A 109653-nucleotide genomic window follows, 5' to 3' on the forward strand; every position below is an offset into this window, starting at 1 on the left:
CGGTCCGACAGCACCGCCCAGGCCATCGTCTTCGCCCAGGCACAACTCGGCCCGGTCATCGTCGGCTCCTTCCTGGGCAACTACCTCCCGATGTCGACGGAGGTGTACACTGCCGACCCGACCGGCCTCCCCGCCACGTTCCAGGACTTCCGCCACGCGGTGCTGGAGGCGACGCTGCACCTCCGGGCCAACGACGAGGTCCGTGCCCGCGTCACGGGCCGGTCGGTCAGCGACGACCTCGACGTCGCGGAACTGGAGGGCCAGGTCGTCGAGATTCGACAGGGGCTGCTCGAACCCGCGACCAACGACTTCCCCGTCGAGAACACGCTCTTCGTCGAGACCGACGAGGGCACCTTCAGCGTCGGCGGCCAGGGCGCCTTCGTCGAGGACTTCGAAGCCGACGCGGTCGAACTGTTGCCCAGCCAGTGAGCGGTCCGGGTTCGCGCGACGCCACCTGTCGAACCGCGTAGTTACTTGACAGTTGCTTTCGAAGCGCGACCGATGGAACCGATCGAGTGGGAGCGATCGTTCGAAGACAGTCGCGGGGCGCGGCTGTTCGCGTACGTCTTCTTCGGAGTGCTTCTGGGCCTCCCGGTCATCCTCGCCACGGCGCTCCTCGTCATGCTCCCCTTCATGGTCGGCTCGCTACTGGCGAACCCGGCCGCGCTCGCCCTGGTCGCCCTGTTCGCGCTCGTCGGCGGGCCGATGTCGCTGCTGTACCTCTGGCCGTTGCTGACCGACCCGGAGCAGCGGGCGGGGCTCGGACCGGTCACGGAAATCGGACAGCTCCCCAGGTCGCACGTCGCGGCCGCCGCCGTCCTCGGCGCGGTCGTCCACGTCGCCGCGATCCTGGCCTTCGAACTCGGGCCGATTCCCGTGCTGGCCGTCGGTGTGCTCGTCGGGGGTCTCGGGATGAGCCTCTCCCTCACCGCGGGCCGGATCGATCCCGACGACCGGACGCTCACTATCCGACAGAACCACTGGGACGACCGGAGCGCGACGCGGACCGTCGACCTCGCCGGCTGGACGAACCTGCGCCAGTTTCGCGTCGGCCCGGTCGTGGTCCTGTGGCCGTCCTACGCCAGGGGTAGTAGCGGGCCGCGACCCCACCTCCTGACGGTCCCGCCACGGGTCGCCGAGGCCGCAGCGCCGGTGTTCGAGGATGCCATCGACGTCCCGGCCCCGGAGCGCGAGCGCGACACCAACCCGACCGTGGCGGCCGTGCTCGTGGTCTTCGGGCTAGGTACGTTCGGCGTCGGGGCCGCGCTCTGGACACTCGACGCCGTTCCCACGGGGTTCCGAGCGTGGTTCGCCGCCCTCGCCGGCATCTTCGGCTTTCTCTTCCTGGCGGCGGCGTGGCGGGAGCGGTGAGTCGTCGGCATACGTTCTGACAGTTTCGACAAATTTGTCGTTCCTAGCTTTCGAACATTCTACAAACGGAACGCGCGCAACGGTCACCGGTTACGCACTGAACAATAGTCAATGAACGCTCTTAGCGCAGCGCGAGACGGTGGTGAATGACCCGTTCGAATCGGTTGTGAACTTGAGAGCCATATTTCGAGCGCACTGCATTACATGGATGTCCACTAGCTCGTTCTCGTACGTTTCGACGACATAGACGGTCGTCTGACTGTCGTTCCAGTCGTCCACGAACTGTGTGCTGTTCTCGTCTGCTATCGTCGGCACTCGTACCGAGCGCTCCGCCTCACTGAGGGTGACGTTGGTGTAGTTCGCTCGGTCTTGTAACTCCGTGTAGCCCATGTGCCGTCGTTCTCCGTCCTGGGTGATGACATCGAACGTGAGTTCATTTTGACTCTCGTGTGCACCTTGGAAGGCAGTCACCTGATAGACTGACTCGCGCTCGTTTTCGATCAGTATCTGCGTCTCGTCGTCAGAGAACGGCGCCGAGCAACCGGCAACGAGCACCAGACTTGCCAGAGTACAGACGATGGCGAAACGGGGGGAGGGAAGTCGCATTAGGGCAAGTGAGGCTCACCTCTCGGTATATGTTTTCGGAGTTATCTGTTGGAACAGAGCGCGAACGCGAACTAAAACGATATGGTCGGCATCGCAGACCTGTACGTTCCTTCCGCTACGACGGCTCTGCCGTCGCCCGAACCAGTCCGGCCACCCGGTCCCAGAACCCGTCCTCGTACTTCGTCGCCGCGTCGATCGTCGGCCGGGCGTTCGTCTCGTTGACCACGGCGCGCTCGTCGGTGACGAGCAGGTCGACGCCGAGGTAGTCGATATCCAGGACCTCCGCCGTCCGCTCGGCCAGCTCGCGCAACTCGCCGTCGAGGGAGATGCCCTCGGCCGCGGCGCCGCGGTGGACGTTGTGCTTCCACTGGCCGTCGGCGACCGCTTCGTCGGGCAGGCGACGCTCCACCGCGCCGACCACCTCGCCGTCGACGACCATCGCCCGGACGTCCCGGGCGTCGGGGAGGAACTCCTGGACGAGGAACGACCGGTCCGCCGTGGCGCGGTAGTCGTGGACTAGGTCGAGGTAGTCGACGACGCCGAGGAACGAGTCGAGGTCGTGAGTCTTGGCGATGCCCGTCCCCCGCGTGGTCGAGTTGGGCTTGACCACGACCGGCTCGTCGAACTGTCGGTAGGCGTCGACGAGTTCCCTTTCGTCGACGGGGTTCGACGCCATGATAGTTTCGGGTACCGGCACGTCCGCCGCCGCGAGCCGGGCGAGCACGTCGGCCTTGTTCCGCGACCGCAGCACCGCCTCGCGGTCGTTGACCCACGGAACCGAGAGCAGCGCGTCCGCGACGCCGCCCTCCATGATCCGCGGCGGGAAGACGAACCCGACGTCGACGTCGGGGAACGGCGCGTCCGTGATGTCGACCGTCCGCTCCGACGGCTGGACCGGGACGACCTCGATTCCCCTGTCGGCGAGTGGCTCGCCCATTCGCTCGTAGGTCTCCTCCTGCGTCGCCACGGCGAGCCTGAGCATACTCGGTGGTTCGTCGCTTTCGACCTTAAACTGGCGCTAGGAACTGACGCTGTTCTGTGAGTGGTTTCGACCGGTGGAGGATGGAGTGATGACGGAACAGTTTCGGTCCGTTCGTTAGCAACCGATACTGATGGTAACAACAACTAGAAAGCCCTCGGCTGGCTCCGGTCCCGGGGCTTGCTGCGCTCCTCGCTTCGCTGCGGTGCTAGCGGCGCCCGGGTTCCCGGAGCCCGCCTCGCCCTTTCAGTCCTCCGAGGCCCGCACAGCACCGCAGCCCTGCCCTTCCCCTGGTCGCGCGATGAAACGCGCTCCCGGCCGACCGCCGCGCGGTTGCTGAAGGAAGCGTGTCGCGCCGCGAGGGTGGCGCGTCAGCGCCACCTCACTGCGAACGGCGCCAGCCGTGAGCAAGGCGCGACCGGGGAGGTTTGGCGGACGCAATCGCGAGCGCCTTCATGGCGCGAGCGACGGCTGTGCCTGGAGGAATGAAAGGGCGAGGTACGCTCGCGCTGGAAGGCAGTCGCTCAGCGGGCCCTACCCGAACGGACGTGAGGGTATCCCGCTGAGCGACCGCGAGCGTGCCGAGGGCTTTCCTTTGTTGTTGGTTCCGGTGTCCACTCCAGAGAACCCGCCGAGGGCTTTCGAGGTGTTTGCGGTATCACTGTGGGCTCGGAATGACGGCGAGATCCCCTTCACGTGATCAGTCCCGTCTACTCCCCTCGTTCAGACCTACACTTACAGTTCCACCAAACGACACCTCGACCATGGGCTACCACGTCGTCGACCCGGCCGAGCTCGAACCGGAACCGGACCGCCCTTCGGAGATGAAGTACGTCAGCGAAGCGGCTGGGATGGACAACATCGGCCTGCGGACCTACCGCGTCGAACCCGGCGAGGAGATTCCCCTCTCCGGCCTGCACTACCACGACGAGCAGGAGGAGGTGTTCTACGTCGTCGAAGGAACGCTGTCCATCGAAACGCCCGAGGACCTGTACGCCGTCGCGGCAGGCCAGTTCTTCGTCGCCGAACCGGGCAGCGCCCACCGGGCGCACAACGCCGACGACGCGAGCGAGGACGTCCACGTCGTCGGGATGGGCGCGCCGCCGGTGAGCGACGGGCACGCCTATGGGGAGTAAAGGCCATCAGAGATAGTCGACGTCCTGCTGCGCTGCACTGGCGAAGCCGGCCCGTTCGTGGGCCCACTCGAAGGGCTCCTCACGGCGGTCGGTGAGGAAGTCGACGATCTGCTCGCCGACGTCCTCCCCGTACAGGGAGGGTCCCTCTCGCATCCGTGCCTGGAGACCCTCGTCTTCGGCAACGTGGGTGACCATCCCGTGAACGAACTCGGCCGAGATCGGGGGCACGAGGAGGTTCGTGTTCGCGTCGAAGACCGTTTCCGGGCGGTCGGTGTTGAACCGCGCCGTGAGACACACCGCCTCGTCGATGTGGTTCAGTTCCTCCTGCATGCTCCCGGAGTCGGTCAGCTCGGCCAGACACTGGCCCGAGGAGAGGAACTCGTAGACGTGGGCGTGTTTCTTCCAGAGACCGGTGAACAGGAAATTCTCCCGTTCGTCGTCGAGTCGCTGGAGTCGCTTCCGCAGTCCGTACTCCTCCAGCGCGAGTTTCGAGGCCGTCAGTTCCACGAAGTTGACGTTGTACCCGTCCTCGACGAGTTCGATCACAGCCCGGACGAGCGGCTTGAACCGGCCGGGAAGCAGGTTCGCCCGCCGGTGGATGTCGACGCGGATCCAGTCGTCGCGCTCCGCCAGAACCGGGTAGACGTCGAAGACGCTCCGCTCCAGGTCGGCGTCGGCCTTCATGTCGATGGCGTCGGCGACGGAGTTTCCGACGACCGGAATACGCTCGGACGGATACCCCTCCCGGTCCAGGTGCTCGCGGTTCAGTTCGACCGGCGCGAAGTGGTACATCGACGCGGCGGAGCCGACGAACGTGTCGTACTGTTCCGGGAACGGCTCTGAGCGGTCGATGGTCCACTCGTCGTGCCACTGGGCGTCGACGAACGCTTCGACGTCAGTGACGTCGTCGATTTCGTCGTACGCCGGTGCCATCCCCCGCAGTCCGGCCTCGTTGTGGGCGACCTGCTGGTTCGTGGCGAACATCCAGGCCTGTGGAACGATACCCGCCGCATGCGTGTCACCGTGGACCATCGGAAGGACCGTTACGTCTGGGTGGTACTCGTCGAGGTAGTCCGTGAACTCGTCGACGGTCCGCATCACCTGTGCCGTCTTCTCGCTGAGACCGCCCCGGATTCCCAGGTTGGCCGCGACGTGGGATTCGATGCCGTACTCGGCGAGGCCGTGGCCGAGTAAATCGTCGTAGTGCTGGCCGGTGTGGATGACGAAACACGGGACCCCTCGCTTCTGGGCGGCGACGACCACTGGCGCCTGCTTGTAGAAGTCGGGCTTGGTCGCCGTGACGACCGCCAGCGCGAACTCGGCGCCGTCGATCAGATTCGCTAATCGGTCGCCGTGTATTGTCAATGAAGAGTCCATTTGGCCACCAGTACTGACGTATCGTACAAATAGGTTGGCGGGTGCCCCCGACCACTTGTCACGCGCGAGCCCCAACGGCCGGCATGGGAAGCGACGGCCTGATCGAACTCGACCAGGAGTGCTGGCTGGCGTTCGCGAAGTACAACCTGTTGCTCACGACGGCGTTCGGCGTGCTCGCCGTCGTCGCGCGGGCGACGCAACCGGCCAACGGACTGCTGGTCGTCGAGAACGCCGCGTTCGCGCTCCTGTTCGGCGCCGTCCAGACGTACGCGTGGCTCTCTGCCTGACCTCGATCAGAACGTCACGCCGCGGATCCGGCGACGCGCGCCGCCGTCGACCGCAAACGTGGGCCCGCCCGCGTCGCCGTCTCATAGTGGTGTTTGTAACTTTGTACCGCGGATGGTCGCCCCAGTCGCGACCATCACCGGTAACGGATTACAACCACCACTATCAGTTCCGCTTCTGCCGAACCTCGGCCTGTTCGCGGATCTTGTCTTCACAGTTCGGGCACACGCGCGGGTGGTCCATTCCCTCGGGTGCGAACACTCGCACGTACGCCGACGTCACGGACGCCTCGCAGTTCTTGCAATTCGGCACACTGGATCAAGCAGGTAGAGGGGGATAATACTTCGTCTCGATTCGAGGGCTGCAGCCATCGAACTCACGGACTCGAAGTACCGGAATCCACACCACGGCTGGCGCGGAAGAACGTGGCCGTCGATTCGCTTATGCGATCAGCAGTTCCTCACCGCGTTCAACCTTGATCCGACACGGGGGCGTGATCTTGTTGTAGGCGCGGCGGAACGCTTCCTTGACCTCCTCGGCCTGGTCGACCTCGCAGTAGGCCGTGAAGAGGCGCTCGCCCTTGTCGATGCGGGCGGCGGTGCCGACGATCTTCCCGAAGGCCTGGCGCATGCCGTCGGAGACACGGTCCGCACCCGCACCGGTCGCCTGCTTGTTCTCGCGCAGGACCTGGTGGGGGAACTTTCGCAGCGTCATCTTGTAGTTGCCCTCGCCGAACTCCTTGATGAGGTGGCGGTTGGCCGAGAGGCGCGAGGCCTCGAGCGAGCCGTGACGGAGCTGACACTCCTCCTCGACGACGAGGCTGATCTGGACCGGGTAGTCCTCGGCGTCGGCCTCCTTGTCTCCCATCTTGTGCTGTGCGATCTTGGAACCGGGGATCCCCGTGATGTACTCCCGTCGGGTGTACGCGGGCTTGTCGATCTCCCGGTACATCGAGGCTGGTTTGTCCGACATAGATACTCTTGGGAAATACGAAGCCGAGCGAGCCTATTAACCCTTCGAAGCGGGGCCGCTCCCGTGCGCCAGTGTCGCACGCGTCCGGTCGGTCGCTGCGTCCACGTCGCCCAGGTAAAGTTCACGTTACTACCCTCCTTTTCCCTCCGGAGTCCCTAATGAGTTACATGAACATGCTCGTCGACGGCGAGTGGCGCACAGACGCCGGAGAATACACCAACGAGGACGGTGAGTTCGAACGGGGGACGACGTCGTTCAGGGATTTCGTCGAGGACGACCCGGATGCCCGGTTCCAGCCGGAGGCCGGCCGGTACCACCTCTACGTCTCCTACGCGTGCCCGTGGGCCCACCGGACGCTCGTCACGCGCGCGCTGAAGGGCCTTGAGGAGGCAATCTCCGTCGACGTCGTCGACCCGTACCGCGACGACGACGGCTGGCAGTTCACCCCCGAGAAGGAGGGGTGCACCGAGGACACCATTCACGGGAGTGACTACCTCCGCGAGGTGTACCAGAAAGCGGACCCCGACATGACCGGGCGCGTCACCGTCCCGGTCCTCTGGGACAGGGACGAAGAGACCATCGTCAACAACGAGTCCGCGGAGATCATGCGGATGCTCGACACCGCGTTCGACAGTGTCGCCTCCCGCGACGTCGACCTCTACCCCGAGGGCTACCGGGACGACGTCGACCGCATCATCGAAGAGATCTACCAGCCGATCAACAACGGCGTCTATCGCACCGGCTTCGCGAACTCACAGGCGGCCTACGACGAGGCGGTCCACGAACTGTTCGACGCGCTCGACCACTGGGACGCGGTGCTCGAAGACCAGCGCTACCTCGCCGGCGACCGCCTGACCGAGGCCGATATCGCGATGTTCACCACGCTGGTTCGCTTCGACGAGGTGTACCACACGCACTTCATGTGCAACCACCAGCTGATCCGCGAGTACGACAACCTCTGGCCCTACTTGCGCGACCTCTACCAGACCCAGGGCGTCGCCGACACCGTCGACATGGACCACATCACGGAGCACTACTACACCACGCACCCGGACGTCAGCCCCAAGCGCATCGTCCCGATGGGGCCCGACCCGGATTTCACCAAACCCCACGACCGCAACGAGCTGCCCGGCGGTCCGCCGGAAGACTTGCTGCCGCTGGCCTGATAACACGCCTCACACTGTCGCGGATCGATTCTCGGTCAGCCTTTATGAAGCGACGTGACAAGAACAGCCCAATCAGATGGTGCGAGGACGCGTTCGTCGGGAAACGAGGGGCGTGAGCCCGGTCATCAGTGTCGTATTGATGGTCGCGATAACCGTGATACTCGCGGCGACGGCGGGCTACGTGGTGTTCGGGATGGCAGACGAGACGAAGGCAGTGGCGCCCCAGCCCGCTATCACCGCCACGTACGACCGGACGACCGACGGCGACGGGCAGGCCCTGGAACTCGTGTTCGAGGGCGGCGACACACTGGAGGAGCAGAACGTCTACTTCGTGCTGCAGGGTGCCGTGGCGGTCAATCCCTCGGGGTCGAACTCGGCAGCCGAGATAGATGGCAATCAGATCGACGCCCAGATCGGGTCGAAGACTACTGCCGGAGCGACGATGACGATAGACGCCGATGCCACGACGGTGAATACTGGCGCCAACGAACATCTCGACCTGAGCGACGCCACGCTTCGGCTGGTCTGGGACCCCGCGTCTGCCGACATCCAGGAGACCGAAACGATCTGGCGCTGGTCCGATAGCTGAGCCATCTTGATCGCCCGCGCTTCCCCGGTCCGCCAGGCTGACGTGACCCGGCATCGACGGGAGGACAACGGATAGATGTCCACGACCACCGATCGCCGACCCGTCCGGGCCGCACTCGCCGCGGGCATCCTTTTCGGGCTGGCCTACCTCGTCGCCGTCCCGCTGTTGCGCCCCGAGCAGGTCGGCCTGGCGACGGACGTCTACTTCCTGGCCGCCGAGCGAGTGCTCGCCGGCGAGAGCCCGTACTTCGCCGCACCGCCCGGTCGCCCGGGCTACGAGTTCGTCTACCAGCCCGTCGTGGTGCTGGCGTTCGTCCCGCACGCCCTCACCGGAAGCGATGCCGGGGCGTACCTCCTCCAGACCGCGCTGAACCTCCTGTCGGCCGGTGCCATCGCAGTCCTCTTGGTGCGATACGTCGAGCGCTCGGGGGTCACGCTCACCCGCCTCGACCGCACGCTCGTCGCTGGCTTCGTCCTCGCCTCGGTCCACTCGATTTCGGTCTTCGTCATGGGCCAGGTGAACCTCCAGCTGGCGCTCGCGATCGCCGTCGGCGGGATACTGCTCGACCGCGGCAGCCAGTCGCGGGCCGGCGCTGCCTTCGCCGCTGCGGCGACGGTGAAGCTGTTCCCCGCCGCCGTTGGGCTGTGGCTCCTCCAGCGTCGGGCCTGGCGCGCGGTCGCGGCCGCCGTCGCCACCGGCACCGCGCTCCTCCTCGCCGGCGTTCTCGCCTTCGGCCCGTCGCTGTTCCAGACGTACCTCGTCGAGGTGCTCGCCGGAGAATCGCACACTGCGGAGTTCGCCGGCGGGCTGGACCCGTCGACGATGTACGTCACGGTCCGCCGCCCGCTCGCCGCGCTGTTCCCCGCGACTGACCCGACGCTCCTCACGCTGACCGCGCTCGCCCTGCTCGGTCCGGTGGTCGTCGCCGCGTCGTGGGACGTCTCCACCCGCCGCGGGCGCCTGGTCGCCCTCCTGGCGACGCTCCTCGCGACCATGCTCGTCCTCCCGCTGGAGCCCTTCTACTTTTCGCTGCTCTACTACCCACTCGTCCCGCTGCTGTATCTCCTCGAACCCGGTCGGGTCCGCGGCGTGTTCGTCGCGGGGACGGTCATCCTGTCCGCCGTGATCAGCTACCCGGCCGTCGAGGGGCTGCTCGCCATCGCGCCGGTGTCTCAAGGGCTTTCGACGACGCTCGCGGCTATCACCCGGGAAATCTTTCGATTCGCGCAACCGCCACTGGTCGGTGCGCTGCTGTTACTCGCCGGCTGCGTGCTCTTCCAGTACGAGGCAGTGCGGGAGGACGTCTCGGCGACGGACTATGAACCGTCAGTGGAGTAGCCCTCCGGGATGGTCTCGGCCAGTGGAGAAACTGCGGCGTGGAACCACTGTGTTGATCAGTCAGAGCTACGACTGCCACAATCACCCAAAACAGAGGAAAGCCCCGGCTGGCTCCGCTCCCGCGGCTCTCTGCGCGCCTCGCTCACTGCGTTCGCGTCGGTGCTTGCTTCGCCGGGGTTCCCGGAGCCAGTCGCCCCTTTCAGTCCCACCCGTTTCTCCTGGCGAGCCAGCCGAAGTGGGTGGAATGAAAGGGGCCGACCGGTCGGGGAAGGTGGCCCCGACAAGCACCGCAGGCGAAGCCGAGGAGCGCAACGAGCCCCCCGACCCGAGCAGGAGGGGGCTTTCGGGCTGTTGTTGAGCGCTCTAGTGGCATTCGTAGCTCTGACCGATCAACACGGTAGTTCTATCCGTCACGAAGAGACAACGTAGCAACAATATCCAGTACGACATCGAAGCGAAGCCACTGCTCGGGCGGGTCAGAAAAATCCGAAAATCAGTCTATGCCGATACGCCTGCGGAAATCACCGACTTACAGTCGAGTCAGGTTCGTGGCACGCGGACCCTTGTCCGCCTGCTCGATGTCGAACTCGACTTCCGTCCCTTCCTCGAGATCCGGGCCGCCCACGTCTTCCATGTGGAAGAAAACGTCGTCGTCCGCGTCCTCAGTATCGATGAAACCGTAACCGCCTGTGTCGTTGAAGAAGTCAACCTTGCCTTCTGCCATTGCGAATCAACTGAGGAGGGCATCACGGATAACCCTTCCGAGAGAGGCGGTACCACGGAGGTAGGTGGTCACTACGGCCCCATATCACCGGAATACGGCCCCCTCCGTCGCCGATTCGCCGCCGGATCGGCCGGTCCCGTCTGGCGATCGGCCGGGGGCCGTAGGTTTTTGGTCGCTGGCTGCCACGTCGACACGATGACCGACGACGCGGCGTGGGTAGGCGCTCACTACTGCGGCGACGAGTGGCTGGCTGTGGCCTTCGACGCCGATGGCTACGACCACGCCGACGTCTTCGACGGCGTCGGCGACTGCTGGCTCCGGTACCAGGAGGTCGCCGACCGGTTGCTCGTCGACGTGCCGATCGGCCTCCCCGACGACGGGGACCGGGAGTGCGACCGCCTCGCTCGACGCGCGCTGGGAGCGATGGCGTCGGCCGTCGTCTCGCCGCCGGTCCCCGACGCGGTCCGCAAGCGCCGCCACGGCGTCGCCAGCAGCGTCCACGAGCGCCAGACGGGCGAGGCCCTCTCCGAGCGGGCGTTCGCCACGAGCGACGAGATAGCGGTGCTCCGGGACGTGCTGAGGGAGTTCCCGAGCGCGCCCGACGTGATCGCGGAGTCGAACCCGGAGCTGTGCTACCGCGCCATCGCCGGCACGCCGCTGGAACGTGACCCGGCTACGGCGGGTGGCTACGCGGAACGGATGCGGACGCTCGCGTCGCTCGACCGGGACGCCCCGCCGGCCGTCCAGGCCGCCGCCGAGGCGGTCGCCGGCCACGACGTCGCCGTGCGAGACGTCCTCGACGCGATGGCGCTCGCGTACTCGTCGTGGCCGGGTAGCGGCGACGTCTACTCGCTCCCGCCGGAGCCCCAGACCGACGCCGACGGCTACCCCATACGCCTGCTCTACCGCGCCGACGGGCCGCTCGACGTCGCCTGAGCGGGACGGACGCGGCTATCTGCCCCTCTCTGGTCCGTTCCCGTTGCCACCGGGCCCGTTCCCGTTCGCCTGCTCCGGAGGGCCCCGTTGCTCGGCCCTGCCCGCACCGTTGCCGTTACCGTTACCGCGGCCGAGTCCCCGACCTGGGCGGTCGTCGCGCTCGAAGAAACTCCCGCGGTCGTCCTCGAGTTCCTCGCGTATCTCCTCGATCCGCTCGCGGAGTTCCGCGATCTCCTCCCGGAGCTCCGCCGGTCCATCGCCGGCCGCGTCGGCGATCGCCGCCTGACGCTCCTGTATCTCTTCGCGTAACGCCTGGATCTGCTCGCGTTTCTCCTCGAGAAGTTCTTGGGCTTCCTCGTCGTCATCGTCGTCTTCGTCGTCGCGTTCGTCTTCTGTTTCCTGGCCCTCGTCGTCGTCTTCGTCGTCCTCCTCGTCGTCGCCTTCCTCGATTTCCTCCGATTCTTCCGTCTGTTCGGTCTCCTCGGTCTCGTCCGGCTCCTCGGTCTCGTCCGTGTCCCGCTCGGGGGATTCAGTCTCCGTGTCGGTCCTCGTGGACTCCGTCTCTGTCGCTTCGTCGTCGTCGTCCTCCCGCTCGTCGTCGACGCTGACGCCGGAGAGGTCTCCGTCCGGGCCGGCGACCCCGAGGTGTTCGTCGAGGGCGAGCGCGAACCGGTCCGGGTCGTCGACGGTGCCGCTGAGGAACTGCCAGTCGGTGACGTCGCCAGCGTAGTGTTCCTCGTAGAGCGTCGCCTGCTCGTTGTACGAGGGATCGATCACGAGCGCGCTCGCGTCGTCGAGGTAGCCCAGGACGCCGCCGTCGGTCGCCTCGCCGGACCACGTCCAGTCGATCCGGTGGTGGTCGCCGTCGACGTCCCAGTTGTCGAAGTTGGAGGCCGCGCGCTCGCCGGTCTCGCGGTCCCAGTACTGGTCGTCCCGGACCAGCCAGTCGGCGTTCGCCGCGTCGACGGCGACGTCCCAGGTCACCGACCCGCCGCCAGCCGACTCATCGCCGGCCGACTCACCGTCAGCCGACTCACTGTCAGACGTCGTCGTGGCTCTGCCGTGGACGGTCACGAGGCTCAGGCCGTTGGGGCCGTCGTAGAGGAACGTGATGGTCGTCGACTCCGCCTGGAGGCTATGGGTGCCGGCGGACTCGTAGTACGGGCCGCCCGCGACGTCGTGGACGCCCACGCCCTCGTACTGGTCCGGCAGCCGGTAGCTGTACAGTTCCTCGACTGGTCGGTCGCCGGTCAGGGGTTCGACGGCGAGCGTCTGGTCGGCCTGGCTGATCCGGTACGATCCGCCGTCCTCCTGGGCGGCGACGGCGCCCGTCACGCCGCCGGCCGCGAGGAGCGTGCCGAGCGCCTGGAGGGTCGAGCGGCGCGACGGCGACCGAGAGTCGTCTGACCGCTTGTCTGCTGGCATGACTGTCGGACAATGCCGTCACGCCGGTTTTGTTATGGTGAGGAAATTTGGGGTAAGTCGCCGTTTCGACGTGAACGGTACTCGGTCGAGTCGTGGGCCCGCCATCGGGCCGATGCCTTCGGGCGGTTAGTTCCGCTGCAGACACTTGCCAGTGGTCGGGGATGGACGACGGTGGGAGCGCGTCGGTGAGAAGCGCTGGAGGGGTAGCGGTGTGACGTGCCAGCGTCGACAGAACAGCGTCGTTACGCTCGGGTTCGCAACTCGATGACGCCGTCGTCGGTGACGACGACGTCGTAGCAGAGGTACTCGAAGGACAGCGCCTTCGCGGACTCACCGCCTGCCTGGAAGAAGCTGTTCAGGACGTCGGGGTCGATACTGTCTCGTAACGGCGGCAACGAGGCTGGGTCGGTCCCGAGCTCGTCCGCGATGGTGGTCAGGACCAGCGTCCCAAACTCGTCGTCGTCAGACGCGGAGGCGTCGATGACGACGTCGATACCACGGTCGGTGTGTGAGTTGTCCATGGGCGTGCTCATCTGTCGGGGTGTTCGCGTCGACGCCGGCACGCGAGACGCCGCCCGGGGTCGCGTCGCCACTCTCGCTGGGCAACGCTTATTGACTCCGGGGGAGAAGGACAGCATGTCCTACCAGGCGTCCTTCTCCGCGCACTTGTCTCTCTAGCACTGCGCCTATCCCGTCACTCGGTTATTAGTCTTATTCTGTAAACATGACACCAGTACTGACTGTAAACGGATAGATCCGACTCCCTCGCTCGATCTCGGTGACTCGTATAACGTCTCCAGAATGTGTAATACGGACTGAACGATTTACGGTCGCCGGAGCAACGCTCAAACGGCTGAATCCGGTGTACCGGGTCGGAGAACGGACAGAGTGCCGGAATCGACGTTCCCCAACCGGCGAGCGTTCGCTCCGACCTTCGACGGCGAAACGCTCGCGCGCGCTCAGGAGAGGTGCGGGATAATCTCCCGCTGGAGGTAGGCGAGATACTCCTCGGCGCTCAGGTCGCGGGGCCGGTACAGTTCGACGTAGCCGCTCCGGGCGGCCGTGACCTTGACCTCGTCGCCGTCGTCGGTGTAGGTCAGCCCGAGCTGGTTCAGGCTGGATCCCGCCAGCAGGTCCTCGAGGTCGTGGCTCTCCCGGAGGTCGGTGCCGTGGAGGACGCCGCTGACGCCGTCCGCTTCTGTCCCCGAGAACCCTGCCTTCCAGGGCGCGGCGTCCCCGTGGCGCTCGAAGAAGGCGTCGAGGTCGAGTTCGCCCCGACCGATGGACGTGTTCGTGTCCTGGCCGATGAGGTCGAAAGCGAACGTCCCCTTGCTCGACCCGGCGACGACGAACTCGCCGGGGACGCCCACGAACTGCGTGTGACGAGTGGCTGTCTGGGGTTCGGCGACGACGCTGACGCCGTCGTCGGCGATGCGGGCCGACTCGCGTTCGCGGCGGTACTCGCGGGCCGCCCGTCCCGCGAAGGCCGTGTCGCCGGAGGGGAGCGAGAAGACGCGCTCGACGTCGAGCGCCCGGCGCAGTTCCTGACCGCCCTCCTCGACCGTCTCCGAGAACGAATCGACTACGTTGAACGAACCGTCGACGACCCCGATGACGCCTGCTTGCATGTAGCCGCCCATATCACCAGCCCCCGTTTGAGGGTTTCGCGTTCCGGCGGCGGGTCCAGGTACCGGGCGGACAGATGCCAGCCAATCTGGCGATGGGCGGATCGGTGACCACGTCGCTCTCGACGAGACCGTCGCCCGAGAGCGACCGTCGCTACCTCTGGTCGCGGCCCCCTCGCTCCGGGTCACGCGGCACGCGTATCTCGTCGTCGGTGACGGTACTGACGGCCTCGAACGGGACGCGGATGTCGTCGCCAGAAATAGGGTATTAAGTGGCCGGTCCGGGCCTTAGAGAGGTAATAGTTAGTCGAACCGACGCTGAACGACGGGGCAGTCGTGACGCCCGAACTTCCGCGACGGACGGTCCTCGCATCGCTCGGTGCCCTCCCGCTCGCCGCTCTCGGCTTGAGTGGTTCTGCGCTGGGGGTCGACGAACCGACCGGAACCGCAGAGACGACTGGTTGGTCGCAGTTCCGCGCCGGACCTGGCCGCACGGGTGCGGTCGACGGCGCGGCCGCGCCGGACGGCCCGTTCGCCGCGGAGGCGTGGGTGGCGAGCGTCGACGATCACGTCTTCGTCGACGAGGCGATCGTCGCCGACGGGACCGTCTACCTGCCGTTCATCCACGACGACCTGACGTTTCGCGGTGGCGTCATCGCCTTCGACGCCGAGTCGGGGACGGAGCGATGGCGACACGACGCCGCGCAGGGCGAACCCGGCATCGGGGGTGTCGGTTCGCCACCGGCGGTCGGTGACGGTCGGCTCTACCTGACCAGTAGCCCGGGGGTGGACCGCGCCCCCTACGGCGGTCTCCACGCCATCGATGCGGAGACGGGCGAACTCAGCTGGCGCAGAACGGACGGGGGATGGGTGGACGCACCGCTGTTCGCTGCGGGCACGCTCTTTGCCGAGGGCGGGCCAGACGGCGACGCTGTCAACGCGCTCGATCCCGAGACCGGCGAGATCCTGTGGCGAGACGCGACGGCGTCGAACGAGTACGTCGGGGTCGCAGACGACCTGCTCTACGGCGTTCGCTACCACTCGGACGACCAGAACGAACTGGTCGCCTGGAGATGCGAAGACGGTGAGATCGAGCTGTCACGGCCCGTTCCGAACGGTCTCGACGGCGCGGCTGCGGTGGTCGTCGACGGACGGATCTACGGGTCGCGACAGACCGACGACAGGGCGAACGTGGTCGTCGCACACGACGCGAACGGCGATAACCTGTGGCGGACGCGATTGACGCCCGCGGGCGAACTGGGCAGGCCGCTTCTCAGCCGACCGTCGGTCGCGGGCGACGCGGTCTACGTGACGACGGCGACGTCCTACAGGGGCAACTGGGAGGCAGGGATCCAGTCGACCCTCTCTGCCGTGGACGCGAGGAGCGGTGCCGTCCGGTGGGCACGCGACGTCTCGACGCTACTGCTGGGCCCCCCGACGGTCGTTGGGGACACCGTCTACGTCGCCGGTGAGACCGGGACGACTGGGGACGCGGCCGTCCACGCCTTCGCCACCGAAGACGGGACGGAGCGATGGGGGTATCGAGCCAATACGCGGTACATCGAACCCCAGTACGCGAGGACGCCGACCGTCGCCGACGGTCGGGTCTACGTCGTGCAACACGCGCGCGGGGCCGGCGGGAAGGCCAGTCTCATCGCGCTCACTGGAACGGACGAAGAACCCGACGATTCGATGGTGCCGCCGTCCGCAAGTGGGCCGATAGCGGTGATCAGGACCGACCCCGAGGACGCGGACCATCGCTACCAGGAATACGGGTCGACCGTCACGCTCGACGCCTCGGCATCGACGGGCGACGTTCAGACGTACGAGTGGCGACGGGGGAACCTCGGTTCCTTCGAGGCCGCTGGTCCGATCTTCGACGTCACCTTCGAGCGGTGCGCCCCCACCGACGTGACTCTCCGCGTGACCGACGGGGAGGGACGACAGAATAGCAGGACTCTCTCGTTCGACGTCGAGGGCGCGCCTGTCGGTGACTGACGCCAGCGGCAGGGTCGGTACCCCGCTCGCTACAGGTCTCGCGGCACGCGTATCTCGTCGTCGGTGACGGTGCTGACGGCCTCGAACGGGACGCGGATGTCGTCCTCGTCGGCGTCGCCGTATCCGAACCCTTCGAGCCACGCTTCGCCGACGCCGGGGTCGGGGTCGACGTAGGCCACGTTCGCGTCCGCGTCGACCTCGGTGACGATACCGATCTGTTCGTCCTCGGCGTCGACGAGGAACTTCCCTTCGTCGTCGCTCGACAGTGTTGCCATTGCACCACCGACTAGTCGTCCGAGCGACAAAATCCCTCGTCCCGGCTGGGGGCGGGAGCGTCTCCGTCGAGGGACAGCAGATTGCTGCCCACGACTGCGGGCACCCCGTCGACGAGTTCCCTCGTGGAAACCCGTCTGGTACCGCTGACCGATGAGGAGAGTGAACCGGTCTCGCCGGTACGCCGGGCTTACGGTCGGCGCCAGTCAGCCGCCGGGTCGTCGCCGTTCCGGTTTGCTGGCCTGGGTGCGTGCGCGGAGTGGCGAGCGGAGGTCAGGAAGTCGGGGGTTCGGGGGTGTGAACGCCGTCCCTGGGCGGCGCCGCGTGGGCGAGAGCGGGGGCCAGCCGTTCACAGTTGCCTACCGTGAAATAGCGACTCGTTAGCTCCGCGTCCCGGTCTCGCTGGCAAAGTTATACGAAATCATTCATTTACTGGTGCCGACCCTGAATAGTCAAACACCGGACTCAAAAGCCGGACGGCGGGTACTTCCGGCTTTCCCCAGGGAGGATGCTACTAACAAAAGCGATCGAGTTCCTGTCAGTATCTGCAATGGTAGAATCCAACGTGACACGACGGCGAGTGCTACAGGGAGCCGGCGCGATCGGCGTCGCGAGCCTCGGTAGTACGGTCATCTCGGCGCAGGAAGGCGGCGGGGCCGGCGACCAGAGCGCCGCCATCCGGGTCGCGCACCTCTCTCCCGACGCACCGAACGTCGACGTCCGACTGACCAGCCAGGACGGCGGCGTCGTGGCGGGTGCCGGGAACGAGACGGCGGGGAACGACACCGGCCTGGGCGGCGAGAACGAGACCAACGAGACCGCCGGCGGGGCCGGCGACGGCGAGACCGAAATCGGCGGACTCGGGTTCCGGGACGTGAGCAGTTACAACGAGGTCGATCCGGGAACCTATCAGGTCGAGATCGTCCCTGCCTCCGGCGGTATCCAGGGATTCATCGAGGACATCTTCGGCGGCGGTGGCGAAGACGAGGAGACGGTGCTGTTCGACGGCGAAGTCGAAGTCGAGGAGGGGACGACCTACACCGTCGTCGCCTTCGGGGAGGTCGCCCGCGGCCCCATCCCGGCCGAAGACGCCGGCATGGAGACCGCCGCGGCCGGGAACGAAACCGACGGGGTCGGTGTCACCGAAACCGGCGGCGTCGGGACGAACGAGACTGGTGACACCGGCCTGAACGAGACCGGCGGCAACGAGACGGGCGGTGCTGGCATGAACGAGACGGACGGCACCGGGGCCGGCGGCACGCCAGCCGGTGGCGAAGCGCTGGTCGAGGAACTCGCCTTCGGGCAGTCGCAGACGCTCGAACTGGACGCGGGCGACTACTCGCTCCAGATAGAGGAGACGAGCGCTGGCGGGGCCGAGGACGCGCTCGGCGGTGCCGAAGACGACTCCGTCGGCGTCGACGAGACGGACGGGACCGAAACCGACGGCATCGGAGCCGATACGGAACCTGGCCAGGAGCCGGCTGATGAGGCCGGCGGGTCCGACCGCGGCTTCCAGGTCCAGGTCCTCGAAGACGACGTCAGCGACCCCGGCGACGGGACCGCCCGCGTGCGGATCTTCCACGCCGTCCCCGACGTCGGCGCCGTGAGCATCTCGCAGATCTCCGACGGCGGGACTCCCGCCGGCGGCGGTGCCGGCGGTGACGATGGCACCGTCGCTGGAACCGAGGCCGACGCCGGGAACGAAACCGAGGAAATCGGTGGCACTGGCGCGGGCGAGAACGAGACGGAGGCCGTCGGCGCGGACGGTGCGGCACCGGAGGCGGGCGTTCGGCGCGTCTCCCTCTCGATCGATGGAAATACGGTCTACAGCGCCTTCGCGACGGGATACTTCGACACGCAGGCCGCCGCCACCGCTGGCGACCAGGACGCCGGCAACGAGACGGGCGGTGAGAACGATACTGTCGGCGAGAACGTCACCGGCGTCGAGAACGAGACCGGCAACGCGACCGCCGGTGGCGACGACGAACAGGTCGCCGAAGACGCCTCGGACGCGGCGTTCGAACTTGTCACCGTCGAGACGGCCCAGGGCGGCGAACGCGCCGACGGTGGTACGGGCGGCCTCCTCGACCTGGCGCCGCCGGCCGACGACTAGCCCGGTCGGCGAGCCTGCAGCGAGGCGGCGTCGCTCTTCCGTATTTTTGCGCGAAGGATACCGCGCTGGCGGTGACGCGTTCGACGGCGAGCTGTGGCTGCTCTCTCCCGGTCGAAACTGTTAGCCTTCGCCGACCATCCGGTCCTCGTCCTCCCACAGCTCGGCGCGGAGTTCGTACTTCTGGACCTTTCCCGTCGCCGTCGTCGGGAGCGCCTCGACGAACGTGACGCTCCTGACGGCCTTGTAGCTCGCGAGCGCCTCGCGCGTGTACTCTATCAGGTCCGACTCGAGGGCGTCCGGGTCGTCGACGTCGTCGGCGGGGACGACGAACGCCTGCGGCGTCTCGCCCCACTCGTCGCTCGGGGCGGGGACGACTGCGACGTCCGAGACGGCCTCGTGGTCGAACAGCGCGTCCTCAAGTTCGATCGAGGAGATGTTCTCGCCGCCGGAGATGATGATGTCCTTCTTTCGGTCCTGGATGGCGACCATCCCGTGTTCGTCGACGGTCCCGAGGTCGCCAGTGTGGTAGTACCCCTCGAGACGCGCGGAGAACGCCTCTTCGGTCTCCTCAGGCTTGTTCCAGTACCCTTCCATCACCTGGTTGCCGCGGACGACGACCTCGCCGATGGTCGCGTCGTCTCGCGGGACGTCCTCGCCGTCCTCGTCGACGACCCGGACGTCCGTGCCGAGATAGCCCAGGCCCTGGCGTTTCTTGATCGCGAACCGGTCGGCGCTGTCGTCGTCGAAGTGGCGCCGGGCGTCGGAGGTGGTGATGAGCGGCCCGGTCTCCGTGGCGCCGTAGACGTGCTTGAGGTACCAGCCGAACTCCTCCTCGACCGTGCGGATGGTCGCCTCGGGCGGCGCGCTGCCGGCCGTCGCGATGCGGACGTCGTTCGCGCCGGTCGTCGCGGGGGCCTCGTTCTCGTAGTAGTCGACCAGCCTGTTCAGCACTGTCGGCGCGCCACAGAGGTAGGAGACGTCCTCCGCGGCGACGGTGTCGAAGATCCACTCCGCGTCGACGCCGCGGCTACAGACGTGCGTCGCGCCCATCCCGGTGATGGCGTAGATGTGGCCCCAGCCGTTGACGTGGAACATCGGCAGCGTCCACAGGTAGACGTCGTCGTCGGCGATCTCCTGGTGGATCGAGATCAGGTAGGCGTGGAGCGTCTCGGTCCGGTGAGTCCGCATCACGCCCTTCGGGTCGCCGGTCGTCCCCGAGGTGTAGTTGATCGTGATGACGTCGTCCTCTGCCATCTCCGGCCGTTCGACGTCGGGGTCCACGCCCTCGATGACCTCGTCGAACGACTCCCACTCACCCTCCACCGCGTCGGTGTCGTTGGTCACGAACGTCGACGTCGGGACGTCCTCGCGGATCGCCTCGATCTTCTCGGCGTACGCGTGGTCGGCGTAGACGACGTCCACGCCGGCGTCCTCGAGGATGTACGCGAAGTCCTCCGACGTCAATCGGTAGTTGAGCGGCGTGTGGATCGCGCCGAGCTGCATCGACCCGTAGGCGGCCTCGAGGTGGTAGTGGGTGTTGGGGTCGAGCACGGCTACCCGATCCCCCTTCTCGACGCCGCGGTCGCGTAGCACCGCCGAGAACCGGTCGACCCGGTCGCCGAACTCGTCGTAGGTGAACCGTTCCCCCGTCGTCGCGACGACGGCCTCCTCCTCGCCGTAGTGGCGCCGGGCCCGGTCCAGGAAGTCCGTTACGAGCAGTGGTTTGTGCATAGGTGACTCGTCACGTGGAAACTATCTCGCCCGGATCACATAAATCGGATGTTCGATAATGAACGTTTCCGCGACGGTCGGCGCCGTCCGGTCGGGGTGGGATACAAGGCCCTGTAGCCCGACGATCAGGTATGGAACTCGAAGAGGACGCGACTGGTCGAGACCGCCTCGCACGGATGCTCGCCGCCGCCGGCCTGACTGTCGCCGCCGCCGCGCTGTTCCGCCGCGGCAAGCGGATCACGGGCGCCCTCGCGGGCATCGGCGCGCTTGCACTGGGATACCAGGTGACGACCGACACGCTGGAGACGGAGCCGACGGCGAGTCCGTCGGGGACCGCCACGAGCAGTGCCCTGGTGTGTGCGATCTGCGGCGAACCCATCGTCCCCGGCCAGGCCCGCGGCCCCGACGAGAACGACGATATCGTCCACGTCGACTGTCGCGAAGCGACCGCGGAGACCGCCGACTGATAGTGGTGGTTGTAAGCCCGTACCAGCGCTCGACGTGGTCCGTACCGTCGAGCGCCGGTACAAAGTTACAACCACCACTATGACGCTCGAATTTCGGTTCACGGCTATTCTGGACGCCCGGGTGATCAGGCGACCTGTCTTTGCTCGCTGTACCTCGCCTCCCCGCCGTCCCAGTGGACCACGGTCTCGATGGTCACGGTGCCGTCGTTTCGCTCGATCTTCGCACCGCCCACGTACCCGACGTCTATCTGCTCGGTTCGCCTCGTCGACTCGTCCGACGCGAGCGTCCCGATAGACGCCTCACCCTGCCAGACGCTGTCCTGACCCGCGTACACGGTCGTCGTGACCGAGATGTTCTCCCGTGGATTCCCGCCGTTGTTCGTGAGCGAGACGGTCACGTCACGACAGGTCTTCCCGCAGTTCTCGATCTTCTGTACGTCGAGCGTGAACGGTCGCTCGCCCCCGCCTGACGAGTCATCGTCGCTTTCTGCCGCTCCGCCGTGGTCCGCCGTCTGCGCTGGCGTCGTGTGAGCGTCGCCTGATCCCCCGAACGTTCCCTGACCGAACGCGACCAGTCCCCCGACGACGATGACGGTGACGACGATGCCAAGTGCCACGACCGTCGCGCTCGCTCTGCGTGACGTCCCCCGACCCGGTTTCGATCCTGCCATGCCCGCCCGTTACCGGCTATCAAGGATGCCTATTCGCCACCTAATGACAGACGCCGGACGGGCCGGTCCGGTCGAGGGTGTCGATATCGGGTTCCGGACGACCGATGCGGACGAACTGGCTTCTCCTGCCGGCAGAACAGTTTATCCTCTCACAACGACAACTAGTCGTATGGTTCGAACAGCAGCCGTCGCGCTGGGTGTCGCCGGCGGAGTCGTCGCTGCGGCCGCCACCTGGACGCTCTACCAGCGGTTCACGACCGAAACGGTTCCGTACACGGTCGTCGGCCGCGTCGACGACGTCGAACTTCGGCGCTACCCGCCCGCCGTCGTCGCCGAAACGGTGGCTGACACCAGGAACGACGCGTTCCGTCGCCTGTTCCGGTACATCACCGGTGCCAACGAGGGCGGTTCGAACGTCTCGATGACGGCACCGGTCGCCGTTTCGGACCAGGGAACGCAGGTCGAGATGACCAGTCCCGTTCAGGTGGCAGAACGGGGGCGGGAAGTCCCGATGACGACGCCCGTCGAAACCGATGCGAACCGGGACCGGGACGCGGTCCGAATGGCGTTCTATCTTCCTCCCGAGTACGACCTCGACACCGCACCGAGGCCGACCGACGAGAACGTCGCGCTCCGTCCCGTTCCGGAGCGAACGCTCGCTGTCCGTCAGTTCTCCTGGCGGCCAACCGACCGCCGCGTCGCTGCCCAGCGCCGACACCTCCTCGAAACGCTCGACCACGCACGGATCCCAACCTCGGGCGACCCGTTTTCGATGGGATACGACGCTCCCTGGACGCTTCCGTTCCTCCGGCGCAACGAGGTCGCCGTCGCGATCGAAGCGAACGGGGGGTGACGGCCCCGTGATCGGGTGTGGTCCGGAGGTCCACCGTCGGGGCCGGTAGCCGTCGTTCAGTCGTCGACCGCCGTTGCGCCACCGGAGAGTCCCGTGGGGCCGGTGACCGACGCCGGTTCGTCGGCGACGTACGAGAGCAACAGGTACGCGAACACGTACTTCGCACCGACGTCGAGCGCGCTGTAGGCCCAGGACGTGACGGCGACGCCGAGGACGCCGATGCCTTCGGCCCCGAGCGCCCAGAAGACCGGATACCCGAACCAGAGGATCACCGTCAGCAGCTTCAGCGTACTGAATATCTCCGCCGTGCCCGTCTCCGCCGCGTCCTTCGGCCACTCGACGAGCAACACGTACAGCACGACCGCGAAGAACGTGCAACTCACCCCGTACCAGCCCCACCGCAGCGCGTAGGAGGACGTGGTCAGCGCGGCCGCCAGGCCCGTCACGCACATCGCGACGTCGAAGACGATCGCGGTGAATATCTTCGTGCTATTCGAACCCGCGAGCAAACCGAGCGCCAGCAGGATCATCGGCGTCGATAGCGTCCAGGTGAGATATCGACCCCACATCGACAGCACTTCCTCGCCTGCCAGCGCGCCGCCTGGCATCTCGACGACGCTCACCGTGAGCCCGCTCGCCAGGCCGAGATAACTCGACAGGGAGACGACCGGGACGACGATCGTCGCCACGAAGATCAGCTGCGCGCGCGAATCCTCCACGTCCCGGCCCATGTACACGAACAGGAGGATCGAGAGGCCGGCGAGCGCGACGTTCACCCAGAACGAACTCGCCAGCACGGCGTCCTCGTAGATCATGTCGAACACCTCCGCCTGGCTGACCGCTTCCTGAAGCAGCATTCCCACCTGGATGACCGTCGCGATCGAGCCGTCTACTGTTACTGTCATGACACTTGCCCGTACGGAACCGCAACACGTGAAGGGATCGCACGACATAGCAGGTGCCGCGGCCGACCGCCGTAGCAGCCACCCGATCTGAACAGATGCCAGCCGTTCCGGGCGTGCGGCTCGCGGGTCGCGCTGCTCCCCGCTCGCTACCCGTGGCCTCCCGTCGGTCGCCCACGCACCGATCGCCGTACCGGGGCTCCCTGCTCATTACCTTCGCTCCGGTGTCGCCGAGAGCTTTCACCTCGTTCCCCGTTCACCGACCGGCGCTCACTCGGCGTCCGCTTCGGCGCCCTCCGGCGTCCCCGGGTCCTCAGAGAGACCGTAGAACGCGCCCATCTCCGTATTTCGAGCGAACACCGCCACCGTCTCGTCGGCGACCGTCAACGTATCACCGCCCTCTTGCGTGGTGAGGAAATCGTCCTCGCTACCGATCCCGAACGTCACGTCGACGGTGACGTCCGTACCGACACCGGGGTGTGGCACGACATCGACGTACGAATCCGTCTCGCCGCTCGCCAGCGTTCCGGTTTTTGTCACAGAATCGACCGTTATCTCGTAGGCTCGTTTCTCGTCCAGGTCGTTCCGCACCCAGATGTTGAGATCGGTCGGTGACGAATTTCCAAGCGCGGAACAGCCCGCAACGCTTGCAACCGTCGCGACGCCCGCCGTAGCGAGCATCGCTCGGCGCGAGAGTTCTGTCATGGCACCCCATCGACAAACCGATAGTTAGTCGTTTTGGTCACCGCCGAACGCGCATCCGCGCTTCGCACCGTTCGAGCCGGTCATTTCCGCGTGTTCTCTGTAGACACACCGACGACGCAGAACGATCCGTCGTCGCTCCCTCGCTTGTTCGCAGGAAAATGCCGCCTCTCCCATTTGAACAGATGAGAGACGTTCCGGGCCTGCGGCCTCACTTCGTTCGGCCGTTCCGGGACTGCGACTCACGAGCTCAAATCGGCTCGGATAGATTTCTCCGACGACGGGCTCCTCGCTGTCGCTCGTCGCGTTGTTGTCGGAGAAATGCCGCCTCCCCGATTTGAACCACCGGAAGACGGTCTCGATCACTCCGTTCGCGAGCGTGCGACTTCCGAGCTCAAATCGGCTCGGATCGCATATTTGCGGCTCACGAAGTTGTTCGCCGCAAAAGTATGCCGCCTCCCCGATTTGAACGCCGTGAGACGTGCTCGTTTCACTGCGCGCGACTCACGAGCTCAAATCGTGTCGGGAGCATTTTCACTGCTCACAGTCTCGGTCGCTTCGCTCCCTCGCTGGTTCGCAGGAAAATGCCGCCTCCCCGATTTGAACAGATGCCAGACGTTCCGGGCGTGCGGCCTCACTTCGTTCGGCCGTTCCGGGACTGCGACTGGCGTGTTCAAATCGGCTCGGATAGATTTCTCCGACGACGGGCTCCTCGCTGTCGCTCGTCGCGTTGTTGTCGGAGAAATGCCGCCTCCCCGATTTGAACGGGGGACAGCTCGATCTTCAGTCGAGTGCTCTCCCAGTCTGAGCTAAGGCGGCCCGCATACTGGACGAGGCCGAGGGTATCAAAAAGGATTTCGAAAGCCGGCAGGCGGGCTCACACCTAGAGGGTTCCCGCGTAGACGACCTCTGCGACCGGCTCACCGGCGATGGTGCCGGTGTCCTCCTCGACGACCGGGAACCCGTGGGCCTCGTAGAACGAGCGGCCGACGTCGTTGCCTTCGAGGACGCAGATGCGGACAGCGTCGAACTCCCGCTCGCGCAAGCGGCCGAGGACGGTGTCGAACAATCGGCTCCCGATCCCGTCGCGCCAGTAGTCGGGCGCGACGTAGATGGTGTACAGCTGTGCGACGTCCTCGTCGGCGTCGTCCGAGACCTGTTCGCTCGGGCCGGCGGAGGTGAACCCGACCACGTCTCCGCCCTCGCTCGCGACCAGGTAGATCACCTGTTCGCTCCCGACGGCGTCGGCGACGACGTCGTCCCGGTACCACTCGTCGACCTGCTCGTCGATGGCCGGGGCGCTGAGCACGTCGCCGTAGGCGGCGTGCCAGGTCGCACGGGCGACGTACTGGATGGCGGTCACGTCGTCCGCCGACGCCTCGCGGACCGTGACGTTCCGGGGCATACACGCGATTCTCGTGCCAGTGAAAAAGCATTTTCTCCCCCTGCTGTCGGCGGCCCGCTAGGGCAAGAACAGGTCGGCGCTATCGAACTCCGTGCCGCAGTCGTCGCACTCGTAATCGGTGCCGTTAGCCGTCGAGACGTGCCCCCCGCAGTCGGGGCACTTCGATCCGTCGATCATCGTCCGTGGTATCCCGTAACAGCGCATAGGTGTTTCGGGGGTCTGTGGTCACGCAGTCGTCGACCGAACTTGAGCGTTCGAGTGATTCGACTGGCAACCGAACCACTCTGGCTCAACATCGCTTGCGAGTAAGCCGGACCAACCGAACAACAGTAGCAACTAGGGGCCGATGATCGACCTTTGGTAGTCTATAATCAAAGGTGTCGGGCGCGACGTATCTCCCGATGTGGCTTCACTACGCCCTCGCGCTGTGGGGCGTCGGCGCGACGTTCGTGTTGCTCGTTCTCTACGCGTACGGGGAACAGGAAACCGGGGAGTCTGCCGAGGGCTGAGGACGACCGTTCACGGAGACCCGGACGCGCCGACCGCGCTGCCATTTTTCGGAAGGCCAGCGCCGGCTATCGGTTGCCGGCCGACGCGTGCGACCAGGACGTGCCCGGGCCGTCAGTCGCAGATCAACCGTTCGAGCGCGCTCCGGCCGGTCGCCTCGCCGTGACACTCGCAGGTGGCGTGGCGGCGTTCGCTCCTGATCCCTCCCAGTCCACCGGCCGCGGCGACGGGCAGGACGACGACGTTGGCTTCCGTCCCGCCCTGGAGGAGGCCGGTCAGTTCGCCCGCTGGTTCGGCTCGCCGCTCGGCCAGCAGTTCGACGACGGGCGATTCGCACGTCTCCTTCCGTTCGAGCAGCGCGACCAGTTCCTCGCGCTCGAGCCGACCGATCAACTCCTCGGTCAGCAGGTCACAGACCGGGGGCCGCTCGGGCTTGGCCTCGGATTTCGATTCGGCCGGTGGCTCGGGAGCCTCGCGCGTGACGACGGTGCCGGCCTTGCCGACGGCGACATCCGGCGCGCCGAGGGCGAGCGCCAGCAGGTCGCTGTTCGTCGGCGGCGCCGACTCCTGCCACCGTGTTCGCCCGTCGACCGGCCGCCTGAACAGTTTGTTGTTCGCGGAGAGGACGACGACGTGGCCGTCGAGCACGTCGACCGCGCGGAGGGCGGCGCCGGTCACCTCGTTCGCGGTCCATCCCTGCTCCGCGCCGTCGTTCACGTAGAGCGTTCCGTTCGCGCCGGCGACGTATATCTGCCCGTCGGGGCCGACGGTGACGTCCCGGAGGCTCACCGACGCGGCGTCGACGCCGGTCGTCGTCCATCCCGACTTCGTCGTCTCGTACACCGTGCCGGCGGTGTCGGTTGCGAAGACAGTCCCCGCCGTGGTGGCTTCGAGCGCCGTTATCTCTGACCCACCGCCGGGCGTCGCGGGTGCGCCGTACGTCGCTTCTCGGCCCGACAGGGAGAGGGGGAGGACCTTACCAGACGTGTTGGCGACGGAGACGCGTTCGGTGCCGGCACGGCCGGCCACTGCGACCGCGGACCACGACGCCGAGATGTCCTTCGAGTACGAGAAGTCGTACTGCTCGCCGTTCGCGACGTCGTACATCCCGATGGCGCCGGACGCGCCCGCGTACCAGACGCGGTCGCCGTCCGCCGTGACGTCGATCGAGGAAAGGGCCCTGTTTTGCTTCCCGGGGCCTTCGGTGACGACTGCCTCCCAGCCGTCGCCGGTGTTCGCGACGACCGTGCCGCTTCCACCGACGGCGAATGGGCCGCGATTCGTCTGGACGACGGCGCGCAGGTCGACGTCGAACGGTGTCGTGACGCTGTTCCACTCGGGGTCTGTGGCTGCCTCGTGAGGCATCACCTGCCGTTGGCCGTCACCGGAGAAAAGGCACCGACACCGTCCAGAAATACCGACTGTCGCGGCGCTCGCTCCAGTGCGGATCGGAAATGCACGGTCGCTCCGGCGTGGAATACTCCAGCGAGGCGGACCGATTCCCGTGTTTATCCGGCTCTGACCGGTATCACTGGTATGTCGGAGTCCAACGAGACGCGCCGCAGCGGCTGGAGCGTCGTCGACGTCCCGGTGACGACTTCGCTCCACGACGTCGCGACAGCGGCGACCGGCCCCGTCGCCGCCGGGAACGCGGGAACAGTCGTCGCTCGATCGGCGGACGGTGCGTGGAACGTCCTGGTCGAGAACGGTCCTGGTGCGTCTGGCGAAACGCTGTACGCCGCCGCGTCGACGGCCGACGGCGAGCGGATCTGGTTCGCGGGCGCGAACGGTGCCCTCGGTGCGTACGAGGTCGGTGAGGGTCGCAGGCGCGACTACTCCGAACCCGACGGTGTCACCGACTCCCTGTCGAGCCTGGCCGTCGCAGGTCCGCGCGGCTCTGAGAAGCTCCTCCTGGCCGACGACAACGGCGCCGTCTATACCGCGGAGGCCACCGGGACCTCTCTCGACTGGGGGCGCGAGTTTCGCCCCGCCGGCGACACCGCGCTCACAGACCTGGCGGCCTCGCCTGACGGCGTCGGCTACGCCGTCGACGGCGAGGCTAACGTGTGGCAGACGACCCCGGACGACGGCTGGGAAGCCATCGGCGTCGAGGCCGCCGAGAACAGTCTCTACGCCGTCGTGGCCGGGGAAAACCGGTTGCTGGCCGGTGGTGGAAACGGGCGGGTGTATCTGTCGAGTGACGGTGGCGGGTCGTGGACGCCGTACTCGCTCGGGAGCTTCACCGTGAAAACGCTCGACGTGGCGGGCGGGCGAGCGCTCGCTGCGGGATCGAACGGCAGGCTCGTCACCAGGAGCGACGACTGGGAGACGAACGACTGGGACGGTTCGAAGACCGTCAACGGGGTCCGCCTCGGAGACGTCGACGTCGCGGTCTGCAACGACGGCGTCGTGCTGGAACGGTCGGCCAGCAGCGAGGGAACCCAGCCCGCGTCGTCCGGAACGACAGACGAGGGCTGATCAGGGGCCCTTCCTCCAGTTAGGCCAGGCCCGGTTATTTGCCGGTCGAGCCCTGATCCGTGTCGCTGCTCACCGATCCGCTGTCACTTGACGTGCTTCCCCCAGACGCCGAACCCCCGTCGGTGGAGGAACTGTCGTCGTCGGACGAACCGTCGTCATCGACGGAGCCACCGTCGCCGGCGGAGTCATTGCCGACGGACGACCTGCCGCTACTGGCGGAACTGCCGCTCCTCGACGAATTATCCTCGCCTGACGAACTGCCGCCGGACGAAGCACTTCCGTCGCTGGACGAAGAACTTCCGTCTTCCGGCGACGAGCTGCCGCCACTGGGCGAACTGGTATCCTGCGAATCGTCGCCCTCGGACGAGGTGTCGTCGCCGCCGGACTCACCCGGCTCCTGTTCGTCGTTGTCGAAGTACTCGCCGCGACCGTCGTAGTTGTCGGTGTCCGCGCTCGACCCGGCGTCGCGGGGTTCGTCGGGCCGTTCCAGGATAGTCCCGCTGTTGCCGACGATGACGTCCGTCTCCCCGAGCGCGACGTCGAAGAGCCTGGCACCGACGGGTGAGGGGATCTCCTCCCACCGCTCGCGACCGGCCCGCTCGTATATCGTCCCGCCGTCGCCGATGACGACCATCCGGTCCTGCTCGCCCCGCTCGATGGCAAACGCGCGGAGCGACTTCTCGGCGACGCCGATAGGCGTCCAGTCGTGGTAGGAGTCGTCGTAGCGGTAGATGCGACCGTCGCCGGCAGCGACGTACACCCGCCCGTTCTCGCCCGCGAAGATGTCGTAGAACTTTACCTGGGCGTTGACGATGCCGATGTCCTCCCAACCGTCGTCGGCGGTGGTCCGGAAGGCGTTGCCGCTCGTGTCGACGGCGTAGCCGATGCCGTCAGGCGAGGCGGCGAGTGCGGCGACGTTCGACCCCTTGGAGGCCGGCTTCCGGACCGGCTCCCAGTCCTGGTCGAACCCGTCGACGCTGAAGGGGAGTATCTCGCCGGAGCCGTTGGCCACCAGGACCTTCTCCGAACCGGCCTGGCCGGCGACGGTGATCCCCTCCCACGTACTCGTCATCTCGTCGGGGTTCGAGTAGTCGTACTTTCGACGGCCGACGACGTCGTAACAGCCGAGCGCGCCGCTCGATCCAGCGAACCAGATCCGCTTGCCGTCGTCGGTAACGTCCAGGCCGCGGAGCTGGTTGTCGCGCGTCCGCGGGCCATCGTCGAATATCACCTCCCAGCCGTCGCCCCGGTCGGCGATCACCGTCCCGCCGTCACCGATGGCGTACGGCCCTTCCGCGGTGTCGACCACCCCGTAGAGTGCTTTCTCGAACGGGCTGTCCACTTCTCTCCACTCCGGTCTCTCAGCGTCGGAACCGAGTTCCCACATTGCACCCGTCGTTACCACCCGACGGGGAAAAACCGGCAAGAAATACCACATCTGTACACTGTCTGCGTGTTCAGGCTATCCGTCCCGTGCGCCCACGCACCAAATTTAGTTCATATAAAAAATAAGTTTATTTAACCTTCAGATGGCTAATGTCGGGCTGTATGACGCGATACACCAGGCGGACGGCGCTGAAGGGAATCGGTGCGGGACTCGCGCTCTCGGTCACGGCCGGCACTGCGACGGCGACGTTCGATGGCGACGACGCGGGTTCGAGCGACGTCGAGACGGTCGTCGATATCCCCGGCGACCCGGTCCCGGAGAACCTCGCCATCGACCGGGACGGAACGCTATACTTCGGTCTCACCCGCGGCGAGGTCCGGAAACTCACCCCGGAACAGACCCAGGCGACCGGTCTCGGGCTCGACGACACCGAACAGGTCGCGCGGCTCCCCGGGAGCGCCGTCGGCGTCGAACTCGTCGCCGGCGACGCGCTCTACGTGGCCTCGCAGGCCGACGCGGGCGACGGCGTCTGGCGGGTGCCGGTCGACGGCGGCAACCCGGAGTTGTTCGCCGCCGTCGGCGGGTTCCCCAACGACGTCCTCCACGACCCGTTCCACGACCGACTTCTCGTCACCGACTCGTTCGGCGGCGCGGTGTACGAGATCCCGCTGGACGCCGACGACCCCGAGACGGCGGCCTCGCTGTGGAGCGACGACGACCGGCTGGCGACCGACAGTTTCGGCGCGAACGGTCTCACCTTCGGGAAGGGAGCCGTCTACGTCGCCGTGACGCGCGGGACCAACGACGCCGGGGACGACGTGGGCCGCGTCGTTCGCCTCCCACTCACCCGCGGCGGTGACGCCGGCGAGGCGTCCACCTACCTGGAGAGCGAGGCCATCTACGGTGCCGACGGCGTCACCAGCTTCGGCCCGCACCTGTACGTCGCCGTCAACGCTCGCAACGAGGTCGTTCGCGTGAACCCCGGGAAGAAACGCACCGTCCTCGCCGACGGGGACGACGGCCTCGTCTTCCCGTCCGACGTCGTCCTCGGCCGGACGCGCAGGCAGCGGGGCGACCTGTTCATCTGCAACTTCGCCAACGACACGCCCGAGGAAGGCGCCATCCTCCGGACGCGACTCCAGCCGGGGAACCGGTAGCCGGAAACAGATCCATCTGCGAAGCGGACGGGCGACACCGACGAAGCAATATTTTCCATCGATAGCGATCACCGAAAAATTATTGCCGGCGTTCGATACATCTGGGGTATGGGTTTTGGGGGAAAAGCAGTGATCGCCGTACTGATCGTGGCCGTACTGGGCGGGGCCGTCTGGGCGATGGGGCCACAGGCGGGGACACCATCCGACGCGCCGGACCAGCACACCGACGCAACGCCGTCACCGGCGACTGACGATCCTGGGGAGTCGTCCACCGACGCCACGGAACGACAGGATACCGACGCGGACAGCGGTGCTGGCGCGGCACCACCTACGGAGGACGACGGTACTGACGACGAGGGGACCTCCGGCGGTGACGGTGACGACGCCGACGCCGATGGTGGCGACAGTAGCGACTCCGGTGGCGACGGCGGGTCGGGCGACGGGTCCGCCACCAGCGGCGCCAGCGGGAGCGGCGACGGTTCCGCCGACGGCACGGGCGGCATTGGAGCGGCGGACGAGACCAGCCTCGCCGTCGGCTCGACGTCGGTCGCCGCGGACGGGACGGCCGAGGTTCGGCTCACGCTCGAAACGGCGCCAGAGGGGATGGCCGGCTTCCGGGCGCGTATCGCGCTCGACACCGACGTCGCGACGATCGAGGACGCCGCGCCGGCCGACGCGTTCGACCAGATTTCCAGCGTCGACGCGGCCGCGGACGGGTCGGCGGTGACGGTCGAAGCGGTCGACGACGAGCGGCTGGCCGAGCCGGGGGCCACGGACGTCCACCTCGCGACGATCACCGTCGGCGGCGTCGACGCGGGCACCTCGCCGCTCGACCTGACGGCCGAGCGGCTGGACGACGACGACGGAACCACGATAGCCGTCGCGACGACCAGCGGCGAGGTCGACGTGGAAGCGAACGAGTCGGGTGGCCAATGACGACTCGTCACACCGACGACCGCAGGTCTCACCGGTCGTGGTGGTGCGCCACGGAGGGCACCGATGTCTGAGAGGGACGGTGGCGGCGAGGTCGAACCCACCACGGAGGACCGGCCGCGAGCGAGCGCGCGTCGCGCCTTCCTCGGGGCGCTCGCCGCCGGCACTGTCACACTTGGCACCGCGATCGGGAGTGCCGGAGCCGACGCCGCGGCGACGGCCCAGACCGGCGACGCCCTGCCGTGGGCCGAGACGTTCGACCTGGCCGACGGGACGACGGTGGACGACGGCGAGACCGCATGGACGATCGAGTCCGGCGACGGGCACCCGGCCGTCGCCGTCGAGTCGGGCGCGCTGACCGCCAGCGAGACCGCCGGCGAGGCGCGGTGGCGGAGCGAGGCCATCGACCTCTCCGGCGTCGGCGCGGTGGACGTAACCGTCTCGGTCCGGCGGACCGAACAGCCGGGGGACGGCGGCGAGCCACCGGCGTCGGTCGTCGGGACGGAGCCGCCGACCGATCTGGACGGCGACGGCCGCTACGAGGACGTCGACGGCGACGGCACGTTCGACCTCGCCGACGCCGTGACGCTGTTCGACCACCTCGAGAGCGACCCGGTGACGGCGGACGCCGCCGCTTTCGACCGCAACTGCAACGGCGAGGTCGACTACGCCGACGTCGTCTCGCTCGCCAGCCGTGCCGACGGCGATGGGGGCGACTCGACCGGTGGCTGCGACAGGGGGCCACAACTGACCGTCGCGACGGTCCTCGACGGGACCGAGACGGAGATAACCAGTTACGGCGACGACCTCGGATCGGCCGGGGAGACCGTCGAAGCGACGGGTCTCACCGGCGACACCCTCCGCGTTGCAGTCACGGCCCGAACGGGCGCGGGCGGAACGGCCTACCACGTCGACGAGGTGCGCGTGGCCGAACGCGACGACGCCGGGGACGTGACGCTCGTCGCCGACAGGGCGCCGGACGGGAGCCGGCTCACCGCGCGGCCCGACGGGCCGGCGTATCACACGACGGACGGATCCGTCCACCTGTTCACGTGGGACGAACCGGCCGACGGGGCTCGCGCCGTCCTCTACGACGAGTCCGGGGAGGCGGACTGGGGATCGGGACCGGACGTTCACGTGTTCGACACGCTGGAGCGCGATGGGGCCGGGGCGGGCGACCGACCGTCGCTCCAGGCGACCCGGGGCGAGTGGGCGAACCACCGGGGGTCGCCGGAACTCGTCGCCGACGGGCACTCCGGCGAGTACTCGATGCGCGCCCAGCGGCGCAACGACGTCCACGGCTTCGCGGCCGAGTTCCCGGCGACGACAGAGGTGTTCCTCTCCTACTGCGTGAAGATTCCCGAGGGACGCGCTATGCCCGGCGGGGAGGAACCGGGCGAGTTCCCCATGGACGAGTCGGTCTGGAAGATGAGCTGGCTCATGCACGACGACACGGGTGCCGGCGAGGACGTCGACGTCACCATCCCGACGTGGACGCCGGTGCTCGCGATCGGTGGGAACAACGTCGACACGGCCCACTGGGCCGGCAGCCAGCCGGACTGGTGGCGCTGGGGGCAGTGGATGCGCCTCTCCTTCTGGTTCGAGTGCGGTCCGGACCCCGAGCGCGACCCCGGCCGCCTGGTGTGGCAGGTCGTCACCGAGGGCGAGGAGACGCGAACGATCGTCGACAAGGGGTTCACGTTTATGGACGAGGGCACCCCGCCCTACTCGTGGAAGCGACTGGTGATCCCGGGGTGGAGCAACACCAAGTCGACGCCCGCCGAGAACGTCGAGGTGCTGTACGACGACGTCTACCTCGCAACGGGCGAGGACGCGAACGCGCGCCTCGAACTGGGCGACGACGCGACCTACGGGGACTGCACCCGGCTGGGGCTGAGCGAGATCCGTTCCTGGTCACCGAACCGGGTCTCGGCGGTGCTCAGGACTGGGTCGATCGATTCCGTCCGCGGGTCGACGCTCCACCTGACGACCGCCGACGAACGGCACGCCGTCTCGCTGGAGGTGCGCTGAATGGCCGACATGGGATTCCTGGCGGGCGGCAGCGGCGCGACGGACACGTACTCGACTCAGGCGCACCTCAACGCCCGGCCGGCACAGACCCACGTCGTCGACGACGGGGTGACGCAGGTCGTCCGCGGCGGCGTCGAGTGCGAACTCGACGGCGGGACCGTCCAGGTCGCGCTCTACGATATCACCGACGGCGTCGACGGCACGGCCGAGTTACTGTTCGTCCACGAGGAGACGCTCCCCGAGCGGCCGGCTGCGACCGGCGACGGGTACGAGGTGGCGACGCACGTCTTCCCCGTCGACCCGTTCTCGCTCCACGACCGGGTCGGCCGCAGGCTGGCCGTTGCGGTGAAACACGACGCTATCCGGAAGTGGGGGCACGACTGGAACGACCCATCCGACGCCGGCATCTACACCGCGCACGGCGACGGGTTCCCGTCGGACCCATGGCAAGGGTCGGTCGAAGACGGGTACTCCCCCCGGTCGGGGGCGCTGTTCGTCGAACCGAAAACCGTCCCCGACGGGAAGGCCCGGACGGTCGTCGGGGACGCCCACGGTGACCTGTCCCGGACCGTCTTCGCCGCCTTCCCGACCATATCGCCCGTGACGGGGATGGTGGTCGAGTACGACGCGCAGACGGCGGCCGGCGCGCCAGTCACAGTGCTCCCCAGCGGTGTGGTGGAGGTAGGCCCGGGGTCGGCGGCGACCGACTCGTTCACCGTTCGCCTGCGCGCCGCGGCGGGCGAGTGGCACGGTCCGAAGACCATCACCCTGACAGACCGTCGCTGAGTGGAAGAAGGGGTATCGCGGAGTGATCGTTTCCGAGAGGGGCCGGGACGGCCTTAGTGGGCCGTCACCCGGAGGATCAGGACGTCCCGGAGATCGGGATAGCCGTAACCGTTGATCTCGTTGACGGGCGCGACGGTGCCGCGTTCGACGTCGCCGACGTTCTTTGCCCGCTGGCGCGGGGCCTGGTGCTCACCGACGCCGGGCTCCTGGTTGACCTCGGTGCCGGCGTCCCAGAGCGCGACGGCGTCGTTGACGTTCCGGTTCGTCGGTCCGTCCTCACCGAACAGCGGCAGGCCCGACGGCCCGCCCAGCGAGTAGAACAGGTCGTTCGACTGGACGAACATCGTCACGAGCGACAGCGAGAGCGACTCCGTGCCGTCGTAGGCATCCGTCGAGAACTCGTAGGTCCCGCCGGGGAGGAGCGGGCCGGGCCCGTCGGCGCCGACGGGGACGGCGGTCGCACCGGCTTCGACGACGCTGTCGCGCTCGCGGAGGCTCGACACCAGCTGCCCGGGGCTGCCGTCCTCGGCGAGTGCCTCCAGCCCGTTGCCGCGGGCTGGTTCGCCGTGGGAGTAGATCGGTTCGTCCTCGCGGTGGACCGCGTAGGCGACGGGCGAGAGCGGGACGGGTTTACTGCTCCCCTCGCCTTCGAGGCTGGTCGACAGCGTGTTGCCGTTCGAGTGGTTCTCCAGGTGGACAGTGAAGTAGTGATCCTGTGCTCCCTGCATGTTCCTCGCGGCGGCGCTCCCGAACCCGAGCGCGCCGACCGTCGCGGCGCCGGCGGCCGCCACGAACGACCGTCGCGAGACGACGCTGGTTTCCGCACTGTTCCGTCCGTCGACCGAGTGTTCTGCATCCGTCATCTGAATCAGTGTGGGGTTACCACGCCCGTCGCTGGGAGGGAGACACGCAAGAGGATTTTTCGATTTTCCTACAATATCGGGCCGAAATGAACTGTAAATTCGTTCCAATTTCGTTCCAACTGTGCCGTCCACAGCGGCTTCCCCACCGACGGTGAGCCGGGCCCGGCCATCGACGCGAGTTCGTTCCGGCCGTCACCGACAGACATAATGTCCGGTGCGGCAAATCCGGCGGCCAATGCCCTCCAGCAGACGTCGCTTCCTCGAACGCTCCGGGCTCGTCCTCTCCGGACTCGCCCTTGCCGGGGCGTCAGCGGAATCTATCGTCGCCGACACCGGCAGGTTCGACGCCGACACCGATGAGTCCGGTTCCGGATCCACACACGACTGGCCCATGGCCAGATACGACCCGGCGGGCACCGGCCACCAGCCGGCGGCGACCGGGCCGAAAGACGGCGTCGAGATCGCCTGGGCCCACGACCCACCGGAGTGGTTCCGCGGGACGACGTCACCGATCCTGCTGGACGGGACCGTCTACGCCGTCGGCGACGGGTTGCTCGCCCTCGACGCCGAGACGGGCACGAAGCGATTCGGGGTTCCAGGCCCCTATCGCTCCACCCCGGCGCGAGCGCGCGCGTCAGTCTACACGACCGAGACGCTGGCGACGACGGCCCCGACCGGCGTCTTCGGGCTCAACGCCGGCGGCGGCGTCGACGTGCCCCTCCGGGAGCGCAACGTCGGTATCGAACGGTGGGGCGGGCCACGGGGTCCCGGCGGTGGGCTCCTCGGTCCGGGCGAACCAACGACGCCCGTGGCGGCCGGCGGGACGGTGTACGTCCCGATTCCGGGGACGAACACGGTGGCGGCGGTCGATCCGAACGACGGGTCGGTCCGCTGGCGCCGTACTCACCACGCGGACGACCCGATAAGCGGCCCGTACAACCGGCCGGCGGTCGCTGACGAGGCGGTGTTCGTCACCGCCTGGCCCCACCAGGCCACGGCCTACGACGCCGAGACCGGCAGCCAGCGCTGGCACCGCGAGATAGACGACCAGATGGTCCTGCCACCGGTCGCGACGGACGAGGGGATCGTCGTCCCGACCCGCGAATCGGTCCACCTGCTCGACGCCGGTGACGGACACACCATCTGGAAGCGAAATCTGGACGCGAACGTCACCGAGAGCGCGCCAGCGGTCGCCGACGGGACCGTCTTCGTCGTCGACGAACTGGAATCGCTCTACGCGCTCGACCTGGCGACCGGCGAGACGCTGTGGACGGCGCCGTTCGACGGGAAGACGTCGCCGGTCGTCGCCGACGGGGTCGTGTACGCGGTCCGGTCGCAGTTCGAACTGGTCGCCGTCGACGCCGCGACCGGTGAGAAGCGCTTCGCGTACGAGCCCGATCAGATACCGCTCTCGACCCCGGTCGTCGGGGACGGCATTCTCTACGCCGCCAACCGTGAACGAGTAATCGCGCTGCGGGAGGAAGGATGACGACCGACGACGACGCCGCGGCGACGGGTGAGCGCCGAAGGCCCGCTGATTCTCGCCGGACGCCGACCGACACCCGGACCGTCCTGGGTGCCGTGTGGGCCCGCGTCCGTCGCGACCCGCCACTCCTGATCCCATTCGCGGTCACCGGTCTCATCCTCGCACTGGCCGATGTCCTCCGAACGCGCGATCCGATCCCGATCGAGCCCACCGCGGCCCTGGACCAGACGGTTACCGTCCAGTTCTCGCTCTACCCGAGTGGCACGGCGCGAACGGCCAGGGGGGTCGGCGCACTGGTCGACCTCGAGACCCCATATCTCCTCCGGGGCGTCGGGATCGAACTGGCTGTGCCGCTCGCGGTCGGCGTCGCGGGCTGGTTGACGATCACGCGGGTGCTGGACGGCCAGCGGCGTCTCGACGCCCTCGCCAGGTACCTCTGCCTCCCGGTCGTGCTCTCCGTCGCCCCCCGACTGCTGGGCTCTCCGACGGTCGACGTCGGCTTGTCTGTCGGTCTCGTGGTCCTACTGGCCGTCTCGTTCGTCTCCGTTCGGCTGTTTCTCGTCCCCGCATTTCTCGCGACCGGCCTGGGCTTCGGTGCGGCCATCCGGAACAGCGCCAGTCGGTCTCGCGGCCAGGGCTGGACTCTGTTCGGTCTCATACTGGTGCTCGGCATCGGGTCGTGGGCACTGGCCACCGTTCCGATAGCCGGGGCCTTCCTGAGCACCGCTATCGTCGCGCCGGTACACGCCGTCGCGATGGCCGTGGTGCTGGACAGACGCTTCCCGTCGACAGACACTCCGACCGATCGCGATCGGCGCTGAGGCCGGCGACCGCCCCCTCGCTATCTCTCACCCGCTCATCCCGCCCTCTCGGAGCGTTATCGTGTGCTCGTTCCCATGGGGAGAACAGCTTTCGACGTGCGTCCACTCGTGGCTCTCGTTGCCATCGAGCGCTTCGAAGATCATGATGGTGACGGCACCTGATCCGCAGCCGTTCATCGTCACCGTCTCGTTCTCGCCGGAGGCAACGTGCAGGCGCGTCGTCGGGACGCCGTCGTCGGCCAGCGTCACGTTCCGAAACTCGCCGGCCCAGTACAACTGCTCGCCCGTCGCGAGCCGTCGGTCGCCGTCCCTGGTCGTCACCTCGAAGTTCATCAGCATCGCCGACTGCCTGTCTTCGGCGGCGTAGGCCGTCACGTCGTAGGGAACCGTGTCCCCGTTTTCGACCGTCAGCGTCGGCGGCGAGTCGTTACCGGAACCGAAGTACCATGCGGGCCCGGCGACGAGAGCGACGACTGCGAGGAGGGCGAGGACCTGTCGGGAGACCATACCGGTGGGTCCAGAACCCAGGAACAAATAGGTCACGGGGTTGCGACCGAACGGAACCGGCTGCCGCGTCTGGGCAGCGCGACGACCCGGACACCGAACAGCCGTGGAGACGGAACCGCTGCCGTCACCAGCGACACTGCCGAATCAAACATGAACTTTTATTATGGTTGCTGTCTTCGGTGGACGTAGAACTCCGATGTCCCGGACGAAGCGCCCCGTAGTAGCCGTACGCTGATTCTCTCCCCCAGACCGCGTCGTCCCGTTCGCCGACCGCCCACGAACCCATCGGAAATGAGCACTCACATCGACCCAGCGCCCCGACACGCATCGCCCGCGGAACCGACTCTCGAATCCGACGCTGACCCGACCAGCGACGACGAATCGACGCCGAATCCGTCCTACGATACCCACGACGCGGCGGCGACGTTCGACACCGGGAGCACCGTCCGACTGCCCAACACCATCGACGGCGAGAACAAGCGCGTCGGGTGAATCGACTTGGGGTCCGGTGAAGGTGACCCCTCGCTTCGAATCAGCAGAGACGGATACTATCGACGAGAAGAATGTCGGTCACGGATCGACCAGTTACTGAATGGGCCCTGCCGGATTTGAACCAGCGCTCAACCGGTCACCCATTCCACCTCGGAACCGAGCGTGGAAATATGAGCCGGTCGCTTTAACCAGGCTAAGCTAAGGGCCCGTCTACCCGTGGTTTCTCGATACCTCTTCTTTAGCCTGTCGGCATCAGAGCAGGTGGAGTGACTCGTCCAGCAGGTAGTCGGCGTGCCAGTTTATCTGCGAGGTATTGTTGTTCTTCGCCGTCCGGTAGCGTATCGTCATCGCATCCTTCGGCGCGTCCTCAACCGATACGAGGTAGACGTCTCCCGTTTCCGGACTGAAAACGGCGAAGAAATCGATGCGGCCGTCGTATCGTCCACGTTCGTACCCACTGGATTTGACGCGCGTGGTTCGCGTTTCGAACCGCACCGACCCGTCACTCGGGGCGTCGTATGCGGTCTTCACCTGGATTCGAGCGAAGCCTTCGTCTCCGTCGATGACGAGATCGTACGGCTCGTTGTCCCCGACCGGTTCGAGGACCGTTATACCACGGACGACGACGGCCGCGCAACGATCGCCTCGGTCGCGTCACCACGCCGCTGGGGTTCGGTGAGTTCCTCGAAATGCTCCGACACCATAGTGCGGGCTGTGCCGTCTTCGTCTATAAGGATCCGTTCGAATACGCGACGCGTCTTCCGGACGCCGCCAGGGCTCGAACGCCGAAAGACGGTCGGCCTCACTCCGTTCGGCCGCTGCGACTTTCGAGCTCGACTCCTGTCGATTACGTCATTCGGACCACGGGCTCCTCGCTGTCGCTCGTCGCGTTGTGGTCCGAAAATGACGCCGCCGCCAGGGCTCGAACGAGCCGAGACGTTCCGGGCGTGCGGCTCGCTTCGCTCGCCGTTCCGGGGCTGCGACTCGTCGGCTCGAGCCTGTCGGGTCCCGCTTCTACCGCTCACGGAGACGAGCACACGCTACGCGGTGCTCGTCGAAGTTGTTCGCGGAAGGAAGCGCCGCCGCCAGGGCTCGAACCTGGGACAACCTGGGTAACAACCAGGTGCTCTACCAACTGAGCTACGGCGGCTCGCATTCACGGATAGCCCGAGTTGTTGTATAGGGCTTTCGCTTTCCGTCCTGCATCGACACGCTTTCACGCACGCCGGGGAAATTCCGGGCTATGAGCGAGGAGTTCGACGCCGTCGTCGAGCAGGTCCGTGAGCGGGTGACGCCCGACGCCACAGAGCGGGCCAAGCTCGAAGCCGTCGCCGACGAGGTCGTCCGGCGGGCCGAGGCCGCCATCGCGGATCTCGACGTCGGCGCGGAGGTCGTCAGGGTCGGCTCCACGGCCCGGGAGACCTGGACGGCCGGCGACCGGGACATCGACGTGTTCGTCTGTTTTTCACCGGATCTCGACCGCGAGCGGCTGGAACGCTACGGGCTGGAGGTGGGCCACGCCGTCCTTCCCGAGGGCCACGAGGAGTACGCCGAGCATCCGTACGTCAAGGGCCCGGTCGACGGGTACGACGTCGACCTGGTGCCCTGCTACGCCGTCGACGACGCCACGGCGGCCCAGTCGGCCGTCGACCGGACGCCGTTCCACACTCGCTACGTCGAGGCGCGGATCGACGACGACCTGGCAGCGGACGTTCGGGTGGCAAAGCAGTTCGGCAAGGCGATCGGAATCTACGGCAGTAACCTGAAGACGCGGGGGTTCTCGGGCTACCTGACCGAACTGCTCGTCCTCGAGTACGGCGGGTTCCGACCGCTCGTCGAGGCCGCCGCAGACGACTGGCACCCACCGGTCGTGTTCGACCCCGAGGACCACGGCCAGCAATCCTTCGACGATCCACTCGTCCTCGTCGACCCGACGGACCCCGAGCGCAACGTCGCGGCCGTCGTCGCTCCCGACGCCGTCGCCCGATTTCAGCACTACGCCCGCGAGCTGCTGGCCGATCCGCGGGAGTCGCTGTTCGTACCGTCCGATCCCGACCCCATCGACGCGGCAGCGGTCCGCGAAGCCATCGAGCGACGGGGGACGACGCCCGTCGCGATCCGCTTCGACGCGCCGGATCTGGTCGACGACCAGCTCTGGCCCCAGCTCTACCGCTCGATCGACGGTGTAACGAGCGAACTCGACCGTCGTGGGTTCGACGTGCTCCGGGCCGCGGCGTTCGCCGACGAGTCGGCCGCGCTGTTCGTCGAACTGGAAGTCGCCGAGCGACCGGCCGTCGAGCGCCACGACGGCCCGCCGGTCCACGTCGGCGAGCACGCCCGCGGCTTCTACGAGAAGTACGCGGACACCGACGCCGCCGGGCCCTACGTCGACGGCGACCGGTACGTGGTCGAACGGGAGCGGGCGCACCCGAGCGCTCCCGACCTCCTCCGGAGCGACGCCCTCTTCGACGTCGCACTGGGTGCTCACGTCGAGTCGGCCCTGGAGGAGGGCTACGAGGTACTCGTCGGTGAGGACGTCGCCGCACTCGCAGAATCGTTCGGCGTCGAACTGGCGCGTTACTTCGACCCGAAGCCCTGATCGAGGAGGTCGTCGATGACCCCCTGGGCACCCTCGCTCACGTCGCCCTCGGGCGGTTGGGGGTCGTAGCTCGCGATCGTCTTGTTGACCGTCGCGATGCTGTCGGCGAGCGTGTCGAGGCTGTACCCGCCTTCGAGGACGAACCCGAGGCCCGCGTCGCACTCCTCGACCAGCTCGGTCAGTCGCTCGGTCATGAGCCCGTACCCCTCGGTCGAGACGCGCATTCGGGAGATTGGATCGTGCTGGTGGGCGTCGAACCCGGCGCTCACGAGGACGAGGTCGGGGTCGTACTCCCGCAGCGTGGGGAGGATGACCTCGTCGAAGGCGGCGAGGTAGCCGACGGTGTCCGTCCCCGGCGGGAACGGGACGTTGAGGTTCCGCATGTCGCCGTCTCCCTCGCCGTTCTCGTCGATTTCGCCGGTCCCCGGGTAGAGGCCCGATTCGTGGAACGAGACGTTGAAGATGTCCCCACGGTCGTAGCAGATGTCCTGACCGCCGTTGCCGTGGTGGACGTCCCAGTCGACGATGGCGACCCGGTCGGCGCCGGCCTCCAGGGCCGCCTGCGCGCCGACGACGACGTTGTTGACGAAGCAAAAGCCCATGGCGTCGTCCTCGACGGCGTGGTGGCCCGGCGGCCGTCCGAGGGCGAACGGCGTCTCGCGCCCGTCGGCACCGTCGAGGGCCTCGGTGGCGGCCCAGGCGGCGATGCCGGCGCTCGCGATGGCGGCGTCCCAGGTCGCCTCGACGGCGACGGTGTCGGCGTCCCAGTCACCGCCGCCGTCGGCGCAGAACTGCTCGAACTCGTCGACGTAGTCGGCGTCGTGGACCCGCTTGACGAGGTCGGCGTCGGCGTCGGGCGGCGCGACGTAGTCGACGTCGTGACACTCCGCGAGGCGGCGCTTGATCGCCCGGAGCCGGTCGGCACTCTCCGGATGGCGTGGGCCGGTGTCGTGGTCCAGGCAGACCTCGCGGTAGCCGAAGTTCATTCAGTAGTACTGCTGCAGTTCGTAGTAGGTCTCGACGTCCTCGGCCTTGACGGTCCGCCGGTCGGCGTGACGGGCCAGGGTGGCCGCCGCGGCCGCCACGTCGTCGGCGTACGCCTCGAGGATGTCGGCCAGCGTGACGCGCGCGTCCATCGCGACCCGATAGCGGTCGTCGATGTCGATGCGGGCGATGCGGTCGACCGGCGCGATGGGGAGTTCGATGTCGTCCTTGTCGCGCCCGCCGTCGACGCCGAAATCCTGGGGCATCAGCGTCTTTCGCCCGTCAGCCGTCGCCTCGGCGGCCGCCGCCTCGGCGAGGGTCGCCCCGTGCTCCTGGATGCGACGGGAGAGTTCCTCGACCGCTTCGGCGCTCACCCGCAAGCCCTCGGCGTTCCGCCGGATGACAGCATCCACCGGGGCAGACGGTAACTCGACGCTCATACCACAATGCGGGGCTGTTGCCGCCTTAAGGGTTTCCGTAGCGTCGCTGGGCCGATTAGAACACGTCCTCGGCGTCGACACGGCCGTCCCGAAGCTCGCCCCGGACCGTCACTTCCTGTCCGAGCGTCACTGTCTCGCCGGTTTCGACGGTCATCGTCTCCGTCCCGTCGTCGAGGACGACCGGGTCACCGGTCTGGACGACCGTGCCCGTGAACTCGACGTGTTCACCGTCGGCCGGGCCGTCGTCGCTGGATCCGTCGTCGGCAACGGCGCCGTCGTCGGCACCCTCGCCACCGGTGTCGCCCGCCACCGCGGCCGCTTCGGCCGCGGCGTGGTCGTCGCCGTCGTCGCCGTCGCTCCCACCCGATCCGCTACTCCCGTCAGATCCGCCGCTGCCGGCGAAGTCGTCGAGGCCGGTCGAACTGCTTCCGGATCCGCCGGCACTGGACCCGGAGCCACCGGCGCTCCCACCGGACGGCGCCGTCGCGCCGCTCTCGAGGACGGTCACGGTCGAGGCCCAGTTCGCGGAGGCCTCCACGTCGTCCTGCCAGCCGTCCTGGATCTCCACGTCGGCGACGAGCACCTCGTCGCCCGGACCGATCTCCTTGTCGGCCTTGTCGCCCCAGAGCGCCACCCGGATGTCGCCGGTGTCGTCCTGGACGCGGATGTTGCGGACCTGGCCCTCGCTCCCGTCGTCGCGGTCGAACGTCCGCTTGGGGTCGGTCGAGCGGACGACGCCGGCGATGTCGACGGTGTCGTCGATTTCGACGTCGCCGATGGGGTCGGCCTCGGGTTCGAAGGCGACCTCCTCGTCGACCTCGTCGACGGCGCCCTGGTCGCCGACGTGAAGTTCGATGCTGCCTTCGCGCTCGCGGACGTAGCCGTCGACGACCTCGACGGCGTCGCCCGGTTCGAGTTCGTCGGCGCGGTCGGCCCGCTCGTCCCACAGCGTCACCCGGATGCGCCCGGTCTCGTCCCCGAGTGTCAGGTTGGCGACCCGGCCCTCGCTCCCGTCGTCGCGGTCGAAGGTCCGGATGGAATCCGTATCGAGCACGAGTCCGCGGACGTCGACGTCGGACTGGCCCATGGTCAGCGCGTCGATGGAGGAGCCGTCGCCCGGTTCCACGTCGATTTCGACGTCTTCGTCGGGTTCGGCCTTGTCGACGGAGACCTCCAGCCCGTTGTACCCCTCCTTCGGCCGGCCCTTTACTCGGAGCACCTGCCCGACCTCCAGCTGGCCGTCGTCGATGGAGGCGGCCTGTTCGTCCCAGAAGGTGAGCCGGATGGCGCCGCTCTCGTCGGCGGCCTCGACGTTGAGGACGCGGCCCTCCTCGTCCTCGCCGTCGCGCTCGAACGTTCGCAGGTCGCCTATGGCCATCACCTTCGCGAGGAACTTCACCTCCTCCATCCCCGGTTCGACGTCGGCCACCGCGTTCACCTCGTTCTCGGACAGTTCGTGGGCGAGCAACATCGCCGCCGTCTCCTCGTCGGCGAGCCCGCCCATCTGCTCGACCTTCTCCTCGACTGCCTCCCGGAACGTCTCCTCGTCCACGTCAGTATCGAGATCCGCGTAGATGTCCTCTATCGCACCCATTTATCGTGTACTAGGCAGTGTAGCGCCGCGCTTAAGCGTTGTCGTTGCGCGAACGACCCATCGCTGTCCGGTGGTTTCCCGATCCGTCGCCGAGTGTCTCATAGGCGGACCTGTGCCGTCCTGCGGGATAAACCATCGGGCCGTCGGACGAGGGCTCCGGCGACGCGACTGGCGCCGTCAGTCCCGGGACGTCGTCGACACCGTCGTCGGGTCGTCGCCGTGGCTGTGTCTGACTGTCACCTGTCCGGGCAACCCGCCCTCGAAGGCGGCCGTCACCTCGTAGTCGAGTTCGGTGATGCACTGGGCACAGCCCTGCGCGTCCTCTCGATTCTGCGTCGCCACGAGCACCACCAGTTCGTCGGCGTCGGCGTGGTAGCTCGCGTCCGCGAGTCGCGGAATCTTGCACGCGTCTGACCCCCAGATGGTGCCGGTGACGACCACCTCGCCTGCGTCGGCCTCGAACGCGACAGCGGCCTCGTCGGTCTGCTGGCCACAGCCCGCGTCGACGAGGGACAGCGTCGCGTCAGCGAGTGATACTCCCTCACTGCTTCCGTCGCCACCGTCCGTCTCTGTGCCATCGCCACCGTCCGTCTCCGTGCCATCGCCACCGTCCGTCTCGTTCCCGGGCGTTCCGCCTCCGGACCCGGTCTCCGTCTCGCTCTCGGCGGGCGTTCCCTCGTCGCCGTTCTCGTCCGCGACGCACCCAGCCAGCGCGACGGCGCCGAGGCCGGCACTGACCCGCGTGAGCATCGTCCGTCTGTGCATACGCGCCTCTATCGGTGAGCGGGGCAAGTTCGTTCTGTTCAGTGAAACCGCATTTTGAGCGTTCGCAGTGCCAACGCCTCGCAGTCGGCCGGTCGAACCGTAACCCCTTTACAGAGGTCCGCGTTACGAATAGATGAGTCCGGGTAGGGTAGTGGACTATCCTCTTGGCTTGCGGAGCCAGGGACCGGAGTTCGAATCTCCGCTCGGACGTTTTCCTTCCACCAATCGACGAGCGATAGCGAGGAGTCTGTGGAAGGAAAACGGCTGAAAGGAGATTTGAACGGATTAGTCGCAGCCCGCGCAGCGAACGGAGTGAGCGAGCAGGAACGTCTAAGCCTGGTTCGAATCTCCGCTCGGACGTTTCTCTTCAGCGCAAAACCGTGAGCGGAGCGAACGGTCCGCGCTGAAGGAAGCGGAAAACGGAGATTTGAGCAGACCAGTGGCAGCCCGCACAGCGAACGGAGTGAGCGAGTAGGAACCTCTGGACGAGTTCGAATCTCCGCTCGGACGTTTCTGCCGACGCCACTCCGCGAGCGATAGCGAGCGGCGGCGTCGGCGAAACTCCGTCCAGGCGTGTCCAGATTCTGCCCTGGAGTCCCTACACGCACCCGGGGAACTCCTCGCCCTGGATGTGGACCGAATCCACCCAGTCGGGGCGCTCGTCGCCGGACTTCGTGAAGCGCGACCGGGAGTCCATGTAGGACATGATGAGGGCCCGTCGCCACTGGTCGGTCGTGTTCGGCGCGGTGAAGTGGGGCAGCAGGCAGTGCTGGAAGAGGGCGTCGCCGGGTTCCATCGGGAGGCCGACGGCGTCCTCGCGGGTGAACTCCCAGTCGGCGATGACGATGTCGGTGGCGTACTCGGCGGCCTCGTGACCGAGGATGCCGTTCGTATGCGCCCCCGGAACGACGTTCATACAGCCGTTCTCGGGGGTCGCTTCGTCGAGGGCGATCCAGACGGTGAGGTGGTCCATCGGCTGGATAGGGTAGTAGGCGGCGTCCTGGTGGAATCCCTTCTCGCTGCCGACCGCCGGGGGTTTGAACATCGCGGCGCTGCGCAGCAGTTTGAGGTTGGGGCCGAGCAACTGCGCGGCGACGTCGGTGATGGCGTCGTCGTCGGCGATGTCCCGCATCACGTCGTCGGACTCGACCATGCCGAGGCCTTCGAACTTGCGGACGGCGTCGCCGGGGTCGGCGACGTCGATCTCCCCGCGTTCGACGGCGGGTTCGTCCTGCTGCTGAAACCCGTCGGCCTCGCGGTCGCCGTGCGTGTACTCCCGCAGGCGAGTCTTCACCCGGTCGACCGTCGCCGGCGAGAGCGCGTCCTCGACCACGACGTACCCGTCGGACTGGTACTGGTGAAACTGTGAGTCGGTAAGCTCCATGGCTACCACTGAGAGGTATCACGGCGTAATGATTCCGATCGGCGGCGAGATGCCCGATAAACCGGACCTTGGGGCCTGGTACGCAGTGTATAACTACTAGGTATTCTTCTGAGCGTTCCCCATGGCGACGCCAGAACGCGCGGACCGGCCGGCGTCGTACGGTACCGGTGCGGTCTGGGTGCGGGTGATCCTCGTGGCGCTCGTCGTCGTGGTCGAGACGCTCGTCCTGGGTGTCTGGTTCGTGCTCGTGCGGTCCTCCCCGACGCTCTCGCTTGCGACGGGGTTCGGGTTCGCCGTACTGGCCGGTGGGCTGGTCGTCGCGTTCTTCGGGACCGACCTCGCCGTCAACGGTTCGGAGGCGTCGCTGCCGGGGTGGCGAGCGATAGCGGTCGTGCTGTTCGAAGTCGGGGCGTGGGCGCTGTGGCTTTCGATCGCCCGCCGGGTCGACGGTCTCGCCGGTATCGCAGCCGCCGGGGCCGTCTTCGCCACGCTGCTCCTCGTCCAGCACACTGTCGCGGACAACGTCCTCAGGGGAGAGTCGCTGGTCGCGACGCTGGTCGATTTCGACGCGCTGGGGGCCAGCCTGGTCCAGGCCGGCGGCGCGACGCTCTGGCTGCTGTTCACCTTGCACGAGGCGTTCGTCGTCGAGTTGCTGGCCGACGCCGACGCGGCGTTCGGGAGCCACGTTCCGGTCGACCTCGCCGCCATCGACCCGGGACTCGTGGGGCTGGCGGCGCTCGCCGCGGCGCTGTTCGTCGAGCACCTCGTCGGCGTGTCGTTCTCGCGCCACGGGTGACCCGGCCGCCGCGGCGACGGCCCCCTCGCAGCAGTTTTCCCGGCGCCCGCCGAACTGGGTGGTATGCGCGCCCACCTGCGTGCCGGCGTGGCCGTCTACGACGGGAGCCGGTACCACGCAGCCCACGACGCGTGGGAGGACTACTGGCTCGACCTGGCGTCGGGCACCGACGACGAGCGCCTGCTCCACGGCCTCATCCAGTTCACCGCCGTCGTCCACCACGCCCGCGAGCGCAACTGGGCGGGCGCCGTCGGCCTCGCCGAGAGCGCCGGCGAGTACCTCGCCGACCTGCCCGCGGAGTATCGGGGTATCGACCTCGATTCGGTCCGGGGATTCCTCGCGCGGATGGCCGCCGACCCGGAGCACCTCGAACGCGTCGGCCCGCCGCCGCTGACGCACGAGGGCGACGTACTGGGCTACGACGACCTGGACTTCGAGTCGACTGCCGTCGCCGCGGTCGTCCTCGCGGAGGCGGACGGCTACGACGAGACGGCCATGGAGCGGGCCATCGAGTACGCCCGTGAGGAGATCGACGCCGGGACCAGCGGGACGTACACCGGCCTGGTGTTCTCGTTCGTCCGCGACCCGGCGAAACGGGGGATCGTCTTCCAGCGACTCGCCGAGCACGTCCAGCGCGAACGCAGCAGGGAGGCCGACGTCGAGGGGCTGTTCGACTAGCTCCGCGGGCCTGCCGCGCTCACCGGAAGCCGACCGATCGTCCACTGAAATACACCGAGGACAGCACTTTATTCACCGGGAGAGTAAACACGGTGTCTATGTCCCAGGAGTACGAAGCCAAACGGGCGGTCTCACGCGACGAAGCGGCGACGGCGCTCAGACAGTTGGCCGACGGCGTGGCCGCCGGGTCGGTCTCGATCGTTGCCGGCGCGGGCCCCGTGGCCGTCGACATCCCCGACGACCTGACGTTCATCGCCGAACTCGAACAGTTCCAGGGCACCGTGGATCTAGAGGCCGAACTGGAGTGGCAGACCGACGACGGGGCCATCAGGGAACCGCTCGACGAGGGGGACTCCGCTGCCGACGCGGCCGAAGCCGCCTCCGACGCCACGGAATCGACCGCCGACAGCGCGGCGTCCGCTCCCGACGTGACCGAACCGGTCGAGTCCGCCGCCGACCTGGTCGGGCCGGCGACGGACGCGGACGCGCCGGCCGACGACCCTGCGAGCAAGGCGACGTTCGAACTGTTCCGGGACGCCGCCGACGAGTGGCGCTGGCGGCTCCGCCACCGGAACGGCAACGTCATCGCCGACAGCGGCGAGGGGTACGACCGCAAAGCCGGCGCTATCAACGGGCTCGAGAGCGTGAAGAGCAACGCGCCGCTCGCAGTGGTCGAAGAGCAAGAGCGCAAATAGGCAGAGCGAGTCGGCTCAGACGTCGGGTTCGACGACGCGTTCCTCGCCCTCGAAGTGGGCAGAGTTGTCACGGGGCTCGTAGCCCAGCACCTCCTTCGCGCGCTCGAGTGAGTAGTACTTGCGGTCGTTGTCGGAGATGCCGTAGACGATTTCGAAGTCGTAGTCGGCCTCCAGCGCGCACTCGTGGATGTGGGCGCAGTCGCGGTAGGAGAGCCACATCGCCTGGCCGCGCTCGTAGTCGATGGGCGGGTGACCGCGGGTGAGGTTGCCGATGCGGACGTTACACACCTCGATCCCGTGCTCGTCGTGGTAGTACCGGCCGAGAATCTCGCCGGTAGCCTTGGAGACGCCGTAGAGGTTCCCGGGCCGGGGGAACTCCGTCCCGTCCAGCAGGAAGTCGTCGTCCGTGCGGTACATCTCAGGCGTGCGCTGGTCGGTCTCGAAGGCGCCGACGGCGTGATTCGAGGAGGCGTAGACGAACTTCTCGACGCCTTCCTCGACGGCTGCCTCGTACATCTTCTGGGTCCCGTCGATGTTGTTCGACAGCACGGAGTTCCACGGGGCCGTCTTCCGCGGGTCCCCCGCGAGGTGGATGACTGCGCCGACCCCGGCGACCGCCGTCGCGACGTCTCCCTCGTCCGTCACGTCGCCGACCAGGTACTCGTGGTCGGGCTCTTCGACGGGCGGGCTGTGGAACATGAGCTTCCACTCGTAGGCGTCGCCGATCCCCTCCAGGATGGCCTCCCCCACGCCGCCGCCAGCACCCGTGAGCAAGACTGGGTCGTCCATTCAGGTAGACACTGGGGAACCCACGATACGTAGCTTGCGGTTTCGATCATGTGGAACGGGGGTCGAACGGCGCCCCGGCGGTTCGCTCTCTCGCGACGGGCGGCGCTAGGCGACGACGTACGCCACGGCGGCTAACAGAAACATCGACGCGTGGGCGAACAGGAACACGGCACTCGCCTCGGTGAGCACCGCCCGGTTGGCATCTGGTCTCCCGGTTCCGTCGAACCACACAGCGAGGTACCGTCGATACAGGGCGATGCCGGCACCGAGCGGGACGGCGTAGACGCCGAGCAGGAAGGCGAAGCTGCCCAGGAACCCCAGTCCGCCCGGGATGCCCCGGACGCTCGATAGGATCACGCCACCAGTCGCGGCCATAGCCACGTACAGGGCGAACACGACGGCGACGTGCGCTATCGGGTCCCCAACGACGACGGTGCTTCGCCTGCGAACGCGTCGGCGAACGACCACCGTCGCGACGAACGAGGCCACGACGGGAGCGAGCGTGACGCCACTCCAGAACACCCACGGCCGTTCGAAGAGTGGTCGGATCGACACGTTCGCCAAAACCGATGCCGGTCCAATAGTTATTGCCCTCGGGGGGCCAGCGGTTCTCGCGACGATGATTTCACCGTCGTCGCGGCTGGCCCGACACGCTTTCGTCCCCACCGGTCGACCCTTTCTGGCATGGACCCGACGGACGACCAGGTCGCCTGTTTCGAGGCGGGGATCAAGTTCGGCTCGCTGTACCACCAGTTCGCGGGAACGCCGGTGAGCCCCGAGAGCGCGGACTCGCTCGCTCGCGCGATGGAGGAGGCCATCGAGAACCAGCCCCACTGCGTGGACGTGCAGGTACGCATCCGTGAAGACGCCCTGCAGGAGGCTATCGCCACGGGGGACGCCGATTACGTGGAGTTCACCGGCGAGTTCGCCGACGTCGACGTCGTCGTCGAGTACGAGGGCGTCACCGTCGAGACGGCGATGCGGATGGACGGCGACTACCCGATGATGGCCGTCGAGGACGTCCGGGAGTAGGTCGTCACCGAACAGCGTGGCCACTCCCCCACGGGGCCCACGGCCTCGCTTTCGGAAAACTCGCAGCGAGAACTCTCACGTCCGGCGATTACACTTTCACTTTCAGGCGGGCTTTTAATCCCTCACCGTGCCAACGGCTAGTCATGAGTCAGTCCACACTGGACGACGACGAACTGTTCGGCGAAGCGGCCAGCGAGATCCGCGAGGACGTGGAGTCCTCGCTGGAATCGGCCCGCGAGTCGCTCCCGGCGGCCGACGACATCTGGGACGTCGAGGCCGACAACACCCTCGGCGTGCTCAACGCCCTGCGCTCGGCGTTCGACGTCGGCGACGCCGAGGAGGAGCTTCGCGACGCCAAGAAGTGGTACACCATGGGCGAGCGCGCCGACGCCTTCGAGGACGCCGACGACCTCGCCGAGGAGATCGAGACCGTCGGCGAACTCGTCGAGGACGTCGAGGACGCCAAAGAGCAGGTCGGCGACCTCGCCAGCACCGTCCCGCAGCTCCGGAGCCAGCTCGAGGAGTTCGAGGCCGAGAGCGAGGCGGCGGAAGACGACGACGCGGACGTCGACGCCGATGCCGACGCCGACGCCGAAGCGGAAGCCGAGGCCTGAGGCGGCAGGTAGGTCGGACGCGTCGCTCGAACGCAGGTCGTCAGGACAGCTCCCGGTCTCGCACGGCCGCGAGCACGGCCGCAAGTGCCTCGCTCGCGTCGTCCAGTAGCGCTTCGCCCCGTTCGGTACTCGCCTCGCGGGGGTCGCCGACGGTCCCGTTCTCGCTGAACTCGTCGCTGTCGTAGGCCAGGTTGACGCCAGACACCCACTCGCCCCAGCCGTCGGCTCCGCCCTCCGCCGCTTCGTCGAGGCGGTCTTCGCGCACGAGGTCGGCGTCGAGGTGCTGGACCAGGCTGGTCTCCTCGGGGCCACCGTGGCCCATGTCTGGCGCGTCGACCGCGTCGAACCAGGTGAAGGGAACGGCGTAAGCGTCGTCGTGGCGTGAGATGGTGGCGCAGACTTCCCGGAGTGGCCCGACGTTGCCGCCGTGGCCGTTGACGACGACAACGCGGTCCCAGCCGTGGTGGGCGAGGCTCCCGACCGTCTCGCGCACGTTCGCGCGGAAGGTGTCCGGGGAGACCCACAGCGTCCCGGCGAAGCGGCGGTGTTCCTCGGCGACGCCCACCGGGATGGTCGGGGCGACGACGACCTCGTCTTCGAACGACGCAGCACCGGCGTCGGCGACGGCCTCTGCGGTGAGGGCGTCGGTTCCCAGCGGCGCGTGGGGGCCGTGCTGTTCGGTGCTGCCGACCGGCACGATGGCGAGGTCGGTGTCGACCGCCGCGGCGTCGGTCCACGTGGCCTCCGAGAGGTGCATGTCGAGGAAATTGACGCCCGGGTCTACAAGGGTATCGGACGCTCGGGCGCCACTGGGCCGAACGGCCGTATTCGTTCCCGCTGGCGATGCGAGGGCGCGGACGGGAGCGGTCCGGAACTCAGACGATCGAGTCCGGCCGCGTCATGAAGTAGTTGAAGACGGCGCCGAGGCTGAGCCCGTAGAAGACGTGGGCGAGGAACGTCAGGATCACGTAGGCGACGAGCATCAGCCCGGACTGGCCGGTGTAGAAGGCGAGTACGAAGCCGGTCCAGATGGCGCCGCCGAAGAACGCGCCCTTGACGGGGTCAGATTCGCCGGGGAGGTACTCCTTGAGCGAGGCGAACAGGAGCGGCCACGGGATCATCCCGCCGAGCAGGAAGAGGAAGAAGCCGAACAGTACGGCGGGAACGTACCCCTCCAGGCCGATCATCCGCGTCAGCAGGGCGAACGACTCCCGGTCGAAGGCACCGATCGATTCGGCGATCAGCAGGCCGACGGTCAGCGAGGCGGTGCCGGCGAGGCCGCCCGCGGCCCCGACGACGCCGTCGCCGATGATACCGATCAGCGTGTCGAACTCCTCGTCGTCGTCCGTGATGTCGTCGACGTGGGACGTGTCGTCGACGTGTGGGGGATTGTCTGCCATGGGGGGAGGTAACATGGCAGCGCGTAAAAAGGTTCCCGCGAGCGGCCGGCCAGGCGGATTCGCAAGCGGTTCGGACGGGAACTGTGAGCGAGTCGTCCGTTCGCTAACTGGGACGTTTGAGGCAATACCGGGGCTAATCTGGTCCGGATCGAGACGTTGTGTTCCGTTCACCAATCGATCACGTCCGTTTCGTCACTGGGCGCCGGAATGAACAGGGGTTTGAGGATTTGCCGGCCAGTGGTGAGGATTTGCCGGCCAGTGGTGAGGATTTGTCGGCCAGTGGCTGTGTCTGGACCGACGTACGTACAGCAAGTCAGTCGGGGGACCGCAACGGCGCTCTCAGTGGCGGGTTGTTCAGGCGACGCCGTCTGCGTTCTCGAACCGAGCGGCTCTCAGTACCGGGGAACGTCGGTGGAAAAGGGATCGTCGTTCGCGGTACGGGTGAGGGAGAGTTCGACGCCCGTCTCCCCGTCAACCGAGAGGGAGACGTCGACGACGCGGCAGGTGTACGTGCTCACGTGGCTCCCGGACCCACGGATGCGGAGCTTCTCCTCGAGGAGGCCGGCATCGAGGAGCATCTCGACCTTCCGGTAGGCAGTCGATTGCGCAATGTCGTGGTCGTCGACGATTTCGGTGACGGTCCGCGCGCCGTCGCTGGTCGCTGCCAGGATCGTTCGGCAGTCTCCGTCCTCCAGCGGTTCGAGGAGCGACCCGATCTCGGCGTCCTCGGTCAGTGCGGTGGTCTCGGTCTGGTCCCGGCTCGCCTCGATTCCAACTAGCTGCGACTGGCTCATGTATCGAGGAAAGCGGCCGGGACACAGGGTTCGATAGCCCAGCTATCGTGGGTGGTTTATATGGGGTCGGCAATCTTGCCGTGGCGGCGGAAGGGAACCGGTGTCCTCAGGATCCCGCTTCGAGGACGTCCTGCAGGAGCTTGGACTGGGCGGCGAGCAGGTGTTCGGTGACAGTCGAGGGGGTGAGGTCGAACTCCGCGGCGACGTCGGTGGCGTTGGCGGCCCGCGGCCGCTCGAAGTAGCCCATCTCGTAGGCGGTCCTGAGCACCTCCAGCTGTCGGTCGGTGAGTTTCGCCCGGTCGACGAACACGGTGTCGCGAGCGGTGCCGCCGGTCGGCGCCCGGACGAGGCGCTGGATGTCGACGGCCGGAAAGCGGTCGCGGAACTCGCCGACGATGGTCTGGAGCCGGCCGAAGTCGCGGGCGTGAAAGACGAGTTCGAGTTCCCCGTCACTGGCGAAGTAGCGGGAGGCGGGCACCCCGTACTCACCGAGGCAGGCGCAGGGACAGTCCGCGTCGTGGGGAATCCGGTAGAGGTGGCGGTCGGCGTAGGCGAAGACGGGGTCGTGGTCGTAGTCGTCCGGGACCGCGTCACCGTCGACGAGAAACTCGGTGAACGCCCCCTCGGTAGCGGCCGGCCCGGCGGTCGTGGACACGTCCTTGATGACGGTTCCACCGGCCGCCGACAGGTCGGCGATGGGGCACGCGGACGGCGTCTCGAACGCGACGGTCACGCGAATCCCGGCTGGCATTCGTCCGTTGGTATCCGGCGTCGTCACTTCAGTCTGCGGGTCTGTGGCTGAGTCGACGAGTGATTGAGTCGGCGAGAGACTGAGTCGGCGAGCGGGTGGGCCGGCGGGCACGCCCCCCTGGGCGTCACCGGTCGCGCGTCACTGGTCGAGTTCGAGTTCGATCCGGCGACCGCTGATCGTCTCGGGCCGGAGGACGTAGAGCTGGATGTCGAGGTCCTTCCTGGCGTCGCCCCATATCTCGAACAGCGGTCGCTTCGCGTCGCCGTACTGTTCGACGTGTTCGGGCGTTATCTCGTCGCGAGCGATCGGGTGGAGAACGCCGCTGACGACCACGCTCCGGTACGTCCGTCCCGCCTCCTCGTAGACGACGAGACGGACGGTCGGCGACCCGGAGAGGAACTCGCGCTTCTTGCTGTCCGGAGTCGAGACGAGTCGCATGTAGAATTGCCGCTCGTCGGCGTCGTAGCCGTAGGAGATCGGGATCGCGTAGGGGTCGTCGTCGCTGGCGAGCGACAGCACACCGGTCTCGTGGCGGCTCAGGAGGGCGTCCGTCTCCTCCCGCGTCATCTCCGTCTCTTGCTCCAGACCCATTGTCGGTACGTCGGCTTTGTTCGTCGGTACTTTATTGTTGCCTATCTCGTCCTGGGTCCGCCGGATCGCGGGAGAAAACGGTCGACGCGACCGGCTCGACGTCGTCTGGGGGGGCCGGCCCGGAACGAGGACGACCTCGTCACGGACCGGTCGGAGCGGCGGTCCCGTCACGGAGCGGCCGGGGAGACGGCACCCGTCACGGGTCGGCCGACGATTCCACACGGGTGAACGCGTCGATGGAGACCGGTGCACCACACACCACACAGCCGTTCGCGACGAGCGCGTCCCGCATGGAGGGGTTTACCTCCATGGACTCCTCGCAGTCCGGGCACACGAAGACGTACTCTTCACTGGCGCTCATCTCTAGGTAGGGCTATGTCATCCACGGGTAAATGAAACCCCACTGTTTCCCAGACCCCGGGAGTGCTCGGACCGGTTTATGTTCGGCTGCGCGTTCCTGACGGCCAGTCAGCGCGAACGAGCCAGCGGTCGCTGCCTGTGTTGGGACACGTCGCTGGCCGAGATGCCGCTGTCATCCTAATATGGCCTATTATTACTATTACGATTAATATTTACCCCTGGGGCGCGAGAGTGAACTATGCCCCACGGGCAAGACATCGAAGGCGACACCTCGAACTACTCGTCGAAGTACGAATGCCTGCAGTGCGGAAATATCGTCGAATCTCAGACCCACCCGGGGACGTGCTCGAAGTGCGGCGGCGACTTCCAGAACCGGGCGAAGTCGCTCGAATAACGTCTCCTTTTTCCACAATGTCAGGAGAGTCCACAGCGACAGGAGACGGTGTCGACACCACCGTAGAATCGCCCCCGGAGACCGCTCTCGACACCGCCCGCCACCAGCTCCAGCAAGCGGCGGCCCACGTCGACGCGGACCCGAACATCGTCGAGCGGCTCAACTACCCCACCGCGGTCCACGAGGTGACCGTCCCGCTGAAACGCGACGACGGCACCGTCGAGATGTTACAGGGGTTCCGCGCCCAGCACGACAGCGTCCGCGGCCCCTACAAGGGCGGGCTCCGCTATCACCCGCACGTCAGTCGCGAGGAGTCCATCGGCCTGGCGATGTGGATGACCTGGAAGTGCGCCGTCGTCGACATCCCCTTCGGTGGCGCGAAGGGGGGAATCGTCGTCAACCCGAAGGAGCTGAGTGACGACGAAATGGAGCGTCTGACCCGCCGATTTACGAACGAACTCCGCAACGTCATCGGCCCGATGACCGACATCCCGGCGCCGGACATGGGGACCGACGCCCAGACGATGGCGTGGATCATGGACGCCTACAGCGTCCAGGAGGCCGAGACCATCCCCGGCGTCGTGACCGGGAAACCGCCCGTCATCGGCGGGAGCAAGGGACGCGAAGAGGCGCCCGGCCGAAGCGTCGCCATCATCAGCCGGGAGTTGCTGGACTACTACGACTACGCCATCCAGGACACGACGGTCGCCGTCCAGGGCTTCGGCAGCGTCGGCGCCAACGCCGCCCGCCTGCTCGACGAGTGGGGCGCCACTGTCGTCGCCGTCAGCGACGTCAACGGCGCCGCCTACGACCCCGACGGCCTCGACACCCACGCCATCCCGTCCCACGAGGAGGAACCGGAGGCGGTCACGAAGTACGCCGACGAGACCATCGCCGGCGGGGAGATCCTGGAACTCGACGTCGACCTCCTCGTCCCGGCCGCGATCGGGAACGTCATCACCGAAGACAACGCCGACGACGTCCAGGCCGACATGGTCGCCGAGGGAGCCAACGGGCCGACGACGTTCGTCGCCGACACCATCCTGACCGAGCGGGAGATTCCGGTCGTGCCCGACATCCTCGCCAACGCGGGCGGCGTCACGGTGAGTTACTTCGAGTGGCTCCAGGACATCAACCGTCGCTCGTGGTCGCGCGACCGGGTCAACGAGGAACTCGAAGACGAGATGATCGACGCCTGGAACGCCGTCCGGAGCGAGTTCGAGGAGCGCGACGTGACGTGGCGTGAGGCGGCGTACATCGTTGCCCTCTCCCGAATCGCCGAAGCCCACGAGTGTCGTGGCCTCTGGCCCTGAGCGCGGCTCGGCAGGTCCACTCCGCCGGCGGATTCCGCCCGGCGAGAGAGACCGAGTTCAGTGCAGCGTCCCCTCGCGGACGCGGTCGTCGTTGCTCGAGCGATGGCCACCGGTTCGGCCAGACTCTTGCGTGGGCCGGTCGTTGGACGGGGCATGCACACGCGCGACCTCTCGCACGCGATCGAGTCGGACATGCCGGTGTTCCCCGGCGACCCCGACGTTTCGGTCGAACCGCACGCTACCGTCGACGCGGACGGCTATCGCGTGTCGGCAGTCGAACTGGGGAGCCACACCGGCACGCACGTCGACGCACCGAGCCACACCGAGGCCGACGGGCGCGCCATCGACGCCGTCGACGTCGACCGGTTCGCGTTCGACGCCGTCCTCGCAGACTGCACCGGCATGGACCCGCGGGAAGCCATCGAGCGGGACGCCCTCCCCGCCACCGACGCGGACCTGCTCGTCGTCCGCACTGGCTGGGACGAGCACTGGGGCGAACCGACCTATCTCGACCACCCGTTCCTGGCGCCCGACGCGGCCGCGTTCTGCGTCGACCAGGGGTACGACGTCGCCGTCGACGCGCTCAACGTCGACCCGACGCCGACCGACGGCGGGAGTGACGAAGCGGCGGAAGACGAACCGGCCGGTTTCCAGGCCCACCACGCACTCCTCGGGGCGAATCAACTGATATTCGAGAACCTGACCGATCTGTCCGGGCTCCCCGACCGGTTCGAGGTGCTGGCCTTTCCGCTCGCGCTCCGGGCGGGCGACGGGTCGCCGGTTCGTGTGGTCGCCCGGTACGAGTGAGTGATCGGAAGTCTCTGACCGGAGCGGTGGGGCAGTCCAGGTGGCGACGGTGGTAACACTCACGTCAGCGCGAACTCAAGTTCCTGCAGTCGCAAGGGAGAGTAATGGCAGCATCCACGCCCACACCGGGCATCCACCACGTCACCTGTATCGCGGGCGACCCGCAGCGGAACCTCGACTTCTGGGTCGAGGCGCTGGGCCTCCGGCTGGTCAAGCGCTCGATCAATCAGGACGACCCCGGGACGTACCACTTCTTCTTCGCCGACGCGGAGGGCAACCCCGGAACGAGCATGACGTTCTTCCCCTGGGAGAACCAGTCGGGCGGCAAGGTCGGTTCAGGCCAGGTCTCCCGGACCGCGTTCCGCGTCCCCGAGGGGAGCCTCGACTACTGGGAGGAGCGATTCGACGAGTACGGCGTCGACTACGACGACCGGGTCGAGCGGTTCGGCGAGACCGTCCTCCCGTTCCGCGACCCCGACGGCCTCCCGGTCGAACTGGTCGCAGTCGAGATTCCCGCGGACGACCCCACGGTCCCGTGGACGGAGTTCGTCCCTGACGAGTACGCCATCCGCGGGTTCCACTCGGTGACGCTCTGGCTGGCCGACCCCGGCCCGACGACGGAGTTGCTCAAAACGATGGGCCTGGAGGAGGTCGGCACCGAGCAGGCCCAGGGCGATACGCCGGGCGACGAGCGGACTCGCTTCGCCGCGGAGGGGCCGGTCGGGCGCTACGTCGACGTGCTCCCGACCATCGAGGGCGGCCGGCAGGGCCACGGCACGGTCCACCACGTCGCCTTCCAGACGCCCACCGACGAGGACCAGGAGTCGATGCGCAAGGCGGTCCGGTCGGACGGTCTCAGCCCCACCCAGCAGATCGACCGTCACTGGTTCCGGTCGGTGTACTTCCGCGAGCACGGCGGCGTGCTGTTCGAACTCGCGACGAACGGGCCGGGCTACGACAGCGACGAACCGCTCGACGATCTGGGCGGTCGCCTCGTCCTCCCCGGCAAGTTCGAGGCCCGGCGCGAGGAGATCGAGGCCGGCCTCGCCGACGTGACGGTCCCGCGGGCCGAGCAGGTCGAAGCCGACGACTGACAGGGACCGACTCGGCCCGGCTCCCACACCACCGCTCTTTTGTTCCGCTCCGCTGACAGGGTGCCATGGCTGAGGAAGCCGAGAGCCTGGTCGAGGCGATTCGACCGGTCGCTCGATCCTACTTCCCGCCGGAGACGAGCCCCGCCCACGACTGGTTTCACGTCCAGCGGGTCGAGACGAACGCACAGCGACTCCTCGCCGAATTGTCCGACGCTGACACCGAATGCGTTCGGCTCGCGGTCCTGCTGCACGACATCGGCCGGGCGAAGGAGGACGCCGGCGAGATCGAGGACCACGCCGTGTGGGGCGCCGACGAGAGCGAGCGAATCCTCCGCGAGCACGGCGCTGCGGAGGAAGCGATCGAGACCGTGAGACACTGCATCCACGCCCACCGCTATTCCAACGCGATCGAACCCGAGACCATCGAGGCGGAGATCGTCAGCGACGCGGACAACCTCGACGCGATGGGCGCGGTCGGCATCGCCCGCTGTTTCGCCTACGGCGGAGAGCTGGGGTCGCCGATACACGACCCGTCGCTCCCGCCCGAGGACGATCCGACATCGGCCGGGAAGACGCAGTTCAACCATCTCCACAGGAAGATCCTCGACCTCCCGAATCGGATGTACACCGACGCCGGACGCGACCTCGCTGACGAGCGAACCGGGTTCGTCCGGGAGTTCCTCGCGCAGTTCGAACGGGAGACGACCGGCGAGCGATAGCGTGCCAAGGGCTGAGCGGCTGGTGGACGTGTACAATAACGAAAGTGGTCCAGCCACGGCGACGGACAGATCTACGTGGCCGGACGTGTGGGGATGGGTGGGGAGTCTGCCGGGGACGGAATCCGGCAGGTAACTGACGGAGTGGACGAAGGATAGAAGATCAGGCTTACTCGTTAGGTATTGATCCGACTCGACCGGAGCGCGAGGAACCGAACGCCGGAAGCGACGCCGATCGAGTGCGTCGGCGTCACGGATCGCACTCGCCCACGTGCGTGGGGGTTCGACACACGCCGTCCCGATTTCGGATGCCAGAGGCCGCCTGTCGCGAGATTGGGGAAAGTACCCCTTCGATGACCACAATATCTAATAGATGGGGGCAGCAAGAGTGAGTGGAATGCTGGGTGTTCACACGGTATCGTCTTTCATACTCGCGTGGTTCCCCGTCGCCCACGCCGGGGACGTCAGGGCCCCGGCTGACGTCTTCAACGAGATCTTCACGGTCTTTCTGGTGCTCGGGACGGCCGTCGGCGTGGTGGTGGTCGGGTACACGCTGTACAACGCGTACAAGTACCGGGACGGCGCCGGCGACGGCGTCGACGCGGACGTCGAACGGCCCCAGATGGGCGAAATACCTACGGGCGGGGGTGGTGGGAAGAAGCTGTTCCTCTCGCTGACGATCAGCGCTATCATCGTCGTCGGGCTGATCCTCTGGACGTACGTCTCGCTGCTGTACATCGAGACGGGCCCGTCCAGTCAGCAGGCCCAGCAGCAGGCGCTGGACAACGCCGGCATCGCGTCGGCGAGCGAGTCCGACGCGGCGGCACAGGCCCAGGCGAACCAGTCGGGCGAACTGAACCCGATCACCATCGACGTCATCGGCCACCAGTTCTCCTGGCAGTTCGTCTACCCGAACGGGCACACGACGACGGGTGAGTTACGGGTGCCACAGAACCGCCTGATCGAGCTCAACGTGACCTCCGCCGACGTGTTCCACAACATCGGCTCGCCGGAGCTCCGGTTCAAGGCCGACGCGGTGCCGGGCCAGGAGACCGACGCCTGGTTCGTCGCCAAGCAGACGGGCACCTACCAGGCCAACTGCTACGAACTGTGTGGCTCGGGCCACTCCTACATGACCGCGGACATCCGCGTCGTCACCCAGAACGGCTACGACCAGTGGTACGACCGGACCAACGAGACGGCCGGCAACGAGACCGGCGGTAACGCTACGGAGGCCGGCGGCAACGAGAGCGCCAGTATCGAGAGCGCCCGCGTGACGGCCGGTTCCGGTCCCGCCGCGGCCCAGCAGGTGATCACCCCATGAGCGAACTTCCACCGAAATCGTCGATCAAGCGCTGGTTCCTGACGACCAACCACAAGGACATCGGGGTCCTCTACCTGATAACGGCGCTGTTCTTCCTGATATTCGGCGGGTTGCTCGCCCTGCTGTTCCGGATCGAGTTGCTCTCGCCCGCGGCGGACTTCCTCGGCGAGACCGGCTACAACCAGGCCGTCTCGGCCCACGGCCTGCTGATGGTGTTCTGGTTCATCTCACCGTTCGCCTTCGGGTTCGCCAACTACGTCGTCCCGCTCCAGATCGGGGCCGACGACCTGGCGTTCCCGCGGCTGAACGCGCTGTCGTACTGGTTCTACCTCTTTTCCGGGCTGCTGTTCGGTGTCTCGTTCTTCCAGGGCCAGACGTTCTCCGGCGGCTGGACGATGTACGCGCCGCTGAACACGCCGACGTACCTCCCCGGCGAGGCGCTCGGGGCGACGACGGTCGTCCTGGCGCTCATCATGTTCGTGACGGCGGTCACCCTCGGGTCGGTGAACTTCCTGACGACGATGTACCGCATGCGCGCGGAGGGGCTCCGGATGCGGGACCTGCCGCTGTTCTCCATCTCGATCAACCTCACGGTGTGGATGATGCTGTTCGCCTTCGCCGCCCTGCTGGCGGCGCTGATGATCCTCACCTCGGACCACATCCTCGGCACCCACTACTTCTCCTACCAGATCGACGGCGCGGGGATCACGCAGGGGGCGAACAACCCCGGCGCCTCGCTGCTGTGGGCCCACCTGTTCTGGTTCTTCGGCCACCCGGAGGTGTACATCGTCTTCTTCCCGGCGCTGGGCATCATGGCCGAGTGCTTCCAGACGTTCACCGGCCGCCGCATCGTCGGGCGCAAGTGGTTCATCATCGCGATGGTGCTCGTCGCCCTGCAGAGCTTCATCGTCTGGATGCACCACATGTTCCTCACCGGGATCAACCTGCAGATAAAGACGCTCTTCATGGCGACGACCATCGGCATCTCGCTCCCGTTCGACCTGATGGTCTTCTCGCTGATCTACACGATGATCAAGGGGCGGATCCGGTTTACCACGCCGTTCCTCTTCTCGCTGGGGGCGCTCATCGTCTTCATCCTCGGCGGCATCACCGGCGTCTTCCTCGGCGCCGTCGTGCTCGACTACCAGTTCCGGGGCACCTACTGGGTCGTCGCGCACTTCCACTACGTGATGGTCGGCGGCGCGACGGCGCTCTTTGGCGGCCTCTACTACTGGTACCCGAAGATCACGGGGAAGATGTACGACGAGTTCCTCGGGAAGGTCCACTTCGGCGTGTTCATGCTGGGGTTCAACCTGCTGTACTTCCCGATGTTCCTCGCCTGGGAGACGCCACGGCGCGTCTTCGACTACGGCGGTCTCTCGACGACCATCGACCTGAGCGCGCTCGAACTCGGCGTCTACGTCATCCCCTACGAGGTCTGGCACAACATGTCGACCATCGGGGCCGCCATCCTCGGCGCCTCGTTCCTCATCATGTTCTACAACCTCTTCGTCAGCTACTGGCACGGGGAGGAGGTCGGCGACAACCCCTGGGCCTACGCCACCTCCGCGGAGTGGGCCGTCTCCTCGCCGCCGCCCCTGGAGAACTTCCACGACACGCCGAGCTACGCTTCGGGCAGGCTGGAGTTCCTCGACGACGAGGAGGTGGCCGCGCGGAGTAGCGGTTCGTCGGGTGGTGGCCTCGCCGGCCACGGCGCCACGGCGACGGACGGCGGGACCTCGACCGATGGCGACACCTCGACAGACGGCGGCAAGCCGGGCAGCGCGACGGCGGCCTCCTCCGGCGTCCAGTCCGGCGGTGGCGCGCTCGCCCGTGCCGGCCCGGAGACCGCCCTCGGTACCGGCACGCCCGGCGAACACGGCCACGACGGCCACGCCGACCACGCCAGCCTCTGGCCGTTCATCGTCGGCATCGCCGGCTTCGTGCTCTTCCTGGGGCTCTCGGGTATCCGGACGGGTGGGACGTTCTACACGTCGCTCACCGTCGTCGGCGCCGTCGGGGTGTTCGGCAGCTTCGTCGGCATGGCCCAGGAGCCGTTCCACGCGCCCGAACCCCTGCTGGCCGAGCGGTGGCCCTACGGCGGCGTCGAGAAGATGAAACTCGGCATGTGGACGTTCCTGGCAAGCGACATCGTCCTGTTCGGGGCGTTCATCGGCTCGTACGTCTTCGTCCGGGTCGCCTACGGCTGGGAGGAGTGGCACCACCTCATCCCGGAGGCCCACGTCACGATGCCGGGGCTGATCAACACCTACCTGCTGCTCACCAGCAGTTTCGCCGTCGTGCTCGCGATGGTCGCCGCGGAGAAGGAATCTCGAAAGGGCGTCCTCCTCTCGCTCGGCGCGACGTTCGCGCTGGGCGTGGGCTTCCTGATCAACAAGGCCATGGAGTGGGACCACCTGTTCAACCTCCACGGTTCGGAGGCGTTCCCCCACGGCTGGGACCTGACGACCAACCTCGCGTCGTCGACGTTCTACCTGACCACCGGACTCCACGGCGCCCACGTCGCCATCGGCCTCATCATGGTCGCCTACATGTTCCTGCGGGCGTGGAACGGCGCCTACATGGGCGACGAGAAGCCCATCGAGTATTTCGGACTGTACTGGCACCTGGTGGACATCGTCTGGCTGTTCCTGTTCCCGCTGTTCTACATCCTCTGAGGTGAACCAACAATGTCACACACCAAACTGTACGCCGCGATATACGTCGTGCTGTTCGCCTTCGCGACCATCCAGGCGGTCGTCGAGTACGCCGGCTTCCTCGAGCAGTCGTACTGGCTGGCGTTCTGGGCCATCATCGTCCTGTCGGTGATCAAGGCCGTCATCGTCGCCGCCTACTACCAGCACCTGCGCTGGGAACCGCGGGCGGTGTCGTACCTCGTCGTCGGCGGCGTCGTCGCTGCCGTGGCGCTGACCGCCGCCGCGAGCTTCTCCATCACGTGACCATGACTGGACCAGCACACACCCACGACGACACCGACGAACCGACGGCGAAGGATAGCAGCCGGCACCGTCCAGCGACCCACACCGCGACGGGAGGGCGACCATGAGCGCCACGTACGTCACGAGCATGCTGGTGATGGCCGCCCTCGCCGTGCTCGTCCTGATTGCCCTCGTCCGGAGTCGCCGATGGTACCACTACGCACCGGCACCCGACGAGCACGGCCAGGTCCCGGCGCTGGAAGGCAAGCGCCGCCCGCCGCTCCTCGAACGGCCGACGACCTGGATCGTCGGCTTCGTCGCGCTGATGCTCGGGGCCGTCGGCGGCGTCTTCGCGTTCGTCACGAACCCCGACGCGCCGGCCGGACTGCTCAGCCTGCCGGTCCTCGCCGTCGGCGGCCTCATGCTGGGCGGATACCTGCTGTACGGCACCTATTCGGCCGCGAAGGGGCGCGGCCACCCCAGTTCCATCGCCGCCGCCGAGACCGCGACGCTGGCCGGCGCGCTCTTCCTCGTCGCCGTCTCGGCGCAGTTGATCGGCTGAGTCGACTCTACGATTCTTTCGGCAGCGTCGTCGATCCGAGCACTTCGCCGTCGTGGTCGTCGGACCGGTACCACCGAACTTCGACGTCGTCTCCCGGCGTGACCGCTTCCAGCGTGACAGAGTCGCCAGCCTCGATCGGATAGGGATCCCCCGTCGCGAGTTCGCGCCACGTCCGACGATGGGTGGTCGGCGTCCGCGTCGGCGTGAGGGTCGCGTCGGTCGGGATGGGGTGGTCCGGCCACGTCGTCACGACCAGTTCCAGGCGTGCGGTGTTCTCGGTGGTGAGCGAGTCCCCCGACTCGTGCCTGACCGTCACCGGTGCAGTGGGGGAGTCCTGGACGAACGCCCACACCACCTGTGGCGAGGCAGGCGTCGGCTCGTCCGATTCGGCGCCGGGCTCGCTCTCCTCCGCGTCTCCTGCTCGGTCCGTGGCGGTGTCTCCACCGTCGGGTCGCAGGGACGGACAGCCGGCGAGGACCGCGGGGAGGGCGGCGATGACGTCGCGTCGTCGCATACCGGCTCCCCGGCGTCGGGCGCCGTAAGCTTCGTGGTCACGTCCGCTCACCGCGCGTACGCGTCGAAGGGGTTGTCGTGAGTTATCCGCCGTATCGTCTCCTCGTCGATCTCGGCGTCGCGAAGTTTCGGGAGGAACTCGTCGACGAGGTAGGTGTAGGGTTTCTGCTCGCCACCGCCCGGTTCGGAGGGGTCGTACCAGCCCCGGTCCTGGCTCAACAGGAGGTTGTCGGTGTACCCCGCGTCGATCATCGTCTCGATCCGGGCGACGTACTCGGCGTCGTCCTGGTCGTCGCCGCCGATCCAGTCGTACTCCACGAACGCACCGCGTTCGGCGACCTCGCGGTGGTACCGCTCGTCGTCGGCCTGCGCGTGGATCCAGATGAACCGCTCCGCGTCGTGGCCGGCTTCTTCGAGGACGTCGAGTTGCTGGTGGACGACGTCGCCGTGGAGCGTGTGGCTCCCGACGACGGCACCGGTTTCGGCCCCTGCGCGGGCGGCGGCCCGCAGGATCTTCGCCTCGTCGTCGGAGAGCCCCGTCGGGTCGTCGTCGTCCGTGCTGACCTTGATCCAGGCGGCTCGCACGCCGGTGTCGTCGACGCCGTCGGTCAGCTCTTCGACCATCCACGCGGCGAGTTCGTCCTGGCTCGCCTCGCGGGCCCACTGCGGAATCGACGGCTCCTGGTAGATGCCCGTCGGGACGACGATTGGAAATTCGGTGGCCTCCGAGACGGCCAGGTCGATATCGACGCGCCGACCGACCCCCTCCGGCGTCGCTTCGACGAGGGCGGTGACGCCGGCGTCGCGTGCGCGTTCGACCTCCGGGCCCATCACGTCCACGACGTCGGCCGGGTCGGCGTCACGCCAGTTGGCCGCTTCCATGGGCCCGAGGTCGACGAAGACGTGCTCGTGGGGGAGGACGAGTCCCAGGTCCTCGCGTTCCATCGACCCCTGCGTGGTGTACAGTCGCATGCCTCACGCTCTCCGCGAGGGAAGGTAAATCCCGGCACCGGGTCGTCAGGTCCGCGCGGGACCAACCACTCGACCCCGAACGGGCACGGGGTTTATCATCTCGTCGCGGTTGAGGTACCATGTAATGCCAGGCCACTGGGCTGGGACCCGCTCGACGCACACCGACGGCCGCTCGAACGCACCCGTTCCGGACCCGGGACCGGAGGCCGTCTCGACGTGACCCCGCTCCAGCTCTCTACGGACGGTCTCCTCTACGCCGCCTACGTGCTGGCCTTCGGTGGGGCCGCCCTGGCCTGTTTCGGCAGTCTCGTCAGGGTGCGCCAGATCACCGACCGGGACACGCGCCTCGGACTCGTCGGCCTCCTCGTCACCAGCGGCGCGTGGGCCCTGGCACAGGTGGGCTTCCTCGCCGCCGGCAACTTCGAACTCAAACTCTCCTTCTATCTCGCGGGGCTGATCGTCGGATTCTCGACCGTCGGGCCGTGGCTCTACTTCTGCTCGGCCTATACGGGTCGCTCGCTCCACCGGAATCGGACGATACACGCCATCGCTCTCGTGGTCTTCGTCTCGGTCGTCGCGGTGAAGATGACCAACCCGGTCCACCAGCTGTACTTCACGGCCGCGTACGTCACCGACCCGTTCCCCCACCTGGCGATCCAGAGTACGGTGCTTCACTGGGTCACGATGGGGCTCGCGTACACGCTCGCGGCCATCGGCTACTTCATGCTGTTCGAGCTGTTCGTGCAGGTCGACTCGGACGCGACGCCGCTGGCCGTGCTCGTCACGCTCACCGGCCTGCCCGTACTGTTCGACATCGCCTCGATGGTGAGCACGAGGCTCGTCGCCATCCCGTACGAACCGATCGGCGTCGCGGCGTTCGCACTGGGCGTCTCCTTCCTCTACCTCGACCGGTTCCAGTCGATCCAGCTCGCCGCTGGACGGGACGACCCGGTCGTCGTCCTCGACGACGACGACCGTATCCGGGACTACAACGGCCGGGCACTGGACCTGTTTCCAGCCCTCGAAAACGGGCTCGGCGAGCCGCTCGCGGACCGCCTGCCGACGATCGCCAACGTCCTCGACGACGACGAACCGATCCTCTCGTTCGACCGCCCCGGTGGTACGCGGTACTATCACGTGTCGACGAACCCGTTCTCGGCCGACAGAGCCGCGATCGGGCGACTCTTGGTGTTCGCCGACGTCACCCACCGCGAACGCTACCGCCGGGAACTCGAACGCCAGAACGAGCGCCTCGAACAGTTCGCGAGCGTCGTCTCCCACGACCTCCGGAACCCGCTGTCGGTCGCGAGCGGGCGGGTCCAGATCTTGCGCGAAGACGGCGAGGACGACGAGCACCTCGTGGCCGTCGACGACGCGCTCGCACGGATGGAGGGGCTGATAGACGACCTGCTCTCGCTCGCCCGGCAGGGCCAGCACGTCGACGACCCCTCGCCCGTCGCTATCGAAGCGGTCGCCACCCGGGCCTGGCAGATGGTCCAGTCCGAGGGGACGACCCTCGTCGTCGAGAGCGACCGCGACTTCCTGGCCGACCCGGACCGCCTCCAGCAGCTGTACGAGAACCTCTTTCGCAACGCGATCGAACACGGCGCCAGCGCGACGATCCGGGTCGGCGGGCTCGACGACGGCGCCGGCTTCTTCGTGGCCGACGACGGGAACGGGATCCCGGAGGCCGACCGCGAGGGCATATTCGAGTTCGGCTACACGACCGACGACGACGGGACGGGGTTCGGTCTGGCCATCGTCGCCGAAATCGTCGACGCCCACGACTGGGAAATCACGGTGACAGACAGCGAGGACGGCGGGGCTCGATTCGAGATCCGCGGCGTCGAGACGCCCTGACCAGGCCGAGATCAGCGTCCGATCAGTCGTCGTCGTCGGCGGCGTCGGTCTGGGCCCGTCGCTCGGTGGCCCGCTGGACGAACTCCTCGGGCAGTTCGTCGATCTCGCCGGCCTGGACGGCCCAGAGGTTGGCGTAGAGGCCGCCCTCCTCCAGCAGTTCCCCGTGGCTCCCGCTCTCGACGACCTGGCCGTCCTCGAGGACGACGATCTGGTCGGCGTCCTTGATCGTCGAGAGCCGGTGGGCGATGGCGAAGGTCGTCCGGTCGGCGGTGAGTTTGTCCAGCGAGCGCTGGATGAGCATCTCCGTCTCCGTGTCGACGTCGCTCGTCGCCTCGTCCAGTACCAGGATCTCGGGGTCCTTGAGGACCGCGCGGGCGATGGCGATGCGCTGGCGCTGGCCGCCCGAGAGCTTGACGCCGCGTTCGCCGACCTTTGTGTCGTAGCCGTCAGGGAGGTTCCGGATGAACGCGTGTGCCTCGGCGGCCTTCGCGGCCTCGACGATCTCCTCGTCGGTGGCGCCGAAGGTGCCGTAGGTGATGTTCTCCTTGACCGTCCCGTAGAAGAGGAACGTCTCCTGGCTGACGTAGCCGACGGCCTGACGCAGGCTCGGGAGGGTGACGTCCCGGAGGTCCTGGTCGTCGATGCGGACCGCGCCCTCGTCGACGTCGTACATCCGCATCAGGAGCTTCATGACGGTGGACTTGCCCGCGCCGGTCGGCCCGACGAGCGCGAGGGTGTTCCCCCCGTCGACGGTGAAGCTGACGTCGTCGAGGATGGTCTCGTCGTCCGCGGTCTCGCCCGCCCCGTACCCGAAGCTCACGTTCTCGAAGGCCACTTCGCCGTCCTCGACGACGAGGTCGGGGGCGTCGGGTCGTTCCTCGATCTCGCCGGGGACGTCCATCAGGCCGAAGACGCGCTCGGCGGAGGCGTAGGCCCGCTGGTACATGTTGATTATCTGCCCGAACTGGGCCATCGGCCAGATGAACCGCTGGGAGAGGAGGATGAAGACGACGAACTCACCGGTCGAGAGCGTGCCCGTGAAGAACAGGGGTGCGCCGCCGCCGTTGGGTAGTGCCCAGAGCCCGCCGACGAGGAACGTGACCACGAACCCGAATCCAGCGAGGACGCGCAGCCCCGGGAAAAAGCGGATCCTGGTCTCGATGGCGCCCCAGTTCGCGTCGAAGTAGTCCTGCGAGACGTCCTCGACGCGGTCGGACTCGTAGCCCTCGGTGTTGTACGTCTTGATCACCTGAACGCCGCCGAGGTTGTTTTCGAGTCGAGAGTTGAGCTGACCCACGGAGGAGCGGACCTCGGCGTACTTGGGCTGGATGGTCTTGATGAACCGGTAGGTGAAGAAGGCGATGGCGGGGACGACGACCAGGGTGACGAGGGCGAGTTGCCAGTTGTACCAGAACAGGATGGCGGAGATACCGAGCACCATCACCGCCAGCCGGAACGCCGAGTTCATCCCGTCGTTGAGGAACCGCTCCAGCCGGTTGACGTCGTTCGAGAGTACCGACATCATCTCACCGGTCTGCTTGTCGGCGTAGAAGTCCATGTTGAGCCGTTGCATCTGGTCGTAGGTGTCGGTCCGGACGGCGTGCTGGATGTGCTGGGCGAAGCTGTTCCACCCCCAGTTGCGGATCCAGTGGAACCCCGCCCCCAGGAGGAACGCGCCGGCGATGATGGCCGTCGCGAGGATCACCTGGCTCTCGGGCTCGGACGCGTACTCGTAGAGGGGAAGTGGACCGAGCGAGAACTGCCGGTTCTCCTCGAACGTCGCGTCGATGGCGATGCCGAGCAACACCGGCGGGAGCAGGTCGAGGAGGCGTGCGGCGACGCTGCCGAGGAAGCCGACGGCGAAGGCCACCCAGTTGTCGCTACCGTACTCCTCGAAGAGGCGACGCATCGGATGATCGACGCGCTCGCGGACGTCGTCGAACACGTCGTCGTCTGTCGCGTCGATATCCATTACCGAGAGGCAGGGGCTGGTCGTTCAAAATACTCTCGACACTGCGTCACTGATTCAGGGGAAGCAGATGCGGTCGCCGACGTCGAGACTGGTCTCGTTCGTCCAGCCGCGGTTCACTTCGAGGACGTACTGCCCGGTCCCCTCGTACCCCGTCAGTTCGCTCTCGTTCGTCCCCTCGGGGGGCACCGGCGCGTGGTGGATGGCCGTGACGGCGCCGTTCGCGTCGGCGAAGACGATGTCGAGCGGGAAGTCCATGTCCCGCATCACGAAGGTGCGCGTCCCGACGTCGTCGTAGACGAACAGCATCCCCTCGTCGTCGCCGAGGGACTCCGTCTCGCTCAGTCCGGTGAAGCGCTCGCTTCCATTGGCCGCGACCGCGGCTCGCACCGACCCGAGCCGGGTCCCGTTCGCGTCGAGTGCTGACACGACGGGGCGCTCGTCCGGTGCCATCGCGGCGGCCGCCGTCCCGTTTGCCGTGCAGGTCGCCATCGGGTCTCGCGGTTCGCTTATCGCACCTGTCTCGTTCACCTCGACAGTCCCGTTCGTCTCGCCCGGGATCCGGAGCCGGTCGCCCTCGTCGAGGCCGGTCTGGTTGGTCCAGCCGCGGTTCACTTCGAGGACGTACTGTCCGGTCCCGCGATAGCGCTGGAGGTCGCTCTCGCCCGTGCCGTTGGCCGGCAGCGGTGCGTGGTGGACCTTCGTGACCGTCCCGTTCGCGCCGACGAAGACGATGTCGAGCGGGAAGGCCATCTCCCGCATCACGAAGGCCCGTTCGTCCTCGCCGTCGTGGACGAACAGCATCCCCTCGTCGGGCCCGAGGGATTCGGTGTTACTCAACCCGACGTAGCGCTTCGTGTACGAGTCGGCGATGCGAACGTCCACCGTCGCGAGTTCGGTGCCGTTGGCGTCGACGGCCGTGACGTTCGTCCGCTCGTACTCGCCAGTCCCGACGACGTCCACCCACGCGCCCGTCTGGACCGCCAGCAGTGCCACCACCAGCACGCCGAGGAGGGCTGCGACCGCCAGTGTCGAACGGCGCGGCATGGGATAGCTGTCGGGCAGGGGTCAGGTAAGCGTTCCGTCGCAGAGAGAAAGCGTTATTCCTTCAGGTGGATTGTTTCGAGGTGTCGGGTCTGTGGTCTAGTGGTTATGACGCTTCCCTTACAAGGAAGAGGTCGGCGGTTCAAATCCGCCCGGACCCATTCTGCGAGGAGCGAACGCGACGAGCGAATGGGTCCAAAAGGATTTGAACCCTACCAGTCGCGCACAGCGAAGCGAGCACGTCTGGTTTCGGTTCAAATCCGCCCGGACCCACTTCTGACGGACCCATCTTGCGAGGACCGAACGCGACGAGCGAATGGTCTTGGGGGTTCGAAGCACGGAACGAGCGAACGGAGTGAGCGAAGTTCAGTCGGTTCAAATCCGCCGGAATAGCTCCGCTCTCCCGAGCCATCCTTCAGTCCGTTCAGGAGGACGGCCGCTCTCGCCGTTCGAGTGCGATAGAGAGGACAATGCCGGCTACTGATCGGAGTCGGGGTCTGGCTGGCTCGGCGGTCACTTTTCGGGACGGATGTCAATCTCCGTCGCCTGCAAGTGAAATGCCACGTGCGACCACGTAGATGAGGACGACGCCCGACCCGATTGCGAGGATAAATTGCGCCAGGAGCGTGAACAAGAGGCCGAGCCCGGACCGGCCGCCGAAGAAGAACACCACTGTGAGAGGGACGAGTGCGATCGCGACGAACAGCCCGATGAGTTTAGCGAGCAGGATCGATTCGACCATAATCTGGTCGAAATCGAGCGTCGCAGTTCCCGGATCGACGAACGGAACGTCCGATGACATAGGTCATACGACCCCCAGGACCTGAATAAGCGTGCTGGACGCTCTGATTCTCGTCGAAGTCATCACGGTGGGTGAAGCCGCCTCCAGGCCAGCGCTAAACCGCACGAATTACCCAGGACGGTCGACGGCTGGAACAGGGTGGGCGACTCATCTGTAGTCAGGGAGACAGTCCTGCTCGTTCACGAGGAGGTCTGGTAGCCCTGATCAGGCGGTGTCGTCCGGTGCGGACGGGCCAGTACCGCCGCCGAGTACGCGTACCACGCGTCTGAGGGCTCGCCCCAGTACGAAGCCGGAGATGGTGATCGGAACGCCGAATCCCAGCGCGAAAATGATCGCCATCCCCACCGCGTTGGGGAGTGAGACGACCTGGCTTCCCCACGTGTAGGTGACGGTGGTCCCGTATCGCGTGACACTCGCACCAAAGATCGGTGCACTCACCAGGAGACCTGTCGGGAGGAGACCCGAATTGACACCCGCGCTGATCACACCGAGGGCGAGCAGGCCGCCGACTGCGAGGAAAATCATCGGGGAGGGGTCAGTTCCGAACCACGTTCCGCGAACCCACGTCGGCAACGTCTCGTAGCCGACCGTCGATTCGACCCACCAGGCCGCGAGGAGCGCCAGTCCCGGCGACAGGAGCGTGAGGACCACCGAGACGTCGGAACGCTTTCCCAGAAGACCGACACGCACTGCGCCCACCACGTCTCGTTCGCCAGCCACCGAGCGGACAGCAGCTACTCTGCTGAAGGCGACAGTGGCTAGCGACCGAAGCCCGTGAACGAGCCACGTGAGGAGACGCCACACCGTCCGAGTCGCCGAGCGCGTCGCACCGAGTAGTTGCCTGAGTACCACCATCGTCACCACGCCAGCCTCGCTCACCGCCGTTCGAGCGGCAGACCAATCTGTGAACATACCCGATACATCTTCCGGTGAGAAATATGACCGCCGATGACTTCGAACCGTCTTTAAGCCACCTGACGACCCGGTCGAGCTGGCCGCGTTACTCTGTCCGATGTTTCTATCAGGCCACCGACGATCCATGCTGCAGAAGCAGGTGGGAGAGTCACCAAAACCCGCCGCATCGAGTGGGACACCGGGACGGAGGAATACATCCCAGGTGAACGAGCGGTGACGCCTCGCGTTCGGCTCTAGTTCACCACATATATGTTGGCGCGTTAGTTTGTACCACTAATGGTCCAGTACGAGGCGTTCGACCAGGGCGTCGAGGTTCACGGACGCACGATTCTTCACGTCGTGGACGACGCTCTCGCTCGTTTCTCCGAGGATTACCGGGCTCGCGCCCGTGAAGCCCTCCTCAGTCACGGCATCGACGATCCCGCCCCTGACGAGTGGTACCCCCAGCAGGCCTGGCTGAACACGTTCGAAGACATCGCAGCGGACCTCGAACCGCACCTCCTCGACCGCCTCGGTGAACAGATACCGGCCGTCGCCGACTGGCCGACGGACATTGGGAGCATGGCGGACGCGCTTCAGTCCATCGACGACGCCTACCAGCGAAATCATCGCGGTGGTGATATCGGCAGCTACCGATTCGAGCAACTCGACGACCGAACCGGTCGCGTCGTCTGTACCACGCCCTATCCCTGTCCGTTCGATCGCGGGTTGATCCGGGCAGTCGCCCGCCGTCACGCGCCCGTCGAAGCGTTCGTGTTCGTCGAAGAGCGTGGCGACGCGTGTCGGCGAGACGGAAGCGACACCTGTACGTACACGATTTCCTGGTGAGTTGTCCGACCCACCACGCCGGACAGACGCGTCTCCGTCCACGGACTGCCCCACGACCAGCCGAGCTACTCACCCGTCGTACTGCTCGATGGCCTCGATGAGTTCGGTCGTCGAATGCTCCGTCGCTAGCTCGAGTAGTCGCTGGAGGTCACCGTACGTCTCCTGGAGGTCTTCGATCCGGTCACGGTCAGCGGTCCCTTCCTGACTATCCTCGCTTTCGAGGCGGTCGAGTGCCCGGTCGAGCGACCGCTGTGCGCTCGTCATCTCCCGGGCGAGATACTGCTGGAAGACGTCCTGGACCACGAACCAGAGGTCCGTCTCCGGTGCGAATCGCACCCGCCGACCGCCGCCGCTGGATGACCGCCGTTGGACCAGCCCGATACGGGTGAGCTTGCGTGTGACGTTACTGATCGTCGACTTCGCGTAGCCCGTCTCCTCGACGAGCTCCGGGATCGAGAGTGGGCCCGTCGAGAAATACAGGACGCCGTAGACGCGGCCGGCGCTTCGGCTCAACCCGTAGACCTCGGCAGACCGCTCCATCGACTCGATGACGTCCTCTCGGACGGCTTCTGGGTCATCCTCGTTCATGGGTGATGGTCCCGTTCTGGGCCGGGGGTCGCTCGTAGAACCGTCACGCTTCGAAGGACCGACCGGAAGTATTAAACAGTTTGGTATGTTTGTTCGGAATGAACCGAACAAAGTGAATAGTTTGGTTCAACGCGTTCCCCGTGACCCCCATTTCGACGGAATAAATCATGTCTCGCCTGCTCCCCCACCGGCCCTCCATCGACCACGCGCCTCGCCAACGATTGGTGGTCGACTTCCGTAGCGAGCGCTCCGAAACCGTCCTCGATGCACTCGGCTCGACCACTGCCCGGTCCATCATGCGTTTGCTCGAACGCGGCCCGGCACCCGCGTCGGAAATCGCGAAGCAGAGCGACATCTCGGTCCAGACCGTTTCGTACCACCTCGACAATCTCCTCGACGCGGGCCTCGTCACAGCCGTCGGCACCTGGTATTCCTCGAAGGGGGCCGAGATGGACGTCTACGCGCTCACCGGTGAGCGCGTCGAAGTGTGTCTCACCCGCGACGAGCGCACCCCCATCCAGCGGTCCGAGGTAGAATCGACCTCCTCGGCACGGCTCGTGCTCGAGAATGACTAGATCGAGCGGACTGGACTCACGATTCACTCACCCATGACCCGTGTGGGCCACGACAGTATCACGCGTACGTGTTCACTTTCGGATGGGCGGACACTCGCCTACGCCATCGCCGGTGACCCGTCTGGATTCCCGGTCGTCGTCCATCACGGCACCCCTGGCTCCCGACTGTTCGCACCGTTGCTCTCAGACGTCGCGACGAAGGCGGGTGTCACGCTCGTCGTTCCCGATCGGCCGGGATACGGCCGTTCCGGCGCTCCGCCCTCCGGATGGACCTGGACGGACTGGCAGGCCGACCTGGACGAACTGCTGCGAGCTGAATCCATAGCGCGCGCCGGCATGCTCGGATTCTCCGGTGGTGGCCCTTTCGCGGTCGCGGCAGCGACGAGTGACCGGGCCACCCGGCTCGGACTGCTCAGTACCGTCGTGCCACCTGCGAGAGACGGGCTGAGCACGCTCGCGCGCGCCCCCCTCGCACTGGAACTCTTCTTCCGGTTCAGTGGGTTGGTCGCGCGTGCGTTCGGTCCGGACCTTGTCGTCCGGCAGTACACTGACCGGTCGGTCTCCGGCCCGGTCGCGCGGGCCGTCGGGGCCGACTTCCAGGAGGCGCTTCGACAGGGCGGGAGCGCCGTTCGTCGCGAGCTGCGGGCGTTCGGCACTGATTCGCTGGATACGGGTGACCTCTCCGTCCCCGTTCGAGCGTGGCACGGCACCCTGGACGATAACACGCCGCTCTCACCGGTACGATCACTCGTGCAGGACGAAGACGGCACGCTGTGTCCGTCCGAAACCGATCACCTCGGAACGCTTCTCGCCCGGCGCCGGAATATCGTCGCGTGGTTCGGACAGTAGGCGTCGGGCTGTCGAAATCTGCTACCGGATCCGTCCGTCAGGGAGTGAACGAACCCCGAGACTCGGTACACCGATATCGAAAACCGAGCCCCAGGACGTTGCATTCGAACCCGCCGGGATGATTACAATCATCCTGATATTCAACTCTAAATTTTACGACGGAAGATCACAATACTCGCCACCACACGTATTCGCCCTCGCTGCGTCTGTGGATTAATGACGCGTCTGCCCGTGATACGGGTTCTTACAGTCGTAATTCTCGTCGCCCTCGCCGGCTGTGGCGGTGCCGGTTTCGACGCCGTCACCGGGCCGGACCGGGCCGCCGCCGAGACGGCCGAATCTCCCACACCGTCAGTCGCCACCAGCGCGGCCGCGAACGGCACGCTCGAAGTGCACTACATCAACGTCGGGCAGGGAGCGAGCACGCTGGTCGTCGGGCCGTCGAACGAGACGATGCTGATCGACTCCGGCGACTGGTCGGACAACGGAGAACAGGTGCTCTCGTACCTGGACGAGCGCGGTATCGAGCGGATCGACTACCTCGTGACGACCCACGCCGACGCTGACCACATCGGCGGCCACGCCGCGGTCATCGAGCACTTCGAGACCGAAGGCGAGGGCGTCGGCGCGGTCTACGACCCCGGCATCGCGTCGAGTTCGCAGACCTACGGGAACTACCTCGACGCCATCGAGGAACACGACGTGACGCTGTACGAGACGCGAGCGGGCGACACGATCCCGTTCGAGGGCGTCGAGACGACGGTCCTCATGCCCCCGGAGGGGTACGTCGCCGACGGTGACCGGAACGAGAACAGCGTCGTCGTCCACCTCGGCTTCGGCGCGTCGACTTTCCTCCTGCCGGGCGATACCGAGGACGCCGGCGAGGAGTACCTCCTCGACGAGTACGGGGCGTCGCTGAACGCGACGGTGTTGCAGGCCGGCCACCACGGGAGTCGGTCCAGTTCGAGCGACGCCTTCCTCGAGACGAGCCAGCCCCAGATCGCGTTGATTTCGAGTGGTTACGACTCCCAGTACGGCCACCCCCACGAGGAGGTCCTCCAGCGCTTCGCCGAGCGCGGTGTGGAGACGTACTGGACGGCGACGCACGGGAACGTCCGGATGACGAGCAACGGGTCGGCGGTCACGGTGGCGACCCAGCGAGACGCACCGACCGACCCGCTCGAACTCAGGGAGGGAGACGCCGTCGAACCGGGGGCGACCGACGACCTGCAGGTGCGGACCGTCCTCGACGTGAGCGGCGGGACGACGTCGCCCGTCGCCGCGGACGGTGGCACGGCGCCGACGACTGAGTCGGCGACTGAGGCTGCAACGCCGACCGATTCGTCGGTGTCAGACGATAGCGGCGCGGGAGCGCTCTCGGTGGCCACCGTCCACGCGGACGCGGCCGGTGACGAGTACGACAACCTCGACGACGAGTACGTCGTCTTCGAGAACACGGGCGACGCCGCGCTCGACCTGTCCGGCTGGACGGTCAGCGACGAGGCGGACCACACGTATACGTTCCCCGAGGGCGTCACACTCGACCCGGGCGCACAGGTGACGCTCCGCACGGGGAGTGGCACCGACAGCGACACCGACCTGTACTGGGGCGCCGACGCGCCGGTCTGGAACAACGGCGGCGACACGGTCGTCGTCCGGGACGGAGACGGCGAGACCGTCCTGGAGGAGGAATACTGATGCCATCTGACGGAACCTACACGGCGGTCGTGGACCGATTCGAGGAGGACCTGGCAGTGCTGTTGCTGGAAGCAGACGGGGACACGGTCGGTGAAGTCGTCGTCGACGAGGCGGCGTTGCCGGCGGACGGTCGCCACGTCGACGCGGTGCTGGCGGTCGAACTCGAAGACGACGAACTGGTCGAGGTGACGTACACGGAAGCGGAGACCGACGAGCGGTCGGACCAGGCCCAGAGCCGGTTCGACAGCCTGTCACAGCGACCGCCGTCGGGAGACGACGAAGAGGACTCGGCCTGAACGCCACGAGATACCTCTATCACCACCCGGCCACAGCCGTGGCGTCCCTCGAAGCCGTGCTACTGTACCGTGTACGTGTAGACGACGGGCTTCGTTCCATCGCGGTCGGCAGTGATCTGAAGTGACGTTCCGCTGTCGAGATACCGCAATTTCCCCATCTCTCCGATAGCAATCGTCGCCTGCTGGTGTGGTGCGGTGACGGTGACAGCACCGGTAGTGCCCATCGTCCTGAGCTGAATTGTCACGTTGACTCCCTCGCCCGCATCATTCCCTGTATGGTCGAACGTGAGCGCGATTTCCGGGTACCCCTGGGCAGGCTCGTTCTTAGTGGAGTCCGCTGACGAGCTATTCATCGGCTGGTACGTCGAGTGAAGCTCGGCCGAGTCGTGGCGTTGCGTGTAGACGACCACTGTCGAGCGAGACGCGAACTCGACGGACTCGCCAGCGCCGAGTTCGGTGGTGACTGACGCGTTCTCCCCGACGGGTTCGTACGCCACGGCGATTCCCTCCCCGTCGCCGATCGAGTTGACGGCCAGGTCGTAGGTGCACGTGCCCTCGCTGCCGCAGTCGACGTCAGTGGAGAGGTTCGGCTCCGGTTGGGCGACGTCGGAACCGTAGAGTGCGGCGCTACCGGCCACGTACGCGACGAGGAGGAGGAGGAGAACGCCACCGGACACCGCTGCCAGTTTCATCCTGCCGATCCTGTAGTCCCCATCGGTGGCGAACCGGTCCCAGGGCGACCTGTCGAGGTCCATATTTCATGGACGAGAGTCCCGAGTATAACTTTTCTTCAGTAGGACGGCGATGCCAGGAGCGTTCCGTCTCGTTCTCCGAACTCGAATCGGTTCGCAGTCCCGTTTGCTGTGTCGACGGCTGGTCGTGCCCGGGAGAACGAACGTTTAGGTGGACTCTCCCCGTTACCTGTGCTACTAACTGGTCTATGGAACTCATCGTCTCCGAGAAATACAACGCGGCCGAACGGATCGCTGGCATACTGAGTGGCGACAGTGCGTCGCGGGAGACGGTCAGCGGCGTGACCGTGTTCAAGTGGGGCGGGACGTACTGCATGGGGCTGGCCGGGCACGTCGTCGAGGTGGACTTTCCGGACGAGTACAACGACTGGGGGAGCGTCTCGCCGGCCTCGCTCGTCGACGTCGAGATAACGAAGCGGGCGTCGAAGCCGGACATCGTCTCGGCGCTGAACACGCTGGCGAGCGAGGCTGATCGGGTCGTCATCGCGACGGACTACGACCGGGAGGGAGAGCTGATCGGCAAGGAAGCCTACGACCTCGTGCGGGCCGTGAACGACACCGCTCCCGTCGACCGCGTGCGGTTCTCGTCGCTGACCGGCCCCGAAGTCAGGAACGCCTTCGAGAACCCGGACGAGATCGACTTCGACCTCGCAGCGGCGGGCGAAGCCAGGCAACGGATCGACCTGCGCTGGGGGGCGTCGCTCACGCGCTTTCTGACGTTAGCGTCGAACCAGCGCGGCGACGGGTTCATCAGTGTCGGTCGGGTGCAGACGCCGACGCTGAAGCTGCTCGTCGACCGCGAACGGGAGATCGAGGACTTCGACCCGGACGACTACTGGGAGATCTACGCCGACCTCGGGCAGACGCTCGACGGCGACTCGTTCGAAGCCCAGTACTTCTTCCTGAACGACCAGGAGAACGAAGCGGAGCGACTCTGGGACGAGGAGACGGCGAACGCCGTGTATCGCGACGTCGACGACGCGTCGGAAGCGACGGTCGAGACGGTCGACGAGTCGACCCGGAACGACAACCCGCCCATCCCGTTCAATACGACGGAGTTCATCAAGGCCGCGAACGCGATCGGCTACGACGCCAAACCGGCGATGAACGTCGCCGAAGACCTCTACGACGACGGCTACGTCACGTACCCGCGCACCGACAACACGGTGTATCCGGACGATCTGGACCCGCGAGAACTGTTGGAGACCCTGTCGGAAGCGTCGCCGTTCGAGGCCGACGCCGAGGCCCTGCTCGACCAGGAGTCCATCTCACCCACTGCGGGGGAGACCGAGACGACGGACCACCCGCCGATACACCCGACGGAAGACGTGCCGAAGAAGAAGGCCCTGAAAGGCAGGGAGTGGGAGATATACGAGTTGATCGTCCGGCGATTTTTCGCGACGCTCGCCGACGCAGCGACGTGGCGGAAGCTCCGCGTCGACGTCGACGTCGAGGGCCACTCGCTGAAGGCGAACGGGAGCCGTCTCGTCGACCCCGGGTACCACGCCGTCTATCCCTACTACGACACCGAGGAGACGACCATTCCGGCGGTCGCCGAGGGGGACGCGCTGCAGATCGTCGAGAGTCGACTCGACGAGAAACAGACGCGGCCGCCGAACCGGTACGGCCAGTCGAAACTCGTCGAGAAGATGGAGTCGCTCGGCCTCGGCACGAAGAGCACGCGACACAACACGATCGAGAAGCTCTACGACCGGGACTACGTCACGGGCAACCCACCAGAACCGACCGATCTCGCCCGGAAAGTCGTGTCTGCGACCGAGGAGTACGGCGCCCACGTCGCCTCGGCCGAGATGACGGCACAGCTCGAGGCCGACATGACGGCGATCGCCGACGGGGGAACGACGCTGGACGACGTGACGGGAAGTTCGCGCGAGATGCTGGAAGACGTGTTCGACGACCTCCAGCGCGCGAGAGACGAGATCGGCGAGCTGCTCCGTGCGGAGATAGACGAGAGCGACAGCGTCGGCGACTGTCCGGAGTGCGGGGAACCGTTACTGCCGCGGCAAGCCAACAGCGGGTCGCGATTCGTCGGTTGCAACGGCTATCCGGACTGCGAGTTCACCCTCCCGCTCCCGAACAAAGGCCGGCCACACATCCTCGACGAGCTGTGCGACGACCACGGGTTGCACCACGTGAAGATGATCGCCGGGTCGAAGACGTTCGTCTTCGGCTGTCCGCGATGCCAGCAACGGGACGCCGCCGACACGGACGACCGCGTCATCGGTGACTGCCCGGAGTGTCACGCCCGCGAGGGTGGCGAACTGGCGATCAAGCGGGTCCACAGCGGCTCTCGGCTGGTGGGGTGCACCCGGTATCCGGACTGTGAGTATTCGCTCCCGCTTCCCCGTGAGGGTGAGATCGAAGTCACCGACGACGTCTGCGGTGACCACGACCTCCCGGAAGTCGTTGTTCACCAGGAGGACAGCAACCCGTGGCAGCTGGGGTGTCCGATCTGCAACTACGAGCGGTACAAAAATTGATGGAGTCGACTCGTTGCCAGCGCACCGTTCCCCCTGGCTACTGCTGTCTCAGTACCAGCACCCAGTGTTGGACGCTTTCGAGCGGCGCTAGCTGTCCTGGTTGATTACCATCCTTCGATTATTCTGGCCTAATCACATTGTATGTTGCTATTTATACATTCAATTCTAACATATTTATGCCGGTGACACAGTACCGGTACGACATACCCACCCCACCCCACAGCCAGTTCAGTCCAGCCGCAGTCTGTCGGCACCCACCACGCGGCTGGCATCCGTTTCTCGCACCGTCGTCGTCGTCCAGACGTGGCCAGATATCGCCACTCGAATCCCCCCAGTGGCCCCTGCAATGCGTCGGTCGGAGGAGCTATATTCCTCGGCGCTCCCTTTTCAAGGGCTAGTACTGGCACAAGTACTGGCATGGGAGACCCGGCCATCGAACGCTCATCCCCTGGCACTTGCTTGGGCTTCGAGCCGGGTCCTTTTCGTGAATTCTCGCCCGTTGCCGTCGCGATCGCCCGACTCACCTGGCTGATTTCGGTGGCGATCGACGGCTGGACGACCGATTGCTCGGCTGTCACTCGGACCCACTGGTGCAACCTGGTCGCCACCAGCGGCCCGGCTGGCACAGGGTGGATTTGGGCGCACCCCCACTTGCAGCTGGTTCCGCTTCGAGACAGCAGTTTTACAAACCTAATCAAATCGGCGTGCAGCTTTTACGCTGTCAATGTCTAGAACTGGTGCCGGAGTTCATTTGTGGTTCATCCGGCACTCCACCCAACCCACCCCACCCCACAAGTCCAGCCGTCGCGGCCATCACCTAACACGGCTGACTTTTCCACCGTTCAATCCGGTACTGATATCGAGTCGAGCAATCGCGCGACTGCGGTGAGGACCGGATACGTCCACGACTCCTCGGCGTACAGATACGCACACAGGCTGTGCTCGTCGATGTACGAGACGGACGATTGTGACCCGAGCGTCGACTGGCGAGTGCGAAGCACCTGTCTGACCTCCTCCTCGAACTCCTCGCGGTACCAGGCTGGGACGATACTCGTGTCGAAGTTGTCGAGGATGGTCGTGACGTCGTGGCGTCTCGAACGGAGCGAGTGCAGTTCCGAATCGAGTCTGTCACAGAACTCCCCGCGGTCACGCGCCCGCTGTTCCGCCGCGCCGACGAGCAATTCCCTGTGAGACTGCGTGAACGTCGTCGACGTCTCCGACGAGAGGAGACTCGCCAGGTCCGGCCCGAACTCCGCACTCGCGTTTTCCTCGACAGATTCGTCGTAGATCTCGTCGTAGTGCTGTACCGCCATCACCGTCGCTTCGTACGCTTCCTGGAGTGCGGCCGTCGCGGACGACGTGCCGCTTGTATCCACACTTCCAGCCATGAGCGCAGGTGGTCTGGGTGAGTCGGCTGTGATGGTAGCGACGCGGTCGGCGAACGCGTCGAACGCATCCCGTTCGCTGGCGACCTCAGTGCGCACGCGCTCTGCGAGTGTTTCTGCCGTCAACACGGGTCCGAGGACGTGATGACGGAGTATGGAGAGGTGCTGGCGCGGGTCGTGGTGGGACTCGAGTTCAGCCATTGGCATGTACTACGGTACCACATAACTAAAATGCTTGTTTTACATTAATAGACTTCGTCAGCCGTTTCTGCTTCGAATCGTCGAAATTAACGACCTCGGCCACTTCGCCTTGACGACACTGTGTCACTGTACGGCCAGCGATTCCGAGTACGCCAGCGCTCCTCGGAACACGCTTCCCTCCGCCACCTGCGGCGTCGCGTCCGGCCAGGTCGGAGACAGATACTTATCCCAATCTCCCCAAGCTGAGCGAAATGGGGGCTGAAGTTTCGAGCATTACCGTCGTCGGTGGTGGAGACGCTGGACTCCTCGCCGCGCTCACTCTCCGCAAGGTGAACCCGGACGTGGACATCGCCGTCGTCGACGACTTCGGCGAACCACCGACGGAGGTCGGCCAGGGGACGTTCCAGTCGATCATCCCGCTGTTGCACGACGTGCTCGGGATCGGCGAGGGGCGGTTCCTCCGCGAGGTCAAGCCCGTCTGGAAGGCCTCGTCGTACTTCCGGGACTGGTGTGGCTACGAGCCGTTCCACTACGCCTTCGACATCCGGTCGGTCAAACCGGACGTGGACGACCCGAACTCCGTCGAGTCGCTGTATCACTACTACGAGACCGGGGACATGTCGACGCCCGCCGAGGGCATCGCCGAACGCGGGAAGACGCCGCTGGTCTACGCGCCCAGCCAGGACACCTACGCCATGTACCCGAACATGGCGTACCACCTGAGCGTCGGTCGCTTCAACGAGTTTCTCCGGACGCTCTGTGGGGAACGGGACGTCCCGCTCGTCGACGACCGGATCACGGACGTCGAGACGAACGCCGACGGGACGCGCATCGCGACCGTCCACGGCGCCTCGGGTGCGACCTACGAGGCCGACCTCTACGTCGATTCGACGGGGTTCAAGCGCCTCCTGATGGACGAACTCGACGCCTCCTACCGCAGTTTCGACGTGCCACTCGACACCGCCGTCCGGGCCGCCGTCGACCGTCCCCTCTCTGAGATCGTTCCCGCAACCGTCCTGGAGACGGGCGAGCACGGCTGGTTCTGGCAGATCGACACCTACGACAGCCGGAGCCTCGGCTACGTGTTCAGTTCCGACCACGTCTCCGACGAGGACGCGCTCGCGGAGTTCAGGGCTCACCGCGAGGAGGACCTGGGCGAGGTCGATTACTACCGGTTCGACTCGGGCTTCTACGAGGAGCCGTGGGTGGGCAACTGCGTCGCGACCGGCAACGCACAGGGGTTCATCGAACCGCTCCAGGCGACGTCGCTGACCACCCACCTCAACACCGCGTTGCGACTGTCGCGACGGCTCGCCGCCAGGGGCCGGATCGTCGACGACGGGTTCCGGGAGTCGTACAACCGGTACGTCCGCGGCAGCTGGAACTCGGTCTACGACTTCATCAGCATCCACTACCGCTTCGCCGACGGAGACACCGAGTTCTGGGAGGCGATGCAGTCCATCCCGATAAGCGACCGCGTCCGCGACTACATCGACTACTACGACGCGAACGGCTTCGAGCTGTTCGACTCCGAACTCGTCACCGAGGAGGGTTACCAGCGCGGGATGCTCGCCTTCCCGACGTCGAGTCTCTACTTCGTCATGCGACACATGGGCGCCGAGTCGAGCTTCTACGAGGACAACGACTTCACGGTGAGCGACGAGGTGAGAGAACGCTGGCGACAGCGCAACGGCTACGTCGACGACCTCGCCGACACCTGTCTCTCCTACGAGCAGGTGTACAAGTCGGGCGTCGTGGACTCGTTCGTCCGGAACGAGCGGGTGTTCGCACAGGCCGCCGCGCCGTCCGGGCGATAACACGCCGTCCGGGCGGTCTCTGTCTCTCCGCGTCCATTCCTTGTCGTCAGTCTCCAGTCTCGACCACGACGTCGTGAGCGGGCCCCTCGACGACCGCGAGGTCGCGGCCCGGGACTGTGGCGTCGCCGACCACGACGGGAGCATCGCCGGCGTCGATCTCGACGGAGTCGCGACCGAAGTTCGTCACCCAGGTGTAGCCGTCACGCTCGGTCAGGCGGACGCCGTCGGGGAGCGGGTCGGCCGCGGGGACGGCGGCGCGCTCCAGCAGGTCGGCCACGAGCGCGTCGGCGAGCTCGGACTCGGGCCAGACGCCGACGTAGGTGACGCCGCCATCGCCGTGGTCGTTGCGCACGATAGCTGGTTCGCCTGCCGCCGGACCGGACTCGTGGCGGCCGAGCACTGCAGCGGCGTCGGCGTCGAGCCACTCGCCCCAGGTCCGGAACTCGTAGGCCTCTCCGTCGTCGGTGCCGTCGCCACCCGACTGGGCCCCGTACGTCACCCGGGTCTCGACGCCGGGGGCGAGACTCTCGTGCTGGACGACGCGTGCGCCGAGTGACTCCGACAGGGGGCCGGGAGCGAGTTCGTCGCGGAGCTTGTGGTGTTCGTCCTTGGTGGCGCTGCGGACGGTGAGCACGAGTTCCCCGCCGTCGGCGGCGTAGTCGGCCAGTCGCCCGGCGAGGTCGTCGTCGACCAGGTGCAGGGAGGGTGCGACGACCGCGCTGTAGCCGTCGAGCTCCCGGTCAGTCGGGACGACGTCGACGGTGAGGCCGCGTCGACGGAGTGCGCGGTAGTACGCCCGGCAGTGCGGCCAGTAGTCGTAGTCGGGGGTGTGGCGTTCGGCGTGGAGCGCCCACATGCTGTCGTAGTCGACGAGCAGCGCCACCTCGCCCTCGGGCGCGGCGAGGTCGGGCAGTTCCGCGAACTCCTCGGCGGCTTCGGCGGCCTCGCCGACGCCGCGGTCGGGCGAGCCGTCGTAGTTGTTGAGCGCGCCCCAGTACTGTTCCTGGCCGAACCGGCAGCGCCGCCACCGGAAGTAGGAGACGACGTCACAGCCGTGGGCAGCGGCCTGGTGGGCCCACAGGCGCATCATGCCCTCGGCGGGTTCGGCCGAGTAGGGGTACGCGCGGATGTCGCCCGCCTGGTTCTCCATCACCCAGAACGGCCCCTCGCTCGCACCGCGGTAGAGCGCGTGATTCATCGCCGTGAGGTCGGGGTCGCCGACCCGCTGGACGTCGGCTGCGGCCTCGCTCGCCGGGTCTGGCGTGTCGGGGGCCTGCTGGGCGTGCAGCGTCGGATACGAGTCCCACGCGGCGAAGTCCAGGTCCTCGCTCACGTCGAAGGCGTCCAGCGGTTCGAAGTCGCCCATGAAGTTGTGCGTGACGAACCAGTCGTCGCCGTCGGCCTCGGCGCCGCGCAGCTCCTCGACGTGCAGCCGGTTGTAGTCGACGACGCTGTCGCTCGAAAAGCGATGGAAGTCGAGCAGCCGGGTCGGGTGGTGCTGTCCCTCCGCGGGCGTCGGCCCGGGGACGTCGACTTCCGAGAAGTCCTGGTACTCCTGACTCCAGAAGGCGTTGCCCCAGGCTTCGTTCAGCGCGTCGACGTCGTCGTACTTCTGGCGGAGCCAGTCACGGAAGGCGCTCTGGCAGTCGTCGCAGTAACACCGGACCGTCTCGTGACAGCCGAACTCGTTGTCGGTCTGCCAGCCCGCGACGCCGTCGTGGCCGGCGAAGTGCTCGGCCAGCGTCCCGATGATGCGCCGGCTCTCGCGTCGGTAGTCGGGAGAGTTGTAACAGTACTGGCGGCGGCTGCCGAACTCCAGGGGGGTGCCGTCGGGCTCCTCCTGGTGGATGCCGGGATACTCGTCCGTGAGCCACTTCGGTGGCGTGGCCGTGGGCGTACAGAGGACGGCCTGCATCCCGTGGTCTGCGACGAGGCCGACCGCGGTTTCGAGCCACTCGAAGTCGTACGTGCCCGGTTCGGGTTCGAAGCGGTTCCAGGCGAACTCGCCCATGCGGACGTACTCGATGCCGGCCTCGGCCATGCGCTCGACGTCGGTCGCCCAGCGCTCGCGCGGCCAGTGCTCGGGGAAGTAACAGACACCAGTATCCATAGCACGTCTATCGGTGGCCGCGTTGATATAGATGCACGCCGGGTGCGTCGAGTGCGGTATTCGGTCACCCTGGCCCGGACCGACCGAGGGTTCCGATGGCCCTGGCCCGGGCGGACCGAACGGGCTGTTCGCCGGACCACGGTTGATTTATAGTCCCGGGGTGTGATACTCTCCCATACCTATGTCCGTCAACTTCGACAAACGGCGAAACGTCGGTATTCTGGCCGGCCTCGTCCTGGCCACCGCCGTTCTCGTCTTCGTCGGCACCCAGTTCCTGCGCAACAGCCTCGGGTGGAACCTCATCGGGGAGCTGGCCTACGCCTTTTTGATCATCGTCCTCGCGCTGTTCGCCTACGACAAGCTACTGGTGCGATAACGTGCTGGACGCTACGTGGGGGTCACACCGACGATGACGACTGACGAGACCTACACTGGCTGGTCGCGTGTGCCGTCGCGGGAGACCCGAGCGGCCGTCCGACAGACCTCGGGCGGGATGGCGGAACTGGTCCGGTCGACCCTCGGGCCGCTGGGACTGGACAAGATGATCGTCAGGCGGATGCCCGACGACGAACTCCGGGGGTTCGTCACCAACGACGGCATCGGCATCATCGAGGAGTTCGAGGGCGAGACCGACGACCCGATCGCCCAGCAGTACATCACGCTCGCCGAGGACCACGAGGACGACGTCGGCGACGGCGTCACGACGATGTTCCTGCTCGCGTGTGACCTCCTCTCGGCGTCGATGGATCTGGTCGACCAGGGGGTCCACCCGAACGACGTCGTCGAGGGCTACTCGATCGCCGCCCAGCGAACTATCGAGAACTGGGTCGAGATGGCCATCCCGGTCGCCCGTGAGGGCGAACTCCACCGCGATACCCTCGAGACCATCGCGATGACGGGCATGACCAACGGGCGCACGCAGTCGTGGCCACTCGACCAGGTCGTCGACACGGTCGTCGACGCCGTCCTGCGCGTCTCGGACCCCGAAACGGGGACCACACGACTCGACCTCGCCGACACCGTCGCCGTCCACGGCGGCACCGTCACCGACACGGAACTCGTCGAGGGGACGGTCGTCCCCCGCGAGGTCGTCGACGCGGAGTACCTCCTGCCCGCTGAAGGGCCGATTTTGCTCGTCGACGGCGACCTCACCTCGCGCGAACTGACGGCCGACGTCTCCGTCTCCATCGATCCCGAGGACCCCGGCAAGACCGCCGCCAGCTTCGACGAGAGCGCTGGCATCGCGAACGCCATCGGCGAGACCGGTGCCGTCGCGGTCGTCGTGACCGGCGATGCCGACATGCAGGTCGCCTACGAACTCGCCGGCGAGGGGGCGGTGCTCGTCAGGGACACCAAGGACTCCACCTTCGAGTACCTCCAGCTCGTAACCGGCGCCACGCCGATCGGACCCGTCACCCCCGGCACGAGCATCGACCCGGACGTCCTCGGCCACGTGCAGCTCAGTCTCCGTGACATGGCCCGGGACAAAGCGTGGCTCGCCTTCGAGGCGCCGCCCGGGACCGGGCAGCCGGCCGTTACGATCGTCGTCCGCGGCGGCACCGAATCGGTCGCGGAGGAGGCCGAGCGCCGCATCCGAACCGGGAAGAACGCGCTCCGTGCGGTCGTCCAGGACCCGCGCGCGCTGCCGGCCGGCGGCGCGCCCGACGTCGCAGCAGCGGTCGACGTCCGGTCGTTCGCCAGGCGGTTCGACGGTCGCGAACAGCTTGCAGTCGAGACGTTCGCTGACGTCCTGGAGACGATCCCGAAGACGCTGGCACGCAACGCTGGACTCGACCCGCTCGAAGCGCTGGCGGACCTGCGTGGCCGCCACGATGCCGGCAACGACCGCGCCGGCGTCTCGGTCGACGGCGAGGTTGTCGACGACGTGGTCGCCCACGACGGCCTCGACGCCTTCCGAGTCCGCGTCTCGGGGTTGGTCCGGGCCGTGGAGTTCGTCAACGGCCTGACCCGCGTCGACAGCTTCCTCGTCGACCAGCGAGACCCCACGGTCGACAGCGTCCTCGGCGAACCGGAGTACGACGAGCCGCCGGGGAACCTGATGGCCGGGCCGGATATGGACAGCTAACTCCCGGGCAGCGGCCGGCGCGGTCAGACCAGGACGGTCGCGACGACGGCGACAAGCGTCGCCGGGAGCACCGAGACGACGGCCGCTTTCCTGTCGATCCCGTACAGTTCCCTGACGATCGGCAGGAGCAAGAATCCGACGGCGCCCCACCCCGCCGCGATCAGGACGCCGACGACGCGCATCTGCGTCGTCGCGGCGAGTGCCCTGTGGGCGTCGGCGACGGCCGGTGCGCCCTCGCCCGAGAGGGTCACCACCGACGCCGGTATGGTGGTCGCGATGACGCCGCTTATCACCAGGAGCGGGACGAACACCAGCAACAGGTACGCGCCGGCCTTGAAGACGCCCGTGTCGATGCTCGTGTCCTCGGTGAAGAAGCCGGCGAACACGCCGACGATGCCGAAGTAGAGGAACCAGGAGAACCCCCCCAGGAAGAGACCGAAGACGAGGTTGATCAGGACCGCGGCCGGCCAGGCCTCGAAGAAGTAGCCGTTGGCGATGGCGTACGTCTCCGAGGTGAACTCGAAGACGCCTCTCGTGACGCCGTAGGTCACCAGTGCGAGTGCGGGCGGGACCCAGCCGTAGGCTCTGATCGTCGCGACGAGTTCGGCGACGCTCTCGGCGTCCCGGAACTCGGTCGGTAACCGGCGGTAGGTCAGTTCCCTCCCGCCGACCCCCACGTCCGGACCGTGTGGGTCGGCGCTGGGGTCGTACCCCGTGTCGTATCCGGGCGAGCTGTCGTCAGCACTCATGTTTCGATACCGCCGTCGTCCACGGCCACGAACGTGGCGGTCGGGAGGCGGGGCGTCCCGCGGCGGAGATCAGTCGTCGTCACCGGCGGTCTCGGTCTGTGCGTCGACCGTCGTCCGCGTCGTCGTCTCGACGTCGATGTTCTCCCCGGTCCGGGGGTCGAACACGTGCATGTGTTCGGTGTCGAAGGTCAGGTAGACGAGTTCGCCGCTGTCCTCGTACTCGATGGGCACCGAATCGGGCTGGATGAACACCTTGTACTCCTCTTCGTCTTTCTCCTCGTCTTCGCCGATGCTGACGTCGTCGGCGATGACGTCCTCGACGCCGGTGCCGTCCTCGAGGTCGAAGTACAGGAGGTCGTTGCTCCCGAGCGGTTCGATGATGTCGACGGACGCGGGGACGGACTCCTCGACCGCCTCCAGGTGGACGGTGACGTGCTCCGGCCGGATGCCGAGCAGGAGCTCGTCTGACGTGGCGTTCTGTGCGATGGCGCTGGCCCGCTCGGGGTCGATCGAGACGTCGATGTCGCCGACGAACCGATTGGCGTCGGTGTCGAGCGTCGAGACGAACATGTTCATCGACGGGCTGCCGATGAACTGCGCGACGAAGACGTTCTCGGGCTCGTTGTAGACGGTGCGGGGCGAGCCGACCTGCTGGAGTTCCCCGTAGTTGAGGATGGCGATGCGGTCGGACATCGTCATCGCCTCCTCCTGGTCGTGGGTGACGTATATCGTCGTCGTGTCCAGCTGATTCTGGATGCGCTGGAGCTCCGTCCGCATGTGCTTCCGGAGCTTGGCGTCAAGGTTCGAGAGCGGCTCGTCGAACAGGAACACGCCCGGGTCGCGGACGATGGCCCGTCCGGTCGCGACGCGCTGGCGCTGGCCGCCCGAGAGGTGCTTTGGCTTCTGGTCGAGGTGGGGCTCGATGCCCATCATCGCCGCCGCTTCCTCGACGCGGTCGTTGATCTCGGGATCGGAGAGGTCGGTCGACCGCTTGAGGCCGAAGGCCATGTTCTCGCGCACCGTGAGGTGCGGGTAGAGCGCGTAACTCTGGAACACCATGGCGATGTCTCGGCTGCGCGGGGGAAGGTTGTTCACGACGGTGTCGCCGATGTGGATGCTTCCCTCGGTTATGTCCTCGAGGCCTGCGACCATCCGCAACAGCGTCGACTTCCCCGACCCAGAGGGACCGACGAGTGTCAGGAACTCACCGTCTTCGATCTCGAGATCGAAGTTGTCCACGGCCAGCGTGTCGTCGCCGTAGATCTTGGTGACTTCGTCGAACAGTATTCGGGCCATGGGTTATCGATCGCCTCCTCGGTGGTTTACGGTTTCGGTCGTGTAAGTGGTGTATCGTGTCATTGTTACTACCTTACGTCTTGACGGCCCCTTCGGCGAGGCCGGTGATGATGTACTTCTGCAGGAAGAACAGGATGATAATCAGCGGGAGCGTCGCGCCGATCGCGCCCGCCATCAGCAGGTCCCACTGCAGCGAGTAGCGGCCGACCCACGTACTCAGCCCCGGCGGGAGCGTCGTCTTCGAACTGTCGCTGATGAGGATGAGCGCCATGACGAACTCGTTCCAGGCGAAGATCCACGCGAAGATGGCCGTCGTCGCGATGGCGGGCGCCGACAGCGGGACGATGACGCGGATGACCGCGCCGACCCGGGTCGAGCCGTCGACCATCGCCGCCTCCTCCAGCGACTCGGGGAGGTTCTCGTAGAACCCTCGCAACATCCAGATCGAGAAGGGGAGGATGAACGCGATGTAGGCGATCGTCAGGCCGTAGAGCGTGTTGACGAGGCCCAGATCCCTGAAGATGAGAAAGAGCGGGACGGCCACGAGGATGAGCGGGAACATCTGCGTCATCAGCAGGAACGTCGCCACCGCCTTGCGGCCGCGGAACCTGAGACGACCGATGCTGTAGGCGCCGAACGTACAGACGACGATCGTCAGCGCGGTCGCGGCGAGGGTCACGATAGCCGAGTTCTTGAACCAGATCAGGAAGTCGGTCTGGTATATCGCTCGCTCGTAGGCGTCGAGACTGACGCCGTTGACCCATCGCATGGGGTCCTCGATGACGTTGAGGAAGGAGAGCGGATTCAGCGACACGGCGACCATCCAGAGGACCGGCAGCAGGACGACGAAGATCGACCCCCAGAGGAACGTGTGGAAGCCGACCGCTTTCAGCCGGTCGACGGTGCTATTCGACAGCTCGACACCGAACAGTTCGGTCGTATCGCGTGATTGGGTTGCCATGTTACTTGCCTCCGACCTCTTCCTGGTAGAGTCGCAGGTACACCAGTCCGTACCCCATCATGATGATCAGCATCACGACGGCGATGGCTGCGGCGAGCCCGAAGTCGTTCTGGCGGAACGCCTGCCGGTAGATGTACACCGGCAACACCATCGACGCGTTCCCGGGGCCCCCGCTGGTCATCACGTAGATCAGCGTGAAGTGGTTCAGCGTCCAGAGGCTCATCAGCAGCGTCGTCACGATCCCGATCGGTTGCAGGAAGGGAAGCGTGATGTGTCGAAACAGGTCGAGTCGGGTCGACCCGTCGACGCGCGCCGCCTCGTAGAGGTCCTGGGGGATCCCCTTCATCGCCGCCAGGAACGTGATCATGAAGAAGGGGAAGTTCCGCCAGACGTACGCCAGCGTGACCGAGAACAGCGCGTATCGGCCGCGGCTGAGCCAGTCGATCCGCTCGAACCCGAGGAGGTTCAGGATGCCGTTGAACATCCCCAGGTTGAAGTCGAACAGCAGGTTCCAGTTCAACGCGACAGCGATGAAGGGGATCGTCCAGGGCAACAGCAGGAGCGTCGTCGCGATGGACCGACCCTTGAACTCTCGGTCGAGGAGCAGCGCGAAGCCGAGACCGAGTGCTGCCATCATCACGACCGAGGCGAACGACCAGACGAACGTGTTCTTCAGCACGTTCCAGAACTCCGGCAGCCCGAAGATCGTGGCGTAGTTCCCGAGGCCGAGCCAGACGTCCGGTCTGAGGGCGTTGTACTCGTAGAAACTCAACAGGATCCCGCGAATGATCGGGAAGACGCTCACGACCGCGAGCGCGACGAGCGTCGGTAAGAGGAACAACCAACCCCAGACACTCTCTTTCGAGAGCAGGTATCGGTACTCCTCTGTTATCGACCCTCCCTCGGTCGGCGTTGCGTTTGACATACTCTATCAAACCAAGCAGGCCCAGATACTTTATTGAATCGGCTGCGGGCGCCCGAACGGTCGGCAAAATGACGGTACTGGTCGCGCTATCTCCGGTTTTTCAGGAATTCGCCGAGCAATACTGGTCACCTGTTTCAGCAGGGTGTGACTGGGCTATACAGAGAAAAAGGGCGCGCGTCGAATCGCGAACGGGGGTGGACCGTGCTCGTTCCGGGTGAGTCTGGCCGACTGCACCGACAAGGTCGGCCGTGGATCACCGGGCCGTCCGGGTTCGGACCCCGATCCCGATAGCTATTCGTAAGGGTTCCAGATCTGGGGTTTGCCGTTGCCGGAGATCCAGTCCTGGACCATGTCGGGCGCGTCGTCCAGCGACGGACCCGACGAACTCTCTTCGAGTGTCTGGTCGACGTAGTCGGCCTCGTTGATCGTCGAGCGGATGTTGTTGGCCATGCTCCGGAGGGCGTTCTTGGGGTCGGCGTCGTTGCCGATCATCGCCGAAATCGCGACGGAGTAGCCGTCGGTTGCCCCCTCGAGCGAACCCATGAACGGGGTCGCCCGTCCGGAGCCGGTGACGCCGTAGCGGACGGCCTGGGGGGCCTGCTCCAGGCGAGTCTCCAGCCAGGAGTCGGGGAGTTCCGTCGGGTTGTTGGTGTACAGTTCCATCTCCTCCTGCCCGCTCCGCACCGGCATGAACGTCGGTGCCGACACCGGGAAGTACTCGCTGAGGTTCTCCGGTTGCGTCATGTAGTCGACGAAGCTCTTCGAGATCTCCGATCCCGCGCTGTACGATGCGACCTCGTCGGTGAACGAACCGAAGACGCTGCCGCCCATGAACGAGTGGCTCTCGCCGTTCGGTCCGGTGGGCATCGGTTCGAGCTCGGTCGCCTCGGCGATGTCCGCGTACTCCTCGTTGACGCCGTTCTGGGGGTCGATGAGACTCCGTGCCAGGTCCGTCGGGAGGTGGGCCGCGGCGACCTCACCCGACTGGAAGAGCTCCTGGTTCGACGTGCTGTCGATACTGCCCCAGCCGCCCGGGGCCGTACCCCACTGCTCGCGCATACTCATCACCCACAGGTGGGTGAACAGCGAGCCCGCGGCGTCGGCCTCGACGCTCCACTGGTCGTCCTCGTACCCGTAGTACTTCCCGCCGGCCTGGTAGTTGAACGCGGCCACGTTCTGCCCGGTCGTGGTGTCCTGCGCCCCGGGCGTCGTCCACGCGCCGGCCAGGTCCGTGTTCTCCATGATCGTCTGGCCCTTCGAGACGATGTCCTCCCAGCTCTCGAACGTGCCGTCGACGCCGCCCTCGTCCATGAGGTTCCGGTTGACGTGCGTCGTGCGTACTTCCATGAACCACGGGACAGCCCACTGCTCGCCCTGGAAGTTCTGCCACTTGTTGATCACGTCGTACCAGTCGTCGTACTGGTTGAACAGGTCGGTGAGGGGTTCGGCCGCTCCGCGGTACCCGAAGTCGACGGCGTGTTCGCCCGCCATCTCCGAGACGTTCGGCAGCGACCGCCCCTGGACGCCCGCCTCCCACTCCTGGAAGATGGAGTCCCAGGTGATGACTTCCGTGCTCAGGTTGACGTTGGCGTCCGCGGCATCTTCGAAGCCCTTGGCGGCGTTCCTGATCCCCTCGGTCTCGGCGGGGATGTACCCCCGCATGGTCCACCAGAGGAAGTCCTGTTCGCCCGTCCCGTCCGTGCCACCGTCTCCGCCGTCGCCCCCGTCTCCACCGTCGCCGTCTCCCGAACAACCCGCGAGACCGCCCGTGGCGCCGACAGCCCCCACTGCAGCCGCTGTTTCCATGAAGTTCCGCCGAGAGTACTCTCCCCCGTCGTCGCCGGTGTCGACGGGCTCGCCGTCTGCGTTTGGGTCACTGTCATCGGACTGTGGCATATGTTGACTTGTATATTGGCATCTGTATATATCTAACGGGACATATCTCAGTTTACACGAACACGAGTAACCACTCATCGCCGGAGCTGGGCCTCAGAACGGTGGAAATTCCCTTTCTTGGCGTGTCGAACGGTGCTGTGTGCACCTGGCCAGGAGCGGCTCGTCGGCCGGGTCACGCTTCGACTGTCGGCGTCTGGTCAGCCCCGTCGGTGTATCGGCGGCCGATCTTTCGGCTCCTGGGCGGCCCGCGGCAGGGCCAGCGACCAGATGGCGAACTCCAGTATCCCGAGCGCCATCCCGATCCCGGCGGCGAGCAGCGAGTTCCCGAGGAGAAGCAAGAGCGCGAGGACGACGAGCCCGGTCACACCCAGTGTGGCCCCGGCGGCCCCGGGATTCACCCGCCGTCGATCCTCCTCGTCGTCGGCCTGGCCGTAGCGGTCGAGTCGTACCACGTACGGGACGAACAGGAACGCGCCGGCCCCGGAGACGGTCGCGACGAGCGCCGTGATCCCGACGCTGCCCCCGTTCCGCAGGGTTACGTACCCGAGTGCGACGGCAGTCAGGACGCCACTCACCGCACCGACGACCGTCAGCGAATCCGCGCTGTCCACGGTGGCTCCCATCGCCCCACGTTGCTGGGCGAGCGACGTAAAACCGACTGGAACACGCTCTGTCTGCTATCGCTCCGCGGCAGGACGGATCGCGTACACTGCTTCGCGTCCACAGGAACCCCGTCGAGCACTGCGACGTCACCAGTGGGAGACCGGGTCGTCGGCCGTGTTCCCGGGGATCGCCGCTGCTCGATGCAAGTGGATCCTCGGGCACGAAGATTATCTATCGGGGACAGCCAATCCTTGCGCATGGAGTACGACCTCGACAGTTTCAGTGCCCGCGACTGGGAGCGCCCCACAGACGCCGACCCGGTTCGGTTCGCCATGGTCGGACTCGGCTGGTGGACGCGCGAACAGGCGATCCCCGCCGTCGAAGACGCGGACTACTGCACGACGACGGCCCTCGTCAGTTCCAGCACGGAGAAGGCCGACGAGGTGGCGGCCGACCTCGAGGGGGTCGAAGCGACGCTCACCTACGACGAGTACGCCGACGGCGCCGCGACAGACGCCTACGACGCGGTGTACGTCTGCACGCCGAACGGCCTCCACCGCGGCCACGTCGAGGCTGCGGCCGAGCATGACAAAGCTGTTCTCTGCGAGAAGCCCCTCGAAGCGACCGTCGAGGACGCCCAGGCGTGCGTCGACGCCTGCCGGGACGCCGACGTCCCGCTGATGGTCGCCTACCGACTGCAGACCGAACCGGTGGCTCGTCGCGCCCGGGAACTGATCGACGACGGCGCCATCGGCGACGTCGTCTCGATAGTCGGGCACATGTCGGACAACATCGTCGACGCCGTCGGCGAGGACAGCTGGCGATTCGACCCCGACCTCTCCGGCGGGACGACGCTCAACGACATCGGCATCTACCCGCTGAACACGATCCGGTTCATCCTGGAAGAGGACCCCCAGGCTGTGTACGCCCGAACGGAGTCAGAACAGCCGGCCTACGACGGAACGGACGAGCACGGGGCGTTCCAGCTCGAGTTCCCCGACGGCAAGCTCGCCTCGTGTACGGTCACGCACAGCGCGACGCTGGCATCGAGTCTGCGGTTCGTCGGCACCGAGGGCGAACTGAGCATCGAGGGGCTGTTCTTCCCGAAGACCCGGAAAGTGCTCCGGGTCTCCGGTCCGGACGTCGAGGGCGAGTACCGGCCGGAACCGGTCGACCAGATGCGCGAGGAGTTCGACTACTTCGCCAACTGCCTCCAGCACGGGGAAGACCCCGAACCCGACGGCGAACACGGGATGGTCGACATGCGCGCCATCCGTGCGCTCTACGAATCCGCCGAGCAGGGACGACGCGTCGAACTCGACCGGTGAGGAGGCCCACGACGGACCTGGCATTCGTCGGGTCGCTCGCTCGCAGTCGCTCCCGCGAGGGAGATTCGAACGGTTCGACGTCCAGAGCGTCGTACAATGGGGAAGGCGCGTCTCTCGTCCCGATGCGATCCAGCAGCGACGTCGTCGGAACTGTCCGATAGCAACTGGCCGGGAGCGACGCGCCACCGGAGATAGTCAGCCGGATGCCGTCACTCGACCCAGACGGTCTTCTTCGTCGTGAACTCGCGGATGCCGTGGTGGGAGAGTTCCGTCCCGTAGCCGGAGTCTTTCGTGCCGCCGAAGGGGACGCGCGGGTCGGACTTCGTGACCTGGTTGACGAAGACGTTGCCCGACTCGATCCGGGGCGCGAGGGCTTCCCCGCGAGCCGGGTCGGCCGTCCAGACGCTCGCACCGAGCCCGAAGTTGGTGTCGTTCGCGACGCGGATCGCTTCCTCCTCGTCCGAGACGACGAAGACGGCCGCCACCGGGCCGAACAGCTCTTCGTCGGCCGCCGGGCAGCCGTCGGGCACGTCGGTCAGCACCGTCGGGGGATAGAAGTGACCTTCCCGGTCGAGCGGCTCGCCGCCGGTCCTGAGGGTCGCTCCCGCGTCCACGGACGTCTGCACCTGATCGTGGAGGTCGTCGAGGAGGTCGCCGCGGGCCTGGGGACCGACGTCGGTCCCGGAGTCCATCGGATCGCCGACCGTGAGCGACGCCATCTCGTCGACGAAGCGGTCGACGAACTCGTCGGCGACGGCCTCGTGGACGACGAACCGCTTGGCGGCGATGCAGGACTGGCCGGAGTTCTGGGTGCGACCAGTCGCCGCCTCGGCGGCCACGTCGGCGACCGGCGCGTCGTCGAGGACGACGAACGGGTCGCTGCCGCCGAGTTCGAGGACGCACTTCTTCAGGTGCTCGCCGCTCTGGGCGGCGACGGCGCGGCCGGCGCGGGTACTGCCCGTGAGCGTGACCGCGCGGATCCGGTCGTCGGCGATGACGTCCGCGACCTGGTCGGTGTCGGCCTGGAGCGACGTGAACACGCCCTCGGGGTAGCCGGCCGCACGGAAGATGGACTCGATGTCCCGGGCGCAGCCGAAGACGTTGGGTGCGTGTTTGAGGACGCCGACGTTGCCGGCGGTGAGGTGCGGGGCGGCGAAGCGGAACACCTGCCAGAACGGGTAGTTCCAGGGCATGACCGCCAGCACCGGACCGACCGGTTCGTAGGACACGTAGCTCTCGACGCCGGGCACCGTCCCGACGTGTTCGTCCTGGAGGTGCTCGCTGGCGCGCTCGGCGTAGAACTCGCACACCCAGGCGCACTTTTCGACCTCGGCCATCGCCTGGTCGACGGGTTTGCCCATCTCCCGGGTCATCCGTTCGGCGTACTCGCGCTTGCCGTCCCGGAGGACGTCGGCGACGTTCGCCAGGAGCGATTCGCGTTCCGAAAGCGGTCGCCGCCGCCAGGCGTCGAAGCGGTCGCTGGCCGTCGACAGCGTCTCCTCGACCGTCTCGGCGTCGGCGGCCTGGTACGTCGCGAGCGATTCGTCAGTCGCGGGATTCGTCGTCTCGAATGTCATGTGATCGTCAGTCGCGTTCGAATTCGATGGCTGCGCCCTGTCCGTAGCCGACGCACTCGGTCGCGAGACCGAGGGACGCTTCGCGTCGTCGCATCTCGTGGAGCAGCGTCACCGGCAGCCGAGCACCGGTCGCACCGAGTGGATGACCGAGCGCGATGGCACCGCCGTTGACGTTGAAGCGGTCCTCGTCGATGCCGAGTTCGCGCCGACAGTAGAGACACTGGCTGGCGAACGCCTCGTTCAGTTCGACGAGGTCGTAGTCGGTCGGGTCCCGCCCGGTCCGGTCACAGAGCGACCAGACGGCGGGTATCGGGCCGATACCCATAATCTCGGGGTCCACGCCGGCGACGGCGTGGGATCGGATCGCGGCGAACTCCTCGAGGTCGTGGTCCCGGGCGAACTCCCGGCTCGTCACGAGGACCGCCGCAGCCCCGTCACTGATCTGGGACGCGTTGCCCGCGGTGACGGTGCCGTCCTCGCGGAACACGGGGGAGAGTTCCGCCAGTCGGTCCAGCGAGGTGTCGTCCCGGATACACTCGTCGCGTTCGACCGTCCCGTCGGCGGTCTCGACGGGAACGATCTCGTCGTCGAAGCGTCCGGTATCTCTCGCGTCGGCTGCTCGCTGGTGGCTGCGGAGGGCGTACTGGTCCTGGTCCGTCCGGTCGACGTCGAAGCGGTCGGCGACTTCCTCGGCGGTCTGGCCCATCGACAGGGCGTCCAGGTCGTAGTCCGCTCCCAGCCCCGGGTGGACGCTGTCGACGTTGCCCTCGATGGCGACCCGGGACATGTTCTCGACGCCACCGGCGATGACGCAATCACGCTGGCCGGCGGCGACGGCGTCGGCCGCTCGCATGAGTGACTCGGCCGACGACGCGCACCAGCGGTTGATCGTGGCCCCCGGCACCGTCTCGCCGAGGTCCGAGAGGAGCGCGACGACGCGGGCGAGGTTGTTGCCCTGTTCGTCGCGCTGCTGGGCACAGCCCCACAGCAGGTCGTCGACGAGGGACCCGGGGAGAGACGCGTTCGCCAGGAGTTCGTCGACCAGCGGCACGGAGAGGTCCTCGCTCCGGGTCTCGGCGAACGCGCCGTTGGCCTTCCCGAGCGGCGTTCGGACTGCGCCGACGACGACGGGCGTCGTGTCACTGGGTTCGGTCGTGCCCGTCATGTCAGGGCCACAGTCCGCGGGTGTCTTTCGCCTCGGCGATTCGGGACAGTGCGACGATGTACGCCGCCACGCGCCAGGTCACGTCTCGTGCCTCGGCCGCTTCGACGACGGCGTCCCACGCCGAGAGCATCTTGGACTCCAGTTCCTCGTCGACGCGCTCGGCCGACCAGGAGTGGCGGTTGATGTGCTGGAGCCACTCGAAGTACGACACGGCGACGCCGCCGGCGTTCGCCAGGATGTCGGGAACGACCGGGATGCCACGCTCGTCGAAGATCTCGTCGGCCGCGGCCGTCGTCGGACCGTTCGCGCCCTCGACGACGAAGTCGGCCTGAACGTCGGGGGCGTTCGACGCGGTCAGGACGTTGCCGACCGCGGCGGGCACGAGCACGTCGACGTCGAGTTCGAGGATGGCAGACGACGAGATCGTCTCGGGCGCGTCGCAGGTCGTGACGGCCTCTGGTTCCTCCTCGTGGGACGGCACGGCCCAGGTGTCGAGGCCGTCCGGGTCGTGGATGGCGCCGTTGACGTCGCTCACGGCGACGACGTCGGCGCCCCAGTCGTCGAGACAGCGCGCGGCGTTCGCACCGACGCTCCCGTACCCCTGGACGGCGACGCGCAGCCCGTCGAGCGACACGTCGTAGTACTCGGCAGCGGCGCGCGTGACGATGGCGACGCTCCGTCCCGGCGCTTCCTCGCGGCCGTAACTGCCGCCGATGACGCGCGGCTTCCCGGTGACGACACCGGGGACAGTCTCTCCTTCCTGCATGCTGTAGGCGTCCATGAACCAGGCCATGGTCTGGGCGTCGGTCCCCATATCCGGCGCGGGGATGTCCGTCGTCGGCCCGACGAAGTCCCGGATCTCTTCCGCGAATCGGCGCGTCAGTCGTTCTTTCTCCTCGGGAGAGAGGTCCGTCGGGTCGACGACGACGCCGCCCTTGGCGCCACCGAACGGGATGTCGATGACGGCGCACTTCCAGGTCATCCACATCGACAGCCCGATGCACTCGTCGGCCGTGACGTGGGGATGATAGCGGAGGCCGCCCTTGTACGGACCGCGGACGTCGTCGTGCTGGGCACGGTACCCTTCGAACACCTCGACGCTGCCGTCGTCACGTTCGAGTGGAACCGCGACCCGTAACAGCTTCGAGGGGTGTTTCAGTCGTTCGACTACCTGCTCGTTCACGTCGGTCTCCGCTGCTGCCCGTTCGAGCTGGCGTCGTGCGGTGGCGAGTGCGGTGCTGGTGTCGTCGGTCTGGGTTCGCTGTGTTGCCATGTACTGTGTCGTGTCCGGGTCGTTCAGCGCTGTTCCGTCTCGATCGCGGCGCGCAGTTCCTCGACGGCCCGTCGAAGCTGCTGGCGTTCGATAGTCAGCGGCGGCTGGAAGCGGATCACGTTCTTGTAGTAGCCGCCGACGCCGATGACGACGCCCTGTTCGCGCAGCCGATCGCCGACGCGACTCGCGAGGTCCGCCGCCGGCGCCGGCGCGTCGCCGGGTCCGGACTCGGCGGGGTCGACCAGTTCGACGCCCTGCATCAACCCGAGGCCGCGCGTGTCGCCCACCGATTCGAGCGCCTCGAGTTCGGCGAGAGCGTCGGTGAGCCAGGCGCCCTGTTCGCGGGCGTTCGCGACGGCGCCGTCCTCGAGCTGGTCGATAGTCGCCAGCGCGGCGGCACAGCAGACCGGATTGCCGCCGAACGTCGAGAGGTGGTCGCCGGCCTCGAACGCGTCCGCGATCTCCGCGGGCGCCGTGAACGCCCCGAGCGGGAGGCCGTTGGCGATCCCCTTCGCCTGGGTGAGGATGTCCGGCGTGACGTCGAAGTGGTCGCTCGCCCAGAACTCGCCGGTGCGGCCGTAGCCGGTCTGGACTTCGTCGAGGACGAACAGACCGCCGTGGTCGCGGGCGACGTCTGCGACTCGCGAGAGGTAGTCCGCCGGCGGGACGACGATACCGCCCTCGCCCATCACCGGTTCGACGACGACCGCCGCGAGGTCGCCGCTCGTGTGGGTCCCGATCACGCGTTCGAGTTCGGCGGCGGCGGCCTCGGCGAACGCCGCTTCCGAGCGGTCGCCGTACTCGGACCGGTACTGATAGGGCGCCGGCGCGTGGGTGACGTCGTTGATGGTCGGCGCCATCCCGTGCTTGTAGCTGTGGTTCCCCGTCAGTGCGAGGCTGCCCAGGGTTCGACCGTGGAACCCCATCTCCAGGGCGACGACCTCCTTGCTTCCCGTGTACTTGCGGGCCAGTTTGATCGCTCCCTCGACGGCTTCCGTCCCGGAGTTACAGAAGAAGGACTTCTGCAGGTCTCCGGGCGTCACTTCGGCGAGGCGCTCGGCCAGTTCGACGACTGGTCCGTTGGGGTGGACGTACGAACAGCCGTGGACGAACTCGTCGAGCTGTGCCTTCGCCGCCTCGGTCACGGTCTCGTCGTTGTGCCCGACGTTCGCGACGGAGATACCCGAGAACACGTCGAGGTACTCGTTCCCCTCGAAGTCGACGAGCGTACACCCCGAGGCGCGGTCTACGGGGACGTTGAGCGACTTCCAGATCGGCATCACGTACTCGTCGTATCCCTCGACCACCGCCGCATTGTCTGGCGGGACATCTGGTTGTTCAGACATAGTATGGTAAGTATTATTCCGTTACAGGATAACAATGATAAGTGATGGAGAAAAAGCTACCGGGTCGGGCCGCAACGGTGGGGCCCCTCGGTAGGAGGTATCCATGGTAGACAGTACGAGCCAAGACGAGGTAGACTGGGAGTTCAAGGAACGGGACATCAAGATACTGCAGGAACTCTCCGAGGACCCGCAGATGTCCTCGCGGGAGATGGCGGACGTCCTCGAGACGGAGCACGACATCGACATCTCTCACGTGACGGTGAGCGAGCGGATACGCCGGATGCGGGACGCCGGCGTGTTCCGGGAGGCCATCCTCCCGAACGAGCAGTTCTTCAACTTCGCGCTGTTCGAGTTCAAGTTCGACGCCCGGAACTTCGGCGACGAATGGCGAGCGGCCATGGAGTACATCATGGACGACCGGCACACGCTGATGTACTTCATCTCGAACGGCGAGTACCAGTGGAAGACCATCATGATGTTCCGGGACCGGGAGACCGAGTCGAAGTGGATCCACGACTTCTACAAGGCACACGGCGGCGTGGTCTCGAACGTCCGGAACTCCGTCGTCCACAACCTCCTGAAGTTCCAGACCGACTCCGAAATCTTCGCGCTACTGAACGACGGCGGCGACCGGTAACGGCCGATTCGATCGTCGACGGCGGTAGCCGTCGGCCTGCTCTCATAGTGGTGGTTGTAACTTTTTCCCGGCGTCCGGCCTCACGCAGTTCGGCCGGACGCCGGGAGGGGCTTACAACCACCACTATCAGGCCGACTTGAGGATGAGTTCCTTGCCGAGGAGCACGTCCAGCAGGAGCGGGATGCCGACGGTGATGACCATGAGGATGGTCGCCATCGCGTTGATCTTCGGCGTCAGGCTCGTCCGGACCATCGTGTAGATCTCGATGGGCGCCGTGACGGTCTGGGGCTGGACCCAGAACTGCGTCGCCGTGAACTCGCCGAAACTGATGACGAAGGCGAGCAACATGCCGGCGCCGAGGCCCGGAGCGATGGTCGGGAGCGTGACCTCGACGAACGTCTCCAGTTCGTTCGCGCCGAGGGTCAGTGCCGCTTCCTCCATCGAGCGGTCGAAACCGAACAGCTGGGCCCGGACGGTCACGAACACGTAGGGGAGCACGAGCGTCGAGTGCCCGAGGATCAAGAAGATGTAGTTCTTCTCCATCCCGACGTCCGTCAGGAACGCGGTGAGCGCGACGCCGATGACGACCGGACTGATCAGCATCGGCAGGAACAGCAGGCTCGAGAGGACGTTCTTGTACTCGAACTCCCGCCGGACGAAGCCGAGCGCGGAGACGAGTCCCACGACGCCCGCCACGACGGCGCTGCCCGCGGCGACGACGAGGCTGTTCCAGAGTGCGCCGAGGAGCCGGTCACTCGTCAGGAACGCCTCGTACCACGTGAGACTGAACCCGTCGGGCGGAAACGTGGGGTACTGCGTCGGGTTGAACGAGACGAGCACGACGACGAACAGGGGCAACAGCAGGAACAGGTACAGCAGCCCCGTCGTGCCCCGGATCAGGTCCCACCGCCGCTCGTCCGGGAGCAGCGGGCTCATTCGCCGAACACCTCCTCGAGGCCGACGAAGCGGTTGAACACGGTGATCAGCGTGAACAGGACGACGAGGTACACGATCGCCATCGCGCTGGCGAGGGGCCAGTCGAAGCTCTCACCGAACGTCTGGCTGATGAGATTCGCGACCATCGAGTTGGCCGGGCCCCCGAGCAGGGCCGGCGCCATGAAGCTCCCGACGGCGAGGATGAACACCAGGATGGACCCGGCACTGATCCCCGGCAACGAGAGGGGGAGCGTCACCTCGTAGAAGGCGCGCAGCGGCGTCGCGCCCATCGTCTTCGCGCTCTCGACGAACTCGTCGTCTATCTTCGCGACGCTGTTGTATATCGGCAGTATCATGAACGGGAGGAGCACCTGGACGAGGCCGGTGACGACGGCCACCTCGGTGTAGAGGAACCCGCCGGATTCGACGCCGACCCAGCCGAGTATCGTCGTCACCATCCCCTCGTTGCCCATGACGAGGATCCACGCGTAGTAGCGGATGATCAGCGGCACCCAGAACGGGAGCACGACGAGCAACAGGAGCAAGGACCGGTACTTGCTCTGTGTCCGGCCGAGGAAGTACCCCGGGACGTAGCCGAGCAGCAACGTCGTGACCGTCGTCAGGAAGCCGAACTTGAGCGACTGCCAGAGTATCAGGAGGTAGACGTTGCCGATCTGCCACCCCAGCAACTGCACGTCTTCGAGGAGGATGGACTGGTAGTTCGCGAGCGTGAACTCCTGGACCACGACGCCGCCCGCGCCCCGTTGCCAGAACGAGAGCGCGAGGATGTACGCGAGCGGCGCGAGGAGGAACACGGCCATCCAGGCGATCCCCAGGCCCGCCTGGACCGCCGTGAGCAGTCGTTCGCGCCGCTTCAGCGCCTGGATCCCTCGCAGCACCGGTTCGGCCCGGAGGACGCCGGTCCACAGCCGGTAGCGGTACCGCTCGAACCCGGTGCGATCGGCGCTGTCCGCCGCGCGCTGGTGGCGCTCGCTCATGCTACCGACTCGTCGACGGCGGTGTTCGATTCGTCCTGGCCCGGGTCGCGGGCGACGACCAGGTCCGCGGGGTCGATAGTGACGTACACGGTATCACCGGCGTCGTAGGCGTCGAGCGCGGTGAACCCCTGCTCGGCGACCACGAGCTCGGTCCCGTCCGCGAGCGTACAGAAGAACTGGGTCTTCTCGCCGAGGTAGTTCGTCGTGGCGATCGTCGCGGGGAACTCGTTGGTCGCCCCGGACGAGTCGGGCGAGATACCCAGCTTCTCGGCACGGAGGTAGACGGTCATGCGGTCGTCGGCGAGACCGGGCGCCGCCGGGAGTTCGAAGGTGACGCCGGCGTCGGTTTCGAGCAGTCGTTTCCCGTCGCGGTCGGCGACGGTGCCCGAAAGGGTCGTGGACTCGCCGATGAAGTTCGCGACGAACTTCGTCTGCGGACTCTCGTAGATGTCGAGGGGCCGGCCCTGCTGGGCGAGGTGTCCCTCGTCGAGGACCGCCACGCGGTCGGACATCGCGAAGGCCTCCGCCTGGTCGTGCGTGACGTAGATGGTCGTGATGTCGAACTCGCGCTGGATGCGCTGGACCTCGACCCGCATCTGTTCGCGGAGGACGCGGTCCAGGGCCGACAGCGGCTCGTCCATCAACAGGACGTCGGGTTCGAACACCAGCGCCCGCGCGAGGGCGACGCGCTGTTGCTGGCCGCCCGACAGTTCCTCTGGCGACCGGTCCATCACGTCGGGGAGGCGCACGCGTTCCAGGACCTCTGCGACGCGTTCGCGCCGTTCGGCGGCCGGGACGCCGCGCATCTTGAGCGGGAAGCCGACGTTCTCGCCGACCGACTTGTGGGGGAACAGCGCGTAGTGCTGGAACACCATCCCGATCTCTCGTTCGTACGCCGGCCGGTCGGTGACGTCCTCGCCGCCGATCCGGATCGCGCCCTCGGTCGGCATCTCCAGGCCCGCGATCATGCGCAGTGTGGTGGTCTTCCCACAACCGCTGGGGCCGAGCAGGGAGACGAACTCCCCCTCCTCGGCGGTGAACGTCACGTCGTCGACCGCCGTGACGTCGCCGAACTGTTTCGTTACGTGTTCTACTTCTACGTGACTCATGGGTGCTTCGTTGGAAACATCGGACAGGTGGGTGGGAATGGGGGTCGTCTGGTCAGTACTGGCCCAACTTGATCTTCTCGAAGGTCGAGTTCCAGTCGTCCTGGTGTTCTTCCTTGAACTGCTGGTTCTGGAACTTCAGGCGCTCACCGCCGCTCGGGTCGAAGTCCGGCAGCGCCTCGATGTCGCTCGACGTCGCCTGCGTCGCCGGCGGGTAGCCGAGCGTGGGTGAGAGGCTCTCCTGGACCTCCGGGCGGTAGGCGTACTGGAGGAACTTCTCGGCGGTGTAGCGGCGTTCGGACCCCTTGGCGATGGCGAAGGTGTCGGCCCAGCCGAAGGCGCCCTCTTCGGGGATGGTGTAGTGCAGGTTGTCGTAGCCGTCCTCCTGCAGTGCGAGGATGCGACCGGACCAGCCGTCGCCGAGGACGGCCGTGTCGTTCGAGTACAGCGTCGTCTGCTCCTGGCCGCTGGTCCAGTACTTCGTGACGTACTCGTGCTGTTCGGCCATCGCGTCGTACACTTTCTCGATGCCCTTCTCGTAGGACCCGGTGTCGCCTTCCATCACGTTGGGGTCCATTCCGAGCGAAAGCGCCGTCGTGAACACGCGCACGAACGCGAACCCTTCGAGGGTGAGCGCGCCGCTGTACTGGTCCTTCCAGGTCTCCTGCCAGGAGAACGGTGGCGAACCGGACACTTCGTCGCTGTTGTACACCATGCCGACGGTGCCGTAGTAGAGCGGCGCGACGTAGTGGTCGTCGCCGGAGGCCGCGGAGTTGTACTCCTGGAACGCGGGGAGGAGGTTCGACCAGGTGTCGACGTTGTCGAGCCGGATCGGTTCGACGAGGCCCTGTTTGACGGCGTTGTACGACCCAGACAGCGACGGCATGATGACGTCGTAGGAGCCGTCGGGACTCGATCGGACGTTCGCCAGCATCTTGTCCTGGCTCGAGAAACTCGACTGTTCCACCGTGACGCCGTACTCGTCCTCGAACGGTTCGATGAGGTGCTCGGTGAGCGCTTCCTGCGTCGAACCACCCCAGGAGTAGAACTTCAGGGTGTCCGCCATCTCCTGACCGCCGCTACTGGACGTGGTCGTGGTCGTCCCCGCGGACTCGCTCGTATCGTCCGAACCGTCGGACGTTTCCGTGCCGTCGCCGCTCGACGACCCGTCGAGACAGCCTGCGAGTCCGGCGATGGCGGCGCCGGACGCCCCGATAACCCGGCGTCGGCTCAACCGTCCTCGAGAACTCGAATCGGTCGACGTGGTGTGGTCTCCGTCGGAGTTACCGCCCGTTCCGTCAAGCGCATCATCCATGTTCACTGGTGACTTATCCCGGAAGTATAATAAACTTTGGTAAGAAAACACAAATTGCGACAGCCATTGAAAGCCGGATGCAAAATTTAGTTAACGCTGTAAATAACATGGTACGTATGCACTCACAGAACCGTCGCACAAACGGGCTCGACGACGAGGACCGACGATGACCGGGTCGTCTGTCATCGGACCGGCGGACCGACGGCGCGTCCGCGAGGCGGCCGCAACGGTCGTCGACGACGCCGCGGCGTTCACGGGCGATCTCGTCCGGGAGCGAAGCGTTCAGGGAGCCGAGGCGACCGCACAGGAACGCGTCGCCGAGGCGCTCACGGATCTGGGGCTCGAGATCGATCGACTCGAAGCGGACGACGTCCCCGGCATCGAGGACCACCCCGAGTTCGCCGACACCGACGACTCCTACGACGGGCGTCCGAACCTCAGTGCGCGAGTCGACGGGGCGGGCGAGGGACGGTCGCTCCTGTTCAACGGACACGTCGACGTCGTCCCCGAGGGCGACGCCGACCAGTGGTCGTTCGACCCCTTCGGCGGAGCGATCGTCGACGGCGAGATACGCGGGCGCGGGGCCTCCGACATGAAGGGAGGGCTCGCGGCGATGATCTACGCCGTCGAGGCGCTGGAACGGGCCGGCGTCTCCCTCAGCGGTGACCTGATCCTCCAGTCGGTCATCGAGGAGGAGGCCGGCGGTTACGGCGGCTCGCTCGCCACCGCCCTCGCCGGCCCCGAGGCCGACGCGGTCGTGATACCCGAGCCGACCGACTTCGACTGCTGGATCGCCAACGACGGCGTCTCCTACTTTCGGGTCACCGTCGAGGGCAAGGGAGCCCACGCCGCCAACACCGACAGTGGCGTCAACGCCGTCGCGAAGCTCATCCCAATTTTCGAGGCACTGACCGATCTCCACGAGGAACGGACGGAGACGGTCCACGACGAACTGTTCGAACGCGACGGCGAGAACACCGTTTCGCTCAACGTCGGGACGGTCGACGCCGGCGAGTGGCCCTCGAGCGTCCCGGACGAGGCCGTCCTCGAGGGACGCATCTCGCACGCGCCCGCCGAGGAACGGGCCGAGATCCGGCGCCTCGTCAAGGAGACGGTCCAGGCCGCTGCCGCGGGCGACCAGTGGCTCGAAGCCCACCCGCCGACGGTCGAGTGGTTCGGCTGGCGCGGCAGTTCGGCTCGCGTCGCCCCCGACGAAGCCATCGTCGAAACCGTCCAGTCGGTAGTGTCGGACGGGTTCGACCACGAGCCGCGCGCGATCGGTTTCCCCGGCGGCATCGACACCCGGTTCTTCGTCAACGACGCCGACACGCCGGCGCTGTGTTTCGGCCCCGGCGCGCACAACATCCACGGGACGGACGAGTACCTCCCCGTCGACGAACTCGAGCAGGCGATCGCGTCGCTGGCGTTGATCGCGATGGCGTGGTGCGGGTACGACCGCGACGACGAGGCGGCCGACGCCGACCGGGCGGCCCGCCAGGAGGGCCAACAGTGAGCCGGACGGACGGCGACGGGCGCGCACACGGGAGCGAGCGGGCCCTGGAGAGCCTCTCGTCCCGCGCCCCGTCCGGGACTCCGACGGGCGCACGCAGTCGTCGCGACAAGACGACCGACCTCGAGACGGCCATCGACGAGTACGTCCCCGACGGCGCGAGCGTCGCCTTCGGGGGAATGGGCGGGCGTGATCCGGAGGCAGCGGCCCGAGAGATCGTTCGCCAGGGGAAGTCCGGCCTCACGGTCCTCGACGACGCGCGGACCACGCTGTTCGACGTGATGGTCGGCGCCGGCTGCGTCGACCAGTACACCGGCTCCTGGGTCGGGACGAGTCTCATCTCCCAGGGGTTCAACGTTCGCCGGGCCGTCGAGGAATCGATACCGCACCACCTGGAGATGCGCGACGTCTCGAACTTCGGGTCGTCGCTGATGTTCCTCGCGGGCGCGATGGACGTCCCCTTCGTCCCGACCCGCTCGATGGTCGAGACGGACATTCCGGCCCACAACCCCGACGTCGAGGTCGTCGAGGACCCGCTCGGGTCGGGCGACGACCTGGCACTGGTCCCCGCGGCACAGCCCGACGTCGCCATCATCCACGTCCAGCGCGCCGACGCGCTCGGCAACGCCCAGATCTGGGGGAACGTCGTCAACGACCACCTGAAGGCCCGCGCCGCGGAGCACGTCGTCGTCACCTGCGAGGAGGTCGTGCCGACGGAGACCATCCAGCGCCACCCCGAGGTGACGCGGATCCCCTTCTACGCCGTCGACGCCGTCGTCGAGGTGCCCTTCGGCTCTCACCCCTGGCACTGCTACGGCTACTACTACGCCGACCTGCCGTTCTACCGCGAGTACGGGCTGCAGTCCAAGGAACGCGAGGGGTTCCTGGAGTGGGCCGACGAGTGGGTCCTGCCCCACGACGAGTACCTCGAAAAGATCGGAGCCGACCGCCTCGCGACCCTCGAGGAGATGGAGTCCAAGATCAACGAGGTACCGGGCGTCCGAGGCGACGACGCGACCGCACCGGAGGGGTCCCGATGAGCCTCGACGACCCGACGCACACCCTGACCGGCGACGACGTCGCCTACCCCGTCGACGTCGAGCGACCCCACGAGACGTCCGAGGACTACTCGCTGACCGAACTGCTCGCCGTGACGGCCGCCCACGAGATAGAGAACGGCGAACTGGCGTTCATCGGGGTCGGGATGTCGCTCATCTCCGGCGTCCTGGCCAAGCACACGCGCGCGCCGGACTGCCAGCTCGTCACCGAATCGGGCTACGTCGGTTCGCGCCCGCCGGGCGTCGTCCAGTCCATCTCGGACACGGTACTGGGCGTCGACGCCCTCGTCGCGACGAACCAGCTCCAGATATTCACCGACAACCAGCGCGGCCTCTTCGACGTCGGGATCATCGGCGCCGGCCAGATCGACCGCTACGGCAACACGAACTCGACCGTCGTCACCGGCGACGATGCGACCTACGAGCGACCGAAGGTCCGCCTGCCGGGCTCCGGCGGCAGCAACGACATCATGACCTCGTGTGGCAGGTCGATCGTGATGATGCGCCAGCAGCGACGGGCGTTCACGACCGAACTCGACTACATGACCGCGCCAGGCCACCTCGACGGCGGCGACGACCGCGAGGAAGCCGGCTTCCGGGGCGACGGCCCGTCGGCGGTCATCACCGACATGGCCGTGTTCCGCTTCGACGACGACGGTGAGATGGTGCTCGCGTCGACCCATCCCGGCGTCGCGGTCGCGGACGT

107 protein-coding genes, 5 tRNA genes and 1 pseudogene (2 of these 113 only partly in view) are annotated in these 109653 nt (G+C 66.8%); 52 read left to right on the plus strand and 61 right to left on the minus strand.

From position 1 onward, the window contains the following. A protein-coding gene (locus AC5FRV_RS08850; protein WP_493560723.1) for a TrmB family transcriptional regulator crosses the window boundary here: on the plus strand, positions 1-429 show its 3' portion. Its footprint begins 624 nt before the window's first position; the window shows 429 of its 1053 coding nt (coding positions 625-1053); its start codon lies off the left edge, out of view; the stop codon is at positions 427-429. A gap of 72 nt (positions 430-501) precedes the next feature. Beyond that, positions 502-1371 carry a hypothetical protein gene (locus tag AC5FRV_RS08855; protein WP_493560724.1) on the plus strand — a complete coding sequence of 290 codons (870 nt, stop codon included), beginning with the start codon at positions 502-504 and terminating at the stop codon, positions 1369-1371. A 108-nt stretch (positions 1372-1479) separates the two neighbouring features. Here the strand turns inward: AC5FRV_RS08855 and AC5FRV_RS08860 are convergent, their stop codons facing one another. Then, complete coding sequence (locus AC5FRV_RS08860) at positions 1480-1977, minus strand: hypothetical protein (RefSeq protein WP_493560725.1); 498 nt, start codon at positions 1975-1977, stop codon at positions 1480-1482. A gap of 115 nt (positions 1978-2092) precedes the next feature. Continuing rightward, positions 2093-2959, minus strand: coding sequence for an ATP-grasp domain-containing protein (locus tag AC5FRV_RS08865; RefSeq protein WP_493560726.1), 867 nt, complete (start codon positions 2957-2959; stop codon positions 2093-2095). Between the two features lie 761 nt (positions 2960-3720). Here AC5FRV_RS08865 and AC5FRV_RS08870 point away from each other — a divergent pair. Beyond that, a complete protein-coding gene (locus tag AC5FRV_RS08870) occupies positions 3721-4092 on the plus strand; it encodes a cupin domain-containing protein (RefSeq protein WP_493560727.1) in 372 nt (123 codons plus the stop codon). A 6-nt stretch (positions 4093-4098) separates the two neighbouring features. Here AC5FRV_RS08870 and AC5FRV_RS08875 read toward each other — a convergent pair whose 3' ends face one another. Then, positions 4099-5469, minus strand: a complete 1371-nt coding sequence (locus AC5FRV_RS08875; protein ID WP_493560728.1) for a UDP-N-acetyl glucosamine 2-epimerase — start codon at positions 5467-5469, stop codon at positions 4099-4101. 83 nt (positions 5470-5552) lie between these two features. Here AC5FRV_RS08875 and AC5FRV_RS08880 point away from each other — a divergent pair, with 83 nt between their 5' ends. After that, positions 5553-5756, plus strand: a complete 204-nt coding sequence (locus tag AC5FRV_RS08880) for a hypothetical protein (RefSeq protein ID WP_089815751.1) — start codon at positions 5553-5555, stop codon at positions 5754-5756. 163 nt (positions 5757-5919) lie between these two features. On the opposite strand, the gene AC5FRV_RS08885 is transcribed toward AC5FRV_RS08880, so the two are convergent. Together AC5FRV_RS08885 and AC5FRV_RS08890 are read right to left on the minus strand one after the other, a co-directional pair. Beyond that, on the minus strand, positions 5920-6066 hold the full coding sequence (locus tag AC5FRV_RS08885) for a DUF7563 family protein (protein ID WP_449271694.1): 147 nt from the start codon (positions 6064-6066) through the stop codon (positions 5920-5922). Between the two features lie 129 nt (positions 6067-6195). Then, positions 6196-6726, minus strand: a complete 531-nt coding sequence (locus AC5FRV_RS08890) for a 50S ribosomal protein L16 (RefSeq protein ID WP_493560729.1) — start codon at positions 6724-6726, stop codon at positions 6196-6198. Between the two features lie 167 nt (positions 6727-6893). On the opposite strand from AC5FRV_RS08890, the gene AC5FRV_RS08895 reads away from it, so the two are divergent. From AC5FRV_RS08895 to AC5FRV_RS08905, 3 genes are all read left to right on the plus strand, one after another. Beyond that, positions 6894-7892 carry a glutathione S-transferase family protein gene (locus AC5FRV_RS08895; RefSeq protein WP_493560876.1) on the plus strand — a complete coding sequence of 333 codons (999 nt, stop codon included), beginning with the start codon at positions 6894-6896 and terminating at the stop codon, positions 7890-7892. A gap of 76 nt (positions 7893-7968) precedes the next feature. Beyond that, on the plus strand, positions 7969-8481 hold the full coding sequence (locus AC5FRV_RS08900) for an archaellin/type IV pilin N-terminal domain-containing protein (protein ID WP_493560730.1): 513 nt from the start codon (positions 7969-7971) through the stop codon (positions 8479-8481). Between the two features lie 75 nt (positions 8482-8556). Continuing rightward, complete coding sequence (locus AC5FRV_RS08905; RefSeq protein ID WP_493560731.1) at positions 8557-9819, plus strand: glycosyltransferase family 87 protein; 1263 nt, start codon at positions 8557-8559, stop codon at positions 9817-9819. A gap of 529 nt (positions 9820-10348) precedes the next feature. Here the strand turns inward: AC5FRV_RS08905 and AC5FRV_RS08910 are convergent. After that, positions 10349-10543 carry a cold-shock protein gene (locus tag AC5FRV_RS08910; RefSeq protein ID WP_089815765.1) on the minus strand — a complete coding sequence of 65 codons (195 nt, stop codon included), beginning with the start codon at positions 10541-10543 and terminating at the stop codon, positions 10349-10351. A gap of 195 nt (positions 10544-10738) precedes the next feature. Here AC5FRV_RS08910 and AC5FRV_RS08915 point away from each other — a divergent pair, with 195 nt between their 5' ends. After that, complete coding sequence (locus AC5FRV_RS08915) at positions 10739-11479, plus strand: DUF429 domain-containing protein (RefSeq protein ID WP_493560732.1); 741 nt, start codon at positions 10739-10741, stop codon at positions 11477-11479. 15 nt (positions 11480-11494) lie between these two features. Here the strand turns inward: AC5FRV_RS08915 and AC5FRV_RS08920 are convergent, their stop codons facing one another. From AC5FRV_RS08920 to AC5FRV_RS08930, 3 genes are all read right to left on the minus strand, one after another. Next, positions 11495-12904: a hypothetical protein gene (locus AC5FRV_RS08920; RefSeq protein WP_493560733.1), complete on the minus strand. Its 1410-nt coding sequence runs from the start codon at positions 12902-12904 to the stop codon at positions 11495-11497. 242 nt (positions 12905-13146) lie between these two features. Beyond that, on the minus strand, positions 13147-13425 hold the full coding sequence (locus tag AC5FRV_RS08925; RefSeq protein WP_493560734.1) for a HalOD1 output domain-containing protein: 279 nt from the start codon (positions 13423-13425) through the stop codon (positions 13147-13149). Between the two features lie 438 nt (positions 13426-13863). Then, positions 13864-14532 (minus strand): hypothetical protein, encoded by a 669-nt coding sequence (locus tag AC5FRV_RS08930; protein WP_143117659.1) that lies wholly within the window; start codon positions 14530-14532, stop codon positions 13864-13866. A gap of 333 nt (positions 14533-14865) precedes the next feature. Here AC5FRV_RS08930 and AC5FRV_RS08935 point away from each other — a divergent pair, with 333 nt between their 5' ends. After that, positions 14866-16527, plus strand: coding sequence for an outer membrane protein assembly factor BamB family protein (locus AC5FRV_RS08935; RefSeq protein ID WP_493560735.1), 1662 nt, complete (start codon positions 14866-14868; stop codon positions 16525-16527). A gap of 29 nt (positions 16528-16556) precedes the next feature. Here the strand turns inward: AC5FRV_RS08935 and AC5FRV_RS08940 are convergent, their stop codons facing one another. Beyond that, positions 16557-16802 carry a DUF8593 domain-containing protein gene (locus AC5FRV_RS08940; protein ID WP_493560736.1) on the minus strand — a complete coding sequence of 82 codons (246 nt, stop codon included), beginning with the start codon at positions 16800-16802 and terminating at the stop codon, positions 16557-16559. Between the two features lie 548 nt (positions 16803-17350). On the opposite strand from AC5FRV_RS08940, the gene AC5FRV_RS08945 reads away from it, so the two are divergent. After that, positions 17351-18913 carry a hypothetical protein gene (locus AC5FRV_RS08945; RefSeq protein WP_493560737.1) on the plus strand — a complete coding sequence of 521 codons (1563 nt, stop codon included), beginning with the start codon at positions 17351-17353 and terminating at the stop codon, positions 18911-18913. Between the two features lie 120 nt (positions 18914-19033). Here AC5FRV_RS08945 and AC5FRV_RS08950 read toward each other — a convergent pair whose 3' ends face one another. Continuing rightward, positions 19034-20644 carry a long-chain-fatty-acid--CoA ligase gene (locus tag AC5FRV_RS08950; protein WP_493560738.1) on the minus strand — a complete coding sequence of 537 codons (1611 nt, stop codon included), beginning with the start codon at positions 20642-20644 and terminating at the stop codon, positions 19034-19036. A 131-nt stretch (positions 20645-20775) separates the two neighbouring features. Here AC5FRV_RS08950 and AC5FRV_RS08955 point away from each other — a divergent pair, with 131 nt between their 5' ends. Continuing rightward, positions 20776-21111, plus strand: coding sequence for an LIM domain-containing protein (locus tag AC5FRV_RS08955; RefSeq protein WP_493560739.1), 336 nt, complete (start codon positions 20776-20778; stop codon positions 21109-21111). Positions 21112-21236: 125 nt separating this feature from the next. On the opposite strand, the gene AC5FRV_RS08960 is transcribed toward AC5FRV_RS08955, so the two are convergent. Then, the gene (locus AC5FRV_RS08960; protein ID WP_493560740.1) at positions 21237-21782 is read right to left on the minus strand and encodes a hypothetical protein; all 546 of its coding nucleotides are present in this window, start codon (positions 21780-21782) and stop codon (positions 21237-21239) included. 169 nt (positions 21783-21951) lie between these two features. On the opposite strand from AC5FRV_RS08960, the gene AC5FRV_RS08965 reads away from it, so the two are divergent. After that, positions 21952-22635: an SOUL family heme-binding protein gene (locus AC5FRV_RS08965; protein WP_493560741.1), complete on the plus strand. Its 684-nt coding sequence runs from the start codon at positions 21952-21954 to the stop codon at positions 22633-22635. 56 nt (positions 22636-22691) lie between these two features. Here the strand turns inward: AC5FRV_RS08965 and AC5FRV_RS08970 are convergent, their stop codons facing one another. The 5 genes from AC5FRV_RS08970 to AC5FRV_RS08990 all read right to left on the minus strand — a co-directional run bounded on the left by AC5FRV_RS08970 (position 22692) and on the right by AC5FRV_RS08990 (position 27516). Next, positions 22692-23492: a bacteriorhodopsin gene (locus AC5FRV_RS08970; RefSeq protein WP_493560877.1), complete on the minus strand. Its 801-nt coding sequence runs from the start codon at positions 23490-23492 to the stop codon at positions 22692-22694. Positions 23493-23807: 315 nt separating this feature from the next. After that, positions 23808-24242 (minus strand): hypothetical protein, encoded by a 435-nt coding sequence (locus AC5FRV_RS08975; protein WP_493560742.1) that lies wholly within the window; start codon positions 24240-24242, stop codon positions 23808-23810. Between the two features lie 742 nt (positions 24243-24984). Continuing rightward, a tRNA-Phe gene (locus AC5FRV_RS08980) sits at positions 24985-25058 on the minus strand. A 64-nt stretch (positions 25059-25122) separates the two neighbouring features. Further along, positions 25123-25644 carry a GNAT family N-acetyltransferase gene (locus AC5FRV_RS08985; protein WP_493560743.1) on the minus strand — a complete coding sequence of 174 codons (522 nt, stop codon included), beginning with the start codon at positions 25642-25644 and terminating at the stop codon, positions 25123-25125. A gap of 621 nt (positions 25645-26265) precedes the next feature. Beyond that, complete coding sequence (locus AC5FRV_RS08990) at positions 26266-27516, minus strand: sialidase family protein (protein WP_493560744.1); 1251 nt, start codon at positions 27514-27516, stop codon at positions 26266-26268. A gap of 171 nt (positions 27517-27687) precedes the next feature. On the opposite strand from AC5FRV_RS08990, the gene AC5FRV_RS08995 reads away from it, so the two are divergent. Further along, on the plus strand, positions 27688-28629 hold the full coding sequence (locus tag AC5FRV_RS08995) for a sialidase family protein (RefSeq protein ID WP_493560745.1): 942 nt from the start codon (positions 27688-27690) through the stop codon (positions 28627-28629). 34 nt (positions 28630-28663) lie between these two features. Here the strand turns inward: AC5FRV_RS08995 and AC5FRV_RS09000 are convergent, their stop codons facing one another. Continuing rightward, positions 28664-29971, minus strand: coding sequence for a WD40/YVTN/BNR-like repeat-containing protein (locus AC5FRV_RS09000; RefSeq protein ID WP_493560746.1), 1308 nt, complete (start codon positions 29969-29971; stop codon positions 28664-28666). Positions 29972-30177: 206 nt separating this feature from the next. On the opposite strand from AC5FRV_RS09000, the gene AC5FRV_RS09005 reads away from it, so the two are divergent. From AC5FRV_RS09005 to AC5FRV_RS09020, 4 genes are all read left to right on the plus strand, one after another. Then, the gene (locus tag AC5FRV_RS09005; RefSeq protein WP_493560747.1) at positions 30178-31173 is read left to right on the plus strand and encodes an SMP-30/gluconolactonase/LRE family protein; all 996 of its coding nucleotides are present in this window, start codon (positions 30178-30180) and stop codon (positions 31171-31173) included. 108 nt (positions 31174-31281) lie between these two features. Beyond that, the gene (locus AC5FRV_RS09010; protein WP_493560748.1) at positions 31282-32109 is read left to right on the plus strand and encodes a hypothetical protein; all 828 of its coding nucleotides are present in this window, start codon (positions 31282-31284) and stop codon (positions 32107-32109) included. Positions 32110-32172: 63 nt separating this feature from the next. Next, positions 32173-34137: a hypothetical protein gene (locus AC5FRV_RS09015; RefSeq protein ID WP_493560749.1), complete on the plus strand. Its 1965-nt coding sequence runs from the start codon at positions 32173-32175 to the stop codon at positions 34135-34137. Next, a complete protein-coding gene (locus AC5FRV_RS09020) occupies positions 34138-34923 on the plus strand; it encodes a hypothetical protein (RefSeq protein WP_493560750.1) in 786 nt (261 codons plus the stop codon). 53 nt (positions 34924-34976) lie between these two features. Here the strand turns inward: AC5FRV_RS09020 and AC5FRV_RS09025 are convergent, their stop codons facing one another. Beyond that, positions 34977-35786: a spondin domain-containing protein gene (locus AC5FRV_RS09025; RefSeq protein ID WP_493560751.1), complete on the minus strand. Its 810-nt coding sequence runs from the start codon at positions 35784-35786 to the stop codon at positions 34977-34979. 235 nt (positions 35787-36021) lie between these two features. On the opposite strand from AC5FRV_RS09025, the gene AC5FRV_RS09030 reads away from it, so the two are divergent. Together AC5FRV_RS09030 and AC5FRV_RS09035 are read left to right on the plus strand one after the other, a co-directional pair. Further along, positions 36022-37275 (plus strand): outer membrane protein assembly factor BamB family protein, encoded by a 1254-nt coding sequence (locus tag AC5FRV_RS09030; protein ID WP_493560752.1) that lies wholly within the window; start codon positions 36022-36024, stop codon positions 37273-37275. Further along, entirely contained in the window at positions 37272-38093 is an 822-nt protein-coding gene (locus AC5FRV_RS09035) for a hypothetical protein (protein ID WP_493560753.1), read from the plus strand. The genes AC5FRV_RS09030 and AC5FRV_RS09035 overlap by 4 nt, the downstream gene beginning before the upstream one ends. Before the next feature lie 27 nt (positions 38094-38120). On the opposite strand, the gene AC5FRV_RS09040 is transcribed toward AC5FRV_RS09035, so the two are convergent. Continuing rightward, positions 38121-38600, minus strand: a complete 480-nt coding sequence (locus tag AC5FRV_RS09040; protein ID WP_493560754.1) for a hypothetical protein — start codon at positions 38598-38600, stop codon at positions 38121-38123. A gap of 291 nt (positions 38601-38891) precedes the next feature. Here AC5FRV_RS09040 and AC5FRV_RS09045 point away from each other — a divergent pair, with 291 nt between their 5' ends. Next, on the plus strand, positions 38892-39092 hold the full coding sequence (locus AC5FRV_RS09045; protein ID WP_493560755.1) for a hypothetical protein: 201 nt from the start codon (positions 38892-38894) through the stop codon (positions 39090-39092). A gap of 101 nt (positions 39093-39193) precedes the next feature. On the opposite strand, the gene AC5FRV_RS09050 is transcribed toward AC5FRV_RS09045, so the two are convergent. The 3 genes from AC5FRV_RS09050 to AC5FRV_RS09060 form a co-directional block, all read right to left on the minus strand. Next, positions 39194-39300 (minus strand) — tRNA-Ile (locus AC5FRV_RS09050). 44 nt (positions 39301-39344) lie between these two features. Beyond that, positions 39345-39704 (minus strand): group I intron-associated PD-(D/E)XK endonuclease, encoded by a 360-nt coding sequence (locus AC5FRV_RS09055; RefSeq protein WP_493560878.1) that lies wholly within the window; start codon positions 39702-39704, stop codon positions 39345-39347. A gap of 465 nt (positions 39705-40169) precedes the next feature. Next, positions 40170-40242: transfer RNA gene (locus AC5FRV_RS09060), tRNA-Asn, on the minus strand. A gap of 93 nt (positions 40243-40335) precedes the next feature. Between AC5FRV_RS09060 and cca the strand changes: the two genes are divergently transcribed. Next, the gene (gene cca / locus AC5FRV_RS09065) at positions 40336-41691 is read left to right on the plus strand and encodes a CCA tRNA nucleotidyltransferase (protein WP_493560756.1); all 1356 of its coding nucleotides are present in this window, start codon (positions 40336-40338) and stop codon (positions 41689-41691) included. On the opposite strand, the gene AC5FRV_RS09070 is transcribed toward cca, so the two are convergent. The 4 genes from AC5FRV_RS09070 to AC5FRV_RS09085 form a co-directional block, all read right to left on the minus strand. Then, positions 41670-42677 (minus strand): histone deacetylase family protein, encoded by a 1008-nt coding sequence (locus AC5FRV_RS09070; RefSeq protein WP_493560757.1) that lies wholly within the window; start codon positions 42675-42677, stop codon positions 41670-41672. The genes cca and AC5FRV_RS09070 overlap by 22 nt on opposite strands. Beyond that, entirely contained in the window at positions 42678-43115 is a 438-nt protein-coding gene (locus tag AC5FRV_RS09075) for a histone (RefSeq protein ID WP_493560758.1), read from the minus strand. A 55-nt stretch (positions 43116-43170) separates the two neighbouring features. Continuing rightward, positions 43171-44709, minus strand: a complete 1539-nt coding sequence (locus AC5FRV_RS09080) for a single-stranded DNA binding protein (RefSeq protein WP_493560759.1) — start codon at positions 44707-44709, stop codon at positions 43171-43173. Positions 44710-44886: 177 nt separating this feature from the next. Beyond that, positions 44887-45474, minus strand: coding sequence for a hypothetical protein (locus AC5FRV_RS09085; protein ID WP_493560760.1), 588 nt, complete (start codon positions 45472-45474; stop codon positions 44887-44889). 137 nt (positions 45475-45611) lie between these two features. Here AC5FRV_RS09085 and AC5FRV_RS09090 point away from each other — a divergent pair. Further along, a tRNA-Arg gene (locus tag AC5FRV_RS09090) sits at positions 45612-45684 on the plus strand. Positions 45685-46072: 388 nt separating this feature from the next. Here AC5FRV_RS09090 and AC5FRV_RS09095 read toward each other — a convergent pair. Next, entirely contained in the window at positions 46073-46858 is a 786-nt protein-coding gene (locus AC5FRV_RS09095; RefSeq protein WP_493560761.1) for a phytanoyl-CoA dioxygenase family protein, read from the minus strand. A gap of 121 nt (positions 46859-46979) precedes the next feature. Here AC5FRV_RS09095 and AC5FRV_RS09100 point away from each other — a divergent pair, with 121 nt between their 5' ends. The 3 genes from AC5FRV_RS09100 (at position 46980) to AC5FRV_RS09110 (ending at position 49027) form a co-directional block, all read left to right on the plus strand. Further along, entirely contained in the window at positions 46980-47654 is a 675-nt protein-coding gene (locus tag AC5FRV_RS09100) for a hypothetical protein (protein ID WP_493560762.1), read from the plus strand. A gap of 63 nt (positions 47655-47717) precedes the next feature. Then, a complete protein-coding gene (locus AC5FRV_RS09105) occupies positions 47718-48332 on the plus strand; it encodes a DUF309 domain-containing protein (RefSeq protein ID WP_493560763.1) in 615 nt (204 codons plus the stop codon). Between the two features lie 98 nt (positions 48333-48430). After that, positions 48431-49027 carry an HVO_2922 family protein gene (locus tag AC5FRV_RS09110; RefSeq protein WP_493560764.1) on the plus strand — a complete coding sequence of 199 codons (597 nt, stop codon included), beginning with the start codon at positions 48431-48433 and terminating at the stop codon, positions 49025-49027. 15 nt (positions 49028-49042) lie between these two features. Here AC5FRV_RS09110 and azf read toward each other — a convergent pair whose 3' ends face one another. Both azf and AC5FRV_RS09120 read right to left on the minus strand, forming a co-directional pair. Continuing rightward, positions 49043-49816, minus strand: coding sequence for an NAD-dependent glucose-6-phosphate dehydrogenase Azf (gene azf / locus AC5FRV_RS09115; RefSeq protein ID WP_493560765.1), 774 nt, complete (start codon positions 49814-49816; stop codon positions 49043-49045). Positions 49817-49921: 105 nt separating this feature from the next. Next, positions 49922-50371 carry a hypothetical protein gene (locus AC5FRV_RS09120; RefSeq protein ID WP_493560766.1) on the minus strand — a complete coding sequence of 150 codons (450 nt, stop codon included), beginning with the start codon at positions 50369-50371 and terminating at the stop codon, positions 49922-49924. Positions 50372-50500: 129 nt separating this feature from the next. On the opposite strand from AC5FRV_RS09120, the gene AC5FRV_RS09125 reads away from it, so the two are divergent. Next, positions 50501-50848, plus strand: a complete 348-nt coding sequence (locus AC5FRV_RS09125; protein ID WP_493560767.1) for a dihydroneopterin aldolase family protein — start codon at positions 50501-50503, stop codon at positions 50846-50848. A gap of 143 nt (positions 50849-50991) precedes the next feature. Continuing rightward, positions 50992-51462, plus strand: coding sequence for a DUF5790 family protein (locus AC5FRV_RS09130; protein WP_493560768.1), 471 nt, complete (start codon positions 50992-50994; stop codon positions 51460-51462). Between the two features lie 40 nt (positions 51463-51502). Here AC5FRV_RS09130 and AC5FRV_RS09135 read toward each other — a convergent pair whose 3' ends face one another. The 6 genes from AC5FRV_RS09135 to AC5FRV_RS09160 form a co-directional block, all read right to left on the minus strand. Further along, complete coding sequence (locus tag AC5FRV_RS09135) at positions 51503-52219, minus strand: creatininase family protein (protein WP_493560769.1); 717 nt, start codon at positions 52217-52219, stop codon at positions 51503-51505. A 118-nt stretch (positions 52220-52337) separates the two neighbouring features. After that, positions 52338-52862: a DUF6789 family protein gene (locus AC5FRV_RS09140; RefSeq protein WP_493560770.1), complete on the minus strand. Its 525-nt coding sequence runs from the start codon at positions 52860-52862 to the stop codon at positions 52338-52340. A gap of 392 nt (positions 52863-53254) precedes the next feature. Further along, positions 53255-53656 (minus strand): ArsR/SmtB family transcription factor, encoded by a 402-nt coding sequence (locus AC5FRV_RS09145; protein WP_493560771.1) that lies wholly within the window; start codon positions 53654-53656, stop codon positions 53255-53257. Positions 53657-53762: 106 nt separating this feature from the next. Next, positions 53763-54407: a helix-turn-helix domain-containing protein gene (locus tag AC5FRV_RS09150; RefSeq protein ID WP_493560772.1), complete on the minus strand. Its 645-nt coding sequence runs from the start codon at positions 54405-54407 to the stop codon at positions 53763-53765. 138 nt (positions 54408-54545) lie between these two features. Then, a complete protein-coding gene (locus AC5FRV_RS09155; RefSeq protein ID WP_493560773.1) occupies positions 54546-54998 on the minus strand; it encodes a pyridoxamine 5'-phosphate oxidase family protein in 453 nt (150 codons plus the stop codon). 196 nt (positions 54999-55194) lie between these two features. Beyond that, complete coding sequence (locus tag AC5FRV_RS09160; RefSeq protein ID WP_493560774.1) at positions 55195-55359, minus strand: DUF7560 family zinc ribbon protein; 165 nt, start codon at positions 55357-55359, stop codon at positions 55195-55197. Between the two features lie 237 nt (positions 55360-55596). Here AC5FRV_RS09160 and AC5FRV_RS09165 point away from each other — a divergent pair, with 237 nt between their 5' ends. From AC5FRV_RS09165 to AC5FRV_RS09205, 9 genes are all read left to right on the plus strand, one after another. Continuing rightward, the gene (locus AC5FRV_RS09165; RefSeq protein WP_493560775.1) at positions 55597-55752 is read left to right on the plus strand and encodes a rubrerythrin-like domain-containing protein; all 156 of its coding nucleotides are present in this window, start codon (positions 55597-55599) and stop codon (positions 55750-55752) included. Positions 55753-55769: 17 nt separating this feature from the next. Then, positions 55770-57065: a glutamate dehydrogenase GdhB gene (gene gdhB, locus AC5FRV_RS09170; RefSeq protein ID WP_493560776.1), complete on the plus strand. Its 1296-nt coding sequence runs from the start codon at positions 55770-55772 to the stop codon at positions 57063-57065. A 153-nt stretch (positions 57066-57218) separates the two neighbouring features. Then, complete coding sequence (locus AC5FRV_RS09175; protein WP_493560777.1) at positions 57219-57872, plus strand: cyclase family protein; 654 nt, start codon at positions 57219-57221, stop codon at positions 57870-57872. 104 nt (positions 57873-57976) lie between these two features. Further along, the gene (locus AC5FRV_RS09180; protein WP_493560778.1) at positions 57977-58966 is read left to right on the plus strand and encodes a VOC family protein; all 990 of its coding nucleotides are present in this window, start codon (positions 57977-57979) and stop codon (positions 58964-58966) included. A gap of 86 nt (positions 58967-59052) precedes the next feature. Then, on the plus strand, positions 59053-59685 hold the full coding sequence (locus tag AC5FRV_RS09185) for an HD domain-containing protein (protein WP_493560879.1): 633 nt from the start codon (positions 59053-59055) through the stop codon (positions 59683-59685). Between the two features lie 394 nt (positions 59686-60079). Beyond that, positions 60080-61006 carry a cupredoxin domain-containing protein gene (locus AC5FRV_RS09190; RefSeq protein WP_493560779.1) on the plus strand — a complete coding sequence of 309 codons (927 nt, stop codon included), beginning with the start codon at positions 60080-60082 and terminating at the stop codon, positions 61004-61006. After that, positions 61003-63684: a cbb3-type cytochrome c oxidase subunit I gene (locus AC5FRV_RS09195; RefSeq protein ID WP_493560780.1), complete on the plus strand. Its 2682-nt coding sequence runs from the start codon at positions 61003-61005 to the stop codon at positions 63682-63684. The genes AC5FRV_RS09190 and AC5FRV_RS09195 overlap by 4 nt, the downstream gene beginning before the upstream one ends. Before the next feature lie 12 nt (positions 63685-63696). Continuing rightward, positions 63697-63966, plus strand: coding sequence for a cytochrome C oxidase subunit IV family protein (locus AC5FRV_RS09200; protein ID WP_089815855.1), 270 nt, complete (start codon positions 63697-63699; stop codon positions 63964-63966). A 103-nt stretch (positions 63967-64069) separates the two neighbouring features. Continuing rightward, positions 64070-64507: a hypothetical protein gene (locus AC5FRV_RS09205; RefSeq protein WP_493560781.1), complete on the plus strand. Its 438-nt coding sequence runs from the start codon at positions 64070-64072 to the stop codon at positions 64505-64507. A gap of 7 nt (positions 64508-64514) precedes the next feature. Here AC5FRV_RS09205 and AC5FRV_RS09210 read toward each other — a convergent pair whose 3' ends face one another. After that, positions 64515-65021 (minus strand): hypothetical protein, encoded by a 507-nt coding sequence (locus AC5FRV_RS09210; protein ID WP_493560782.1) that lies wholly within the window; start codon positions 65019-65021, stop codon positions 64515-64517. Between the two features lie 47 nt (positions 65022-65068). After that, on the minus strand, positions 65069-65992 hold the full coding sequence (locus AC5FRV_RS09215; protein WP_493560783.1) for a phosphotriesterase family protein: 924 nt from the start codon (positions 65990-65992) through the stop codon (positions 65069-65071). Positions 65993-66208: 216 nt separating this feature from the next. Between AC5FRV_RS09215 and AC5FRV_RS09220 the strand changes: the two genes are divergently transcribed. Then, complete coding sequence (locus tag AC5FRV_RS09220) at positions 66209-67852, plus strand: sensor histidine kinase (protein ID WP_493560784.1); 1644 nt, start codon at positions 66209-66211, stop codon at positions 67850-67852. Positions 67853-67874: 22 nt separating this feature from the next. On the opposite strand, the gene AC5FRV_RS09225 is transcribed toward AC5FRV_RS09220, so the two are convergent. From AC5FRV_RS09225 to AC5FRV_RS09235, 3 genes and pseudogenes are all read right to left on the minus strand, one after another. Continuing rightward, complete coding sequence (locus AC5FRV_RS09225; RefSeq protein WP_493560785.1) at positions 67875-69824, minus strand: ABC transporter ATP-binding protein; 1950 nt, start codon at positions 69822-69824, stop codon at positions 67875-67877. A gap of 54 nt (positions 69825-69878) precedes the next feature. Next, positions 69879-70313 (minus strand): DUF192 domain-containing protein, encoded by a 435-nt coding sequence (locus tag AC5FRV_RS09230; RefSeq protein WP_493560880.1) that lies wholly within the window; start codon positions 70311-70313, stop codon positions 69879-69881. A gap of 66 nt (positions 70314-70379) precedes the next feature. Then, a pseudogene (locus AC5FRV_RS09235) lies at positions 70380-70868 on the minus strand (DUF192 domain-containing protein); the annotation flags it as partial. Positions 70869-70953: 85 nt separating this feature from the next. On the opposite strand from AC5FRV_RS09235, the gene AC5FRV_RS09240 reads away from it, so the two are divergent. After that, positions 70954-71026 (plus strand) — tRNA-Val (locus tag AC5FRV_RS09240). 371 nt (positions 71027-71397) lie between these two features. Here the strand turns inward: AC5FRV_RS09240 and AC5FRV_RS09245 are convergent. After that, positions 71398-71667 (minus strand): hypothetical protein, encoded by a 270-nt coding sequence (locus AC5FRV_RS09245; protein ID WP_493560786.1) that lies wholly within the window; start codon positions 71665-71667, stop codon positions 71398-71400. 204 nt (positions 71668-71871) lie between these two features. Then, a complete protein-coding gene (locus AC5FRV_RS09250) occupies positions 71872-72708 on the minus strand; it encodes a DUF8071 domain-containing protein (RefSeq protein ID WP_493560787.1) in 837 nt (278 codons plus the stop codon). Positions 72709-72858: 150 nt separating this feature from the next. Here AC5FRV_RS09250 and AC5FRV_RS09255 point away from each other — a divergent pair, with 150 nt between their 5' ends. Beyond that, entirely contained in the window at positions 72859-73410 is a 552-nt protein-coding gene (locus AC5FRV_RS09255; protein ID WP_493560788.1) for a hypothetical protein, read from the plus strand. A 69-nt stretch (positions 73411-73479) separates the two neighbouring features. Here AC5FRV_RS09255 and AC5FRV_RS09260 read toward each other — a convergent pair whose 3' ends face one another. Next, a complete protein-coding gene (locus tag AC5FRV_RS09260; RefSeq protein WP_493560789.1) occupies positions 73480-73998 on the minus strand; it encodes a GbsR/MarR family transcriptional regulator in 519 nt (172 codons plus the stop codon). 167 nt (positions 73999-74165) lie between these two features. Here AC5FRV_RS09260 and AC5FRV_RS09265 point away from each other — a divergent pair, with 167 nt between their 5' ends. The 4 genes from AC5FRV_RS09265 to AC5FRV_RS09280 all read left to right on the plus strand — a co-directional run bounded on the left by AC5FRV_RS09265 (position 74166) and on the right by AC5FRV_RS09280 (position 77416). Further along, positions 74166-74573, plus strand: a complete 408-nt coding sequence (locus AC5FRV_RS09265; RefSeq protein WP_493560790.1) for an ArsR/SmtB family transcription factor — start codon at positions 74166-74168, stop codon at positions 74571-74573. A 33-nt stretch (positions 74574-74606) separates the two neighbouring features. Continuing rightward, positions 74607-75422 carry an alpha/beta fold hydrolase gene (locus AC5FRV_RS09270; RefSeq protein ID WP_493560791.1) on the plus strand — a complete coding sequence of 272 codons (816 nt, stop codon included), beginning with the start codon at positions 74607-74609 and terminating at the stop codon, positions 75420-75422. A 216-nt stretch (positions 75423-75638) separates the two neighbouring features. Then, a complete protein-coding gene (locus AC5FRV_RS09275; protein ID WP_493560792.1) occupies positions 75639-77120 on the plus strand; it encodes a lamin tail domain-containing protein in 1482 nt (493 codons plus the stop codon). Further along, positions 77120-77416, plus strand: coding sequence for a DUF3006 domain-containing protein (locus AC5FRV_RS09280; protein ID WP_493560793.1), 297 nt, complete (start codon positions 77120-77122; stop codon positions 77414-77416). Before AC5FRV_RS09275 ends, AC5FRV_RS09280 begins: the two co-directional genes overlap by 1 nt. Before the next feature lie 59 nt (positions 77417-77475). On the opposite strand, the gene AC5FRV_RS09285 is transcribed toward AC5FRV_RS09280, so the two are convergent. Continuing rightward, positions 77476-78171: a hypothetical protein gene (locus AC5FRV_RS09285; protein ID WP_493560794.1), complete on the minus strand. Its 696-nt coding sequence runs from the start codon at positions 78169-78171 to the stop codon at positions 77476-77478. 185 nt (positions 78172-78356) lie between these two features. Between AC5FRV_RS09285 and AC5FRV_RS09290 the strand changes: the two genes are divergently transcribed. Next, a complete protein-coding gene (locus tag AC5FRV_RS09290; protein WP_493560795.1) occupies positions 78357-80669 on the plus strand; it encodes a DNA topoisomerase I in 2313 nt (770 codons plus the stop codon). A gap of 842 nt (positions 80670-81511) precedes the next feature. Here the strand turns inward: AC5FRV_RS09290 and AC5FRV_RS09295 are convergent. Next, complete coding sequence (locus AC5FRV_RS09295; RefSeq protein WP_493560796.1) at positions 81512-82255, minus strand: DUF7260 family protein; 744 nt, start codon at positions 82253-82255, stop codon at positions 81512-81514. A 251-nt stretch (positions 82256-82506) separates the two neighbouring features. Here AC5FRV_RS09295 and AC5FRV_RS09300 point away from each other — a divergent pair, with 251 nt between their 5' ends. Further along, positions 82507-84072 carry a tryptophan 7-halogenase gene (locus AC5FRV_RS09300; protein ID WP_493560797.1) on the plus strand — a complete coding sequence of 522 codons (1566 nt, stop codon included), beginning with the start codon at positions 82507-82509 and terminating at the stop codon, positions 84070-84072. 46 nt (positions 84073-84118) lie between these two features. Here the strand turns inward: AC5FRV_RS09300 and AC5FRV_RS09305 are convergent, their stop codons facing one another. Further along, positions 84119-86182, minus strand: coding sequence for a beta-galactosidase (locus AC5FRV_RS09305; RefSeq protein WP_493560798.1), 2064 nt, complete (start codon positions 86180-86182; stop codon positions 84119-84121). A gap of 181 nt (positions 86183-86363) precedes the next feature. On the opposite strand from AC5FRV_RS09305, the gene AC5FRV_RS09310 reads away from it, so the two are divergent. Together AC5FRV_RS09310 and AC5FRV_RS09315 are read left to right on the plus strand one after the other, a co-directional pair. Then, positions 86364-86558, plus strand: a complete 195-nt coding sequence (locus AC5FRV_RS09310; RefSeq protein WP_493560799.1) for a hypothetical protein — start codon at positions 86364-86366, stop codon at positions 86556-86558. 33 nt (positions 86559-86591) lie between these two features. Then, positions 86592-88268 carry a TCP-1/cpn60 chaperonin family protein gene (locus AC5FRV_RS09315; protein WP_493560800.1) on the plus strand — a complete coding sequence of 559 codons (1677 nt, stop codon included), beginning with the start codon at positions 86592-86594 and terminating at the stop codon, positions 88266-88268. A 23-nt stretch (positions 88269-88291) separates the two neighbouring features. Here AC5FRV_RS09315 and AC5FRV_RS09320 read toward each other — a convergent pair whose 3' ends face one another. From AC5FRV_RS09320 to AC5FRV_RS09345, 6 genes are all read right to left on the minus strand, one after another. Beyond that, positions 88292-89017: a hypothetical protein gene (locus tag AC5FRV_RS09320; RefSeq protein WP_493560801.1), complete on the minus strand. Its 726-nt coding sequence runs from the start codon at positions 89015-89017 to the stop codon at positions 88292-88294. Between the two features lie 69 nt (positions 89018-89086). Beyond that, positions 89087-90313 carry an ABC transporter ATP-binding protein gene (locus AC5FRV_RS09325; protein ID WP_493560802.1) on the minus strand — a complete coding sequence of 409 codons (1227 nt, stop codon included), beginning with the start codon at positions 90311-90313 and terminating at the stop codon, positions 89087-89089. Positions 90314-90386: 73 nt separating this feature from the next. Next, entirely contained in the window at positions 90387-91274 is an 888-nt protein-coding gene (locus AC5FRV_RS09330) for a carbohydrate ABC transporter permease (RefSeq protein WP_493560803.1), read from the minus strand. Between the two features lies 1 nt (position 91275). Further along, positions 91276-92199 (minus strand): carbohydrate ABC transporter permease, encoded by a 924-nt coding sequence (locus AC5FRV_RS09335; RefSeq protein ID WP_493560804.1) that lies wholly within the window; start codon positions 92197-92199, stop codon positions 91276-91278. 291 nt (positions 92200-92490) lie between these two features. Beyond that, on the minus strand, positions 92491-94095 hold the full coding sequence (locus tag AC5FRV_RS09340; protein WP_493560805.1) for an ABC transporter substrate-binding protein: 1605 nt from the start codon (positions 94093-94095) through the stop codon (positions 92491-92493). 197 nt (positions 94096-94292) lie between these two features. Beyond that, positions 94293-94718 carry a hypothetical protein gene (locus tag AC5FRV_RS09345; RefSeq protein ID WP_493560806.1) on the minus strand — a complete coding sequence of 142 codons (426 nt, stop codon included), beginning with the start codon at positions 94716-94718 and terminating at the stop codon, positions 94293-94295. Between the two features lie 237 nt (positions 94719-94955). On the opposite strand from AC5FRV_RS09345, the gene gfo6 reads away from it, so the two are divergent. Continuing rightward, positions 94956-96026 (plus strand): D-xylose 1-dehydrogenase Gfo6, encoded by a 1071-nt coding sequence (gene gfo6 / locus AC5FRV_RS09350; protein ID WP_493560807.1) that lies wholly within the window; start codon positions 94956-94958, stop codon positions 96024-96026. Positions 96027-96235: 209 nt separating this feature from the next. Here gfo6 and AC5FRV_RS09355 read toward each other — a convergent pair whose 3' ends face one another. The 4 genes from AC5FRV_RS09355 to AC5FRV_RS09370 are packed head-to-tail and all read right to left on the minus strand — an operon-like array spanning position 96236 to position 101387. Further along, the gene (locus AC5FRV_RS09355; protein ID WP_493560808.1) at positions 96236-97603 is read right to left on the minus strand and encodes an NAD-dependent succinate-semialdehyde dehydrogenase; all 1368 of its coding nucleotides are present in this window, start codon (positions 97601-97603) and stop codon (positions 96236-96238) included. 7 nt (positions 97604-97610) lie between these two features. Next, positions 97611-98768 (minus strand): thiolase family protein, encoded by a 1158-nt coding sequence (locus tag AC5FRV_RS09360; RefSeq protein ID WP_493560809.1) that lies wholly within the window; start codon positions 98766-98768, stop codon positions 97611-97613. A gap of 1 nt (position 98769) precedes the next feature. Beyond that, positions 98770-100041 (minus strand): glutamate dehydrogenase GdhB, encoded by a 1272-nt coding sequence (gene gdhB / locus AC5FRV_RS09365; protein ID WP_493560810.1) that lies wholly within the window; start codon positions 100039-100041, stop codon positions 98770-98772. A 23-nt stretch (positions 100042-100064) separates the two neighbouring features. Continuing rightward, entirely contained in the window at positions 100065-101387 is a 1323-nt protein-coding gene (locus AC5FRV_RS09370; protein WP_493560811.1) for an aspartate aminotransferase family protein, read from the minus strand. Between the two features lie 103 nt (positions 101388-101490). On the opposite strand from AC5FRV_RS09370, the gene AC5FRV_RS09375 reads away from it, so the two are divergent. After that, positions 101491-102024, plus strand: a complete 534-nt coding sequence (locus AC5FRV_RS09375) for an Lrp/AsnC family transcriptional regulator (RefSeq protein WP_493560812.1) — start codon at positions 101491-101493, stop codon at positions 102022-102024. 126 nt (positions 102025-102150) lie between these two features. On the opposite strand, the gene AC5FRV_RS09380 is transcribed toward AC5FRV_RS09375, so the two are convergent. Genes AC5FRV_RS09380 through AC5FRV_RS09395 form a run of 4 tightly spaced genes read right to left on the minus strand, consistent with a single transcriptional unit; the run spans position 102151 to position 106298 of the window. Next, positions 102151-102960 (minus strand): ABC transporter permease, encoded by an 810-nt coding sequence (locus AC5FRV_RS09380; RefSeq protein WP_493560813.1) that lies wholly within the window; start codon positions 102958-102960, stop codon positions 102151-102153. Beyond that, entirely contained in the window at positions 102957-103958 is a 1002-nt protein-coding gene (locus tag AC5FRV_RS09385; protein ID WP_493560814.1) for an ABC transporter permease, read from the minus strand. Before AC5FRV_RS09385 ends, AC5FRV_RS09380 begins: the two co-directional genes overlap by 4 nt. Continuing rightward, positions 103955-105067, minus strand: a complete 1113-nt coding sequence (locus AC5FRV_RS09390) for an ABC transporter ATP-binding protein (protein WP_493560815.1) — start codon at positions 105065-105067, stop codon at positions 103955-103957. Before AC5FRV_RS09390 ends, AC5FRV_RS09385 begins: the two co-directional genes overlap by 4 nt. A 52-nt stretch (positions 105068-105119) precedes the next feature. Further along, entirely contained in the window at positions 105120-106298 is a 1179-nt protein-coding gene (locus AC5FRV_RS09395; RefSeq protein ID WP_493560816.1) for an ABC transporter substrate-binding protein, read from the minus strand. Positions 106299-106545: 247 nt separating this feature from the next. Here AC5FRV_RS09395 and AC5FRV_RS09400 point away from each other — a divergent pair, with 247 nt between their 5' ends. The 3 genes in view from AC5FRV_RS09400 to AC5FRV_RS09410 are tightly spaced (each overlapping or abutting the next) and all read left to right on the plus strand, a layout consistent with a single transcriptional unit that may run on beyond the window. After that, entirely contained in the window at positions 106546-107892 is a 1347-nt protein-coding gene (locus AC5FRV_RS09400) for an ArgE/DapE family deacylase (protein WP_493560817.1), read from the plus strand. After that, on the plus strand, positions 107889-108929 hold the full coding sequence (locus AC5FRV_RS09405) for a CoA transferase subunit A (RefSeq protein WP_493560818.1): 1041 nt from the start codon (positions 107889-107891) through the stop codon (positions 108927-108929). Before AC5FRV_RS09400 ends, AC5FRV_RS09405 begins: the two co-directional genes overlap by 4 nt. Continuing rightward, positions 108926-109653 carry the 5' portion of a CoA-transferase subunit beta gene (locus AC5FRV_RS09410; protein WP_493560819.1) on the plus strand. It continues 202 nt past the right edge of the window, so 728 of the gene's 930 nt are visible here — the first part of the coding sequence; its start codon is at positions 108926-108928; its stop codon lies off the right edge, out of view. Before AC5FRV_RS09405 ends, AC5FRV_RS09410 begins: the two co-directional genes overlap by 4 nt.

The organism is Halomicrobium sp. HArcel3, from assembly GCF_058933135.1.

What these genes read in the sequence shown, in the direction of transcription:
- AC5FRV_RS09290 (WP_493560795.1), top strand. Translation starts at nt 78,357, where the DNA reads ATGGAACTCATCGTCTCCGAGAAATACAACGCGGCCGAACGGATCGCT.
- AC5FRV_RS09180 (WP_493560778.1), top strand. Translation starts at nt 57,977, where the DNA reads ATGGCAGCATCCACGCCCACACCGGGCATCCACCACGTCACCTGTATC.
- AC5FRV_RS08985 (WP_493560743.1), bottom strand. Translation starts at nt 25,644, where the DNA reads ATGCCCCGGAACGTCACGGTCCGCGAGGCGTCGGCGGACGACGTGACC.
- AC5FRV_RS09105 (WP_493560763.1), top strand. Translation starts at nt 47,718, where the DNA reads ATGCGCGCCCACCTGCGTGCCGGCGTGGCCGTCTACGACGGGAGCCGG.
- AC5FRV_RS09085 (WP_493560760.1), bottom strand. Translation starts at nt 45,474, where the DNA reads ATGCACAGACGGACGATGCTCACGCGGGTCAGTGCCGGCCTCGGCGCC.
- AC5FRV_RS09100 (WP_493560762.1), top strand. Translation starts at nt 46,980, where the DNA reads ATGGCGACGCCAGAACGCGCGGACCGGCCGGCGTCGTACGGTACCGGT.
- cca (WP_493560756.1), top strand. Translation starts at nt 40,336, where the DNA reads ATGAGCGAGGAGTTCGACGCCGTCGTCGAGCAGGTCCGTGAGCGGGTG.
- AC5FRV_RS09275 (WP_493560792.1), top strand. Translation starts at nt 75,639, where the DNA reads ATGACGCGTCTGCCCGTGATACGGGTTCTTACAGTCGTAATTCTCGTC.
- AC5FRV_RS09380 (WP_493560813.1), bottom strand. Translation starts at nt 102,960, where the DNA reads ATGAGCCCGCTGCTCCCGGACGAGCGGCGGTGGGACCTGATCCGGGGC.
- AC5FRV_RS09020 (WP_493560750.1), top strand. Translation starts at nt 34,138, where the DNA reads ATGGCCGACATGGGATTCCTGGCGGGCGGCAGCGGCGCGACGGACACG.
- AC5FRV_RS09205 (WP_493560781.1), top strand. Translation starts at nt 64,070, where the DNA reads ATGAGCGCCACGTACGTCACGAGCATGCTGGTGATGGCCGCCCTCGCC.
- AC5FRV_RS09385 (WP_493560814.1), bottom strand. Translation starts at nt 103,958, where the DNA reads ATGAGCGAGCGCCACCAGCGCGCGGCGGACAGCGCCGATCGCACCGGG.
- AC5FRV_RS09400 (WP_493560817.1), top strand. Translation starts at nt 106,546, where the DNA reads ATGACCGGGTCGTCTGTCATCGGACCGGCGGACCGACGGCGCGTCCGC.
- AC5FRV_RS09305 (WP_493560798.1), bottom strand. Translation starts at nt 86,182, where the DNA reads ATGGATACTGGTGTCTGTTACTTCCCCGAGCACTGGCCGCGCGAGCGC.
- AC5FRV_RS09250 (WP_493560787.1), bottom strand. Translation starts at nt 72,708, where the DNA reads ATGGATCGTCGGTGGCCTGATAGAAACATCGGACAGAGTAACGCGGCC.
- AC5FRV_RS09215 (WP_493560783.1), bottom strand. Translation starts at nt 65,992, where the DNA reads ATGCGACTGTACACCACGCAGGGGTCGATGGAACGCGAGGACCTGGGA.
- AC5FRV_RS08960 (WP_493560740.1), bottom strand. Translation starts at nt 21,782, where the DNA reads ATGGCAGGATCGAAACCGGGTCGGGGGACGTCACGCAGAGCGAGCGCG.
- AC5FRV_RS09335 (WP_493560804.1), bottom strand. Translation starts at nt 92,199, where the DNA reads ATGTCAAACGCAACGCCGACCGAGGGAGGGTCGATAACAGAGGAGTAC.
- AC5FRV_RS09190 (WP_493560779.1), top strand. Translation starts at nt 60,080, where the DNA reads ATGCTGGGTGTTCACACGGTATCGTCTTTCATACTCGCGTGGTTCCCC.
- AC5FRV_RS09040 (WP_493560754.1), bottom strand. Translation starts at nt 38,600, where the DNA reads ATGGTCTCCCGACAGGTCCTCGCCCTCCTCGCAGTCGTCGCTCTCGTC.
- gfo6 (WP_493560807.1), top strand. Translation starts at nt 94,956, where the DNA reads ATGGAGTACGACCTCGACAGTTTCAGTGCCCGCGACTGGGAGCGCCCC.
- AC5FRV_RS08990 (WP_493560744.1), bottom strand. Translation starts at nt 27,516, where the DNA reads ATGCCTCACGAGGCAGCCACAGACCCCGAGTGGAACAGCGTCACGACA.
- AC5FRV_RS09145 (WP_493560771.1), bottom strand. Translation starts at nt 53,656, where the DNA reads ATGAGCCAGTCGCAGCTAGTTGGAATCGAGGCGAGCCGGGACCAGACC.
- AC5FRV_RS09025 (WP_493560751.1), bottom strand. Translation starts at nt 35,786, where the DNA reads ATGACGGATGCAGAACACTCGGTCGACGGACGGAACAGTGCGGAAACC.
- AC5FRV_RS08920 (WP_493560733.1), bottom strand. Translation starts at nt 12,904, where the DNA reads ATGCCAGCAGACAAGCGGTCAGACGACTCTCGGTCGCCGTCGCGCCGC.
- AC5FRV_RS09300 (WP_493560797.1), top strand. Translation starts at nt 82,507, where the DNA reads ATGGGGGCTGAAGTTTCGAGCATTACCGTCGTCGGTGGTGGAGACGCT.
- AC5FRV_RS09070 (WP_493560757.1), bottom strand. Translation starts at nt 42,677, where the DNA reads ATGAACTTCGGCTACCGCGAGGTCTGCCTGGACCACGACACCGGCCCA.
- AC5FRV_RS09310 (WP_493560799.1), top strand. Translation starts at nt 86,364, where the DNA reads ATGTCCGTCAACTTCGACAAACGGCGAAACGTCGGTATTCTGGCCGGC.
- AC5FRV_RS09325 (WP_493560802.1), bottom strand. Translation starts at nt 90,313, where the DNA reads ATGGCCCGAATACTGTTCGACGAAGTCACCAAGATCTACGGCGACGAC.
- AC5FRV_RS09360 (WP_493560809.1), bottom strand. Translation starts at nt 98,768, where the DNA reads ATGACGGGCACGACCGAACCCAGTGACACGACGCCCGTCGTCGTCGGC.
- AC5FRV_RS08855 (WP_493560724.1), top strand. Translation starts at nt 502, where the DNA reads ATGGAACCGATCGAGTGGGAGCGATCGTTCGAAGACAGTCGCGGGGCG.
- AC5FRV_RS09045 (WP_493560755.1), top strand. Translation starts at nt 38,892, where the DNA reads ATGAGCACTCACATCGACCCAGCGCCCCGACACGCATCGCCCGCGGAA.
- AC5FRV_RS09260 (WP_493560789.1), bottom strand. Translation starts at nt 73,998, where the DNA reads ATGAACGAGGATGACCCAGAAGCCGTCCGAGAGGACGTCATCGAGTCG.
- AC5FRV_RS08940 (WP_493560736.1), bottom strand. Translation starts at nt 16,802, where the DNA reads ATGGCAACACTGTCGAGCGACGACGAAGGGAAGTTCCTCGTCGACGCC.
- AC5FRV_RS09355 (WP_493560808.1), bottom strand. Translation starts at nt 97,603, where the DNA reads ATGACATTCGAGACGACGAATCCCGCGACTGACGAATCGCTCGCGACG.
- AC5FRV_RS09130 (WP_493560768.1), top strand. Translation starts at nt 50,992, where the DNA reads ATGAGTCAGTCCACACTGGACGACGACGAACTGTTCGGCGAAGCGGCC.
- AC5FRV_RS09315 (WP_493560800.1), top strand. Translation starts at nt 86,592, where the DNA reads ATGACGACTGACGAGACCTACACTGGCTGGTCGCGTGTGCCGTCGCGG.
- AC5FRV_RS09195 (WP_493560780.1), top strand. Translation starts at nt 61,003, where the DNA reads ATGAGCGAACTTCCACCGAAATCGTCGATCAAGCGCTGGTTCCTGACG.
- AC5FRV_RS09255 (WP_493560788.1), top strand. Translation starts at nt 72,859, where the DNA reads ATGGTCCAGTACGAGGCGTTCGACCAGGGCGTCGAGGTTCACGGACGC.
- AC5FRV_RS08950 (WP_493560738.1), bottom strand. Translation starts at nt 20,644, where the DNA reads ATGCACAAACCACTGCTCGTAACGGACTTCCTGGACCGGGCCCGGCGC.
- AC5FRV_RS09075 (WP_493560758.1), bottom strand. Translation starts at nt 43,115, where the DNA reads ATGAGCGTCGAGTTACCGTCTGCCCCGGTGGATGCTGTCATCCGGCGG.
- AC5FRV_RS09345 (WP_493560806.1), bottom strand. Translation starts at nt 94,718, where the DNA reads ATGGGAGCCACCGTGGACAGCGCGGATTCGCTGACGGTCGTCGGTGCG.
- AC5FRV_RS08970 (WP_493560877.1), bottom strand. Translation starts at nt 23,492, where the DNA reads ATGCTGCTTCAGGAAGCGGTCAGCCAGGCGGAGGTGTTCGACATGATC.
- AC5FRV_RS08860 (WP_493560725.1), bottom strand. Translation starts at nt 1,977, where the DNA reads ATGCGACTTCCCTCCCCCCGTTTCGCCATCGTCTGTACTCTGGCAAGT.
- AC5FRV_RS09160 (WP_493560774.1), bottom strand. Translation starts at nt 55,359, where the DNA reads ATGAGCGCCAGTGAAGAGTACGTCTTCGTGTGCCCGGACTGCGAGGAG.
- gdhB (WP_493560776.1), top strand. Translation starts at nt 55,770, where the DNA reads ATGTCAGGAGAGTCCACAGCGACAGGAGACGGTGTCGACACCACCGTA.
- AC5FRV_RS09225 (WP_493560785.1), bottom strand. Translation starts at nt 69,824, where the DNA reads ATGGATATCGACGCGACAGACGACGACGTGTTCGACGACGTCCGCGAG.
- AC5FRV_RS08880 (WP_089815751.1), top strand. Translation starts at nt 5,553, where the DNA reads ATGGGAAGCGACGGCCTGATCGAACTCGACCAGGAGTGCTGGCTGGCG.
- AC5FRV_RS08895 (WP_493560876.1), top strand. Translation starts at nt 6,894, where the DNA reads ATGAACATGCTCGTCGACGGCGAGTGGCGCACAGACGCCGGAGAATAC.
- AC5FRV_RS08900 (WP_493560730.1), top strand. Translation starts at nt 7,969, where the DNA reads ATGGTGCGAGGACGCGTTCGTCGGGAAACGAGGGGCGTGAGCCCGGTC.
- AC5FRV_RS09140 (WP_493560770.1), bottom strand. Translation starts at nt 52,862, where the DNA reads ATGGCAGACAATCCCCCACACGTCGACGACACGTCCCACGTCGACGAC.
- AC5FRV_RS09370 (WP_493560811.1), bottom strand. Translation starts at nt 101,387, where the DNA reads ATGTCTGAACAACCAGATGTCCCGCCAGACAATGCGGCGGTGGTCGAG.
- AC5FRV_RS09230 (WP_493560880.1), bottom strand. Translation starts at nt 70,313, where the DNA reads ATGGCGACCTGCACGGCAAACGGGACGGCGGCCGCCGCGATGGCACCG.
- AC5FRV_RS08905 (WP_493560731.1), top strand. Translation starts at nt 8,557, where the DNA reads ATGTCCACGACCACCGATCGCCGACCCGTCCGGGCCGCACTCGCCGCG.
- AC5FRV_RS09200 (WP_089815855.1), top strand. Translation starts at nt 63,697, where the DNA reads ATGTCACACACCAAACTGTACGCCGCGATATACGTCGTGCTGTTCGCC.
- AC5FRV_RS09390 (WP_493560815.1), bottom strand. Translation starts at nt 105,067, where the DNA reads ATGAGTCACGTAGAAGTAGAACACGTAACGAAACAGTTCGGCGACGTC.
- AC5FRV_RS08870 (WP_493560727.1), top strand. Translation starts at nt 3,721, where the DNA reads ATGGGCTACCACGTCGTCGACCCGGCCGAGCTCGAACCGGAACCGGAC.
- AC5FRV_RS08890 (WP_493560729.1), bottom strand. Translation starts at nt 6,726, where the DNA reads ATGTCGGACAAACCAGCCTCGATGTACCGGGAGATCGACAAGCCCGCG.
- AC5FRV_RS09330 (WP_493560803.1), bottom strand. Translation starts at nt 91,274, where the DNA reads ATGGCAACCCAATCACGCGATACGACCGAACTGTTCGGTGTCGAGCTG.
- AC5FRV_RS09320 (WP_493560801.1), bottom strand. Translation starts at nt 89,017, where the DNA reads ATGAGTGCTGACGACAGCTCGCCCGGATACGACACGGGGTACGACCCC.
- AC5FRV_RS09030 (WP_493560752.1), top strand. Translation starts at nt 36,022, where the DNA reads ATGCCCTCCAGCAGACGTCGCTTCCTCGAACGCTCCGGGCTCGTCCTC.
- AC5FRV_RS09270 (WP_493560791.1), top strand. Translation starts at nt 74,607, where the DNA reads ATGACCCGTGTGGGCCACGACAGTATCACGCGTACGTGTTCACTTTCG.
- AC5FRV_RS09010 (WP_493560748.1), top strand. Translation starts at nt 31,282, where the DNA reads ATGGGTTTTGGGGGAAAAGCAGTGATCGCCGTACTGATCGTGGCCGTA.
- AC5FRV_RS09015 (WP_493560749.1), top strand. Translation starts at nt 32,173, where the DNA reads ATGTCTGAGAGGGACGGTGGCGGCGAGGTCGAACCCACCACGGAGGAC.
- AC5FRV_RS09285 (WP_493560794.1), bottom strand. Translation starts at nt 78,171, where the DNA reads ATGGACCTCGACAGGTCGCCCTGGGACCGGTTCGCCACCGATGGGGAC.
- AC5FRV_RS08975 (WP_493560742.1), bottom strand. Translation starts at nt 24,242, where the DNA reads ATGACAGAACTCTCGCGCCGAGCGATGCTCGCTACGGCGGGCGTCGCG.
- AC5FRV_RS08945 (WP_493560737.1), top strand. Translation starts at nt 17,351, where the DNA reads ATGGTAGAATCCAACGTGACACGACGGCGAGTGCTACAGGGAGCCGGC.
- AC5FRV_RS09135 (WP_493560769.1), bottom strand. Translation starts at nt 52,219, where the DNA reads ATGCACCTCTCGGAGGCCACGTGGACCGACGCCGCGGCGGTCGACACC.
- AC5FRV_RS09080 (WP_493560759.1), bottom strand. Translation starts at nt 44,709, where the DNA reads ATGGGTGCGATAGAGGACATCTACGCGGATCTCGATACTGACGTGGAC.
- AC5FRV_RS09210 (WP_493560782.1), bottom strand. Translation starts at nt 65,021, where the DNA reads ATGCGACGACGCGACGTCATCGCCGCCCTCCCCGCGGTCCTCGCCGGC.
- AC5FRV_RS08930 (WP_143117659.1), bottom strand. Translation starts at nt 14,532, where the DNA reads ATGCAAGCAGGCGTCATCGGGGTCGTCGACGGTTCGTTCAACGTAGTC.
- AC5FRV_RS09295 (WP_493560796.1), bottom strand. Translation starts at nt 82,255, where the DNA reads ATGGCTGAACTCGAGTCCCACCACGACCCGCGCCAGCACCTCTCCATA.
- AC5FRV_RS08915 (WP_493560732.1), top strand. Translation starts at nt 10,739, where the DNA reads ATGACCGACGACGCGGCGTGGGTAGGCGCTCACTACTGCGGCGACGAG.
- AC5FRV_RS08995 (WP_493560745.1), top strand. Translation starts at nt 27,688, where the DNA reads ATGTCGGAGTCCAACGAGACGCGCCGCAGCGGCTGGAGCGTCGTCGAC.
- AC5FRV_RS09150 (WP_493560772.1), bottom strand. Translation starts at nt 54,407, where the DNA reads ATGCCAGCCGGGATTCGCGTGACCGTCGCGTTCGAGACGCCGTCCGCG.
- AC5FRV_RS09110 (WP_493560764.1), top strand. Translation starts at nt 48,431, where the DNA reads ATGTCCCAGGAGTACGAAGCCAAACGGGCGGTCTCACGCGACGAAGCG.
- AC5FRV_RS08910 (WP_089815765.1), bottom strand. Translation starts at nt 10,543, where the DNA reads ATGGCAGAAGGCAAGGTTGACTTCTTCAACGACACAGGCGGTTACGGT.
- AC5FRV_RS08955 (WP_493560739.1), top strand. Translation starts at nt 20,776, where the DNA reads ATGGAACTCGAAGAGGACGCGACTGGTCGAGACCGCCTCGCACGGATG.
- AC5FRV_RS09155 (WP_493560773.1), bottom strand. Translation starts at nt 54,998, where the DNA reads ATGGGTCTGGAGCAAGAGACGGAGATGACGCGGGAGGAGACGGACGCC.
- AC5FRV_RS08875 (WP_493560728.1), bottom strand. Translation starts at nt 5,469, where the DNA reads ATGGACTCTTCATTGACAATACACGGCGACCGATTAGCGAATCTGATC.
- azf (WP_493560765.1), bottom strand. Translation starts at nt 49,816, where the DNA reads ATGGACGACCCAGTCTTGCTCACGGGTGCTGGCGGCGGCGTGGGGGAG.
- AC5FRV_RS09165 (WP_493560775.1), top strand. Translation starts at nt 55,597, where the DNA reads ATGCCCCACGGGCAAGACATCGAAGGCGACACCTCGAACTACTCGTCG.
- AC5FRV_RS08925 (WP_493560734.1), bottom strand. Translation starts at nt 13,425, where the DNA reads ATGGACAACTCACACACCGACCGTGGTATCGACGTCGTCATCGACGCC.
- gdhB (WP_493560810.1), bottom strand. Translation starts at nt 100,041, where the DNA reads ATGGCAACACAGCGAACCCAGACCGACGACACCAGCACCGCACTCGCC.
- AC5FRV_RS08965 (WP_493560741.1), top strand. Translation starts at nt 21,952, where the DNA reads ATGGTTCGAACAGCAGCCGTCGCGCTGGGTGTCGCCGGCGGAGTCGTC.
- AC5FRV_RS09280 (WP_493560793.1), top strand. Translation starts at nt 77,120, where the DNA reads ATGCCATCTGACGGAACCTACACGGCGGTCGTGGACCGATTCGAGGAG.
- AC5FRV_RS09375 (WP_493560812.1), top strand. Translation starts at nt 101,491, where the DNA reads ATGGTAGACAGTACGAGCCAAGACGAGGTAGACTGGGAGTTCAAGGAA.
- AC5FRV_RS09340 (WP_493560805.1), bottom strand. Translation starts at nt 94,095, where the DNA reads ATGCCACAGTCCGATGACAGTGACCCAAACGCAGACGGCGAGCCCGTC.
- AC5FRV_RS09035 (WP_493560753.1), top strand. Translation starts at nt 37,272, where the DNA reads ATGACGACCGACGACGACGCCGCGGCGACGGGTGAGCGCCGAAGGCCC.
- AC5FRV_RS09245 (WP_493560786.1), bottom strand. Translation starts at nt 71,667, where the DNA reads ATGTCATCGGACGTTCCGTTCGTCGATCCGGGAACTGCGACGCTCGAT.
- AC5FRV_RS09175 (WP_493560777.1), top strand. Translation starts at nt 57,219, where the DNA reads ATGCACACGCGCGACCTCTCGCACGCGATCGAGTCGGACATGCCGGTG.
- AC5FRV_RS09265 (WP_493560790.1), top strand. Translation starts at nt 74,166, where the DNA reads ATGTCTCGCCTGCTCCCCCACCGGCCCTCCATCGACCACGCGCCTCGC.
- AC5FRV_RS09005 (WP_493560747.1), top strand. Translation starts at nt 30,178, where the DNA reads ATGACGCGATACACCAGGCGGACGGCGCTGAAGGGAATCGGTGCGGGA.
- AC5FRV_RS08865 (WP_493560726.1), bottom strand. Translation starts at nt 2,959, where the DNA reads ATGCTCAGGCTCGCCGTGGCGACGCAGGAGGAGACCTACGAGCGAATG.
- AC5FRV_RS09095 (WP_493560761.1), bottom strand. Translation starts at nt 46,858, where the DNA reads ATGGAGCTTACCGACTCACAGTTTCACCAGTACCAGTCCGACGGGTAC.
- AC5FRV_RS09125 (WP_493560767.1), top strand. Translation starts at nt 50,501, where the DNA reads ATGGACCCGACGGACGACCAGGTCGCCTGTTTCGAGGCGGGGATCAAG.